General features: G+C 47.2%; 82 protein-coding genes, 4 tRNA genes and 2 pseudogenes (1 of these 88 running past the window's edge). 44 read left to right on the top strand and 44 right to left on the bottom strand.

Going from position 1 to position 87,916, the window contains the following annotated elements:
- Window positions 1-243: hypothetical protein (locus F453_RS0110310; protein ID WP_018967610.1), on the bottom strand; the 243-nt coding region annotated here is incomplete at its 3' end.
- 295 nt (window positions 244-538) lie between these two features.
- On the opposite strand from F453_RS0110310, the gene F453_RS0110305 reads away from it, so the two are divergent.
- From F453_RS0110305 to F453_RS0110295, 3 genes are read left to right on the top strand one after another with little or no spacing between them, the layout of a single operon-like run.
- On the top strand, window positions 539-1,309 hold the full coding sequence (locus tag F453_RS0110305) for a NigD1/NigD2 family lipoprotein (RefSeq protein WP_018967934.1): 771 nt from the start codon (window positions 539-541) through the stop codon (window positions 1,307-1,309).
- Window positions 1,310-1,313: 4 nt separating this feature from the next.
- The gene (locus F453_RS0110300; RefSeq protein ID WP_018967933.1) at window positions 1,314-1,883 is read left to right on the top strand and encodes an RNA polymerase sigma factor; all 570 of its coding nucleotides are present in this window, start codon (window positions 1,314-1,316) and stop codon (window positions 1,881-1,883) included.
- Window positions 1,880-3,217 (top strand): porin family protein, encoded by a 1,338-nt coding sequence (locus F453_RS0110295; protein WP_018967932.1) that lies wholly within the window; start codon window positions 1,880-1,882, stop codon window positions 3,215-3,217. The genes F453_RS0110300 and F453_RS0110295 overlap by 4 nt, the downstream gene beginning before the upstream one ends.
- Window positions 3,218-3,761: 544 nt before the next feature.
- Here F453_RS0110295 and F453_RS0110290 read toward each other — a convergent pair.
- Both F453_RS0110290 and F453_RS0110285 read right to left on the bottom strand, forming a co-directional pair.
- Complete coding sequence (locus tag F453_RS0110290) at window positions 3,762-5,366, bottom strand: hypothetical protein (RefSeq protein WP_018967931.1); 1,605 nt, start codon at window positions 5,364-5,366, stop codon at window positions 3,762-3,764.
- 60 nt (window positions 5,367-5,426) lie between these two features.
- Window positions 5,427-5,606, bottom strand: coding sequence for a hypothetical protein (locus F453_RS0110285; RefSeq protein ID WP_018967930.1), 180 nt, complete (start codon window positions 5,604-5,606; stop codon window positions 5,427-5,429).
- A gap of 906 nt (window positions 5,607-6,512) precedes the next feature.
- Between F453_RS0110285 and F453_RS0110280 the strand changes: the two genes are divergently transcribed.
- The 3 genes and pseudogenes from F453_RS0110280 to F453_RS16275 all read left to right on the top strand — a co-directional run bounded on the left by F453_RS0110280 (window position 6,513) and on the right by F453_RS16275 (window position 9,337).
- The gene (locus tag F453_RS0110280; protein WP_018967929.1) at window positions 6,513-8,480 is read left to right on the top strand and encodes a leucine-rich repeat domain-containing protein; all 1,968 of its coding nucleotides are present in this window, start codon (window positions 6,513-6,515) and stop codon (window positions 8,478-8,480) included.
- Window positions 8,481-8,570: 90 nt separating this feature from the next.
- Window positions 8,571-8,783 (top strand): hypothetical protein, encoded by a 213-nt coding sequence (locus F453_RS0110275; RefSeq protein WP_018967928.1) that lies wholly within the window; start codon window positions 8,571-8,573, stop codon window positions 8,781-8,783.
- A 335-nt stretch (window positions 8,784-9,118) separates the two neighbouring features.
- A pseudogene (locus F453_RS16275) lies at window positions 9,119-9,337 on the top strand (hypothetical protein).
- Window positions 9,338-9,548: 211 nt separating this feature from the next.
- Here the strand turns inward: F453_RS16275 and F453_RS0110270 are convergent.
- The 4 genes from F453_RS0110270 to F453_RS0110245 form a co-directional block, all read right to left on the bottom strand.
- Entirely contained in the window at window positions 9,549-9,929 is a 381-nt protein-coding gene (locus F453_RS0110270) for a DUF805 domain-containing protein (protein ID WP_009237572.1), read from the bottom strand.
- A 635-nt stretch (window positions 9,930-10,564) separates the two neighbouring features.
- Window positions 10,565-10,879: a DUF3467 domain-containing protein gene (locus tag F453_RS0110260; protein WP_025790002.1), complete on the bottom strand. Its 315-nt coding sequence runs from the start codon at window positions 10,877-10,879 to the stop codon at window positions 10,565-10,567.
- Window positions 10,880-11,040: 161 nt separating this feature from the next.
- On the bottom strand, window positions 11,041-12,003 hold the full coding sequence (locus F453_RS14285; RefSeq protein WP_025790003.1) for a YitT family protein: 963 nt from the start codon (window positions 12,001-12,003) through the stop codon (window positions 11,041-11,043).
- Between the two features lie 563 nt (window positions 12,004-12,566).
- A complete protein-coding gene (locus F453_RS0110245) occupies window positions 12,567-12,893 on the bottom strand; it encodes a cupin domain-containing protein (protein ID WP_009237576.1) in 327 nt (108 codons plus the stop codon).
- 207 nt (window positions 12,894-13,100) lie between these two features.
- On the opposite strand from F453_RS0110245, the gene F453_RS0110240 reads away from it, so the two are divergent.
- Complete coding sequence (locus tag F453_RS0110240) at window positions 13,101-13,766, top strand: Crp/Fnr family transcriptional regulator (RefSeq protein WP_018967923.1); 666 nt, start codon at window positions 13,101-13,103, stop codon at window positions 13,764-13,766.
- Window positions 13,767-14,079: 313 nt separating this feature from the next.
- Here the strand turns inward: F453_RS0110240 and F453_RS0110230 are convergent, their stop codons facing one another.
- From F453_RS0110230 to F453_RS0110215, 5 genes are all read right to left on the bottom strand, one after another.
- Window positions 14,080-15,738 carry an AMP-binding protein gene (locus F453_RS0110230; protein ID WP_018967921.1) on the bottom strand — a complete coding sequence of 553 codons (1,659 nt, stop codon included), beginning with the start codon at window positions 15,736-15,738 and terminating at the stop codon, window positions 14,080-14,082.
- 13 nt (window positions 15,739-15,751) lie between these two features.
- A complete protein-coding gene (locus tag F453_RS0110225) occupies window positions 15,752-16,306 on the bottom strand; it encodes a helix-turn-helix domain-containing protein (RefSeq protein WP_018967920.1) in 555 nt (184 codons plus the stop codon).
- A 405-nt stretch (window positions 16,307-16,711) separates the two neighbouring features.
- The gene (locus F453_RS16270; protein ID WP_148295821.1) at window positions 16,712-16,939 is read right to left on the bottom strand and encodes a hypothetical protein; all 228 of its coding nucleotides are present in this window, start codon (window positions 16,937-16,939) and stop codon (window positions 16,712-16,714) included.
- A 357-nt stretch (window positions 16,940-17,296) separates the two neighbouring features.
- Entirely contained in the window at window positions 17,297-18,838 is a 1,542-nt protein-coding gene (locus tag F453_RS0110220; RefSeq protein ID WP_018967918.1) for a membrane protein, read from the bottom strand.
- A gap of 213 nt (window positions 18,839-19,051) precedes the next feature.
- A complete protein-coding gene (locus F453_RS0110215; protein WP_018967917.1) occupies window positions 19,052-21,106 on the bottom strand; it encodes an HD family phosphohydrolase in 2,055 nt (684 codons plus the stop codon).
- Between the two features lie 607 nt (window positions 21,107-21,713).
- On the opposite strand from F453_RS0110215, the gene F453_RS0110210 reads away from it, so the two are divergent.
- A complete protein-coding gene (locus F453_RS0110210) occupies window positions 21,714-22,430 on the top strand; it encodes a Bax inhibitor-1/YccA family protein (protein WP_018967916.1) in 717 nt (238 codons plus the stop codon).
- Window positions 22,431-23,026: 596 nt separating this feature from the next.
- On the opposite strand, the gene F453_RS0110200 is transcribed toward F453_RS0110210, so the two are convergent.
- The 25 genes from F453_RS0110200 to lplA all read right to left on the bottom strand — a co-directional run bounded on the left by F453_RS0110200 (window position 23,027) and on the right by lplA (window position 52,334).
- The gene (locus F453_RS0110200) at window positions 23,027-23,872 is read right to left on the bottom strand and encodes a hypothetical protein (protein ID WP_148295818.1); all 846 of its coding nucleotides are present in this window, start codon (window positions 23,870-23,872) and stop codon (window positions 23,027-23,029) included.
- A gap of 21 nt (window positions 23,873-23,893) precedes the next feature.
- A complete protein-coding gene (locus tag F453_RS0110195; RefSeq protein WP_018967913.1) occupies window positions 23,894-25,426 on the bottom strand; it encodes a RagB/SusD family nutrient uptake outer membrane protein in 1,533 nt (510 codons plus the stop codon).
- A 23-nt stretch (window positions 25,427-25,449) separates the two neighbouring features.
- The gene (locus F453_RS0110190) at window positions 25,450-28,587 is read right to left on the bottom strand and encodes a SusC/RagA family TonB-linked outer membrane protein (RefSeq protein WP_018967912.1); all 3,138 of its coding nucleotides are present in this window, start codon (window positions 28,585-28,587) and stop codon (window positions 25,450-25,452) included.
- A gap of 946 nt (window positions 28,588-29,533) precedes the next feature.
- Window positions 29,534-33,868 carry a DNA-directed RNA polymerase subunit beta' gene (gene rpoC / locus F453_RS0110185; RefSeq protein WP_018967911.1) on the bottom strand — a complete coding sequence of 1,445 codons (4,335 nt, stop codon included), beginning with the start codon at window positions 33,866-33,868 and terminating at the stop codon, window positions 29,534-29,536.
- Window positions 33,869-33,894: 26 nt separating this feature from the next.
- Window positions 33,895-37,707, bottom strand: a complete 3,813-nt coding sequence (gene rpoB / locus F453_RS0110180) for a DNA-directed RNA polymerase subunit beta (RefSeq protein ID WP_026292544.1) — start codon at window positions 37,705-37,707, stop codon at window positions 33,895-33,897.
- A 222-nt stretch (window positions 37,708-37,929) separates the two neighbouring features.
- Complete coding sequence (gene rplL / locus F453_RS0110175) at window positions 37,930-38,310, bottom strand: 50S ribosomal protein L7/L12 (protein WP_018967909.1); 381 nt, start codon at window positions 38,308-38,310, stop codon at window positions 37,930-37,932.
- 108 nt (window positions 38,311-38,418) lie between these two features.
- The gene (gene rplJ / locus F453_RS0110170) at window positions 38,419-38,937 is read right to left on the bottom strand and encodes a 50S ribosomal protein L10 (protein WP_009237587.1); all 519 of its coding nucleotides are present in this window, start codon (window positions 38,935-38,937) and stop codon (window positions 38,419-38,421) included.
- A gap of 18 nt (window positions 38,938-38,955) precedes the next feature.
- Entirely contained in the window at window positions 38,956-39,648 is a 693-nt protein-coding gene (rplA, locus tag F453_RS0110165) for a 50S ribosomal protein L1 (protein ID WP_009237588.1), read from the bottom strand.
- Between the two features lie 20 nt (window positions 39,649-39,668).
- The gene (gene rplK / locus F453_RS0110160) at window positions 39,669-40,109 is read right to left on the bottom strand and encodes a 50S ribosomal protein L11 (protein WP_009237589.1); all 441 of its coding nucleotides are present in this window, start codon (window positions 40,107-40,109) and stop codon (window positions 39,669-39,671) included.
- Window positions 40,110-40,165: 56 nt separating this feature from the next.
- Complete coding sequence (gene nusG / locus F453_RS0110155) at window positions 40,166-40,711, bottom strand: transcription termination/antitermination protein NusG (RefSeq protein ID WP_018967908.1); 546 nt, start codon at window positions 40,709-40,711, stop codon at window positions 40,166-40,168.
- Window positions 40,712-40,725: 14 nt separating this feature from the next.
- Window positions 40,726-40,917, bottom strand: a complete 192-nt coding sequence (gene secE, locus F453_RS15355) for a preprotein translocase subunit SecE (protein WP_009237591.1) — start codon at window positions 40,915-40,917, stop codon at window positions 40,726-40,728.
- Between the two features lie 16 nt (window positions 40,918-40,933).
- A tRNA-Trp gene (locus tag F453_RS0110150) sits at window positions 40,934-41,006 on the bottom strand.
- Between the two features lie 73 nt (window positions 41,007-41,079).
- The gene (gene tuf / locus F453_RS0110145) at window positions 41,080-42,270 is read right to left on the bottom strand and encodes an elongation factor Tu (protein WP_009237592.1); all 1,191 of its coding nucleotides are present in this window, start codon (window positions 42,268-42,270) and stop codon (window positions 41,080-41,082) included.
- Window positions 42,271-42,337: 67 nt separating this feature from the next.
- Window positions 42,338-42,409, bottom strand: a tRNA-Thr gene (locus F453_RS0110140).
- A 9-nt stretch (window positions 42,410-42,418) separates the two neighbouring features.
- Window positions 42,419-42,491 (bottom strand) — tRNA-Gly (locus tag F453_RS0110135).
- Window positions 42,492-42,571: 80 nt separating this feature from the next.
- Window positions 42,572-42,654: transfer RNA gene (locus F453_RS0110130), tRNA-Tyr, on the bottom strand.
- 204 nt (window positions 42,655-42,858) lie between these two features.
- A complete protein-coding gene (hpf, locus tag F453_RS0110125) occupies window positions 42,859-43,158 on the bottom strand; it encodes a ribosome hibernation-promoting factor, HPF/YfiA family (protein WP_018967907.1) in 300 nt (99 codons plus the stop codon).
- Window positions 43,159-43,183: 25 nt separating this feature from the next.
- The gene (locus F453_RS0110120) at window positions 43,184-44,065 is read right to left on the bottom strand and encodes a tyrosine-type recombinase/integrase (protein ID WP_018967906.1); all 882 of its coding nucleotides are present in this window, start codon (window positions 44,063-44,065) and stop codon (window positions 43,184-43,186) included.
- A 79-nt stretch (window positions 44,066-44,144) separates the two neighbouring features.
- A complete protein-coding gene (gene rpsU, locus F453_RS0110115; protein ID WP_009237595.1) occupies window positions 44,145-44,336 on the bottom strand; it encodes a 30S ribosomal protein S21 in 192 nt (63 codons plus the stop codon).
- A gap of 1,184 nt (window positions 44,337-45,520) precedes the next feature.
- Window positions 45,521-46,879, bottom strand: a complete 1,359-nt coding sequence (lpdA, locus tag F453_RS0110110) for a dihydrolipoyl dehydrogenase (RefSeq protein WP_018967905.1) — start codon at window positions 46,877-46,879, stop codon at window positions 45,521-45,523.
- On the bottom strand, window positions 46,866-48,347 hold the full coding sequence (gcvPB, locus tag F453_RS0110105) for an aminomethyl-transferring glycine dehydrogenase subunit GcvPB (RefSeq protein WP_018967904.1): 1,482 nt from the start codon (window positions 48,345-48,347) through the stop codon (window positions 46,866-46,868). Before gcvPB ends, lpdA begins: the two co-directional genes overlap by 14 nt.
- Window positions 48,348-48,360: 13 nt before the next feature.
- Entirely contained in the window at window positions 48,361-49,683 is a 1,323-nt protein-coding gene (gene gcvPA, locus F453_RS0110100; protein ID WP_018967903.1) for an aminomethyl-transferring glycine dehydrogenase subunit GcvPA, read from the bottom strand.
- A 23-nt stretch (window positions 49,684-49,706) separates the two neighbouring features.
- A complete protein-coding gene (gene gcvH / locus F453_RS0110095; protein WP_018967902.1) occupies window positions 49,707-50,087 on the bottom strand; it encodes a glycine cleavage system protein GcvH in 381 nt (126 codons plus the stop codon).
- Window positions 50,088-50,259: 172 nt separating this feature from the next.
- Window positions 50,260-51,351 (bottom strand): glycine cleavage system aminomethyltransferase GcvT, encoded by a 1,092-nt coding sequence (gene gcvT, locus F453_RS0110090; RefSeq protein WP_018967901.1) that lies wholly within the window; start codon window positions 51,349-51,351, stop codon window positions 50,260-50,262.
- A 14-nt stretch (window positions 51,352-51,365) separates the two neighbouring features.
- Window positions 51,366-52,334 (bottom strand): lipoate--protein ligase, encoded by a 969-nt coding sequence (gene lplA, locus F453_RS0110085; protein WP_009237603.1) that lies wholly within the window; start codon window positions 52,332-52,334, stop codon window positions 51,366-51,368.
- Between the two features lie 615 nt (window positions 52,335-52,949).
- Between lplA and F453_RS0110080 the strand changes: the two genes are divergently transcribed.
- A complete protein-coding gene (locus tag F453_RS0110080) occupies window positions 52,950-54,185 on the top strand; it encodes an anaerobic sulfatase-maturation protein (protein ID WP_025790006.1) in 1,236 nt (411 codons plus the stop codon).
- Between the two features lie 117 nt (window positions 54,186-54,302).
- Window positions 54,303-55,079 (top strand): hypothetical protein, encoded by a 777-nt coding sequence (locus F453_RS0110075; protein ID WP_018967899.1) that lies wholly within the window; start codon window positions 54,303-54,305, stop codon window positions 55,077-55,079.
- A gap of 1,276 nt (window positions 55,080-56,355) precedes the next feature.
- On the opposite strand, the gene F453_RS0110070 is transcribed toward F453_RS0110075, so the two are convergent.
- The 7 genes from F453_RS0110070 to F453_RS0110025 form a co-directional block, all read right to left on the bottom strand.
- Entirely contained in the window at window positions 56,356-58,290 is a 1,935-nt protein-coding gene (locus tag F453_RS0110070; protein WP_018967898.1) for a beta-N-acetylhexosaminidase, read from the bottom strand.
- A gap of 84 nt (window positions 58,291-58,374) precedes the next feature.
- A complete protein-coding gene (locus F453_RS0110065; protein WP_244869423.1) occupies window positions 58,375-59,028 on the bottom strand; it encodes a DUF3823 domain-containing protein in 654 nt (217 codons plus the stop codon).
- A gap of 12 nt (window positions 59,029-59,040) precedes the next feature.
- Window positions 59,041-60,825, bottom strand: coding sequence for a RagB/SusD family nutrient uptake outer membrane protein (locus F453_RS0110060; RefSeq protein ID WP_018967896.1), 1,785 nt, complete (start codon window positions 60,823-60,825; stop codon window positions 59,041-59,043).
- A gap of 27 nt (window positions 60,826-60,852) precedes the next feature.
- Window positions 60,853-64,191, bottom strand: a complete 3,339-nt coding sequence (locus tag F453_RS0110055) for a TonB-dependent receptor (RefSeq protein ID WP_026292543.1) — start codon at window positions 64,189-64,191, stop codon at window positions 60,853-60,855.
- Between the two features lie 68 nt (window positions 64,192-64,259).
- Window positions 64,260-65,264: a FecR family protein gene (locus tag F453_RS0110050; protein ID WP_018967894.1), complete on the bottom strand. Its 1,005-nt coding sequence runs from the start codon at window positions 65,262-65,264 to the stop codon at window positions 64,260-64,262.
- Window positions 65,265-65,384: 120 nt separating this feature from the next.
- Complete coding sequence (locus tag F453_RS0110045; protein ID WP_018967893.1) at window positions 65,385-65,972, bottom strand: RNA polymerase sigma-70 factor; 588 nt, start codon at window positions 65,970-65,972, stop codon at window positions 65,385-65,387.
- Between the two features lie 1,060 nt (window positions 65,973-67,032).
- A complete protein-coding gene (locus tag F453_RS0110025; RefSeq protein ID WP_018967889.1) occupies window positions 67,033-67,548 on the bottom strand; it encodes a hypothetical protein in 516 nt (171 codons plus the stop codon).
- A gap of 255 nt (window positions 67,549-67,803) precedes the next feature.
- On the opposite strand from F453_RS0110025, the gene F453_RS0110020 reads away from it, so the two are divergent.
- The 34 genes and pseudogenes from F453_RS0110020 to F453_RS0109860 all read left to right on the top strand — a co-directional run.
- Window positions 67,804-69,336 carry an arylsulfatase gene (locus tag F453_RS0110020; protein WP_018967888.1) on the top strand — a complete coding sequence of 511 codons (1,533 nt, stop codon included), beginning with the start codon at window positions 67,804-67,806 and terminating at the stop codon, window positions 69,334-69,336.
- A gap of 342 nt (window positions 69,337-69,678) precedes the next feature.
- A pseudogene (locus F453_RS16265) lies at window positions 69,679-69,882 on the top strand (hypothetical protein).
- 598 nt (window positions 69,883-70,480) lie between these two features.
- Window positions 70,481-70,864 (top strand): 30S ribosomal protein S12, encoded by a 384-nt coding sequence (gene rpsL, locus F453_RS0110015; RefSeq protein WP_009231178.1) that lies wholly within the window; start codon window positions 70,481-70,483, stop codon window positions 70,862-70,864.
- Between the two features lie 286 nt (window positions 70,865-71,150).
- Window positions 71,151-71,627, top strand: coding sequence for a 30S ribosomal protein S7 (rpsG, locus tag F453_RS0110010; protein ID WP_025790008.1), 477 nt, complete (start codon window positions 71,151-71,153; stop codon window positions 71,625-71,627).
- 25 nt (window positions 71,628-71,652) lie between these two features.
- Window positions 71,653-73,767, top strand: coding sequence for an elongation factor G (gene fusA, locus F453_RS0110005; protein WP_009237622.1), 2,115 nt, complete (start codon window positions 71,653-71,655; stop codon window positions 73,765-73,767).
- Between the two features lie 106 nt (window positions 73,768-73,873).
- Complete coding sequence (gene rpsJ, locus F453_RS0110000) at window positions 73,874-74,179, top strand: 30S ribosomal protein S10 (RefSeq protein WP_009237623.1); 306 nt, start codon at window positions 73,874-73,876, stop codon at window positions 74,177-74,179.
- Between the two features lie 133 nt (window positions 74,180-74,312).
- The gene (gene rplC, locus F453_RS0109995) at window positions 74,313-74,927 is read left to right on the top strand and encodes a 50S ribosomal protein L3 (RefSeq protein ID WP_009237624.1); all 615 of its coding nucleotides are present in this window, start codon (window positions 74,313-74,315) and stop codon (window positions 74,925-74,927) included.
- Window positions 74,927-75,556, top strand: coding sequence for a 50S ribosomal protein L4 (gene rplD, locus F453_RS0109990; RefSeq protein WP_018967884.1), 630 nt, complete (start codon window positions 74,927-74,929; stop codon window positions 75,554-75,556). Before rplC ends, rplD begins: the two co-directional genes overlap by 1 nt.
- A 15-nt stretch (window positions 75,557-75,571) precedes the next feature.
- On the top strand, window positions 75,572-75,916 hold the full coding sequence (gene rplW / locus F453_RS0109985) for a 50S ribosomal protein L23 (protein ID WP_025790009.1): 345 nt from the start codon (window positions 75,572-75,574) through the stop codon (window positions 75,914-75,916).
- A 7-nt stretch (window positions 75,917-75,923) separates the two neighbouring features.
- Window positions 75,924-76,748 (top strand): 50S ribosomal protein L2, encoded by an 825-nt coding sequence (gene rplB, locus F453_RS0109980; protein ID WP_009237627.1) that lies wholly within the window; start codon window positions 75,924-75,926, stop codon window positions 76,746-76,748.
- A gap of 14 nt (window positions 76,749-76,762) precedes the next feature.
- On the top strand, window positions 76,763-77,029 hold the full coding sequence (gene rpsS / locus F453_RS0109975; RefSeq protein ID WP_009161014.1) for a 30S ribosomal protein S19: 267 nt from the start codon (window positions 76,763-76,765) through the stop codon (window positions 77,027-77,029).
- 31 nt (window positions 77,030-77,060) lie between these two features.
- Complete coding sequence (gene rplV / locus F453_RS0109970) at window positions 77,061-77,465, top strand: 50S ribosomal protein L22 (protein WP_009237628.1); 405 nt, start codon at window positions 77,061-77,063, stop codon at window positions 77,463-77,465.
- 7 nt (window positions 77,466-77,472) lie between these two features.
- Window positions 77,473-78,207 carry a 30S ribosomal protein S3 gene (rpsC, locus tag F453_RS0109965; RefSeq protein WP_009237629.1) on the top strand — a complete coding sequence of 245 codons (735 nt, stop codon included), beginning with the start codon at window positions 77,473-77,475 and terminating at the stop codon, window positions 78,205-78,207.
- Between the two features lie 15 nt (window positions 78,208-78,222).
- The gene (rplP, locus tag F453_RS0109960) at window positions 78,223-78,651 is read left to right on the top strand and encodes a 50S ribosomal protein L16 (protein WP_009231168.1); all 429 of its coding nucleotides are present in this window, start codon (window positions 78,223-78,225) and stop codon (window positions 78,649-78,651) included.
- Window positions 78,652-78,654: 3 nt separating this feature from the next.
- Window positions 78,655-78,849, top strand: coding sequence for a 50S ribosomal protein L29 (rpmC, locus tag F453_RS0109955; protein ID WP_009231167.1), 195 nt, complete (start codon window positions 78,655-78,657; stop codon window positions 78,847-78,849).
- 13 nt (window positions 78,850-78,862) lie between these two features.
- A complete protein-coding gene (gene rpsQ / locus F453_RS0109950; RefSeq protein WP_009231166.1) occupies window positions 78,863-79,120 on the top strand; it encodes a 30S ribosomal protein S17 in 258 nt (85 codons plus the stop codon).
- 2 nt (window positions 79,121-79,122) lie between these two features.
- On the top strand, window positions 79,123-79,488 hold the full coding sequence (gene rplN / locus F453_RS0109945) for a 50S ribosomal protein L14 (protein ID WP_009231165.1): 366 nt from the start codon (window positions 79,123-79,125) through the stop codon (window positions 79,486-79,488).
- A 20-nt stretch (window positions 79,489-79,508) separates the two neighbouring features.
- Window positions 79,509-79,829, top strand: coding sequence for a 50S ribosomal protein L24 (gene rplX, locus F453_RS0109940; protein ID WP_018967881.1), 321 nt, complete (start codon window positions 79,509-79,511; stop codon window positions 79,827-79,829).
- Complete coding sequence (gene rplE, locus F453_RS0109935; RefSeq protein WP_009237631.1) at window positions 79,829-80,383, top strand: 50S ribosomal protein L5; 555 nt, start codon at window positions 79,829-79,831, stop codon at window positions 80,381-80,383. Before rplX ends, rplE begins: the two co-directional genes overlap by 1 nt.
- A 5-nt stretch (window positions 80,384-80,388) precedes the next feature.
- Window positions 80,389-80,691, top strand: a complete 303-nt coding sequence (rpsN, locus tag F453_RS0109930; RefSeq protein ID WP_009231162.1) for a 30S ribosomal protein S14 — start codon at window positions 80,389-80,391, stop codon at window positions 80,689-80,691.
- A 145-nt stretch (window positions 80,692-80,836) separates the two neighbouring features.
- Window positions 80,837-81,232 carry a 30S ribosomal protein S8 gene (rpsH, locus tag F453_RS0109925; protein WP_009231161.1) on the top strand — a complete coding sequence of 132 codons (396 nt, stop codon included), beginning with the start codon at window positions 80,837-80,839 and terminating at the stop codon, window positions 81,230-81,232.
- 16 nt (window positions 81,233-81,248) lie between these two features.
- A complete protein-coding gene (rplF, locus tag F453_RS0109920; protein WP_009237632.1) occupies window positions 81,249-81,815 on the top strand; it encodes a 50S ribosomal protein L6 in 567 nt (188 codons plus the stop codon).
- 18 nt (window positions 81,816-81,833) lie between these two features.
- Window positions 81,834-82,178 carry a 50S ribosomal protein L18 gene (gene rplR / locus F453_RS0109915; RefSeq protein ID WP_009231159.1) on the top strand — a complete coding sequence of 115 codons (345 nt, stop codon included), beginning with the start codon at window positions 81,834-81,836 and terminating at the stop codon, window positions 82,176-82,178.
- 6 nt (window positions 82,179-82,184) lie between these two features.
- Window positions 82,185-82,697 carry a 30S ribosomal protein S5 gene (gene rpsE, locus F453_RS0109910; RefSeq protein ID WP_009237633.1) on the top strand — a complete coding sequence of 171 codons (513 nt, stop codon included), beginning with the start codon at window positions 82,185-82,187 and terminating at the stop codon, window positions 82,695-82,697.
- A gap of 15 nt (window positions 82,698-82,712) precedes the next feature.
- Entirely contained in the window at window positions 82,713-82,889 is a 177-nt protein-coding gene (gene rpmD / locus F453_RS0109905; RefSeq protein ID WP_009237634.1) for a 50S ribosomal protein L30, read from the top strand.
- A 25-nt stretch (window positions 82,890-82,914) separates the two neighbouring features.
- Complete coding sequence (gene rplO / locus F453_RS0109900; protein ID WP_009237635.1) at window positions 82,915-83,361, top strand: 50S ribosomal protein L15; 447 nt, start codon at window positions 82,915-82,917, stop codon at window positions 83,359-83,361.
- Between the two features lie 4 nt (window positions 83,362-83,365).
- Window positions 83,366-84,712 carry a preprotein translocase subunit SecY gene (gene secY / locus F453_RS0109895; RefSeq protein WP_009237636.1) on the top strand — a complete coding sequence of 449 codons (1,347 nt, stop codon included), beginning with the start codon at window positions 83,366-83,368 and terminating at the stop codon, window positions 84,710-84,712.
- Window positions 84,713-84,734: 22 nt separating this feature from the next.
- Window positions 84,735-85,523: a type I methionyl aminopeptidase gene (gene map / locus F453_RS0109890; protein WP_009237637.1), complete on the top strand. Its 789-nt coding sequence runs from the start codon at window positions 84,735-84,737 to the stop codon at window positions 85,521-85,523.
- Between the two features lie 103 nt (window positions 85,524-85,626).
- Window positions 85,627-85,845: a translation initiation factor IF-1 gene (infA, locus tag F453_RS0109885; protein WP_009160996.1), complete on the top strand. Its 219-nt coding sequence runs from the start codon at window positions 85,627-85,629 to the stop codon at window positions 85,843-85,845.
- A 13-nt stretch (window positions 85,846-85,858) separates the two neighbouring features.
- Window positions 85,859-85,975: a type B 50S ribosomal protein L36 gene (gene ykgO / locus F453_RS0109880; protein ID WP_009237638.1), complete on the top strand. Its 117-nt coding sequence runs from the start codon at window positions 85,859-85,861 to the stop codon at window positions 85,973-85,975.
- A gap of 36 nt (window positions 85,976-86,011) precedes the next feature.
- Window positions 86,012-86,392, top strand: coding sequence for a 30S ribosomal protein S13 (gene rpsM / locus F453_RS0109875; protein WP_009231152.1), 381 nt, complete (start codon window positions 86,012-86,014; stop codon window positions 86,390-86,392).
- 81 nt (window positions 86,393-86,473) lie between these two features.
- The gene (rpsK, locus tag F453_RS0109870) at window positions 86,474-86,860 is read left to right on the top strand and encodes a 30S ribosomal protein S11 (RefSeq protein ID WP_009231151.1); all 387 of its coding nucleotides are present in this window, start codon (window positions 86,474-86,476) and stop codon (window positions 86,858-86,860) included.
- A 75-nt stretch (window positions 86,861-86,935) separates the two neighbouring features.
- Window positions 86,936-87,541, top strand: a complete 606-nt coding sequence (rpsD, locus tag F453_RS0109865) for a 30S ribosomal protein S4 (RefSeq protein ID WP_009237639.1) — start codon at window positions 86,936-86,938, stop codon at window positions 87,539-87,541.
- Between the two features lie 12 nt (window positions 87,542-87,553).
- A protein-coding gene (locus F453_RS0109860) for a DNA-directed RNA polymerase subunit alpha (protein WP_009237640.1) crosses the window boundary here: on the top strand, window positions 87,554-87,916 show its 5' portion. It continues 630 nt past the right edge of the window; 363 of the gene's 993 nt are visible here — the first part of the coding sequence; its start codon is at window positions 87,554-87,556; the stop codon falls past the right edge of the window.

Here is an 87,916-nt window from a genome sequence, read left to right as displayed (position 1 = left end):
CTCGACGTGTGCCTTGCGCTCTTTGGCAAGCAAGGCCTGAAGCTCCTCCACTGTGGTGGGAATATTCTCTTTCTTCATCAGCTCCTGTATTGAGGACAAGTCGGGATTGCCATACTCCCGACAAAAATTGAGGAATGTGGTATAGGGCACACCGCAACTTAACGCAAAGCTGCGGGCATCCATACCGCTCGTGATGTACTTACTTAATAACAGAATTTTCTCCGTTTCATTGTACTTTACCATGTTTTTTTACTTTTTTTTGTTTGAGGTAAAGTGTCAACTTATTTAGTACACTACAGTAGTGCGAGTACAAATGTGCTTGTAGTGCGCAAATGAGTATTAAACACCATGCGCTTTGAAATAGACTAGATGCAAAAGGTATTTATTACGCCAGCTGCTACGTGGTAATCGGCATAACGGCTGTTTCTTATCCCAAACTTAATTTATTAACATTCTTTTTGATAAAAAGCGGTATATGTCACGCAAGATTTCATATAATTGCAGTTTAAAAGGCAAACATCAACCAAAAAGAAGGATTATGAAGCAAAAACATTCATGGCTGGCTGGTGTGGGCATCATAGTTGCCATGTTCACATTTATAGCTTGCCAAGACGACAAAGAAGAAGACACGCTGTCTTACCCAACGGCTCTGGTGACCGTAAAGCCAAACTTGGGTAACACTGCGTTTACGTTGCAGCTAGACGATTCGGTGTCGCTAACGCCCTCTAACATGAAATCTTCGCCCTTTGGAATGAAAGAGATGCGGGCCTTGGTGAACTATAACGTGGTGGACGGACCTGCTGTTAAGGAAGGCAAAGACCGCGTAAAGGGAACAACCTACGTGAACATCAACTGGCTAGACAGTATTCGTACCAAAGTCATGGCTAAAAATCTAGGCGACGCTAACGCTAAAACGTATGGCAACGACCCACTAGAAGTGGTGAACGACTGGGTTAGCATTGCCGAAGACGGGTATCTGACGTTGCGTTTCAGAACTCGATGGGGTGGAAAAGTTAAACATGTGCTTAACCTCGTGGCAACACCCGATAAGGATAATGCCTATAAAGTGACGCTATATCACGATGCCAAAGGCGACCTCTTTGGGCGATGGGGCGATGGACTTATCGCTTTCCGACTGGCAGGACTTCCTGATACGGGGAAGAAATACGTGTTGCTAACGTTGGAATGGGAATCTTATTCGGGAAAGAAAATTGCTCGATTTAAGTACGCTACCCGTGAGGCAACCATTGCGTCGCAAAGTAAAATGGCCATCCTTACGGCTCCAGTTCAGATTACAAGCGTAGACTAAGGGCGTGCGTTTTTTCATCGGCGACAAGGAAGAAAAACTCGTTAACAGACTGCATGGTGGTGATAAAACCGCCATGCAAGACTTTTACACCCTTTATGCCGACTATATAACGAGTGTTGGAGCTAGGTATATAGACAACGACGACGACCTGAAAGACGTGTTGCAAGACTGCATGGTGAAGATGCTCACAAGCATCGGACAGTTTGATTATCGAGGGCCAGGCTCGCTGCAAGCGTGGGCCACGCGCATCATGGTAAACCAATCGCTATCGTTCTTAAAGCGAAAACGGGCGGAGGCCATAGTGTCGCTCGACGTAGAATTGCCCGATGAACCAGAAGTAGACGATCCACCCATCGACGATATACCACCAGACGTTATCCATCAAATGGTAAGAGAATTGCCCACGGGTTATCGAACGGTGTTTAACCTCTATGTTTTCGAAGACAAGAGCCACCAAGAGATAGCCCAATTGCTGGGAATAAAGAGAGATAGTTCGGCCTCGCAATTGCATCGCGCAAAGAATATGCTGGCCAAAAAGATAGAACAATACAACAAAACGAACACGACACGATGAACGAACAATGGAGAAAACAATTGCAACAGAAGCTTGACGGACACCGTCAGGCTGCTCCACAGTTGTCGTGGGACGAAGTGGAACGACGGGCCGTGATGGGTGTAAAGCCAGCTAGAGCTTCCATCTTAGGGCGTCGTATCATAGCTGTAGCTGCCTCCGTGGCACTGTTGGCCGGTGTGGGCGTTACGATGCTGTTGCTTAACAATGGGCAGAATGCGCGCCAAGTGGCCAACCTCGAACGGCAATATGCACCCCAACAAAATGGCACTAAGCCTGCCGAGAATGGTGCGAATGTCGTTGCGAACAAACTTCACGCAGAGCAAGGATCGCTCGGTAAAGGCGCTGCTGGCGATGACAACATACGCAACGGACAAGTAAGCAACGCTAGGCATCTTGTGGCGTATGGGCAAGGCGAGGGCACGGACATGTATATGCCAGTGACAGACCCAAGTCAACAGACTGCAAATACACCGCAGCAAACCACCGAAACCACACCAGACATACAACAAAATACACCAAATAACACCTCCAAAAACAGTACTGACAATGCCCCGCAGAAGGGACAAACCACGAGAACACAACCTAAATACCCTGAAGACTTACCTGTTGGATTTCCTAGAAGTTCGACAAAAACCTCAAAAGGTGGTGGCGTATGGATGGCCAAGGCTTATGTGTCGGGTGGCGCCATCGCTTCAAACAATAGCGAAGTGCAACGTCCGGCGTTGGTTATGGCACGTACATACGGTGCGCCTGTTGATGATGATATTCGCAATAGCGAGTATGTGCAGTTGCAAGACGTGTCGCCTGCTGTGGAAACAAAGGCTCACCATCGACAACCGCTGAGAGTTGGGGCTGCGCTTCGTTATGCCTTGAGCAAGCGTTGGAGCATAGACGCAGGCCTAAGTTATACGCGCCATCGCTCAGAGCTGACTAGGAAGACGGGCGGCGTTGTGAACGAAACGCAACAAACGCTGCATTATCTGGGTGTGCCAGTAAACGTTAACTATCGAATTGTGGGTAATCGCCGCTTTAATGTCTATGCCTCGGCAGGCGTAATGGGCGAAAAACTATTGAAAGGTAAACGAAAATCGGTTGCCGAATACGATGGCGTGCCCGAGGAAGAGCAAACAGAGAACGTCAAGGAGAAGCGTGCACAGCTATCGGTTAACGCAGCAATAGGAGCCGAATACAAGTTATACGACCGACTGAGTGTCTTCGCTGAACCTGGCGTAAGCTACTATTTCGACAATGGTAGCGACCTAACCTCCATTTATAAGGATCGTCCCACGAACTTCAATCTTAATGTGGGCTTGCGGTTCTGCATAAACAAGTGAGTATGGGCATTGCGTGATTAAAGTCGTATCGACGACCGTTTGGTTGTTGTTTGCGGGTTTAATGCGCAGTGGATAGTCGTTATGTTATTGACACTCGATAAGATATTGGATTACGAGATTTAATAAAACATATTGGTAAATGTAAATAGGGTAGTGTTGTAGATCATGTTAAGTCCGAATCCAGAAAGCAAATTTTTAAGTTTGTTGGTATTTAAATTCAAGGTAGCTGATTGTTGAGGATAGCACGCTGCTTATGATTGTGTTTGAGGCCACATCCCACTTATACGGTTGGGGTGTGGCTTTCTTCAGTTGACGAGTTAACACTTTGACAAGTTAACGAGTTGTGGCGCCTGTCTAGGTCTAAACTCATTGGCTAAGCGAAAACGTTCTTTCCTGATGGAAGAGTTAACAAGTTGACGGATAGACGAGTTGCTTTGTCCGTCTACTTATTAGTTTATTGATTAAACGAAAACGTTCCCCTGCTTCCCAAAAGTGGAAGCTGGGGAACGAATTCCTGATGTTATTTGACACTATCAATGTCTTTTTAATGGGCCGGACACAGGTAGAACCCGTTGGTGCGGTCGCCATATCCGGTGTGAACGCCACTCTCTGATACGTACAAGTTGTAACCTTGTGGAACGTTAGCTGTACCTTTGGGGCGAGGAGTAGACGACCAGATGTAACCTCGTACGCCAACTTTCATGAACTTTCCGAGGGTGAAATGACCAGCCGCAGGCAAGTAGAAGTAATCGCTTTGTTTAGCGGGCTTGCCACGGGTTACGGTGTGATTGTCTTGAACAAAGGCGTCGTAATTCTGGTTTTGAATTTTGGTGAAGTCGATGTTGTTAGGCGAAGTCACCTTCATTTGGGCTCTTGTCTTACCCAATTCCTTGGCAATTACGTCTAGTTTCTTCAACCACATGCCACCTCTGTATAGGTGTCCCATAATCGTCCAGGTTGAGTTATCCCAGTGCGCGTTGCCGTAACGCAACAGCCAAAGCAGCTCGTTGGCGTTAGGATTATTTTTTGCCGTGTACGATGCAGGGGTGTTATAGTCTGCGGGGTTGAACCATCTAGAGTCTGAAGACGTTTTGGGATAGTTGGCATTGGTCTCGTCAAGCAAGCTGGGAGGATTGGCTACGCCCTTCCAATAGTGCTCGCCAGCTTTGGCGTCCCACATATAGTATAGGTTTCTATCGTAGCGTTGCAGGCACAAATCGATTGTTACGCGTCTGTTCTTTCCTGCCGTTAGCTTTATTGAACCATAGTTTTTGCAAACCGTTCCGCATACCTTCGTGCGCGTGTCGTATATCGTATATTGTACGATAAAGTTGGTATAGCAACCTGGTGCAAGCACCATGATGGCGGCATTTTCAGTTACCGATGCGGCAGTGGGAATGTTAAAGCCGTTGTTACCACCACCGTTCAAAGTCAGGGTGATGCTTCTGTTAGATTCGTTAGCCGCGGGACGCGACGATAGTACAATGCCATTGTCGTTGAAGTCGAAAGTTCCTGCCAAAGCTTGGTTGGCTGTCACCTTAATCTTCGTTACCTTAACGTCGGAAGAGAAAGCTTTGCTGTGATAAGGCGTAAAAGTTAAGTACGCAGCTTGATGCGAAAGCGTGAAGGTATATCTACCATCCGACCCGCGACTTGCAACGCCAACACCGCAGTCGCCATCCGTTCCAATGTGCTCGCCTTGGTTAGGTTTGGCTTGTGCTTGAACGTTTTTGATGGTGACCTTATCACCAACAGGGTTGCCATATCCTGTATATCTTACGGGGTATTTGGCTTTTTTAAAGGTATCGGGGAAGTAGAATCTAGCGTGAGCAACCTTGTTTACGCCACTTGCTTGTGCCTGACTTTCAATGTTGTCTCTTATGCTCTGCACCAGCTTAGGAGTAGCGGTTTCGTCGTGAAGCCAAATCTTATCTCCTTTTGTCCAATAGAACGAGAGGCTATTCGTGCCATATTCGCCCGTTGTGCGAGTAGCAGATGAGCTGGCCGTTTCTTGGGGAGCGAACTCGGTTAATCCTGTTAAGTCTTCAGTCTTTTCTGTTAGTAGGCCTTGTGCAGCGTCTTCATTGCCGCAGCTGGCCAAGGAAATAGCTGCAAGGATAGATAGTGCGAAAAAGTGAATACGTTTCATTTCTGTCTCTCTTAATAATGTTTTACCGTTTGTTGTCTATTAATACCATTAGCTGTTTCCTTAGAGGTCAAAGTCGTCTTCAAAGAAGTTGCCTTGCTTGGAGTTTAGTTCTCCGTCGTCGGGGGCTTCATTGTGCCCACCGCTGGCAGAACCTTCTAGCAGATTTGTTTTTACTTCAATGCTTAAAACATTGCATTCGGGCTTGCTGTAAAGCCCGTTAATAACCCTAATTTTCCTCATCTAAATATAGTTTAATTGTTTATTTACCTTACTGAGATTAAAATGTATAGCATCGTGATTTTGGGTCGAGGCTCGCGGGCGACCCTTTCCATTAGTTCGCACACCTTATTTATATGGTGCCAGATGGTAACATCTTTTATGTGATGATTGTCGTTTGTTTTTAGTGAACAATGTTTAGTTGCGCTGATAAAAACCGTTGTAGTATGTCCTAGATGCGTTGCATATCCTGTTTAAACCCTCTATATTACAAGTATTTACGTATAGCGTACCTAATTTTGATTCTCTAATTATCAACGCAAAATTACTTCGTTTTTTAATGTTTAGCAAGCGTTTCTTATTGTTAAATATTTTGATTGTGATGTGTAATGTATTGACTTGCATTTTGTTACCCCTTTTCCTGTGTAATATTATTTTTGCTTAACTTAGCTGTTTGTAACGCTTTTAACATGTAACCCTATGGTATTTAATGTTTTATTACACATTGATTTGCATTCCTTTTGTTGTAGTTTGTACAATGTATTCTATTTATTAGACGTAAACCAAGTGTTTTATTGTCTTAGTGTTGTATAAGCCGTACATTCAATAATATGTCTCTTCTTTTGTTGAGCTAGTATTGGCAGGATAGATACGTTTAAGAGCTGAATCACTAACGTATGTTAAATCTTTCTTTTGTTTTGATTGTTTGTTGTGCTATTTATGTTTTGTATTGAGAAAAAATGTTAACTTTGCAGTTGTATTGAAAGACCATATTAAACAAATCATATCTCTTGTAATGTGGTGTCAAGATCCTCTATGTAGCTTGTAACAAGGCTATATGCGGCATTGTAGAATAATGTTTTATGGCGCTTTTTTCACAAGCGGCTACGTAATAATGATGTAAAAATAGCTTTATAGTAACATAATTTTATGAACATAGCAAAGAAATGTTTATCGGTTTTGCTTTTATGCCAGGCTTTTGTGCTAGGCGTGAGTGCTAAATTGCAGGTAACTAAGACCACAGATGGCACACTTGTGCTTACTCTGGAGCATCAAGGCGACCTGTATGCAGAGTTTACCTATGCGGGAGGGTATGTGCAATACACGGCCTCCGACTTGCTGAAACCCTACTTGGGTGTGAGCAAGATGAAGGTGATTACTAAGAACGGGGCGACAATGTCGGTGCAAGACATTGAACGCCTTTGTGGAGAGGACGATCCAGAGAATAATTTCCCCAACGTGTCGAACCTCGATTTGGAGAATGCCGAGTTGGCCGTTGCTAGCTCGATAAGCAAGCTTCACTTTATGGATAAGCTTAAAACGGTGGTTTTGCCACGCACGTTAACCACCGTTCCTAGTATGTGCTTCACGGGCTATAACTGTAAAATCGAACATGTAGTTATTCCCGATAATCCCGAGAGAAGCGTAATGGTTGAGGCTCAACCTTTCGGGCCGACCTTGAAAACCATTAAGTTGGGCGAGGTAAAGATGGGTGGCAACAGCAGCCTAAACCAGTATTCCTTTCTCGATTGCAAGCAATTGGTGTCTGTGGAGTTTGGTAGCGGTTGGAAAACTATTGGCGTGCAGGCCTTCGCAGGTTGCTCGGCCTTGAAGAGCCTTACCTTGTCTGAGGGCATCGAACATATCGAGCAGAACGCGTTCGAGGGCACTTCGATAGAGGCTATACGATTGCCGAACTCCTTACGAACCATCGGACCGGGTACATTTAAGTGCGAAAAACTCAAAACGATAACCATTCCTGCTGGCGTGGAGTTGATTAAGGCGCAGGCATTCCAAGATTGTAAGATGCTCACCGACGTTTATGTGCTCGGTGAGAAAACAAAGGCCGAGGATCAGGCTTTTGATATTACGGCTGTGAGTATCTTCAATTATAGCAATCCTAGTAAGGTTTCGCCCGTTACTCGTGCCCATTATAAACGTGGAAACGGCAGTCCCATGGTGATGTTGCACTTCCCGCAGGGGGCCAAAGACAAGTATCTTAATCCCGCTTCGAAAACTCTTGGCGGTACAACGGAAACCGTTCAGGCCGAGAATGGGGCTTATTGGCCCACGAAAGAAGACGGTAAGTACACCGTTTGCAGTGGTAATTATGCGGGTTGGCACAATTTTGTCTTGACTTCGGCCTATAACCCCGGTGAAGAAGTTTGGGAAGACGGGGTGCGTGTGGAGAACAAGTGGTATAGCATGTGTTTTCCTTTCGACATGTCCGAACAGCAATTGAAGAGCGCATACGGTCCTGAAGTGCGGGTGATGGAGTTCTCAAAGGTGAAGTCTGATTGGGATAGTCCGAAACATTTGCGTAAGAAAATCACGTTATACTTTCTAAAGCCAGCCACAGAAACGAAGGCCCACCATCCCTATATGATACATCCCGCTACGAGGAGAGGTACGTCTACAAATATGAAGAATATTGTGGTGGGCATAAAGAAACAACCTGAAACTGCGGCAAGCTTGAAGAAAGTGACAATTACGGAAGATGGTATCAACTACACGTTTGTGGGTAACTACCAACGAAATCGCCATCTCGAGAAATACTCGTACTACTATTATTCGGGTGACGACGAGAGCGTTTATAAGAATGGTTTTTATTGGTGGACAAAGGTAAACGCAGGTACTTGGACGCCTTACATGGCATGCGTGTTGGCTTCGGGCGACACTGGCGCTGGCGCGAAAGCTGAAACGGTGTTCTTTTCTGTTGATGAGGAAGGTACAACGACAGGTATCAATGCTGTAAAAGAACGGTCCGAAACCGCTGAAGGGAAATGGCACGGCAAGGTGTTTAACCTTAACGGCCAGGCAGTAGGTACGTATGGCGACTTGGAGAAATTGCCGAAAGGCATCTATTTGGTGAACGGAAAGAAACGCGTCGTTAAGTGAAACGGCGGGCGTGTTCTGTAAATGGTTTTCATTTGCAGAGCACGCCACCAACAATAACTAATTTACATGACAAATTTAGGAAGAATGATAATGGAAAAGAAACACTATATAGGTCCGAAAGTGGAGGTTGTGATGGTTTTGTTTGAGGGTCATCTTTGTGCCAACACCAACGAAAAAGGTGAATACAATATTGGTGGTGACACGGGTGGTATACATGAAGGAGGGCCTGGCGTGGCAGGTTCTAAGGGCAACGAGTTGAATTTGGATTGGGATGAGTCGTTGTCGATGGAGTGTGGCAGTTGACCGATACGTGCGTGTGAGTGGAATGCGCATTCCGTATTTGTTGCTTTTTGGAAATGTGTCTTGAAGTTTATTCCACGCTGTTCGTACAACTCTTGTAATTTGTTTTATAGGCCATTGCAATGCATAAACTAACTATACGTTATGCATTATTTACGTGGGTTCGGGATAAATCACAATCGTTATGCCTTCTGTCGCGTAGCGCTAGTTGGCAAGATAGCCATTCTTTTTCCTCTCCAATCTTGTTCAGAGGGCATGGCTTCTTATTCCAAACTCGCCAATTAATCATTCCGTCGTTCGCATTTTCACCGTTCCGAGAATGTGCCTTCTAAGCCCCGATTATGCATGATAACATTAACCGTTGCGTTATATGTGTTTTGGACGGCCGTTCCATGTTATCTGGAATGCTGTTCCAGTTGAATTGGAACCCTGTTCCAACATAGCTGGAACAGGAGTCCAACTTAGCTGTAACAATGCGAGAGCTGAAAAAGCTCACTACAAGCGCTTATCGGGTGGGGAGTGAATGTTGGCGTTTTGAGGTAGGAAGGGTGAGCTAGTGGCGGTGATAGGCTACGGAACTGGAGTGCAGATGTTATAAAGAAGGCCTGTATTCGACGAAAAACGAGGAGGCGAACGGTGTGTTTAGAAAACTTAATCCCTCAAGGCTTTAGGATTAAGGGCATATAAAAAAGAAAACCTCTTCCCCTCTCCCCGTTGTAAGATGCGGTGGAGTGGAGGAAGAGGCTATATCTATAAACTTACGTCTATTTAGGGTTGAGGCTCACCAAAGCGGTTTTCGGTGCGTTCGCCTTCTTGTGCGCAAAGGTAAAGATACCAAATGCCACCAACGAAAGGAATGAAGTTAACGCAGAACCAAACACCTTCTTTGCCGATGTCGTGTAGACGACGAACGCCAACAGCAATAGTGGGAACTAATGTGGCTAGCGCATAAACGATCAGCAATATGTTAGCCACCGATGCAAGGGCAGAACTTTCAGCTGCTACGCCAACAATTGTAAGGATATACAATACCATGGTGATGACAAAGTTAACTAGCACATACAGCCAGAACTCAGGGCGTCCAGCGCGACCGTTAAATTGAGCATACTTCTTAGTTAAGACGTTTTTGTAATTTCCAATAATGTCCATAATGTAAAAGTTTAAGTTATCGATAAATTTGTTTTTAAATGTCTTTTAGTTTGCAGGCGCTAACAATGCTGTTCAGCATGGTAGTAAATCTGCCTGCGAGAAGTTGTGCCGCGTCGCGGGCGAAGGGTGTTTTGGTGCCCATGTGACCCTACAATTAACTTAGCAGAAGCTTTGCTTTGGCAAGAAAACGTATTGCTTAGGAACGTGGTAAATTTCTCTTTTGCAAAGATAAACGAAAATCTCTAAACAGCCATTATAAATAGTTGTTTTTTTTGAACTTTTTCTATTTGTGACCCAAAATTAAGTAATTAATATGACAAAAACCGAATAAACGGCTAATTGTAGCTGGTGAGTTTATGTAAGTCGAACGTGTTTGTGCCTGGTATATATTAATTGGTGTAGCCGCAGTAAGCAGTATTAAGGGGATAAGTTTTGTTACTCATGTAAGAGCTCCTCAATATTATTGTGCGCCATTTTACTTACGTCTATAGTGGTTTGGCTACCCAGCTTTAATGTAAGAAACGATAAGCGGGTGTGCCAAAGCTATGGTACACCCGCTTAGTTTGTTATGTTGCACAAGCCGATTGGGGCTTGGATAAATCGTTGAAATGACGTGATACGCCGATGAAAAGCGTCTAAGCTTCGCCATTGCCACCCACGTTGAAGGGAGCGATGGTACGCGAACCCTCATTAGGTAGCTGTATCTTACCGAACTCTTGTTCGTATTTGAAGATGTTTTCTTGCAAAGCCATGAGCAGTCTTTTGGCGTGTTCGGGGGCCATAATGATGCGACTGGCCACTTCGGGCTTAGGCATGCCAGGCAGAATACGGGCAAAATCGAGCACAAAATCGCTTGGCGAGTGCGAGATAAGCACAAAGTTGGAGTATACTCCCGAAGCTATTTCGGGCTTTAAGTCCATCTCGAAGGGTACGGGTTGTTTTTGTTCCATTTCTATTTTAGGTGTTTGTTGACTTGCCACGTTGCGCTGTGGAGTTGCGTTTGGGGCGAAAGTCAAGCATTGGTGTTATCTATGATCTGGCGAATATGGCTATATGCAGCGTGCAATGGGTTATGCCATGAACGATGGGTGCAGATGCCTGACGTGTGCGTTCAGCTGTTTGCAACACGTGTTTCGCCATTTGGGGCTGACGCACTGCTAGCTATCAGCTGTTCTCCGTCGATATTTTGCAACTTATTTTTCTTGCGTTTAGTCTTGAACTTGTCGAAACCTAGTCCATAAACGCCAATTACTGAGCTTTGCGAAACAAAGGCAGCGGGGTCAATTTCGTTGATGATGGAGAAGATTTTGGCCGATTCGTTTTGGCGAGCCAGCACAAAGAGCATCTTCACTTCACGGCCCGAGTAGAAGCCGTTGCCGCTGATGGTGGTGCATCCACGTTGTGCGTTGACGTTGATGGCACGCCCAATCTGCTCGTATTTCTCGGATATGATGAAGAACTGTACCGACTGATGCATCATGTTCACCACCTTATCTACGCAGACGGAGAAGATAAAGAGGAAAATGTAGCCGTAAATCACCTCTTCCCAATTGCGTAAGGCGAAGTAGCTAGCTGTAACAATGGAGATGTCTACCAGCAAGATGAGTTTGCCTAAGGAGATGTCGTGGTACTTGTTAATCATGGCCGCAACCACGTCGGTACCACCTGTTGAGGCGTTGCTGGCTAGTCCTAGTCCCACGGTACAGCCCAAACTGGCCGCACCTAGCACGATGGCCATGAACGGTTGGCCTTGCAAGAGGGTTGAACCTTCCATCCAATGTTGCCCCAAGGCACTGAAGATGGTGAACATCACGGCTGCATAGAGCGTTTTAATGCAGAACTGCCAGCCCAACACCTTTAAGGCGATGAGCAGCAAGAGGGCGTTTACGCCTAGGAAAGTAACTTGAACCGGAATGTTCAATCCCCAGTAAAGAATGGATGCCAAGCCTGGTATGCCACCCGTGGTGATGTGATTCGGAAGTAGGAAAATAGCCCATCCCAAGCTTCCGATGAACATGGCGATTGTTAGTAATACTAGGTCTTTTAGTAGCGTGTATCTTTTTAACGTCAACATACTTTGGTTTTTTATGCGACAAAGATACACAATAATCGCGAAAAAAGAAAAGAGGACAATAAAAAAAATGAGAAAGGATGAGAAGTTTTGAATAAGTAGGGGTTTCCCTATACAGTAGTTGACAACCTATGCACGTTGTATATGAAGGACATTGAGGTAAATTCTCATGCGTGTGTTCATTGCTCTTAAAGGCTTTCTTGTTTTCACTTTGAGTATATGAAATGTAATGAATCACTCCTTATTTATATATAGGGAACGGTGCGCACAAAGTGGGCTCATGTCGCTTTAAAATGTTCTTTGCCAGTTAGCGAGTAAACAATTTGACCTGCAAACGAGTTGCCTAGACCTCCATGCATTAAGCCATTGGCTTTACAAAAGCATCCATATTATGCCATAAAAATGACGGACAGAAGGCTCACGCCTCTGCCCGTCGACTATGAAAAATTAACTAAACAATCGATGAAATAACCTTCTTTTCTCACTCCTTGGTAAGTATGTTTCTCGCCACCGCAACGTTCAAGCAAGCTTAACATTGCCCTTGTGACTTAACGAAAATGGGTACGTTAACCCCTAATCATTGTGAGCAACATCTTGAAACGCTTGTGAGCGAACAAGGCGTGGGGATGATTGGCGGGCATGATAATCATTTCGCCAGCCTTAACAACGTGCGGAACGCCGTCTATCTTTATTTCTGCCTCGCCTTCTATCACCTGCACGGTAGCATCGAAAGGGGCAGAATGTTCGCTAAGACCTTGTCCTTCGTCGAACGCGAAGAGCGTAAGGCTGCCAGCATTGGCATGTACAAATTCCTTACTAACAATGCCACCTTCGGCATAAGCAATCATTTCGTTGGCAACGAGTACCGTTCCTTTTTCTATTTTCTTATCCATATCAATATGAGTTTATGAGTTGACAAGTTTATGAACTTATGAGTTGACGGGCTGGCAAGCTAACAAAGCAACGTGAAGATCGTTTGTACCTGATACCCGTTTTACGCTCGTTAATACCCGTACAAAATTCATACCAAGGTTTAAGAGGATAACATTTGTGACCAAAATAGGATGCCATTACAATAATTATAGCTACATTTGTAACCGATGGAGAAGATAATCAAGAATGCGCTGACACGTTGCCCACTGTTCAACGACGTAAGTGAGCAACGCCTCGAACAAATCGTGGCCAGCGCCAAACATAAGTTAGTAAAGTTCGACAAGAAAGACATCTATATTCTTGCCGGCATGCCCTACCGCCACGTAGACATCGTTGTGGAGGGCGAAATGGTAGCTAGGATGGTGAGCCTTTCGGGCAAATCGGTGGAAGTGAGCCGTCTTGTTGTGGGCGATTTGGTTGCGCCTGCTTTTATTTTTGCCAAAGACAACCTGATGCCCGTTAGTGTTGAGACGGAAAAAGAAACAACGGTGATGCGCATGTCGAAAGCCGATTTCGTGGAACTTATCGATACCGACCCCGTGTTACGACGCAACTTCATAGCCACGCTGTCAAACATCGACGTGTTTCTTACCAAGAAAATGCGCGTGTTAAGCCTCTTCACCGTCCGCGAAAAGGTAGGTTACTTCCTCAAAGAGGCATCGGGCAAGCAAGGTTCGAACGTGGTTTTGCTCGATAAGTCGCGACAAGAGATTGCCGAAAGCTTTGGCATTCAGAAGTTCTCGTTGCTAAGAACCATGTCCGAACTGCAAGAAGCTGGCGCCATTCGGGTAGAAGGCAAACGCATTACGATACTAGACCGCAGCAAGCTATAACGGCTTCTCTAATCACGAAGTCCACTTATAAGGCTCTAACAGCCTTCTTATGAAGGGTGCATTTGCTGCGTTGTCGACAACGAGGTTATGGCCAAACGAACATTGCTTACCCTGCATATTTGCACCATGCGCACTATATGGCTGAGAGAAATAAAAAGAGAACGCGAGTTAGGCATTATGCCCAACTCGCGTTCTCCTTATATATATGTGTGCGGCAAGGTGCGTATCGCGGAGGATGTTGCTATCCCGCTAAGGCCCAATTGAACCCTTACAGCCAAGCGCACGTCATGCTTCTTGCCGATAAACGCCAAGATTATTTGGCGTTATCCTTTTGCCTAATCTCCACGCGCCTAATCTTTCCGCTGATGGTTTTGGGCAATTCGTCAACGAACTCTACGATACGCGGATACTTATAAGGTGCCGTTTCGTGCTTCACATGCTCTTGCAGTTCCTTCTTCAGCTCGTCGCCTGCACGACTTTTCCACTTTTCGTGCAACACCACTGTGGCCTTAACTACCATACCGCGAATCTCATCGGGTACGCCCGTAATGGCACATTCCACCACGGCAGGGTGTGTCATCAGTGCACTTTCCACTTCAAACGGACCGATACGATAGCCACTACTCTTTATCACATCATCGGCTCTGCCCACAAACCAATAATATCCGTCTTCGTCGCGCCATGCTATGTCGCCCGTGTAATACACGCCGTCGTGGTTGGCTTGGTGGGTTAATTCGGGGTCGCGATAATACTCCTTGAAGAGTCCTAATGGGCGTTTGTCGCCCACGCGAACAACAATCTGACCCTTTTCACCATCCTCGCACGATGTGCCATCGGGGCGAACAAGGTCTATATCATATTGTGCGTTGGGCTTACCCATCGATCCTGGCTTGGGTTCCATCCACGGCATCGTGCCCAGAGTCATACATGTTTCGGTCTGTCCGAAACCTTCCATCAGCTTAACTCCCGTGCGTTCGTAGAACTTGCGATAAACGGCGGCGTTCAATGCCTCGCCTGCCGTGGTGCAATAGGTAAGCGAACTGAGGTCGTAATCATTGAAATCTTCGTGTATGAGGAAGCGATATACTGTTGGTGGAGCACAAAACGAGGTGATGCGATACTTCTCTATCATGCGCAATATTTTGTCGGCAGAGAACTTTTCATGATCAAACACGAACACGGCAGCACCTGCAATCCACTGTCCGTATAGCTTTCCCCACACGGCTTTTCCCCAACCAGTGTCGGCAACGGTAAGATGGATGCTGTCAGGACCAAGGTTATGCCAGAACACACCTGTGGGAATGTGGCCCAAGGGATAAAGAAAATCGTGGGCAACCATCTTCGGTTCGCCGCTCGTTCCACTGGTAAAGTACATCAACATGGTGTCTTCGTTGTCGTTAACGTGACTAGGACGCACAAAGGGAGCGGCCTTTTCTACGCCCGTTTGCCAGCAAAGGAAGCCTTCGGGCACGTCGGGGCCGATGCTAATGAGCGTCTTCACCGTAGGACTGTCGGGCATTGCACCCCTTATCTGCGTAAGAACATAGTCTTCGCCCACACATACGATGGCCTTAACGCTGGCGCTATTGTTGCGATAAACAATGTCGTGGGTGGTGAGCATGTGGGTGGCGGGAATGGCCACAGCACCTATCTTGCACAAGGCCAGCATGGCAATCCACCATTCGTACTTACGTTTAAGGATGAGCATCACCATGTCGCCACGGCCAATATCCAACTCTTGGAAGTAAGAAGCGGCGCGATCGCTCTCTCTTTTCAACTCTGCGAAGGTGAATATATGTTCTCCTCCTTCGTCGCTAGTCCATATAAGGGCCGTTTTTTCGGGGGCTTCGGCCGCCCAAGCGTCCATCACATCGTAAGCGAAATTAAAGTTATCCGGAATGATGAACTGAAGGTTCTTATTATAATCTTCTGTCGAAGTGAAACTTGTTTGCTTTAAAAATCTTTCTACCATCGGTGTTTTTCTCCTACATTATAACACATAAAAACTTCACAGGCTTACCCCCTAGGGCTTGCATGCGATGTGGTTTTGTGGCGTCGAAGTAAACGCTGTCGCCCTCTTTAAGTATCATTACCTTCTCGCCAAGCGTCAATTCCATCACGCCTTCAACGATATAGTCGAACTCTTGACCGTTATGGGTGTTCTTGCGATAGGATTTTCCTTCGGGAAGTGGGTCTACTTGCGCGAGGAAAGGTTCCATCTTGCGACCGCGGAAACCACTGCCCAGACTTTGATACTTATAATCGTTGCCACGTTCTACACTCAATCCGCTGCCTTTACGTGTGAGATAGTAGGCGCTCATACGAGGTTCTTCGCCAAAAAGCAGCACATCGAGGTCGATGCCATAGCGTTTCGAGATTTTCGCCAAACGATAAACCGAAGGGTCGGCCGTGCCGTCTTCCATCTTCAAGTAATGCTCTAGGGAGATTTCACACAGGTCGGCAATCTCCTCTGCGGGTATGTTTAGCACTTCGCGCAAGCCTTTAAGGCGCTGCCCGATTGATTTTATTGATTCTTCCATTGTTTCTATTTAAGTTCTTTCTTGTACCTCAAAGGTACGTTTAAACGCACTGCAAAAATATGTAAAAGTATCCTATTCCCATCTTTTATTGTTCCGCTTTAAAGGGACTTTAAACATTTTAACAAATTTACCGCACGTTTAACGGCTGCATGTGCAGTATTTTCGAGCCTTCGTTTGAATAGGAAACGATAGACGCTTAAACTATAAGGAGAAGCGAAAAACGTAGAGACACGCGAGGTCGGGATAAGAGATGTTCGCTATGTCGACTATCGCGTGGCGCTAGTTAGTGAGACTGCCATTCGTTTTTTATCTAATCTTGCTCAAGATAGCATCGTATCTTATCTCGAATTCACGTTACGTTTGATGCGAGTTTGGCACCATCTAGGCTGTTCATTCCACAGCCTATCACGACCAACAACCCACCTCTCCGCCCTCCAAAGTCCATCTTTCATTCCCCACCCAATAAGCGCTTGTAGTGAGTTTTTTAAGCTCTCGCTTTGGTACAGCTAAGATGGAAACCTGTTCCAGATAAGTTGGAATTGGGTTCCAATTCAACTGGAACAGCATTCCAGATAACATGGAACAGCCGTCCAAAACATGTTTAGCACTGCGGTTAATGTAATAATGCATAATCAGAGCTTAGAAAATGCATTTTCTGAACGATGAAAATGCGAATGACGGAGGGGTTGATTGGTGAGTTTGGGATAAGAGACCATGCCCCCTGAACAAGATTGGAGAGGTAAAGGAATGGTTATCTTGCCAACTAGTGCTACGCGACAGAAGCCATAATGATTGTGTTTTATCCCCACCTAGCGTAGAAATGACTTTGCCGTGAGCAAATAGCCGACAGGCACTTGTGTTTTAAAGAAAGGATTATCGCAGGCCTTGTGCAACGCATTTGGCGAACAGACATAAAAAGGCCCATATCGTTTTGTCCTCGCGGATGAAGATATGGGCAGAGAATTAGAGAGTTAGATAAAGTATTAATTCTTAAAAATCGATGTCAAGTCCCACACCCAACACCTTGTTGGTACGGGTAAATCGATCTGTATTGTCGAGCGTAACGGTGGCCAAAGGATTGGCGTTTGTCACCACCGTTTGCTTGTATTTCTTGTCGAAGTTCTCGTAGTTGGTCCAGAAGTAGGCCATGTTGAGCCTCATGTTCTTGGCCAATCGCACCTGAGCACCAAAGCCAATAGAGTAGCTACTGGTAACGAAGCTCATGTCCGAGAGGTATGCGCCGTCGCCCAAGCTGTATTGCGTGCGCTGTCCGCCTGCACTAATAGTGATGTCGGGCGTTATGTCCCACTCCATACCGGCCAAGAATTCTTGCGTGTTTCCACCAAGAAGCTTTTGCTTATCGTTGGCCATTTTCGCGCTCTTGTCAAAGTAGAGATGGTACGAAGCCATTGCGCGGAGGTTGGGTAAGATGGAATATTGCGCACCCGCAGTCCAGAGGCCGGGCAAGTCGCTTGGTGTATTCACACCGTGTTGGAACAGTCCCGTGTCGTCAACCTTGGTGTTATTCTCTATGTTGAGATGCGTATTGAACTCCAATCGCGTACCGAAGTTCCAACGGCCTGTCTTAAAGTCCAGACCGATAATTGGCGTTACGCCCCATCCCGTTTGTGTACATTCCAAGTGTTTATCCTTCACCTGACCCTGTTTTTCGGTCATCAGCTTGGCGCCACCTTCTGCCTGAGCCGCTCCAGCAAGCAATTTAGCCTTCAATGTAGCATCGGCTGTGGCCTCGGCTTGTGCTTTCAGCGCTGCAGCTTGTGCGTTAAGCTGACTTGCTCGGTTGCCGAAGTAGCCATAGAGGTTCTCGTTTGCACCGGCAATGTTGGCCGTTATGTTCGTGATACTTCCCGTATACTTGTTGTAAACATAGTTCACACGCATGCCTGCGTATGCCGAGAGGTTGTCGTTAAACTTGTATGAGGCACCCATTTGTACGCCAAAGATGTATTGTTGCCCATTTATGTTGCTCGATAACGAGTAAGCAGGGGTGGCAGATGCTAGTCCAGCTTGTGCCAAAGCTGCTGGGATAAGTGCCACTTGACGTTCAAAAGAACCCAATCCCTCATCAAACGTGGCCTTTCCACCACCTCCTATGAGGCCGACACCCAGTTGGAAGCTCCATTTTTCGCCTACGTATGCACCTTGGAACGAAGGAAGGATGGGCACCGAGGCCTTTCCTACATACTTCTTGATGCCTTCGGCGTCGCCGCCATTCAGCATAAACGGCTTATAAAAAGGAGTAGATTGAGCTGCTTCCACTGCCATTCCGCTTTGAATGGTACGTGTTTGGTAGGCGTTTTGGAAGTTAAAAGACAAATGCCAACCTTTTTCAAGGAAGGCTATACCAGCTGGATTGCTGTAAACACCATCGATAGCGATCACGCCATCACGTGCAAAGTTGCGGTTGAAAGCAATGTTTTGGTTGGTGTTCGTTAGAAGTCCCCCAGCGAACAACGATTGGCAAGACATTGCCAAGACAGCGGCCACACTGGCCTTTTTTAATGAGCGCATATTAAACAGTTGTTAATATTCTTGGTTACAAAGTTAGTGAAATTGTTCGGATTATTACTATTTACCTTCAACTTTTAACCAATCTTAATGTTATTATTACGATATTATTTACTAGAATCATCGTTTGTTGCACGTAATCAATAAATTGTGCAGATGGGGCAGGGCGTTTCTTGCAATCTGCCCTATAATATTTCGTGATACAAGGGCCCTGCATCACGCCTGTTTCAGTTCTGGATATGAGACGCGCGTATGATAAATACTCTTGAGTCTTTCTAGCATAACGGCCTTTGCCACGGCAATATCCCTAAACGTAATGGGGCATTCCTTAAAGTGCCCTTCTTCCAATTGAGTGTCGACCATACGATCAATCAACCCCTTGATACTCTCTTCGGTGTACTCGGGCAGCGAGCGCGAAGCGGCCTCTACGGCGTCGGCCATCATCAATATGGCCTGCTCGCGGGTAAAGGGATCAGGACCAGGATAAGAGAAATCGCGAACATCCACCTCCTCATCGGGGTGTTCGTTCTTATAGTTAATATAAAAATACTTAGCCATTCCCGTACCATGGTGGGTAAGGATAAACTCACGAATGAAGGTGGGAAGATTGGCTTTCTCGGCCATTTTCAATCCCTCGGTTACGTGACTGATGATGATACGCGCACTTTCCTTATAAGGCAAGCCCTTGTGGGGATTAACGCCCACTTGGTTTTCGGTGAAAAACACAGGGGCTTTCATTTTCCCAATGTCGTGATAAAGTGCTCCCGTACGCACCAGCAAACTGTCTGCTCCAATGCGATTGGCTATCTCGGCCGCCAAGTTACCCACGGTGATAGAGTGCTGGAATGTGCCTGGCGCCACCTCGCTCATCTTTCGTAGCATACCCTTGTTGGTGTTGGAGAGTTCGAAAAGCGTAACGTTAGAAGTGAAACCAAAGGTGCGCTCGATAACGAACATCAAGGGATAGGCCAGCAATAGCAATACGCCGTTGGCCACAAAGTGGCTGTACATGTTCACTTCAAAATTGCCGATGTCGCCCGTTTGCATCAACTGCAGCGTAAAGAACGTAACGAAGTTGGCCACGGTTACGAACAGGGCGCACTTAAATAACTGTGCCCTACCCGACAGGTCGCTCAACGAATAGATAGCCACCAAGCCACTTATAAGCTGTAAAAGCAAGAATTCAAACTGGTATTTCACAGCTACGGCGCAGATGAGCATTGATACAAGGTGGCTGATGAAAGCTGTACGCGAATCCATGAACACGCGAATAAACATCGGGCCGATAGCAAACGGGATGATATACACGCTTAACAGGCTGTGCTCCATAAAGAGCGACACCATCACGGGATAAACGGTTATCATCACATAGAGCATCACCACCGAGCGAGCCTTACCCAAATATTGCGGCCTAAACATCACAATGAAACACGTGAAGAGGCAAAGCAGCATCAAAACGTAGATAAACTGCCCGATGACGGTATTCTTTATCTCGGCCTTCGACACGTTGCGGCGTGCCGTTTCCTTCTCGAGCGATGCCAAAACACGGTACGAATAGTCGTTCACAATCTCGCCGCGGTCGATTATTTTCTGACCCGACAGCACCATGCCACTTGCCAATGGCACCGACCCCAACAAGTCGTTTAGCTCGGTTGTAGTGCGATTCTTATCGTAGGTCATGTTGGGTTGCAGATAGCTAACGACATTTGCCTGTTGCAACGCCGTACGATAGTCGGCCAGCACGTTGTCGCGCAACAGCTGTTCGTAGGCTTTCAGCGTGCTGTAGATGCATCCTATCTGCATGCTTTGCACGCGTTTGCCGATGATAACGCGTACCATATTGACCGAATCTTTGGCTATGCTGTTATATTGCGGTGTGCTAATGATACCCGCTTGATAAAGGCGATGCAGCCTATCGTATAGCGTTCGCATCTGAGCAGCCGGCAAACCGGGAATGCCCCGAGGGTAATCGGCATGCAACTTGCCTAACTGTCGCCTTTCCATTCCCTTGTCGTAGTTGTAGTAGGGTTGGAAATAAGCCAGCAGCGAGTCTTTCTCTTGCTGTATAACCGCATCGGATTTATAAACGGGGAAGTCGAATTTGGCGATGAGCGACGCATACATCCATGGCTTACCCACATCGTAACGCATCTGCGGCGTATTGTTTCGCGGCAGAAACCACACGATGACCAACAGCGACACCAGCACGAAACCGCTCAATGAAAGCACGCTGTTCAGGTTGCGACCTTTGGTTATAATGGATTTGTTCATCTTTATATTGAAGTTAAGGAGTTAAGAAGTTAAGGCGCTAAGCCCACCGCCTTGCAGCAGTGCAGTTGGTTGACAAGTTTATAAGTTTGCAAGTTCACGAGTTTTGGGCATACAATTTTCTTTGCCCCACAACACCAAATATATTGGCTTAATATCTTAACTCCTACGCTTCTTTAACTTCTCAAGTCTTTAACTTCTCTACTAAATCTCCACAGTTGACTTATTATTATACTCTGCGAAAATACGAAAAAGACACCATATAGTAAAGGAAAATTTGATTTTTCGTGCTGCATGGCATTGATTTGGTTCGTTTTTTGTACAAAGGCTGCAATATAACATGTCTTATATGTTCATTTTTTGCAGTTTGTAAGTCACCATGTTCGTGGGTTGTTCTATCATCTCCACTTGCCCTTAACTTATATGTAAACATACTGTTAAACAGCTAGTTAAGCGTAAAAAGGCGACTAACGAGCAAGAAAGAGCGCCAAAACCAAGAAGCAGAAAAGTTCAAAGCATCCAATAGTTAAAATCTTTGAAAGTTTAATCGCTTATTGAAGAAAACACCGTATCTTTGTGATTGCAAATCAATTAAAGAAAAACAAAAGTTATGGAACAACAAGATTTGGACAGACTAATAAGAGAAAAAGAGGGTGCACTTTCGTTAGCGTTTCCTGCGCTGATGCGTAAGGTATATGTATGGATGACCTTAGCCCTCATCATAACAGGCGTAACGGCCTACGGTGTTGCACATTCAGAAGTGTTGATGCAATCGGTGTACGAGAGTCGTGGCATCTTCTGGGCACTTCTCCTGGCCGAACTGGGATTGGTATATGGCATCAGCCGCTTTATCGATAGGCTGTCGCTAACCACGGCAACATTGCTTTTCATCCTCTATTCGGCACTTAATGGTGCTACACTTTCTGTGATATTCCTAGTTTATTCGGCTGATGTTATCACCAAAGTGTTCTTCATCACCGCCGGAACGTTTGGTGTTATGGCCGCATTTGGCTACTTCACCAAGGCCGACCTCACAGGTTTGGGCAAGCTGCTTATCATGGCGCTCGTTGGACTTATTATTGCCTCGCTGGTAAATCTCTTGTTGCTGAAGAGCAGCAGCTTCGACCTTATACTAAGTTACATCGGCGTTTTGGTGTTCGTTGGTCTTACTGCGTACGACTCGCAGAAAATTAAACGCATGCTGGCACAGGCAGAAGACATGGGAGAAGGTGCACAAAAGACGGCCTTGATGGGTTCGTTAACGTTGTATCTCGACTTCATCAACCTCTTCCTTTACCTGCTCCGCATCTTCGGTCGCGAACGTTAAGTGCCTCATCCCACCCCTAATCTTGGGGAGAGAGGGTGAATAACATGCCTCGTTGCAGCCTCACTTGCATTTCGTTTGCTTTGTGGCAGCTTGGCATATCACCACACTTATCACTTAGAGAATGGTTTGAAATGAAGCCTATCCCATAGGTAAGAGATAGGTTACAAGCTCTTTTTCCACCCCAACACAGTCGGAAGTAAAGCCCGTTTTCATACCTTCTTCGCAGGCGCACATGTTTATTGTAACGCCATTGCTAAAATATCAGCTCGGAACGACAAGAAGCCAACAGGCCTCTTTTGTTGTTCCGAGCTGTCGTTTTTACGACATTTCAGTATATTCAAGTTGACGAGTTGATAAACTTACTAATAAGAGCATTAGTTTACCCTTTCACCTTTGCGTTATCTTTTTCACTCTTTCGCATTTTAATTGCTGGTTTCACTCTTATTCTCCCCATGAATAAAAGCAGGCTTAACGCCTTCCCCATTGGGTTAAGCATTAAGCCCACAAACTGAATAAATATCGCGTTAGGGACGCATGCTAGGCATGCACACATTAACATCTTTTCTTTATAAAAAAAGGTCTATTACCCTAGGCTTTTATTGTCCTGGCCAACCTTCAAACCATTTATATGTGAATTTTCCACCAGGATAAAGTTTCCCTCCTTTTGCAACAAGGAAAGTAAACGTATATACATTCCCTTCGCTTGTTAGTGCGCAGTAGTTAGGATATTTAACAGGATTCCAGTACATTGTATAACCCAGTGCATTAGTCGTCTCAAGTGGGAATGTACCTACATCTTTAGAAGCGGCATGGTTCTCGTCAAGTTTAAACTCGATGTCAGCCCCTTTCACTCCATCAGCGCGGTACACGCTGTATGGTTCAACTAGCCTATAAACGTTGCTTCCCTTCCCATGTTCAACAACGACGGTGTCTGTTGCTCCATCGTCTGAGAATGTGAAGTCGGTGAAAGAAACGCGGCCAGCCTTTTCCCACTCATAATCGCATTTGATGGATATTGAAGTGGTGTCGAAGACGGTGGTAATGGCAGGATCCCTTTGTGCTTTCTCTGATTCTGCCAAGGCTAAGATTGCTTTATATATCTTGCCTTTCTCCATGCCGGTGGCTTTCACCTTGATTGTCGCAGCGTTCTGTCCGCTTTCAAAACTTACACTTCCTTGGGTTTCGTCAACAAAATTGTCTGCCGTTTCAGTTGTTAATGTATAGTGAGCGGTATAGTTTCCATCAGATTTTACCCTAAGCAACTTTACTTCGTAAAGATATTCTGCGTTTGTGCTGAGTGCCTGTGGTAGTTGTTTCTGTTCAAACGATATGCTTTGGTTCGTAGGCGTATACGTGTCCCTCACGTTCTCGGTGTCGCATGCTGCAAACAAGAACCCACCTAACAACGTAAGTGTTGCCATTAATACTTTAAACTTTACCATAATTACAATTATTAGTTGTTATTAATCTCCCATTGGGTTCTGGTCTGTGTCTGCTTTCATATTTACATTGCCGTCGAATTCGCTTTGCGGGATTGTAAGCACCCACATGTAGCTTTCAGGATCTTCGGTAGGCCTTGTCTTTAAGAGGTATGACGCCATAGTCCATCCGTCTGCGGCTGTTCTCCTGAAACCTTGCCTCAATCGGCGCAAGTCGTTCATTCGTCCAAACTCGCCCCAAAGTTCTATGCGTCTTTGTGTAATAATTTCTTCGAGAAGCGACCCCTTTTCTTGGCTAGACACTTTGCCTAATTCCGTTCCAGTCTTGTCTGTTGTGTATTTGGGGTCTCTCATCTTCATTAGTTCCATGAGGTACTTTTTAGCCTCGGCGTCGTCGCCCAATCGGCACGCGGCTTCGGCTGCCGTGAGATACATTTCTTCAACACGCATGAATATATAATCACCTGTTCCTTCTTTGGGATTTGCAAAGTGGAATTTATCTTGTTGATAACCACTTTTCACCTGCGCGCCATCAAACGTGTTGAAATGCGAATGAGGATTCCACCATTTGCGACGATCGTCGGTAGTGTTCATTTTTGCATATAAAGTTTGCGAAATCTGTTTGGGTGCCCTTCCTCCATATTGAAGAGTATCCATGTGCGAGAAGAAGTTTGCCCAGCCTCCACTTTGGTCAGCTTTTATTTCCATCCCCCAAAGTACGTTGTCTGCCTTTGCATTATTTAAGCCACGAAATCCTTCAATCTTAAGAATTTTACATTTGCTTGCATTTATAGCCTGCAAAGCAGCCTCTTTAGCATCTGCCCATTTGTTTTCTACCATTTTAACTCTGGCAAGCAAGCCCTGTACCGTGGCATAGTTAAGATGGCTGACATGCTTTTTGTTCATGCCTTTAAGTTTTTCTGCGGCTTTGGTTAGGTCGGACTCGATCTGTGCATAGACAGCCTCGTTAGAAGAACGTGGCTGGCCAGTGGTGGAGGGCACTGTCGGCCCAGTGTAGATGGGCACACATTTTTCCTTTTCGTGGCCAACAATTGTGCGTGCGTAAGTTTGGGCTAATGCAAAATAAGCAAAAGCCCTAAATCCATAAGCTTGCCCCACAACATAATCAACGGCCTTAGGGTCGCCCGCCATTGTGGTTTCGGCCGCTAGTATATAGTTAGCACTGGCGATGATGGAGTAGTTGTCGTTCCATATGTTATAGCATCTTTCGTCCTTGCGGGTGTACAAAGATTTTATTTTGTAAAGTGCATCCCAACTAAACCAACCGTTTCCTTCTTTTCCTAATATCATGTCTTCTGCCATCATGTCGTGCATGATAGCCATACTTGCTACCCCGAAATGTTCGTGATTGTCTACTGCATAGAACATTCTGATGATGCCGTTGACGGCAATTTCTGCAGAAGAAGCATCTTTAAGTACAACATCGCCCGAGATAGACCCCGTTGGGCTGGTGTCTAACAGACTGCTGTCGCAGGAAGAAAGCCCCACTGCAAGTCCCAACAGTCCGTATATAGTGATATTTACGAATGTTTTCATATTGACAAATTTGGTATGTTTGTTTAGAATTTCACTTCAAATCCCACGGTCCAAGTCTTGGCTGGGGCGTAAGAGAATGTATTCGTTCCCGAAAAATTGTATTGTGGATCCAATCCATCCATATGGCAGAACAGAGCAAGATTGTCTACCGATGTAAAGAGACGAGCTGAAACAATGCCAGCTTTGCGAGTGAGCGAGGCGGGGAATGTGTAGCCTAGCGTAATGTTTTTGATGGCAAAATACGACGCATCGAGTAAGAAACGGTCGTTTGCTATGGAAGCGTCGCCATAAAGCGTACGCGGCACATCGGTTTTGTCGCCCACCTTTTGCCAACGGCGCAGTGCGTTCTTATGCCATGTTTGGTTCACATAATCTGGTGACATAGACGATGCATAGAGGTTGTCGTACACCTTTCCACCAATAGAATAAACGGTGAGTACATACAAGTCGAAATCTTTGTAAGTAAGACTTGAGCCAATACTGCCATAAAGGTCGGGAATGCGGCTTCCCAAATAATATTTGCTGTTTGTTGCTTCTTCCACCTTCGATGTGATGTATTCGCTGCCTTCTATCATATTGCCGTTGGCATCTTTCTTGTAAGCCCAATACAATTGCTTGCCAGTAAGCGGGTCTACACCAGCCGCACGTGCCATATAGAAGGTGTTAAGGGGAAGCCCTTCCTTAATAGAGAATACGCCACTTAGAATTTCTGGTGTCTCTTTCGTTAGCTTTAACACCTTATTGCGGGTGGTGGTACCCATCCATGTGAGTTCCCAACGCCAATCTTTCGTCTGAATGGGCGTTCCCGAGAGCGAGAACTCCACACCCGTGTTGCGAACGTTACCTACATTGGCATTGTAGCCGTCGAAACCCGTAGAGGTTGCCATAGGGTACGAAAGCAACATGTCAGACGTTTTGCGGTAATAGTATTCAAAGCCCAGTTTCACCCGTCCGTTAAACAGCGATGTTTCAAGTCCGGCGTTCAAGTTGCCGTTCTTCTCCCACGACACACCTTTAGTCTCCATACTTGAGATTACAGCACCCAAGTTGTCGGCGTTCTTATAACTCAAATTATAAAGGCTTTGCCAAGCGTAAAGTTTACCAATATTGTCGTTTCCCTGTTCTCCGTAGCTCACTTTCACGTTAAGGTTGTCTATCCATTTCACGTCTTTCATAAACGCTTCGTTAGACACGCGCCAATTTCCGCCCAACGACCAGAATGTACCTTTGTTGCTGCTGCGGTGGAATCGCGAAGATGCGTCTTGACGCAACGATGCCGAAAGATAGTATTTGTCGTTGAAATTGTAGTTTACGCGGCTCAAGAGTGAATTAATTCGATAAACATTTGTGTAAGAGTCGGCAACTTTCATGGTTGTTCCAGGGCGTAGTTCGTATATACCGGGAGCAAGGTTAGACTTAGCTGCTTCTAAGAACGAATAGATGTACTCATAGAACTCGTGTCCCAGCAACACGTCCATATGATGTTCTCCGAAAGAGCGGTTATATGTTAGCAATTGGTTGAACGTGTAGCTCTGAGTACGTCCATTTTCCTTTGTTATTAGTCCGCCATCTTTCTTTTGATTGCCATGAAACATGTTCTTATAGTCCATTTCGTATTGCGACTGATAATCTAAGCCGAAGTTTAAGGCGAGTTTAAGTCCTTTGAACCAGCCAAATCGTTCGCTGTCGCCACCGAAAACCATTCCGGTACGTACACCTGCAATGTCTCGAGTGCGATCCGACTTGTCGTCAAGAATACTTCCTAAAGCACTGAAATCACTTAATGAGCCTGGGCGTCCGCTTTCTCCATAGTCGGGCATGGGATTTCCGTTTGCGTCTAACTTGGTTGTGCCGTCAGCATTCTTTACATATACGGGGAACAGCGGATTAATGAATTGTGAAGTGTACCACACGTTAGAGGTGGCTGCTCCTGTATAGTTGCTGAAATCTGATTTACTATGCGCCAATGACAAATTGAGATTAGCTGAGAACCAATCGGTAACCGCCGTGTTGATATTAGCACGCCCGCTGTAACGCTGGAAACGTGTGGTAACCAGCATACCCTCTTCGTTGAGATAGCCCATCGAGGCAAGCCATTGTGTTTTGTTGTCGCCGCCCGTTATAGTCAATTGATGCTCATGTCTAAATGCTCCTTCGTGCACAACTGCATCAAGCCAACTTTCGTTCCATGCAGCCTTCGCATCGGGACGCACCATACCTGTTGCAGGATCTATGATTTTGTCCCAAGTATAGTTTTTAAAGGGATTATATAGCTCCCCGCCCAGCTTTCCACTTAGGCCGTTTCTTCCGTCTTCTTCGGCTTCAGTCCATGTCTTACCATTGTTGAAGTAGGCATTGTTGCGTAGGCTTTCGTATTGCAGTTGTACATATTCTTCTTGCGAAACGGTTTTATATTGTTTTAGCGCACGGCTAGCCCATCCAGCTGTTGACCGCCATGTTACCTGTGCTTTTCCGCTCTTTCCTGCCTTAGTAGTAATCAGCACAACACCATTGGCACCGCGCGCACCATACAATGCACCGGCCGATGCGTCCTTCAGCACGGTTATCGACTCGATGTCGGAAGGGTTGATGGAGTTGAGACTACCGTCGTAGGGTATGCCGTCCAAAACATAAAGTGGGTCGTTAGATGCGTTGATAGAACCGAAACCACGAACGCGGATGGTTGCACCCGTGCCAGGCTGGCCTGTACCAGACGTCATGAGCAATCCCGAAACGTTTCCCTCCAAGGCTTTGGTGGCACTAGTTATCGGGCGAAGTTCTATCTTCTTATTATCAACGTTCTGTGCTGAACCCGTAAATGAAGATTTCTTCGACACACCATAGGCCACCACCATCACTTCGTCGATGGTATTGTCTACGCTTTCCATTTCTACGCGCATGTTAGTCTTAGCTGGTAGAATTTTGGTTTTCATGCCGATGTACGAGATTTCTAGTCTGGCATTAGCGGGAACGGAGAGTGAGAACTTTCCGTCGAGGTCGGTAATGGTGCCAGTGCCGGTGCCCACCACTTTTACCGAGGCTCCCACCACGGGTTCGTTGTCGGGCAAAGCCACGACTACTCCACCCACGCGCGTTTGCGCCAGTGCCATTCCTGCCGTGAGGAACAGGCATGTCAGGAATAAGATTAGCCTTTTGAACATAATACTACGTTTTTAAATTACTACTTTTTGGTTTCTAATCAAAATTTTCCTACTGTCTATACAAAAGTGTATAGGCATGCGAAATAGTCTTAAATCATAGCGTTTCGGGGTGTTCTTCTCCGTTTTTCACGCAAGGGGTTGCAGCTAAGCAAATGGATTTGACCTAATACCATGCATCCGAGTCTTAGTGCAGAGGGTGCGGTCTTCAATCTTCTCAAGTTAGTTTCATCAGGCCTTACCACTTTTTATGGTGATAGTATGCATGATATCGCAAATTTATGAAAACATCTTTTAAACGCCAAACTTTTTGAAAAGAAAATGCACTTGGGTCTTTATATTTTTACTTTCTTGGATGTTTATAGCGCCAGTATGTAATAATATCACGTCTTATAGCATGTTTTTGTCTATCCTTTATTTTATACGAGTTAATCAGGATGTGAGCTTTTACATAACGCCCTATGCTCGGTTAGTTTACAAAATTGTATTAAATGCCGTTCTTTCATTGGGTAATACTTTTTCAACTAAATACTTATTCTCTACCAAGCCTATCTATAGCTATATACGAATGCATAAATCCCATCGTGTTAACACTCTTATCAATTTGCATTTTGGGTTTAGTTGCAACTGGCAATCTAATGGCGTGTTATCAGTTTTGGTGTTAATGGGTGAGTTACATCTTAGCTGGAATCTTGTTCCATGTTAATTGGAACAGTGTTACATATCAACTGGAACAAGGTTCCGGATAAGATGGAACACACGTTCCAATTGTATGGAATAAATTTAAAGTTGAATAAACGCATAACAAATCGATTGATCGGGTGTCATGGTTTCTTTGAAGTTGTTTGGTGATATGCATCAAAAAAGGCCATCGGCAATAATACCGATGGCCTTTTTATTATTATACGCGCCTTAAATGGCGGAGATTATGCGGTTGACACGCAGGTGTTTACTCTTGCGTTGCCGCTTCTTTCTCAGAATAATCGATAACGTTCTTGCGGTTGGCTTGCATGCGGTCGTACTCTTCTTTTGAGCCAACGATGATGCGATCCCATTGACGAAGACCCGTACCGGCAGGTACGAGGTGTCCGCAAATAACGTTTTCTTTCATACCTTCGAGGCGGTCTACCTTTCCGCGTATTGCTGCTTCGTTTAGCACTTTGGTGGTTTCCTGGAACGAAGCGGCACTCATGAAGCTCTTTGTTTGTAGAGCTGCACGCGTGATACCTTGCAAAATCTGAGTAGAAGTGGCAGGTACGGCATCGCGAACTTGTACCAAACGGAGGTCGCGACGCTTGAGCGAAGAGTTCTCGTCGCGAAGACGGCGAGCCGTAACGATTTGTCCTGCGTGCATGGTTTCGCTGTCGCCAGCGTCGGTTACAACCTTCTTGCCCCAGATGCGGTCGTTCTCTTCCGAGAAGTCGAGCTTGTCTACCAGTTCCTGTTCTAGGAAAGTGGTATCGCCTGGGTCGTTGATTTGCACCTTGCGCATCATCTGACGTACGATAATCTCGAAGTGCTTGTCGTTGATCTTCACACCTTGCAGGCGGTAAACGTCTTGCACCTCGTTAACGATATACTCTTGTACAGCGGTTGGACCCTTGATGGCAAGAATGTCGTTGGGCGTAATCACACCGTCGGAGAGTGGTGTTCCTGCGCGAACGGCATCGTGTTCTTGCACCAGGATTTGCTTCGAGAGGCTGACGAGGTATTTCTTTTGGTCGCCAGTTTTCGAGGTAACAACGATTTCGCGGTTACCACGCTTAACCTTACCCATGGTAACTTCGCCATCGATTTCGGACACAACGGCGGGGTTGGAGGGGTTGCGTGCTTCGAAAAGCTCGGTAACACGAGGCAGACCACCCGTGATGTCGCCCGCACCACCTACGGCACGAGGAATCTTAACGAGGGTTGTACCCGTCTTAATCTTGGCTCCGTCTTCAACCACTACGTGACCACCCACAGGGAAGTTGTACGTGCCGAGCACTTCGCCATTGGCTGCCACGATGTCGCAAGTAGGCATTTTAGAGCGGTCTTTGGCGTCGGTGATAATCTTTTCGGTAAGTCCCGTGGTCTCGTCGGTTTCTGCACGGAAGGTCACACCTTCTACAACGTCGTGGAACTTCAACGTACCAGAGTATTCGGAAACGATAACGGCGTTGAAGGGGTCCCACTTAGCGATGAGCGCACCTTTCTTAACCACTTCGCCGTGCTTGTTGTAGAGCGACGCACCATAAGGAACGTTGAGCGTAGAGAGCACGATTGAGGTGTTGGGATCTACGAAACGGATTTCGGCCAAGCGGCTTACCACCATCTCGCAGTTGCGCTCGCCCTCGTCGGTATCTTCAACGAAGGGTACGGTACGCAATTCGTCGAACTCGATACGCGAGTCGTTTTTAGCCACGATAGAGGCATTGGCGGCTGCGTTACCAGCCACACCACCCGCGTGGAACGTACGAAGTGTAAGCTGCGTACCTGGCTCACCGATAGCTTGGGCAGCGATAACACCCACGGCTTCGCCCATTTGCACCATTCGGCTAGTGGCCAAGTTGCGGCCGTAGCACTTCATGCAGACACCATGCTTGCTTTCGCAAGTGAGCACCGAGCGAATTTCAACGCTCTCGATGGGCGATTCGTCGATGATGCGAGCAATGGGTTCGGTTATCTCTTCGCCAGCGGTAACGATAAGTTCGCCCGTTGTGGGGTGGATGATATCGTGCACGGAAACGCGTCCGAGGATACGTTCGTAGAGCGTGGAGATAACCTCATCGCCGTTTTTAAGGGCTGTGCAGACTAGTCCGCGCAGCGTTCCGCAGTCTTCTTCGTTGATAATCACGTCGTGCGAAACGTCAACCAAACGGCGTGTGAGGTATCCAGCGTCGGCCGTTTTCATAGCCGTGTCGGCAAGACCCTTACGTGCACCGTGCGAAGAAATAAAGTATTCTAGCACCGACATACCCTCCTTGAAGTTGGAGAGGATAGGGTTTTCGATAATCTGTTGTCCTTCGGCGCCCGCCTTTTGTGGCTTGGCCATCAGACCACGCATACCCGAGAGCTGCTTAATCTGGTCTTTCGAACCACGGGCACCCGAGTCGAGCATCATGAACACAGCGTTGAAGCCTTGGTCGGCCTCGGTCATCTGCTTCATGAGCACGTTACCCAAGTCGTTGTTTACGTGTGTCCACGTGTCGATAACCTGGTTATAGCGCTCGGTATCGGTGATGAACCCCATGTTATAGTTCTCGGTAATCTGGCGTACTTCTTCGTGGCCGCGCTCAACAATCTCTTCTTTCTCATTAGGAATGATGATGTCGTCGAGGTTGAACGATAGACCGGCAACGTATGCCATGCGGTAACCCAAGTTCTTGATACCATCGAGGAATTCGCAAGCGCGGGCCATACCCACACTCTTAATAACGTCGGCGATGATGCCACGCAGAGTTTTCTTCGAGATGATGTCGTTGAAATAGCCTACCTCGTCGGGGATAATGCCGTTAACGATAACGCGTCCCACGGAGGTTTCTACCATTCGGGGTTGCAGTTTACCGTCAACAAGGTCGGTCACTACTACCTTAACGGGGGCGTGTAGGTCGCATCGGCCTTCGTTGTTGGCGATGATGGCCTCTTCGGGTCCGTAGAAAGTGAGTCCCGAACCCTTTGCACCTGGGCGTATCTTGGTGATATAATAGAGTCCGAGCACCATGTCTTGCGAAGGCACGGTGATAGGCGCACCATTGGCGGGGTTAAGGATGTTGTGGCTTTGCAGCATCAGCACCTGTGCCTCGAGAATGGCCTCGTTGCTCAACGGAAGGTGAACGGCCATCTGGTCGCCGTCGAAGTCGGCGTTGAACGCAGTACAAGCCAAGGGGTGAAGCTGAATGGCCTTACCCTCGATAAGTTTGGGTTGGAAAGCCTGAATACCAAGACGGTGAAGCGTAGGGGCACGGTTGAGGAGCACAGGGTGGCCCTTCATTACGTTTTCTAGGATGTCCCAGATAACGGGTTCGCGACGGTCAACAATCTTCTTGGCGCTCTTCACCGTCTTAACAATTCCGCGCTCAATAAGCTTGCGGATGATAAACGGCTTGTAAAGTTCGGCTGCCATGAGTTTGGGCAGACCGCATTCGCCCATCTTCAACTCGGGGCCAACGACGATAACCGAACGTGCTGAATAGTCTACACGCTTACCCAAGAGGTTTTGGCGGAAACGTCCGGCCTTACCCTTGAGCGAATCGGAGAGCGACTTGAGTGGTCTGTTGCTCTCGCTCTTCACGGCCGAGCTCTTGCGCGAATTGTCGAACAGACTGTCGACAGCCTCTTGCAGCATACGCTTTTCGTTGCGGAGGATAACCTCGGGAGCCTTAATCTCAACCAAACGCTTCAAACGGTTGTTACGAATGATAACGCGGCGATAGAGGTCGTTGAGGTCGGACGTGGCGAAACGTCCACCATCCAGCGGCACGAGCGGGCGCAATTCGGGCGGAATAACGGGGATAATCTTGAGTATCATCCACTCTGGGCGGTTGATTTCGGTGCTAGAACGGAAAGCTTCTACCACCTGCAAGCGCTTCAGAGCCTCGGTTTTGCGCTGTTGGCTAGAGTCGTTGTTGGCGCGATCGCGCAGTTCGTAAGACAGTGCATCGAGGTCTAGGCCAGCCAAGAGGTCGTAAACGGCCTCGGCACCCATCTTTGCAATGAACTTGTTGGGATCGGAATCGTCGAGGAATTCGTTGTTAGGGTCTACTTGAGTTTCGAGTATGTTAAGGTACTCGTCTTCTGAAAGCAAGTCCATTTGGTGCGATCCGTTGAGGTCTTCGCCCTCGCTATCCTTGCGTCCTTCCAACACACCAGGCTTGATGACGATATACTTTTCGTAGTATACCACGGTGTCGAGCTTCTTCGTGGGCAAGCCCAAGAGGTAGCCAATTTTGTTGGGAAGCGAACGGAAGTACCAGATATGAGCTACGGGTACTACGAGTTCGATATGTCCTGAGCGTTCGCGGCGCACCTTTTTCTCGGTTACTTCAACGCCGCAACGGTCGCAGACGATGCCCTTATAACGTATGCGCTTGTATTTTCCGCAGGCACATTCGTAATCCTTTGTAGGACCAAAGATGCGTTCGCAGAAAAGTCCGTCGCGCTCGGGCTTGTATGTACGGTAGTTAATGGTTTCGGGTTTGGTTACCTCACCATACGAATTTTCCAAGATTTCTTCGGGCGAAGCCAATCCGATGGTAATCTTCGTGAAATTGTTCTTTACCTTTGTATCTTTCTTAAAAGCCATTTTACTTTTTCAATTAAGGGTGTGAATTAATCCATCTTGATGCTCAATCCCAGACCGCGAAGCTCGTGCAGCAGCACGTTGAGCGACTCGGGGATGCCTGGTGTTGGCATTGGCTCGCCTTTGACGATTGCCTCGTAGGCCTTAGAACGGCCCACAACGTCGTCTGACTTGATGGTGAGGATTTCTTGAAGGATGTGACTTGCACCGAAGGCTTCGATGGCCCAGACTTCCATTTCTCCGAAACGCTGTCCACCGAACTGTGCTTTACCACCGAGAGGTTGCTGCGTGATGAGTGAGTATGGACCAATGGAGCGGGCGTGCATCTTGTCTTCGACCATGTGGCCGAGCTTCAAGAAGTAGGTAACGCCCACGGTAGCGGGTTGGTCGAACTTCTCGCCCGTCTCGCCATCGTAGAGGTAAGTAGAGCAGAGACGGGGCAGTTCGGCCTTGTCTGTCCACTCGGAAAGGTCTTCAAGTTTGGCTCCATCGAAGATGGGTGTAGCGAATTTCACGCCCAAGTTCTTACCGGCAGCACCGAGAATAGCCTCGAAAATCTGTCCCAAGTTCATACGCGAAGGCACACCCAAGGGGTTGAGCACGAGGTCGACAGGGCGTCCATCTTCGAGGAACGGCATGTCTTCCATGCGCACTACCTTAGAAACGATACCCTTGTTACCATGTCGTCCGGCCAGCTTATCACCCACGCCAATCTTACGTTTCTTCGCAACATACACCTTGGCCATTTGGAGAATGCCCGAGGGTAGTTCGTCGCCGATGGTGATGGCGAACTTACGACGCTTAAGCTCTGCATCCAACAGTTTGTACTTGCGGATGTAGTTCATGATGAGCTTCTGTATCAAATCGTTCGTATGGGCATCGTCGGTCCAATCGCTAGACTGAATGCCATCGTATTCTAAGTTCTTGAGCGTTGCCGCGGTGAACTTGCTACCCTTATTGATAATTTCGGCACCTGTATAGTCTTTAACGCCCTGCGACACCTTGTCTTCGGTGAGTTCGAGGAGTTTGTCTACCAGGATGTCCTTGAGGTCTTCGTTCTTAGCCTCGTATTCTTCGTCTATCTTGGCAAGAATAACCTTGTCTTGCTTCTTCGATTCGCGGGTCTTAATGGCACGCGAGAATAGTTTCTTGTCGATAACTACACCACTGAGCGAGGGGTTAGCCTTGAGTGACGAATCCTTAACGTCGCCAGCCTTATCGCCGAAGATGGCACGAAGCAGTTTTTCTTCGGGTGAAGGATCGCTTTCTCCCTTTGGCGAAATCTTACCAATGAGGATATCGCCTGGTTCGATACGTGCACCAACACGTACCACACCGTTGTCGTCGAGGTCTTTTGTGGCCTCTTCGCTCACGTTGGGGATGTCGCTGGTAAACTCTTCAACACCACGTTTGGTTTCGCGAACGTCAAGTGAATATTCGTCAACGTGAACCGAAGTGAGCACGTCGTCGCGTACCAAGCGCTCGGAAAGCACGATGGCGTCCTCGTAGTTGTAACCCTTCCACGGCATGTATGCCACGAGGAGGTTACGGCCCAAGGCTAGTTCGCCATTCTCGGTGGCATAGCCTTCGGTGAGTATATCGCCTGCCTTAACACGCTGTCCCTTCACGCAGATGGGGCGAAGGTCGATGGTCATGTTTTGGTTTGTACGGCGGAACTTGGGCACGCGGTATTCTTTCAGTGCGGGTTCGAAGCTTACATACTCTTCGTCTTCGGTGCGATCGTATAGAATACGGATGGTGGTGGCGTCAACATAGTCGATAACACCATCGCCTTCGGCAGTAATCATGGTACGTGAGTCTTCGCAAACTTGCTTTTCTAAGCCTGTACCTACGATGGGCGCATCGTTGTGGAGTAGGGGTACTGCCTGGCGCATCATGTTACATCCCATCAACGCGCGGTGACCGTCATCGTGCTCCAAGAAGGGGATGAGACCTGCGGATACAGATGCAATCTGCTGAGGTGACACGTCCATGAGGTCTACCTCGGCGGGTGCTACTACGGGGAAGTCGGCATCCTGACGGCATTTAACCACCTCGCGGATAAAGGTTCCGTCTTCGTTCAGCGGAGCATTACCCTGTCCGATGATGTGGTCTTCTTCCTCTTCAGCGGTAAGATAAACCAAATTCTTATTGTCGAGGTCTACTACGCCATCGGTAACATTGCGGTAAGGCGTTTCGATGAAACCAAGTTCGTTGATGTTGGCGTATACGCAGAGCGAAGAAATAAGTCCGATGTTAGGACCTTCGGGGCTCTCGATGGGGCAAAGACGTCCATAGTGCGTATAGTGAACGTCGCGCACTTCGAAACCTGCACGCTCGCGAGAAAGACCACCAGGGCCGAGAGCCGAAAGGCGACGCTTGTGCGTTACCTCGGCTAGGGGGTTGGTTTGGTCCATGAATTGCGAAAGGGGATTGGTGCCGAAGAATGAGTTGATAACGCTAGAAATGGTTTTGGCGTTAATCAAGTCGGTGGGTGTGAACACCTCGTTGTCGCGTACGTTCATACGTTCGCGGATGGTGCGGCTCATACGAGCCAATCCGATAGAGAACTGGTTGGCCAGCTGTTCGCCAACAGTGCGCACACGACGGTTGCTCAAGTGGTCGATATCGTCAACGGTAGCGTTCGAGTTAACCAACTGAATGAGGTACTTGATAATCTCGATGATATCGTCTTTGGTTAGCACGCGCGTGTCCATATCGGTGTCCAAGCCCAACTTTTTGTTGATGCGGTAGCGTCCTACTTCACCCAAGTCGTATCGCTTGTCAGAGAAGAAAAGGTTTTGGAACACTTCCCTTGCACTGGCATCATCGGCAGGATCGGCATTGCGAAGCTGACGATAGATGTACAGCACGGCCTCTTTTTCAGAGTTGCTGGGGTCTTTGGCCAGCGTGTTGAAGATAATGGAGAACTTGTTGGCTGCGTCGGCGTCCTTGTGAAGTAGCACGGTAGAAACGCCGCTGTTGAGAATCTCGCCAACGTTTTCTTCGGTAATTTCCGTTTCGCGCTCCATAATCACCTCGTTGCGCTCAATGGATACAACTTCGCCTGTATCTTCGTCAACGAAGTCTTCATTCCAACTCTTCAGCACACGAGCAGCAAGACGCTTGCCAAGAGCCTCCTTCATGTTCTTCTTATTTACCTTAACCTCTTCGGCAAGGTCGAAGATTTGCAGGATGTCACGGTCGTTTTCGTAGCCGATAGCACGCAAAAGCGTGGTAACGGGCAACTTTTTCTTACGATCGATGTAGGCATACATCACGTTGTTGATGTCGGTAGCGAACTCAATCCACGATCCTTTGAAGGGGATGATACGTGCCGAATAGAGCATTGTTCCGTTGGCATGCACGCCTTGACCGAAGAAAACACCGGGCGAACGGTGCAGCTGCGACACCACAACACGCTCAGCACCGTTGATAACAAAGGTGCCGTTTGAGGTCATATAGGGAATTGTACCCAAGAAAACGTCTTGGATAAAGGTGCCGAAGTCTTCGTGGTCGGGGTCGGTGCAGTATAGCTTCATCTTGGCCTTCAATGGCACGCTATACGTAAGACCACGCTCGAGACACTCGTCGATGGTGTAACGAGGCGGGTCGATATAGTAGTCAAGGAACTCAAGAACGAAATTGTTCCGTGTGTCGGTTATGGGGAAATTCTCAGCGAATACCTTATACAAACCGTCGTTCTTGCGTTCCTCGGGAGGTGTGTCTAACTGTAAGAAGTCCTTGAAAGACTTTAACTGCACATCGAGGAAATCCGGATAGGGCATCGGATTGTGAACGCTGGCGAAATTTACTCTGTTATCAACAATTTTTGAAGCCATTCAATATAATATTATATAATGTATATAGGCGTGTTCTATATGTTATCCGTTTCGGTCTGAGGAGGGCTTTGCTTGTTCTTTCTCTTTCCGTAAAGAGTTTTATAGCCTGCCTATGATATATTGTGGGGAAAAGGAATGTGTCTTAAAATGTGATAAGACACAAAAAGGTTAGGACTCGCCTACTGGGCAAATCCTAACCGTATTTCGGAGTTGGGGTTGTTCTTACTTCAGCTCAACCTTAGCGCCGGCCTCTTCGATAGCCTTCTTCAGGTTCTCAGCTTCGTCCTTAGACATGCCTTCCTTCAAGGTTGAGGGAACGCCGTCTACGAGGTCCTTAGCTTCCTTCAAGCCCAGACCGCAAGCCTCCTTAACAGCCTTTACCACTTGAAGTTTAGCTGCACCAGCGTCAACGAGAACTACATCGAACGACGACTTCTCTTCAGCACCACCAGCTGCACTAGCAGCAGCGGGACCGGCAGCAACAGCAACAGCTGCAGCAGCGGGTTCAATGCCATATTCCTCTTTGAGGACATTTGCCAACTCGTTTACTTCTTTTACTGTCAAATTTACCAATTCTTCAGCGATAGCTTTGATATCTGCCATTTTATTCTAATTTTTAATTGTTTTTAATATAAGTGTTGTTGATTGACTTTTAATTGAACTCCCTCACGAACATTGTCTGTTTATGCTACGAGAGGAAGACTCAACGAATTATTCAGGACGCTCGCCCAAGGTTTTGAGCACACCATGAATGGTGCCTGCGCTTGATTGAAGAGCTGAAACAACGTTCTTCGTGGGTGATTGCAGCAAGGCCACAATCTCGGCGATAACTTCGTTCTTGCTCTTGAGAGCTACCAACTCGTCAAGTTTGTCGGCTCCTACGTAGAAGCTTTCCTCAGCGTATGCTGCCTTGAGAGCGGGAATTCCCTCTTTCTTATAGTCCTTCAGCAATTTTGCAGGTTCGTTCGCAACCGTGGTGAACATGATTGCGGTGGTACCTTTCAATGTGCCGTACAAAGGTTCGAAATCGATGTCTGAAGCCTCGAAAGCTTTGTGCAGAAGCGTATTCTTCACAACAGAAAGCTTGATTTCCTTCTTGAAGCAAGTTGCGCGCAACTTGGTTGTCGCTTCAGCGTTAAGCCCAGCGAGGTCAACAAGATAGAAATGAGGATACTCCTTCAGCTTCTTACCGAGTTCTACGATGATAGTATCTTTTACTTCTTTCTTCATTTTACAAAACTTTTAGAGTTATTCAACTGATTTCGGATCAATCTTGATACCCTTACTCATTGTGCTCGAAATAAAGATACTCTTGATATACGTACCCTTAGCAGCGGCAGGTTTGAGCTTGATTACAGTGGCCACGAATTCCTTCGCGTTCTGATAGATCTGCTCGGGAGTGAAAGAAACCTTTCCGATTGAGGTATGGATAATACCAGCCTTGTCTACTTTGAAATCGATTTTACCCGACTTGATATCTTTCACTGCTTTTGCCACGTCCATCGTTACCGTACCGCTCTTGGGGTTAGGCATCAGTCCGCGAGGGCCGAGAATACGACCTACGCTACCTACCTTACCCATTACCGAAGGCATGGTAATAATAACGTCGATGTCGGTCCAACCGCCTTTGATCTTCTCGATATACTCGTCAAGACCAACATGGTCGGCTCCGGCTTCTTTGGCAGCAGCTTCAGCATCGGGTGTACAAAGAACGAGCACGCGCACGGTCTTACCAGTTCCGTTAGGTAGCGTACAAACGCCACGAACCATCTGGTTGGCCTTGCGGGGGTCTACGCCCAAACGCACATCGATGTCGAGAGAAGCGTCAAACTGAGTAGTGGTAATTTCCTTTACCAACTCAGCAGCCTCTTTTAGTGTATAGGCTTTCCCTGCTTCAATCTTATCAGCTACTGATTTTTGCTTTTTTGTCAGTTTACTCATTTTCTTAATTGAAGTTTTAATTATTTACCAGGGAACTCCCCATTTACAGTGATACCCATACTTCTAGCCGTACCTGCGATAAGTCTCATGGCAGACTCAACCGTAAAACAGTTCAAGTCTTTCATCTTATCTTCAGCTATCACTTTGATCTGCTCCCAGGTGACAGAAGCTACCTTCTGTCGGTTTGGCTGAGCAGAGCCGCTCTTAACCTTGGCAACCTCTTTAAGTTGTACAGCTGCGGGAGGCGTCTTGAGCTCAAAGCTGAATGACTTGTCAGTATAGTAGGTGATGACAACCGGAATTACCTTACCGGCCTTGTCTTGAGTTCTTGCGTTGAACTCTTTGCAGAACCCCATGATGTTAATACCCTTGGAACCCAATGCAGGGCCCACGGGAGGAGAGGGGTTAGCAGCGCCACCTTTAATCTGTAACTTGATTAATCCAGCAACTTCTTTAGCCATTTGTTGTTAATATTAAAAATTGAATTTTCTGAAAGCCTTTCGCCCGTAACAGCGTATTAGCCTTCCTTTTCTACTTGCATAAAACCTAACTCTAGGGGCGTTTTGCGCCCGAAGATCTTGACCATCACCTTCAACTTGTGCTTTTCTGTGTTCACCTCTTCGATGACTCCTGTGAAGCCGCTGAAAGGTCCGTCCGTAACCTTTACCGTTTCGTCTACAGAATAGGGGATATTGATGTCGTTCTCCAACTCTGTGTTCTCTGCGGCGCCGAGCATACGATTGATGTCCGACTGTGGTACGGGAGAGGGATTATCCAATCCGCCAAGAAAACCTAAGACATTAGGCATGAACCTCAGTGTGTGCGCAACGTCTCCCTTCAGATCCGCTTCGACGAACACGTAGCCAGGAAGACTAATCTTCTCTTTTTCCACGCGTTTGCCATTACGCAAAGACGCCTGCTTTTCCATCGGTATTAATACCTGAAAAACATGCGACTGAAGCAACGTGTTGTGTTTCAATTCGGCCTCGATGTATTCTTTCACCTTTGCCTCTTTTCCACTAACAGCACGAAGCACATACCAATTTTTCTGTGTTTCTGCCATCGTTCCTTAACAAATTAATGGGGATATATCCCGCTCATGACGAACTTGAACGCGCTGTCCATAGCGAACACCACGAGTGCAATGACTAGGGAAGCAGATAATACAACCATTGCACTGTGAGTTAGTTCGGCACGCGTAGGCCAAGTAGTATTATGCGCCAGCTCGTTGTAACAAGCCTTGCAGTAGTTTACTATCTTCTTAAACATATTATCTTCTTATTAGCACGGGAAGGAGGACTCGAACCCACGACCCTCGGTTTTGGAGACCGATGCTCTACCAACTGAGCTATTCCCGTAAGTAAGGGCTTCCGCAACCGCGTGGCAGGGAAGCCCTTGGATATGCTTAATACTTAGCCGAAGCTAGTTGTATTATTCAACGATTTCGGTAATCTGACCAGCACCTACCGTACGGCCACCTTCGCGGATAGCGAAACGAAGACCTACGTTCAGAGCAACAGCGTAGATAAGATCAACGGTGATTTCTACGTTATCGCCGGGCATTACCATCTCTACGCCTTCCGGAAGAGTGATTTCACCGGTACAGTCCATCGTACGCAGGTAGAACTGAGGACGATACTTGTTACCGAATGGCGTGTGACGGCCACCTTCTTCTTTCTTCAGAACGTATACAGAAGCCTTGAACTTCTTGTGAGGCTTAATCTGGCCGGGGTGGCAAAGCACCATACCGCGCTTGATTTCGTTCTTGTCGATACCACGGAGCAACAAGCCTACGTTGTCACCAGCTTCACCCTCATCGAGCAGCTTGCGGAACATTTCCACACCAGTAACTACGCACTTCTTGTCTTCACCAAGACCGAGCAACTCAACTTCGTCGCCTACCTTAACCTTACCAGTTTCGATACGACCAGTAGCAACAGTTCCACGACCAGTAATTGAGAATACGTCCTCAACAGGCATCAAGAAAGGTTTGTCTACTTCACGAGGAGGGAGGGGAATCCAAGTGTCAACGGCATCCATCAGTTGCATAACTGAGTCAACCCACTTGTCAACGCCGTTCAATGCACCAAGGGCAGAACCGCGGATGATAGGCGTGTTGTCGCCATCATACTCGTATTGGTCGAGCAATTCGCGCATTTCCATCTCAACGAGTTCAAGCATTTCTTCGTCTTCAACCATGTCGCACTTGTTCAGGAATACAACCAACTTAGGAACGTTTACCTGACGAGCGAGAAGCACGTGCTCACGAGTTTGAGGCATAGGACCATCGGTAGCAGCAACTACGATGATAGCACCGTCCATCTGAGCAGCACCCGTTACCATGTTCTTCACGTAGTCGGCGTGACCCGGACAGTCAACGTGAGCATAGTGGCGGTTAGCCGTTTCGTACTCGATGTGAGCGGTGTTGATGGTGATACCACGCTCTTTTTCTTCGGGAGCGTTGTCAATCTGGTCGAAAGACTTAATCTCTTCAGAACCGAAACCCTTCTCATGGAGAACCTTAGAAATGGCAGCGGTCAAGGTGGTCTTACCGTGGTCTACGTGACCAATAGTACCAATGTTAACATGCGGCTTGGTGCGCACAAATGTTTCTTTAGCCATAGCTTTGCTTTTTATTTATTAATTGATTTATCAAATGGTTTTCCAATGCAAAAAAGAACCGTGATAGAGCTGTAACTGAGAGTTGAACTCAGGACCTCTTCCTTACCAAGGAAGTGCTCTACCACTGAGCTATTACAGCATTGGTTAGAGCGGAAAACGGGGCTCAAACCCGCGACCCCCAGCTTGGAAGGCTAGTGCTCTATCAACTGAGCTATTTCCGCATGCTTGCATTCTCGCCTTACTCTATCACATAAACAACGTTTGCATTGTTCATTGCGAGAACGCTAAACTTCTACTGAAGTGGGTGGTGATGGATTCGAACCACCGAAGTCGAAAGACAGCAGATTTACAGTCTGCCCCATTTGTCCACTCTGGTAACCACCCAAATTTTGCGCACACCTTATTATATATAGGCGAATGCTTGTCTTTAAAACTTGTTTTTGATGTCGCTCATTCAAACCTTACCTACAAAAGTCCAACGAGAGACAAAAACATTGCAGCCGTCTGTCAGAGCGTGTAGCACGTGTTCTAAGACGGCTGCAAAGGTAGATATTATTTTCTATTCAACAAAATTTTTCCGTATTTTTTTTAGCGCTCGCGCTGTTTTTCCTTGATTTTCGTTAGTTGAACCTTCAAAGAGTCTACGCATTGGTCGATACTTTCCTCGAATGTGTCGCAAGTTTTTTCGGCAAAGGCGGTGTTTCCTGGGAAGGATACCGTGATGCTGGCTTGCTTGTTCATGGCTGTGGCTGGTTTCACCACCTTCAGCGACACGTCGGCTTTCTGCACCTGTTCGTAAGTCTTTTCCAACTTAGACACTTTCTTCTCGATAAACGCATGCAGCTGTTCTGTTGCATCGAAATGAATCGCTTGAATTTTGATCTCCATAATATATCTCCTATCATTTAAAAGGTTAGGCCCGAGGATGGGCTTTGTCGTATATCCTTCTTAATTGTTCGAAAGTGGTGTGCGTATATATCTCGGTTGTCGAAAGGCTTTCGTGTCCAAGCAGCTTCTTTACGCTCTCCAATCCCGCTTCATTGTTCAGCATGGCTGTTGCGAAAGAGTGTCGCAGCACGTGTGGCGACCGTTTCTTCATCGACGTAACCTTGGCTAGGCTTGCGCGAACGCTGTCCTGTACGGCTCCGCGTTTTACGCGCTCGCCATGTCGGTCTACGAAGAAAGCCTTGCTCTTTCGTGTCACTTCGGCATCTCGCCTGGTGATATAGGTTTTCAATCCTTCTTCCAATTCGTCGGCAAAAGGTATCAGTCGTTGCTTACTTCCTTTACCCAGCACTTTTATAACGCGTGTTTCGAAATCGATGCTGTCGTCGTCGAGACCTACAAGTTCGGCCAAACGCATGCCCGTAGAATAAAACGTGAGCACAATGGTATAAGCCAATAGCTCGCGATAGCTGTCGCCTACGGGCACATCATCCAGCAAACGGTCTATCTCCGTTTCGCGCAGAAATTGGGGTAGGGGTCTGCTACGCTTCGGCCCAACAATACCCCGAGCGGGATTTTTAGCCACATAGCCACGAGTAAGGCCAAAACGATAAAAAGAACGCAATGCACTCAATCTCCTTTGGATTGTAGTGGCACTGCATCCTTTATCCATCATGCTCTCCATCCAGTCACGGATGATGTCGGCATCTATCGCCTCCCATGAGAGCTGAGTATCCTTGTTTTTGAAAAACGCCTCAAAGGCTCGCAGGTCGTCGCCATAGCTGGCTATGGTCAACTCAGAGCGATTAAGCTCGTACTGCAGGTAGTTCAAAAATTGTTCTGTCGTCATACTCGTTGCTGACCAATAAAGGTATCAGGCAACGAATTTACGCATTAAACTTCAAACCACCAAATTTTTCTTCGACAAATTATTCCTCCATGGTGCGAAGCTTTTGCACGTAGATGGCATGCTCCATCTTCAAACGCTTCAGCACAGAGGGCTTGTCGTATTGTTGACGAGCGCGGAGTTCTTTAACTACGCCAGTCTTTTCGAACTTTCTCTTGAACTTCTTAAGCGCTCTCTCGATGTTTTCACCATCTTTTACGGGTACAATAATCATGTCTTGTCTTTTTTATTTTAATGTTTAACTTATTCTGATTTCGTGCAACGTCTACGAATTGCGGTGCAAAATTACATCATATTTTCCTAACAAACAAGTTTTTAGGACATTTTTTGATGTTTGTCCGTTTCTCTTACCTCGTTCCGACATGCTCGTCCATCCATTTCTCCATTGCCTTTTCGCACTTTTCGGCTCTCCATTCGCACCAATTAAAATGTGAAAAGTATAATTTCCACCTTCGCGCTAAGGCGAAAACGCGGATAGTTTTGCTTTCCCCTCGCGCGCGCATGCGTATTTATATAATGTGTAAGCCAATCTTTGGTTTTGACTTTGCTAACTTATGATTTGGCTGAACTATGTGATGACATCTCCCGCATTTAGCCCTAATGAACAGCTTTTACGTCAAATCGACTTGTTATCTATATGTTGGACTCTCGTTCCATGTAAGATGGAACGTTGTTCCATTTCAACTGTAACCCTGTTCCATGTAAGATGGAACAGGATTCCAGATTAGCGTTAACGACACGCGAGGATAGAAAGCTGTGCTTTAGAGTTTATCAACCGACTTCCAAGAACTAAGAGTTCGGGATAAGCAACGATGCTTTTTGAGCAAGATTAGATAAAAACGAATGGCTATATCACCAACTACCGCGTAGCGGTTGGCCTGTTGGTAGGGCAGGGTCGCGAACGAAGTGAGCTACCCTGTCTTGCAAATGGAATAATAAAACAAGGCCGAAGGTCTTGGTCTTTTTACATTTACCGCAGCTGTTGCCCAGTCAATAGACGGATATGAGGGCAAGTACCATTGATGAATAACATTGTTTTTAGCCATTGGTTTCCCCCAAACAGGTAGTTCAAACGTAAAAAGACCAAGACCTTCGGCCTTGCTTTGCTCACGCACAACTTAGGCAGGGTAGGTCGCCGTTGCTCCCAACCCTGCCCTACCAACAGGCCAACCGCTACGCGGTAGTTGGCATAACGAGTTTCTCTTATCCCGAACTCGCGTATAACTGTATTTCATTTGCGCAGCTTGGGGTGATAATAGGGGCTGTAGATTAAGGGATGGCTGATAAGAAAACACATAGTATAAGGCGGATTTTATAAGCCAACCCAAATGGGTGTTTATAAAATCCGCCTTGAACAATGTGTTGCCAGTTGTTCCTAGCTCATGCTTAACCTGCTTGTTAGGGCATAAAGGCCATATCTTGCAGTATCTCGCTAAGCGTGGGATGTGTGTGAACGATTTCGCCTAACTGTGCGAGCGTGGCGCCAAAGTTCATCAGCACGGCCACCTCTTGTGCAATGAAGGCTGCGTTTTCGCCGTAGAGATGACAGCCCAAAATGCGGTCTTGCTCGTCGGTCATTAGCTTAATCATGCCTTCGGTGGCGTTTCCTGCGTGGGCCTTACCGTTAGAGCGGTAGTAGCCCTTACGACATTTGTAGGTCAAGCCCTGTTCTTTGCATTGGTCTTCGCTCAGTCCCACGCTTCCCACTTCTGGGTGTGTGAAGATGGCGGCAGGCACAATGTTGAACAAAATGCGGTCGGTGTGGCCCACGATATGGTTAACGGCCCTGAATCCTTGGAACGTTGCGGCATGTGCCAACATCTGTTTGCCGTTCACATCACCAATGGCGTAAACGCCGGGAACATTCGTTTGCATGTTGTCGTCGGTGGTTATGCCAGCCTTGGTGTAGCTAATGTCGGTGTTCTCCAAGCCCAGTGCGTCGACATTCGCAGCACGCCCAGTGGCCATCAGCACCAGTTCGGCATCGGCGAAGGCGTCTTTGCCCTTCTTTTGGTAGTGCACGCGCAGCCCATCACCTTCCGTTTGCTCAATCTTTATTACGCCCGATTGCAGTGCAAAGATCACACCGCGTTGTTCCAACTGCTTGCGAAGGCGTTTGGCGATGTCGCTATCAAGCGCGGGAAGGCACTCTTTCAGGAACTCAACCACCGTTACTTCGCAGCCGAAACTGCGGTAGATGCTGGCAAATTCCATACCGATAACGCCCGCGCCGATGATGCAAAGACTGCGTGGAACGTGGTCGAGGCAGAGCAGTTCGGTAGAGGTTATCACGCCTTTGAGTTGCGCCCCCTCTACGGGTAGCACCTTTGCCGACGAGCCCGAAGCGATGATGATATTGTCGGCGGTGTATTCTTCGCCGTTCGCCACGAGTGTCTTGTTGGCGGTGAAGCGTGCTTCGCCCCTTACGAAGGTGATTCCCGGCATCGACATCAGCTGTTCAACGCCTTGTCGAAGCTTCTCGGTTACCTCTTCCTTACGAGCTATCACGGCCTGCATGTCGATGTCGAAGGTTGCATCCTTGATGGTCACGCCATACTGTTGGGCGTCTCTCACGGTGTCGGCCACTTCTGCATGCTTGCAAAGGGTCTTCGTTGGGATGCACCCACTGTTGAGACAAGTGCCGCCCGGTTGATCTTTCTCGAACACGGCAACCTGCAAACCCTTGCGCACTGCATATTCGGCAGTGCGATAACCGCCAGGTCCGCTGCCGATAATCAAGACATCAAACTTGTTCATCGATACTTTGTTTATAGGTGGTTATGGGATGTTTGGCAGCCAGCACGTCGTCTACACGACCGATAGGCGTGTTCAACGGCGCGTCTTTTAGCTGTTGCGGGTCTTGCTCGGCTTTCTGCGCGATAAGCCTCATCACGTCAATAAAGCCGTCGATGGTGGCTTTGCTTTCCGTTTCGGTGGGCTCTATCATCATGGCTTCGTGGAAAAGCAAGGGGAAGTAGATAGTTGGCGCATGGTAACCATAGTCTAACAAGGCCTTGGCCACATCCATCGTGCGTATGCCCGTGTCTTTGTTTTTCAGTCCGTCGAACACAAATTCGTGTTTGCACAATCCTTCTATGGGCAGGTCGTACACGTCTTTGAGCGACTCCTTGATGTAGTTGGCGTTGAGTGTAGCCAGTTTTCCCACGTTCTTAAGATTTTCTTTGCCCAACGTTAGTATATAGGTGTAGGCGCGCATCAGTACGGCGAAGTTGCCGAAGAAAGTGCCTACGTTCATCGTTGGCGTATCGGGAGCGAAACCGAAAGGCAGCTCTTCAATCTCGTAACGTTCGCCTTTGCGCACCACGTGAGGTGAGGGGAGGAACTGTTCGAGCCCTTTACGCACGCCAACAGGGCCTGCACCGGGGCCGCCACCACCGTGAGGTGTCGAGAAAGTCTTATGTAGGTTGATGTGCATCACGTCGAAACCCATGTCGCCCGGTCGGCATTCGCCCAACAGCGGGTTAAGGTTGGCTCCGTCGTAATACATCAGTCCACCGCAGTCGTGTATCATCTTGGTGATGGCAGGTATGTCTTTCTCGAACAAACCCAAAGTATTGGGGTTGGTCATCATCATCGCTGCCACGTCGTCGCCCAGCAATTGCTTCAGGTGTTCAGTGTCGACGGTGCCTTGCGGCGTGCTTTTCACCTCCACAACATCCAGTCCGCACACGGCGGCCGATGCTGGATTGGTGCCGTGAGCCGAGTCGGGCACAATCACTTTGGTGCGTTTCGAGTCGTTGCGTGCCTGATGGTAGGCGCGAATAATCATCAGTCCAACAAGCTCGCCCTGTGCTCCTGCGAAGGGATTTAGGGTAAACTCGTGCAGCCCTGATATTTCCGAGAGTGCCTTTTGCAGTCCATAGAGCGCGGCCAAAGCACCTTGACAGGTGTCGGCAGGCTGTGCGGGGTGCAGGTTAGCAAAGGCAGGTCGGGCAGCAACTTCTTCGTTGATCACGGGATTGTACTTCATTGTGCAGCTGCCCAATGGATAAAAGCCGTTGTCTACGCCGAAATTGTTGCCGCTGTGGTTGGTGTAATGCCTCACCACGGTCACCTCGTCGCATTCGGGAAGCTGTGCATCGTTGCCTCTTTTCAGTTCGTTGGCAATAGGATAGTTCCCGAAAGGGTTGTCTGGCAAGTGAAAGCCGCGACATCCGGGTCGCGAAAGCTCGAATATCAAGTTGCCATATAATTTGTTGTTCATCTTGTTTTCGGGGTTATTGGGTTACTAAACTTACCAGAAGGTCAACTTCTTCCTTGGTTCTTTTCTCTGTTACGGCTAGCATCAGCATATCGTCGGCCATCTTAATGCCACCCAAAATGCCGTTGTCTATCAGGCGTTGTTGCAGCTCGTCGACGTTTCCTCCAACATACTTCACGCAGAATTCGTTGAAGAAAGGCTGGTTGAACGCGGGCTTGAACTTACCCGACGCGATGAGCTTGTCATAGAGATAGTGTGCCCCGTTTACCGACATTTGTGCGGCTTCTTTCAGTCCCTCTTTGCCCATTAGGCTGAGATAGATGGTGGCCCACAATGCCATCAGGCTTTGGTTAGAGCAAATGTTCGATGTCGCCTTTTCGCGACGGATGTGTTGTTCGCGTGCTTGCAGCGTGAGAACGAAGGCTCGCTGTCCGCGGTTGTCTAGCGTTTGGCCCACGATACGTCCCGGCATCTTGCGTATAAGCTTTTCGGTACAGCAGAGATAACCCACCGATGGACCGCCGAAATTGATGGGTAAGCCCAGTGATTGGCCATCGCCCACGGCGATATCTGCCCCTAGTTCGCCCGGCGATTTCAACAAGGCGAGGTCGGCAGCTACGCTGTTCATCACGAAAAGGGCCTTTTGTTGGTGGCAATCGTCGGCAAAGCCGTCGTAATTTTCAACGATACCAAACTTGTTAGGCTGCTGAACGATCACGCCAGCCACACCGCCTTGTTGCAGTTTTTCTTGCATGGCTGTGCGCGATGTGATGCCATCTTCGGCGGGAATAAGCTCTATTTGCGCATCTTGGAAGTGCGTATAGGTGCGTATTACGGCCAAAATCTTATCGTCGACGGTTTCAGAAACCAACACCTTATTGGCCTTCTTGCCCGATGCTATGGCCATAATGGCGGCTTCGGCGGTGGCTGTGCTGCCATCATACATCGAGGCATTGGCGATGGGCAGACCTGTAAGTTCGGCCATCATGCTTTGAAACTCGAAGATGTAATGTAGCGTGCCTTGTGATATTTCGGCCTGATAAGGGGTGTAGCTAGTGAGAAACTCGGAGCGCGAAACGATATATGGCACGATGGAAGGCGTGTAATGGTCGTACACGCCACCACCGGCAAACACCGTTAGCTGCTTGTTTTGCTTGCCCAAGTTGTCGAAAAAGTTCCTTATCTCTATTTCGCTCTTGGAGTTGGGCAGGTCGTAGTCGCGACGGAAGCGTATTTCTTCGGGTACCTCGGCAAAGAGCGCGTCTAGCGAAGGTACACCTATCTTATCAAGCATGACCTTGATATCTTCTTCCGTATGCGGGAAAAACTTATATTGCATAGCGTTAGGGGGTTAATGGGGACTTACTTGTTGCAGAACGCTTCGTAAGCTTTGGCGTCCATCAGGTTGTCCAGTTCGGTTGTGTCGGCCAGCTTCACCTTCATTATCCAGTTTGCAAATGCATCCTTATTAATAAGTTCGGGTTCGTCTTCCAGTGCTTCGTTGATTTCTACCACTACACCACTAACGGGCGAAGTGAGGTCGCTGGCAGCCTTAACGCTTTCTACTGCGCCGAAGTCTTCACCTGCTTCAATCTCGTCGTCCACTTCGGGTAGGTCTACATAAACCACGTTGCCCAATGCGTTTTGTGCATAGTCGGTGATGCCGATGTATGCAAATTCTCCCTCTACACGTACATATTCGTGCGACTCGCTATAATAGAGTCCTTCAATAAATTTAGCCATAGTGTTGTATTTTATTTTTTTTAGTTATTGAGTTCTTGGAAAGGAGTTAAGGAGTTAAAGAAGTTATGGAGTTAAGCCGTATGCCTTGTTGCTACTTGACTAACAGCCTTTACGCTTTCTTCCCCTTGTCTTCTTTTGTCCTTAGTGGCTCCTTAGCTTTCGAGTTGATGATTTACTTCTTATAATGTTTATCGTAGAAGCGTTTCTTCACCACTGTTCCTGGGAACGTTTTCTTACGAATTTGTATGTCGAGTTCGTTGCCCAGCTTGGCATATTGACTGTCTACGAGTGCCATGCACACGCTCTTGTCTACCGAGATGCAGTGGTATCCGGTGGTCACTTCGCCCACTTTCACGCCGTCTTTCATCACGTCGTAACCGTGTCGAGGTATGGCTTTGTCTTTCAATTCAATGCCCACCACCTTCTTTTCAACGCCATCGGCCTTTTGTTTAGCCACGGCCTCTTTGCCGATAAACTCTTCTTTGTCTAGCTTGCAGAACATGCTGAAGCCTGCCATTACGGGCGAAATCTCGTTGCTTAGTTCGTCGCCGTAGAGCGGAAGACCCACTTCGAAGCGCAGCGTATCGCGACATCCCAGTCCGCAAGGCACGCTTCGCTTGCTTGCCATCAGCTTATCCCACTGCTCAACGATAAACTCGTGCGGGCCGTAAATTTCGAAACCGTCTTCGCCCGTATAGCCCGTGCGACTCACTACGATGTTGGCGCCATTGTTGGCGATGGTCTTGGCGGTGTAAAATTCCAGATCCTTGCAGGTCAAACCCAACACTTCTTCCATCACTTGCTCAGCTTCGGGACCCTGAACAGCCAATTGGGCGTAGTAATCGGAGCAGTGATCGATGGCCACATCGTAGCCTTCGGCGTTTTGTCGCATCCAATCTACGTCCTTATCGATGTTTGCGGCGTTGATAACAAGGAAAAATTCGTTTTCGCCCAGCTTATAAACCAGCAGGTCGTCTACCGTTCCGCCGTCGGGATATAGCATCATTCCGTAGAACACCTTACCAATGGGTGCACCTGCAACGTCGTTGGTGAAGATGTGGTTGACGTATTTTTCGGCTTCGTTTCCCGTGATATACACTTCGCCCATGTGCGAAACGTCGAACACGCCGCAATGGTTACGCACGGCGTTATGTTCGTCGGTGATAGACGAATACTGAATGGGCATGTCGTAGCCCGCAAAAGGTTGCATCAGCGCACCTAGTGCAACGTGCCTGTCGTGCAGGCAAGTTTTCTTATATTCCATATTGTTTAGGACGTTTATATGATAAGTTTGATAAAGTCTTCCTTACTTAGGTTCATGATAATATCGTCTACCCGTTGGGGCAGGGCTTGCCTAATGGCCTCTTCGGTGTAAGGGATGTTCTTCAATACAGAGAGCAAACGGTTGTCGATGTCGCCTGTAAGGAAGAAGTCGCCCATGATGTTCACCTGCTTCACGATATTCTTATTCATCTCGATGCGCACCTCAAACTCGCCCACGTTTTCAATTCGCTGCTTACGGATAGCGGTGTATCGCGGATTGTTTCCATAGATAAATTCGGGTGTCAGGTATTCTTTCTCTATTTCCTCAATGGCTAGCACGTCGTCGGGACTTAGCACGTGCTTGTCGTTGCACAGTTCTTGCCTAACGAAAGCCTTGAAGTGGGGCAGCGAAATGTTGGTGTGGTCTTTCAGCAAGGCGATGTGTTGCCTTACGCTTTGCACGCCCTTGCTCACCAATTTGGCGTCGGTGGGCGTTATGCTGCCCACCATGTGCTGCATGTTGGTATCGTATAGCATGGTGCCATGCACGATACTGCGCCCCGGAACGTGGTAAAACGCCGTGCCCGAGACCTTTTTGCCGTGTATCAGTATATCGTTTCGGCCACTTGCTTCGGCCTCCACGCCCAGCTTCTGCAACGTTTTCGTCACCATGTTGAGGTAACGGTTGAAGGTGAGACTTACGTTTTCGTCTTTCGTAATGTACGAGAACATCACGTTGCTCATGTCGGCATACACGCATCCGCCTCCGCTTTTGCGGCGGAAGGCCTTAATGTTATGTTTCCGACAATAGTCAAGGTTCACCTCGTTTTCTATGAGTTGGTTTCTTCCGAACAACACGGTGGGTTCCACCTGCCACATAAAGAAACATTCGTCGAGGTCGAGTTTTCGAGCCACAAATTCCTCCATGGCCAGATAAAACGTGATTTGTCGTATTTGGTTGAAAGGCAGTTCAATGTATATCATCTCTGGTAATGTAGCAATTTAGGTGACTTAGGCTTGTGTCAATGTGGCTTTCGCCATTAGGGTTAGAGACATGTTTGTGATGCGTTGTAAACGCGATTGGTGGCGAGGTAGATTTTATATGCGGTTCGCCCCTTTTCATGTCCGAAGGCAAAAGTACAACAAAATTGACAGAACAACGAAACTTTTCGAGGGCTATTCTGCTCCGACTCCCTAAGATTTAACATTTTATTAGTGTTTATTCATTCTTCTCGTCTACCCCGTGAAGAGGTCTTCGTTTTACTAGTTGACACGCTTTCGCCATCCCTTGTTTACAAGTTGTAAGCGGGGCGTGTGGGTTCTGCATCGTAACGTAGTTGTTTTGTGCAAACGCTATACTGAATGTTGCGCATTGGGTATGCTGTGCGCGGTGGGGTGTCATTGTGTCGGCGTAGCATATTTTTTGCTTGCATCGTGTAGCGTTTATGGGTTTATGCCACATCAAACGGCTGTTTTGGTGTGTTTCAGAAATATTTTATTTACCTTTGAAGGCAAGTTCCTGCGATGTTCTTCAAGGGCGATTAGCCCACGACGGGATATTTACGGAACACGCTAAAACATCAATTCAGCAAGTTAGCTATGGCAACAATCAATCCGTTCGGCCATCCGATGTACATCATGTTGAAGCCGGCAGGGTCGCTTTGCAACCTTCGTTGCGAGTATTGTTATTATCTCGAAAAGCAACAGCTATATGCCAATTGTCCCACTCACATCATCTCCGACCAGATGTTGGAGAAGTTCATACGCGAGTATATCGAGGCGCAAACCACGCCCGAAGTGCTCTTTACGTGGCATGGCGGCGAAACGCTGATGCGCCCCATCTCGTTTTATAAGCGCGCATTGCAGTTGCAACGTGCCTACGCTCGTGGTAGGCAGGTGGACAATTGCATACAAACCAACGGCACATTGCTTAACGATGAATGGTGCAAATTCTTTAAGGAGAATAACTTCCTTGTGGGTGTTTCCATCGACGGACCGCAAGAGTTTCACGACGAATACCGAAAGACGGCATCGGGCAAGCCCTCGTTTCACAAGGTGATGCAGGGCATAAGGCTGCTTAATAAGCATGGGGTGGAGTGGAATGCACTGGCTGTTGTCAACGATTTCAATGCCGATTATCCACTAGATTTTTACCATTTCTTTAAGGAGATAAAGTGCCGTTACATCCAGTTTACACCCATTGTAGAGCGTATTGTTACGCGCGACGATGGGTTGAGGCTTGCCCCTGGCATGTACGAAGGTGGCCAGTTGGCCGACTTTTCGGTAACGCCCGAACAGTGGGGCAACTTTCTTTGCACCATCTTCGACGAGTGGGTGCGCAACGATGTGGGTGAATATTACGTGCAATTGTTTGATGCCACGCTGGCCAATTGGGTGGGTGTGGCTCCTGGGGTGTGTACCATGGCGGCCGAATGTGGGCATGCAGGCGTGATGGAATTTAATGGCGACGTGTATGCTTGCGACCATTTTGTGTACCCCGAGTATAAGCTTGGCAATCTGAAAGACAAGACCATCTACGAGATGATGAGGTCGCCACGACAGAAAGAGTTTGCCAAGTTGAAGAATGCACTTTTGCCCCAGCAGTGTAAGGAGTGCCGTTTCCGCTTTGCTTGTCATGGCGAATGTCCCAAGAATCGTTTTCTTCGCGACCGCTATAACCAGCCTGGTCTTAACTACCTTTGCAAGGGTTATTACCAGTTCTTTGAGCATACCGCCCCTTATTTCGAGTTTATGAAACGCGAATTGCAGGCGCAATGTCCACCGGCAAACATCATGGACGAGCTAAAAAAGTCCCATCCCCTAGGGTTAGGCTAGGTTGGAGAGGGCAGACTAGTTTGACTAGCTTGACTCATCTGACTAATCAACCATATTGATAAGGTGGGTAAATGAATGGTATTAATAGGTTTAAAAACATGTAAAAGGTTTGTTGCGATGAAGAAAATAGCTTTTATATTGTTGCTTTTAATGGGCACAATCGCCTTGGGTTATGCCCAAAACATTGACGAATACTACACCAAAGAGATTAGTACACGTGGCATAAAGCAAATATCAGAAAAATCGTTACGCGGGTGGAAAACAGTGCGCCATTACGATGAACAAGGGTATTTACGGCTCATAGAGCATTTTAAAAGGGGGCGTAAACGGTCGGAGGAGACGTATGATTACACCATAACCGACTCGCTTTTAGAGGTGAGAACACCATCGGGGCAGAAGAATGGCAGCACTGTACATTGTATTGATAAGTACTTTTACGATGAGCAGGGGCGGTGTCGTAGGCAGGAAAGGCGTTTAATGGGTTCAGGCAAGTCTGTTTGGTTCATGGCTATAGAGGATAGCTTCGTCTACAATGGCCCCAAACTCATGGCTTATACCCGATACCTTTCAACGGGAAAGGTGGATAAGAGGTTTGTTTACACCTACGATGCACAAGGCCGAAAGACAATGATGAAGGATACATATCCGGATGGTAACACTACATATCACCAATTTAAGTATAACGATAAGGGGCAATTGACAGATTATATACGCGAATCTAGCGACCCAAACGACTGTTTTTCGTGTGTACCTCTGTGGTCGGAGAGCAAACAAAATAAGGTGCATGAGCGGTATAGCAACTTCGATAAGCATGGCAATTGGACCAAACACTATTTCATAACAGAGCGCAGTAAGGTGTTGTGGTCTAAACGCAAGCTGGTGTATTGGCGTTAAGGGGTGGGGTATGCGTTGACAGAACGCTCTTATTTTGTAGTCCATCATTTGCGTTATCTGCCTAATCGCATTATACACCTTATTATATATAGGGATGTTTTCGTATTGGTAAAGATATGGGGTTGCAAGTTGAAAGATGGCATCCTAAGTTCATCCTTTTTAGACGATGACATACCATCGTTAACCTATCGCATCGCAACTGATGGGGGTTGAGAAAACAAAGAAAGCACCATTTCGAGGTTATCACCATATACCATTGACCTAGTCCTGATGCAACAGACGTCTATTATGCCAACTACCGCATAGCGGTTGGCCCGTTGATAGGGCAGGGTTGCGAACGAGGTGAGCTACCCTGCCTAGCAGATGGAATAACAAAACAAGGCCGTAGGTCTTGGTCTTTTTACATTTACGGCATTGATTGTCTAGTCGATAGAGGGATATGGGGGTAAATGCTATTGATGAAGAACATTGTTTTTGGCCATTCGTTTCCTACAAGCGGATAGTTCAAACGTAAAAAGACCAATACCTTCGGCCTAGCTTTGTCCACGTACAACTTAGGCAGGGTAGCTCACTTCGTTCGCAACCCTGCCCTGCCAAAAGACCAACCGCTACGCGGTAGTTGGCATAACGAGTTTCTTTTATCCCGAACTCGCTTAATCATCCTACCTGCTTATTGGAGCCCCTTCCTCTTCCAATATGCTGAACTAAACTCACAATCAACCAACATATCCATACAAACTAACCAACAGAAAAAGACCAAGACCTACGGGCTTGTGAGCTTAGATGCGCCACTTAAGCTGGGTAGGTCGCTGCCATAAAAAAGTGAAAAGGCGTAAAAGTAAAAAGGTGAAAGGATGTAGGTTGTATTTCATATCTCTATTTTTTCTTTCTTCATATAATATTTTCACCTTTTCAATCTTTCATTTTTGTTTCCCTGCCCTTCCAAAAGACCAACCACTACGCTGTAGTTAGCCCAATATCCCTCATTGGTAAATCAGTGATTACGAGTCGTTCGTTAGCTCTAACTGGCGTAAAGAAATAGCCATTGAAGTGGTATCTATATCTTGGAATGCTGTTCCATCTTAACTGGAACGGCATTCCATCTTAATTGGAACATCATTCCAGATGACATGGAATAGGATTCCATCTTAGCTGTAACAAAGCGGGTAACGAAAAAGTACTGTCTTAGGGTTAAGACAGCGCTTTTTGGAAGCATAGCTTTTAAGGCATGTTACCCCCTCTCTCCCCATGCTAAAGAAGAGAGGGGGTAAGACCGCTACTCCATACTTTCTGCTTTTAAGTTTGTTATCTTACTATTGAAAGCGCCTGCCTGATGCAGCGGGAACACCAACGTGCTGATGTAATACATGTCGCCACGCTTGCCAAAGTTCATCTTTCGTACGGGCAAATCGCTCACAAGGCGGTCGTTGATGTAAAGAGACGTTTTCTCTTTGTCGCCAACAACGGCCATACGAACCTTTTCGCCGGGGAACAACTGATAGTCGAACGTGTTGAGATAGCCATCGCGCGAGAAACCAATCTTGCCTGCAACGGGGTCGGAAAGATAAAAATGCGTGTCGCCGAAGGAGAACAGTATCGTTCCGCGAGGCTCTTGTTGCGCCTCGATATCAAAACTAACGCGATAGTTCCAACCAATTTGCGGTATCTTCTGCATGGCATTTGGGGCGACGGACGGCTGTTCCAACACCGTTCCCGCAGGATAATAGCCGGCGTAGTTCATGCCGGGCGCTTCGCTTAATGCGCGTGCGTTGTTAACAAACGCATCGTAGGCGAATGTGGGTTTGGCACCTGTCCACATCTTGGTGGCCATGGTTTGCAGTGCGGGCAGCACACGATAATGCACATCCTTGTCGCTGATGCCATTGCCCACGATGTCGTTCCACACGGCGAAGGCACCACCCTCGATTTGCTTATGACGTTCGGGGAACTTCATACCGTTGATGTTTGCGGGTGTCCATTCGTTGTAAAGCATCTTCGTGTTGAGGTAATCGAAGTAATAGCCAGCCTTCGGCACGATGTACACTTGTCCGTCGGGGATGCTCACAAGGTTGTAGCCAAGCTTCATCATCTCGTCGGGCTTGGAGTAATCGTTAGACCATGAGAACATCAACACATCTTTCACCTTGATGGGTGTTGTGCCTTTGGCATGCGTTTGCTGACCCCACACCACCGCCTTGCGGTTGAACTTCTCCACCAAACGGATATAATGGTCGGTGAAAGCACGGAATTTCTCCACCACGTTTTGGTCTTTATTCGAGTATTCGTCGGTTCCTACGTGCACGTATTTACCGCGAAAAACGGGGCTTTTGCCTTCAAGGTACTCGGTAAAGAGCGAGTCGCAGAATTCTTGCGTTTTGGGATTGAGCAGGTCGAGATGATCGGGTGGGTAATCTTTGCTGATAAGTTCGGGACGAAAACGTGTGAGCGCGAGGCAGTGGGCAGGAACGTCTATCTCGGGAATGATCTCTACACCCAGGCTGTCGGCTAACTGTTGTAGGGCGATGAATTCTTTTTTGGTGTAGTGTCCGTCGCGAGCTGTGAGGCCAGGAAACCAATTGCTCTCCATGCGGAAAGCAGCAGGCGTGCGGCTCCAATCTTCGTTGTAGAACCAATGGAAGGCATTGTCGTTAAGATGAATATGGAAAACGTTCATCTTATAGTAAGCCATCATGCGCACATACTGGCGAAGCATGGGCATGGAAAAGAACTTTCGACCGCAGTCGAGCATAAATCCGCGGAACGGATAATCGGGAGCATCACTGATAAAGCCACATGGCAGTGCGCGTGTTTCGGATTGTTCGGCTAGTTGCAACAGGGTTCGTGTACCCCAATAAAGGCCCTTTCGGTTGGTGGCGGCGATGGTAGCCTGAGCGTTTATCGACATGGTGTAGCCCTCTTCGCCCAACGTCTTGGGGGCTTTAAGGCTCAACACGATGTCGCCCTTCTGTGCCTTGCCTTGGGCAATGGTCAGCGCTGTGCCGAACATCTGCCGATAATCGTCGGCCAATTGCTGTGCAATCCGCCTCTCTCCTACGCCATTGCACACGATGCGACCTGAAAGGGTGAGCGTGCCTTCTGCGCCTTTCCACTCCTTAACCTCGGGAATGGTGAATGGTTTTTTGTTGATGGCGGATGCAGGCAAACATAGGCTTGCCGCGAGTAACAGTAACAATAGAATGTTTTTTTTCATCGTTTGTTGAAGTATTTAAAAAAAACGTCCCGGTCGAGAGGATATTCCCAACCGGGACGATGTACACCTATTAAAGCCTATATGTTATTTCAGCTTCAGCAAGGTAGAGTAATTATAATATGATGTTTCGGATGTTTTGGCAGCTACACGCACAAAGACCGCACCCTTGGTGTCAATATTCTCCATCGTATAATGGTGTTGTTGGCCAATGGGTTGATCGTCGGTGCTAATCTTCGCACGCTTTTTCGACGTGGTTACGCTAAGTCCAATGGTGTTGCCGCACAATATTTCAATCGTGCTAACCGTGCCCGTAGACTTGCTGTTTTGGTTTACCGTGTAGTCGATGTCCAGCGTATTGCCCGTAAGTTTGGCCGTTGCGGTAATACGCAGGTTAGGTTCAACCATCACCTTGACGTTCGACGAGGGGATGTTCACTTCCTGTTCGGTAACGGTTGAGGCTACAAACGGACCTTGAACGGTGAGTTTGTATTTCCCAGGGAAGATGCGGGTGTTCTCGAAAGTGCCGTCGGGCTTGCACCAGAAGTTGGTGGGTTGGCTGTAGCCGTCTTGCACAACCTGCACACGCGCACCATTGGGCGACTGTGCGGGAATGAGCTCTTGGGTTTCCGCATCGTAGATACCTCCGGATATAGAACCCGTAGGCTCGTCGTAGTTATCGATGCCACAGCTGGCAAGCAAGGCTAGGCAAGCTGTAAGAGACAATAATATCTTTTTCATTTCCATGCGATTTTAGTAACCAGGGTTTTGTATGATGTTGGGATTGGTAGAGATGGCGTCGGACGGTATGCGCTCGTAATAAAGCTTAGGTAGGAATGTCCGCGTGTTCTTTGGTGCATCCTCAACCTTGAAGATGTACTTCATTTGCGATACGTCTTTACCATCTTCCCAAACGAGATAGGGATTTAGGGCCTTGAATTGCTTAGCGTTGAGCAATTGGTCGGCAATGTGCCAGCGCCTGATATCCCACCAGCGGTGGTTCTCGAAGGCCAATTCAATCTTGCGTTCGTGGCGTACTTGGTCGCGGTTGATGCTTGTACGCGGAGCGATACCTGCACGTTCGCGGATGAGGTTTACTGCCCTGAGCGCCTCGGCATTATCTCCAAGCTCTACGCAGGCTTCGGCATAGTTGAGCAACACTTCTGCATAGCGGAACACCATCCAGTTTGTTTCGCCCTTTTCATAGTCTACAACCTTATTAGGAGTCATAAACTTCTTGATGTAGAAACCAGTTTTCGTTACGTCGGTAGAGGTAAGCGTGCCGTCTTTTGCTGCGATGGTGGTGTTGGTGCCTTCATATTTATCGCTCAACGAACTAGCCGTTACGATGGTTCCATCGGGCTTGATGATGCCCTTGCGCACTTCAACCCTGTTTCCTTGCCATGGACTAAATGGGTAGAGAATTGAACCAAGCATACGCGGGTCTTTATCCTTGAACAAGTCGGTTGGGTCTGCATACTTGATTGGATTTCCGCTGGCGTCGTTCACTTTCAAAGCACCGTCGCTGCCGTCTTTATATTCGAATTCGGCAACAAAGTCTTCGGTGGGGTTGGTAACACAACCGTAGTCGAGCTTAAAACTCTGTGGTGCATTGAAGTAATCAAAGGTTCCACCCTTGTTGGAGGTGTCGAAAGCCTTGGTGAAAATTTGCTCTTTGTTGGCCGAACTCTCGTCAAGAAAGAGGTATTGGAAGTTCTCCGCCTTGTCGGTTTTGGCTGTATAGAGGGCATATTTACCAGAGTTGATGATCTTTTCTGCGGCAGCCTTGGCAGCTTTCCAATAGCCTTCGGCCTTCTCTGCGGGAATACCGATCAGTCCATTGAGGTCTACATTGCCGTATTTAGCTTCGCTAGCGGCATACAACATGGCGCGGCATTCAAGGGCGTAGGCGGCATAACGCGTAGCGCGATATTGGTCTTCGCCCTCTCGGCTTTCGGGAAGCATAGATTGGATGGCTTGACATTCATCCTTGATGAAGTCGTAAATCTCGTACTCCTTGTTTCTAGGCAGTTGCAAGGTTTTGACGTCACCACCATCATATTTTTGTGCAACGGTAACCAAGGGCACGCCTCCATAGCGCTTAACCATGGCAAAATAGTTCATGGCACGGCAGAAACGGGCCTCGGCCTCATATACTTTTCGCTCTTCGGGAGTAAGAGCAGCGGCATTGTTAATGTTGTCAAGGAAGGTGTTTATGTTTCTAACCTGCTGAAAACCCCACCATCCGAAGACGCCTTCGGGTATCAATGCGTAGTTAGCTCTTCCCCAAGTGTACGACCGAACGGCTTCATCGGTGAACTCGGAGAGGTATTGGCCTTCGCTTTCGATATGATATTCCAGGTCTTCAACCTGCATTTCATCGTACAACTGGCCCATATAGGCATCTATTGCATTCTTACTACTCCACACTTGGTTGTCGTTCAAGAGGTTTGTTGGCGAGGTGTCGAGCACGTTGTTGCATGAAACGGCAAGTGCCACAATGCACACTAGGCCGATATATGATTTGAGATTTTTCATCTGTCAGTTCTTTAATGTGATCTGATGTTATAACTTAACGTTAAGACCGAAAGAGATAACCTTCAATTGCGGATAGTATCTGCCAGGGCCGCCAGTGGCTTCGGGGTCGAGCAGATCCATGCCAGTGAAGGTAAGGAGGTTAAAGCCCGATAAGAAAACGCGCACGTTTTCAAGTCCAACACGCTGTATCAAGCTCTTTGGTAGCGTATAACCGAGTTGCAATTCCTTTAAGCGCAGGTAGCTCGAGTTTTGTAGCCAGAACGATGAAACCCGTCGGTTGTTTTGCTTCCCGCTAGCGTACGTAGATGGATATTTGCCTGGAACCCATGGCGAAGACGTGTCGTAGATGTCTTCGTGATGCCAACGGTCCATGAATGCAGTTGGCGTGTTCGAACCATTATATAAGGGGTGAGCCATGTCGTTTGATAGTAGCGCATTGAAATTGCCTGCTCCTTGGAAGAACACGGTTAGGTCGAAGCCCTTCCATTGCGCGTTAAGTGTAAGACCATACATAATCTCTGGCGTTGTACCACGACCTATCGGCTGAACGTCGTTATCGTCAATCACGCCGTCATGGTTATAGTCTTCGTACTTGATATCGCCTGGATTAAGGTCTTGATTGCCGTTTCCGTCTTGGATAGGAGAGTTTGCAATCTCGTCTTCCGACTGGAATTGGCCAATCGCCTTGTAACCCCACCAAATGTTCTTGTTACGTCCGTTGGTGTTGTTTCGCCAATTGTCGTTGTCGTTTAGCGATGCGTTGCGTTCCACATAGTCGTGCCTAGCACGCGAGAAAGAGAAGTTTCCCATAACGTCGTAGGTTAGATCACCTATCTTGTTGTGGTGAGTCAGTTGCAGTTCGAAACCTCGATTGCTATCAGAATTTAGGTTCTCTTGGGGCAGGTTGGCACCAAACGTCGTGGGCAAAGAAGCTGCGCGAGTGGCTAGCAAGCCGTCGCGATGGCGATAGAACAGTTCTAGTGTTCCTGAAAGTAGCCCATGCCAAAGGTCGAAATCTAGTCCAAGGTTGTAGATATCGGAAGTGTACCAAGTGATATTCTTGTTTGCCAATCCTTTTGGAATTAGGGTTTTGAAGACATCGCCGCCAAAGAGATAAGAGCTATTTGGGTAGGTGTAGCCTTCTAGATATTGGTATCCTTCTACCGATTCGTCGTCGCCCAGGCGTCCCCAAGAGGCACGAAGCTTCAGGTTGTCTAGTATATGGTTGAACTTCTTCATAAAAGGCTCTTCGCTAATGCGCCATCCAGCGGATACGGAAGGGAAGAAACCCCAACGCTTTGATTTTTCGAACTTGGACGAACCGTCGTAGCGGAAGCTGAATTCAACGAGATAACGGCCAGCATAGTCGTAGTCTATTCGGCCCACATAACCGATACGACCGCTTTGTGAGCTATTTCCTCCGTTACTCTTATTCTTTTCGTTGCCGTTGTCTGGCTCGGGAAAGGCATCGATGTTAAACTCACGAAAACCATCCAGACTGTGGTATTTGGTACGGGTTGTCTCAGACAATAGCAAGCCCTTTACATGGTGCAGCTTGGCAAAGGTGTTCTCGTAGCTAATCGAAGCCTGCAACATGTAGGTCTCATCGTTCCACATCGAGCGTTTAAGGTTTGAGGGGTTAAATCCCGTAAAAGTAACGTCGTACCTGTCGGCAGCCTTGTCGTAAGCGTAGAAGTTATACTTCTTTTGGAACAAGTTGCGGTAATCGTCGATGTTGCGATAATAGAACAGACCCTTCAACGACAGCCCTTTAAGCTTCTGGAAGTCGTAGGTGAGTGATGCCGTACCCTCGAATCGCTTGTTTTGCGACCTGTCGTAACCCATGATGTTGGGGTCGGTAACGGCTTTGGCGTTACGTGCAACGATGTTGGTAGTTGCGTAATAGTTGGGGTTGTTATTGGCATACACTTTTGATGTAGGGAACGTTTGCTGTATGGATGCCATCACATAGAAAGGATCCCACGGCGAAGAATTCCGTTTTCCTTTCTGTCCCGACAGCGACAACGATGCCGACAGGCCGTCGGTTATCTGTACGTCCAGGTTAGAGCGAAAGTTAAAACGCTGGAAATTCGAACTGTTAGAACGCCAAATACCACCTTCGTTGAGATAGCCCAGCGATGCAAAGTAACGGGCCTTGTCTGTACCGCCACGTACGTTGAGGTTGTATTGTTGTTGCGGAGCCCATGGTCTTACCACCTCGTTATACCAGTCGGTGCTTTCGTAGCCTTCGCCACCTGCACGCCATTTCTCTAGCTTTTCGCGGCCGAATGTGGGTTGCTTGCCACGGTTCACTAGGTCTTCGTCGGTAAGCTCGGCAAACTGGGCAGCGTTGCAAAGCTCGGGATAGATGGTTGGACGTTGCCAACTGAAGGTTGAATTAAGCTCAATCTTCGTGGCTTGCGAGCCTCCACGCTTCGTGGTAACCAAGATAACGCCATTGGCGGCACGAATACCATACACCGCTGCAGAGGCATCTTTCAGGATGGTAATGCTTTCAATTTCGTTCGGATCGATTTGATCGAAGCTGCTTGGAACGCCATCTACCACTACCAACGCTGTGCCATAACCACGTATGTCGATGTTGCTGCCATCCTTACCAGGCTCTCCCGAACGCTGAACAACGCGCAAACCAGCCAGCTTTCCACCGATAGAGTTGGTGAGGTTGGCCATTGGCGAACGTGCGATGTCTTTGCCAGTAACCGATGCGATAGAACCTGTTACGTCTACTTTCTTCTGACTACCGTAACCCACCACAACCACATCGTCTAGCAGTTTGGTGTTGGGCTTAAGCTGTACGTTCATGTTTTGCGAAGCGCGTAGCTTATAGTCGGTATAGCCCACATAGCTAATGGTGAGCTCGGTGCCTGTGGCTACATCGAGAACAAAGTTTCCATCAATGTCGGTAACAGTGCCGGTATTGGTGGCTTTGTCTACAACCGATGCCCCAATGATGGGTTGGCCCTGTTCGTCTACAACATTTCCCTTTACGCGCTGCTTTTTTTCGTCCCCCTTTTGGGTGCGCGCGCTTTCCGAAGGGTCGCTTTTACGCTGGCTCACCACAATGGTTTTGCCGTTTATTTCGTAAGTAACGTTTTGCCCAGCAAGGATCTGGCCCACAACGCTCGATACCTTTTCGTTGCGTGCCTCAACGTTTACACGTCGGTTCATATCTACGTCTTTGGCATAGATAACAACCGAGTAACCTGTGTTCTTTTGCAAATCAACGATAGCCTCCTTCACTGTGACGTTCTGGAGATTCATCGTTACCATACTCGCTTTGGCTGAAACCTCCATTGATAGTGCAAGGAAGGTTGCGAGCAGAAACTTTTTCGTTAATGTTCTCATGTCAAATTGAATTAGTTATAAATTGTTTAGTGATGATATACATTAGGTGATGTGATTGCGAGACGATGCTAGTAAAGCCGGTAACGCCCGTTTGCCATACTGCATTTTACGTGTCCCGTTTGGGTCATTGTTTGTAGTATTTGTTCGATGTTGCTTGTTCGCTTATTAAATATGAGGTAGAAACGCCTGTTGCGCACTTCTTGTGCAACGTCTATCTGCACGCCAAAATTTCTCGAAAGTACGGGTGCAATGTCTTCAAGCGTTAGGTTGTCGAAGTATAGGGTGTTCATGCTTGCCCCCTCTTCCATGGTTTCTTTGAGGCTTTCTCTTGAAAGGTGGCCCGTTGTCTTGTTAACGACGATGCGCTCGCCTGGCTTCATCGATAGGCCCTTTTGTTGCGAAATAAGGTTGTCTACGCTTAGTTCGCCCTCGTAAAGGCTAACCATAACGTGCTGGTCTTCCTTATAATTGCTCACCTTAAAGGCAGTTCCGAGATCGTGCAGAATAACGTCTTTGGTAACAATAGATAATGGTAGCTGCTCGTTGTGCTTTACGGTGAAGAAGCCTTCTCCACGTAGATAGATTTTTCGATCAGAGATACCGAAGCCTTGTGAGTACCTGATGGTAGAACCAGAATTGAGTTTTACTTTGCTGCCGTCGGGCAGAACGATGGTGAGTTGTGAACCGCCTGGGGCCGATGTTTCTATCATGGCAAACTGCTGATTTACCTTTTGCATGCCCAAGAAATAGCCCGCCACGGGCAGAAGAATAAGGAGAAAAGCCACCGCAATCTTTATAAGCAGCCTTATTGGCTTGCGCCTCGTCTGCTTTTCGCCTGCTGCGCCCTTGTGTACATGGGTAATAAAACGATGTAGGGCCTGTTCAACGTCGAACTCCTCGTGGGCTTTTGTTGCGGCTCGGTCGAAAAGCAGCTCGCGCAAGTTACGTACATACTGCCTGTTTTCCTCGCTTTGGTGAACGAAATTGTTCAGTTCGCAAAGTCCCTCGGCAGTGATGTCGCCTTGCACAAAGTGGCGTGTCAGGTTGTCAATATGCTCGTTTTCTGTTTTCATACTCGGTTCCCTTTATAATGATAGAGCTTTTTGGGGTGGCCATAGGGTAGTGGAAAACGCAAGAAAATGAAAGTGGGCAGTAATAATTTTTTAGGTTTGGCCTATAACAGTGGCCAATTTCTAGCACGCGCCAGCCAAGAAAACCAGCACGCCAAGCACATCTACGGATATCCTTGACGATAAAATTTTGATGGCGTTTTTGATGTGATACTTAACCGTATTGACAGAAATGCCCAGCTCTAGGGCAATCTCCGAATACTTCTTACCCTCATACCGACTTAGTTCGAACACCTGTCGGCATTCTGTCGGCAACTCGTCTACGGCTTTCTTGGCAGTGTTTTTCATTTCTTCTTCAAGTAGCCAGCCCAACGGGTGTTCGTGGTCGGAGAGGTATTCGTGTATGCAGAGCAGGGTGTTATCTATGCTGTCTGTAACCCTGCCCTTGCGGAAGGCCTGCGAACGGCATGCTTTCTCGCTGTTGTTTCTTATCGAACGGAAAAGGTAAGCGTGTAATGACTCTACTTGCAGTTCGTCGTGGTTGTCCCAAAGATAAAAAAAGAGGTCGTCGACAATCTCTTCGGCCAGCTCATGACTGTGAGTGATTGTCTTTGCGAGCTTGCATAAAACAGCATAGTATGTTTTGTACAGGCTTTCGAAGGCGGCAATGTCTCCATCCTTTAAACGGAAGAAAATGTCACTTTCCACCATATTTTGAACGACAGCTAAGTAGAGATTGTTGTATTGTATGGCACGTCTTCATTATTCACCGCTACTAAACAAGTTTACCCTTATTAGTTGGCTTGCTACGTGTTTCTGGTTTTATGTTACTTCTTTCACATCGTCTTTTCTCGTCGTGGCAATGCTCAGGCCTGCTTGTCATTTGTTTGTTTGGGTTTGTTGCACAAGTTCTTGCGATTGCTTGGTAGATTGTTCACTTTCGAGGAGTAAGCAAAACGCAGTTCAGATAAAATCCAGAAACGCATAGGTGGTAATGTTAGACTTCGCCATCTTTTTCAGCAAAGTTACTTATTTTTTCCGTATCGCCATACGTTTTGTAATTTTTTTCGTTTTAGGTAGATAATGGCGCGGTGCGAGGAGCTAAAAACCCCACCCGCATCGTTCATTTCCAGTGATGCCATCTCTAGCCTGATGCGAGTAGAATGATAAGCGATAAAGATGCCTACAATAAGCACCAGTGTTGTTCCCTCTATCATGTAATGCCATTCCAGATAATCTGGAACAGGGTTACATCTTATCTGGAACAATGTTCCATGTGACATGTAACAGGCTTACATCTTAGCGATAAGGTGGCGGATGATGATAAAGCATAGTGCAAAGGGTAAATTAATGGGGGTAAGTATTTCGTGAATGCGGGATAATATACAATGCTTTTTGAGAGGGATTGGATAAAAAACGAATGGCTAATCTCACCAACTTCCGCGTAAGTATTGGTGAAACAATGAACCGTTTTGACTATAACCTGATCTCAATTTACTCTTCCCAGCTAGATATTTATTACATGGTGTAAAACATGTATAAAATGTTTGGCTTTTATTAATATATCAACTACCTTTGCCCTAACCAAATCATTGATTGATTAACACGAAAAACTACAGTAACAATGTTTGAAACTAATTTTAATAACCATGGACTTAAAAGACTTGATTAAACAGCTAGCTGAAAAAATTAATCAGCAAAAAGAAAACATCCTAACCGAGGAAGCGACTAAGAATGCATTTGTTATGCTGGGATGAGTAATGCGAGATAATTAAAGTATATCGTGGTATTGTGTTGTCAAGAATTTGCTTATGGTGCTGATTTCACAACCGATCTCGACCGCTATTATATTCTCACCTTTTTGTATAGCCATATAACTGTAGTTTATCGGATGGGTGGAGAGATCCTTAGAACTCTCATCGCATAGCTTAGACAGCATGTAATGTTTTTTATATAGGTCATCAAAGAAAATCAACATATAACCATGGAACTGTTTTATTTCATTTATTTCTTTGTCGCATTGATACAGGCGCCGTTCATTGCATGGGGTAGAGGATGTTCTGGATACTTGCTCTTTATGGTGATTTCTATGCTTTGCCCTGTTGTAGGACCTCTGATGTGGGCATGGCTTGTCACGCCATGTCCAGGACCAGAGGCCGTCCAGTTCAGTATAGCTGTGCATTTCTTCGCTATAGGTGTAGCGCTTGTTGTACTTCCTTAGCCAACCATAAAGCGTATTTATTTTGTTTTTTAGCCGAAGTGCTGCATCTGTTCTGGCTTTTGTCATACAGCATAATTCTACCTTGTCGAAGCTTGAAATTACTTTGAGATTTCAACAAGTTAAGTGATGTTTGCCATTCTTCATCCCTCCCACCTCGGTAAACGAATACAAGTGTTAGTAATAAGAACGATTAATAATCGTTAAGAATGTGCCTCGATTTCGGGAAAATACATATCTTTACACCTGTTAAACAACGACTGAACTAGCAACTAACACAAAACCCAGGTTACAATAAACTTTTGGCTTAGGCAATTAAAAACGATGAAAAAGACATCAACTATCCTGCTTACGCAGACTGCATGGTTGGCCCTAACCCCTGCTTTGGCAGCAAAGAACACCAAACCCAACATCATTTACATCATGTGTGACGATATGGGATATGGGGATTTGGGCTGCTATGGCCAACAGCAAATCCTAACGCCCAACATCGATCGCATGGCCGCAGAGGGCATTCGCTTTACGCAGGCTTATGCGGGGGCACCCGTTAGCGCACCGTCGAGGGCATGCTTCATGACTGGTCAGCATACGGGACACACCGAAGTGCGGGGTAATAAGGAGTATTGGGGCTCGAGCGACCCCGTGTTTTATGGTCAAAACAAGGATTTCAGCATCGTGGGGCAGCATCCCTACGATGCCAATCACATAATCCTTCCCGAGATTATGAAGGCCAATGGCTATCAAACGGGCATGTTTGGTAAGTGGGCTGGCGGTTACGAAGGCTCGGCTTCAACACCCGATAAGCGAGGCGTAGACGAGTTCTTTGGTTATATCTGCCAGTTCCAAGCCCACCTTTACTATCCCAACTTCCTCAATTCGTATAGCAGGGCGCGAGGAGATAAGGGCGTGCAGCGCGTGGTTTTGGAAGACAACATCGCGCATCCGATGTTTGGCGACGACTATTTTAAACGCCCGTCTTACTCGGCCGACCTTATTCACCGTCGTGCTTTGCAATGGCTTGAAACGCAATCGGCCGATAAACCCTTCTTTGGCGTATTCACTTATACGCTCCCTCATGCAGAGTTGGCACAGCCAAACGACTCGCTTGTGGCTTTCTATAAGAAGAAATTCTTTGTTGATAAGACGTGGGGAGGACAAGAAGCGTCGCGCTATAACGCAGCTGTACACACGCATGCGCAGTTCGCTGCCATGATAACAAGGCTCGACTTGTATGTCGGTGAGATATTGAAGGTTTTAAAGTTGAAGGGGCTCGACGATAATACGCTTGTGATTTTCACCAGCGACAACGGGCCGCACGAGGAAGGTGGTGCCGACCCTTCCTTCTTTAATCGCGACGGAAAGCTACGTGGCATTAAGCGCCAATGTTACGAAGGAGGTATCAGAATTCCTTTCATTGCACGATGGAAAGGACGCGTTGAGGCCGGCAAAGTGAGCGATTTGCCCTTTTCCTTCTACGATCTTATGCCTACTTTTTGCGGTTTGGCTGGTGTGAAGAACTATGTTCAGCGCTATCGAAACAAACGTTTAACTACCGATTATTTTGATGGCATTTCGATCGCTCCCACGCTTTTGGGCAACGATAAGGCACAGCAACACCATCCGCATCTCTATTGGGAGTTTGCCGAAACCAATCAAATAGCCGTACGCATGGGCGATTGGAAGCTCATTGTTATTAAAGGTGTTCCGCATCTTTATAACCTCGCAACCGACTTACACGAGGATAATGATGTTGCGGCTTCGCATCCCGACGTGGTGAAGAAGATGGTTGACATTATTTATAAGGAACATGTGGATAGTCCGCTTTTTCCTATCACTTTGCCGAAGATGGCCGAATAATGAGACCTAAGGTTTCATTTGAAGCTATTGCATAACACCAAAGGGGATGTGCCAATACAGGCATGTCCCCTTTTTGTTATCTCAAGCCAGCATCGCTCCTCGGCTTTCAGACCATTTTCTCGCTTGTTTCATATTATAATGAATACGCGAGTTCGGGATTATAGAAGTTCGTTATGCCAACTGTCGCGTAACGCTAGTTGGTGAGATAGCCATTTCTTCACCTGCCCAGACTTGTTCAAGGGGCATGGTGTCTTATCTCGAACTCGCCAGTTAACCATTCTGTCGCTTGCCTTTTCATAGTTCCGAGAATGCGCCTTCTAAGCCCTGATGATGCATAATTAGATTAATCGCCGTGTTAAATGTATTTTGGACGGGTGTTCCATATCATCTGGAATGCTGTTCCAGTTGAACTGGAACCCTGTTCCAACTTATCTGGAATAGGGTTCCATCTTAGCTGTACCAAAGCGAGAGCTGAAAAAGCTCACTACAAAGGCTTATCAGGTGGAGAATGAAAGATGGCGTTTGGAGGTAGGAAGGGTGAGTTGATAGTGGTGATAGGCTGTGGAATGAACTGCCTAGTTAGTGCCAAGCTAGTATCAAACGTAAAGTGAGTTCGGGGTAAGGCACGATGCTTTTTTGAGCTAGATTAGATAAAAAACGAGTGGTTATCTCACCAACTAGTGTTGCGCGTTAGTTCACATAGCGTTAGTGTTTTATCCTGAACTTTCGTAATATTTTGGCTTTCGGCAACTGGTTAGTTGTTACCGGTTATTGACATATTATATAAGGTGTTTAGAGTTAGCGCCTTTTGTGATAATAAAACAGCTTGCGATGGCTTCATTTGTGGTTAATATATGCTATGCTATCTGTTGTTGGACAGTTGACATAAACGGGGTGAAAAGATGCGAATGGGGTAATGCTTATCTCATGTTTGTGGACCCTTCGCTGTGTGATATGTCCGCTTTGACTGTTAATAATGTTTAAATAAAGTAAATTATCATGTTGTGAATGAAAATGAAAGGGGCCTATATTAGGTGGTTAGAATTATTGTTAGTAACTTTGCACCCCGAAAAGGCATATTGTGCCGTTTCTGTATTCGCTTGATAATAACGAAAATAACATATAAAATTAAAAAAGTAAAATTATGCCTACTATTTCACAGCTAGTAAGAAAAGGCAGAAAGGTGCTTGTGGACAAGAGCAAGTCGCCTGCGTTGGACTCTTGTCCACAACGCCGTGGCGTTTGTGTTCGTGTTTACACCACAACCCCTAAGAAGCCTAACTCGGCAATGCGTAAGGTTGCCCGTGTGCGTCTGACAAACCAAAAGGAGGTTAACTCTTACATCCCTGGAGAAGGCCACAACCTGCAAGAGCACAGCATCGTGCTTGTTCGTGGTGGTCGTGTTAAAGACCTTCCTGGTGTTCGTTATCACATCGTTCGCGGTACGCTTGATACCGCTGGTGTAGCAAACCGCACGCAGCGTCGTTCGAAATATGGCGCAAAACGTCCTAAAGCCGCAAAGAAATAATAATGCGCGCTACGATAAGTTTTTAAGTTCGTGAACTCATACGCCAGTAAGGCTTGCGGTAGCAAGGACTTCGGGGCTAGGCGAGAGGTGATTGCCGGGGTTTGCAGACTTAAAAACTTATTTAAAAAAGACAAGTGAACAGAAACGTCGCGGTGCTGACGCGAAACGCACCAAGAAAGTATAAACCGTTTTGCTGGTGAATTGTTTAAAAGGTTGAGTAAACATCCGGGTGCGGAAGTTGAAGAACGATGACAACCCCATGCAGAATTATTTTTTTCAAAACAAAATGAGAAAAGCAAAACCAAAGAAGCGCGTGATCCTTCCCGATCCCGTGTTCAACGACCAAAAGGTCTCCAAGTTCGTTAATCACTTGATGTACGACGGCAAGAAGAATGCATCGTACGAAATTTTCTACAATGCCCTTGATACCGTAAAGGCAAAGATGGAGAAGGAAGAGAAATCGCCCCTCGAAATCTGGAAGACGGCCTTGGACAACATCACTCCGCAAGTGGAGGTGAAGAGCCGCCGTATTGGTGGTGCGACGTTCCAAGTTCCTACCGAAATACGTGCTGAGCGCAAGGAGAGCATCTCGATGAAGAACATGATTTCGTATGCCCGCAAGCGTGGTGGTAAGACCATGGCCGACAAGCTGGCAGCTGAGATTATGGACGCCTTTAACAACCAAGGCGGCGCTTACAAACGTAAGGAAGACATGCACCGCATGGCTGAGGCAAACCGCGCATTCGCACATTTCAGATTCTAATATATAAATAGGTATACAAAAGACAATGGCAAATCGCGATTTACATTTGACTCGTAACATCGGTATCATGGCTCACATTGATGCCGGTAAGACCACAACTTCTGAACGTATCCTTTTCTATACGGGTAAAACCCACAAAATTGGTGAGGTGCACGATGGTGCAGCCACCATGGACTGGATGGCACAAGAACAGGAGCGTGGTATAACCATTACTTCTGCCGCTACGACTTGTAACTGGAACTATGATAAGAAGTCGTTTAAGATTAACCTTATCGACACTCCGGGACACGTTGACTTTACCGCCGAGGTAGAACGCTCGCTGCGTGTTCTTGACGGTGCTGTGGCTACCTATTCGGCTGCCGACGGTGTTCAACCTCAATCGGAAACCGTATGGCGCCAGGCTGATAAGTACAACGTTCCACGTATTGGATACGTGAACAAGATGGACCGCTCGGGAGCTGACTTCTTCGAGACGGTTCAGCAGATGAAGGACATTTTGGGCGCAAACCCCTGCCCCGTACAGATACCTATCGGTGCTGAGGAGAACTTCAAAGGTGTTATAGACCTCATCAAGATGAAGGCCATTTTGTGGCACGATGAAACGATGGGTGCTGAATACAGCGTAGAAGAAATTCCCGCCGACCTGCTTGACGAGGCTAAGGAATGGCACGACAAGATGGTTGAGAATGCTGCTAACTACGACGATGCACTGATGGAGAAGTATCTTGAAGGTGTTGAACCTTCTGAAGAAGAACTTATCGCTGCTATCCGTAAGGCTACCATCGCGATGGAACTTACGCCTATGGTGTTGGGTTCTTCATATAAGAATAAGGGTGTGCAACCTCTTTTGGACTATGTTTGCGCATTCTTGCCCTCACCACTAGATACAGTAGCTATCGTAGGTGTTAACCCCAACACCGACCAAGAAGAAGAGCGTAAACCTTCGGAGGATGCTCCTACATCAGCATTGGCGTTTAAGATTGCTACCGACCCCTTCATGGGCCGCTTGGTGTTCTTCCGCGTTTACTCGGGTAAAGTTCAGGCAGGCTCGTATGTATTCAATGCCCGTTCGGGTAAGAAGGAACGTATCAGCCGCTTGTTCCAGATGAACTCTAACAAGGAAATCCCAATGGAAAGCATCGACGCTGGTGATATTGGTGCAGGTGTAGGTTTCAAAGACATTCGCACGGGCGATACGCTTTGCGACGAGAATGCACCCATCGTGCTGGAATCGATGACCTTCCCCGATACGGTTATCTCTATCGCCGTTGAGCCTAAGAGCCAGGCAGACATTGCCAAGCTTGACAACGGATTGGCTAAGTTGGCCGAAGAAGACCCAACGTTTACCGTTCGTACCGACGAGCAAAGTGGTCAGACCATTATCTCGGGTATGGGTGAGTTGCACTTGGATATCATCATCGACCGCTTGAAGCGTGAATTTAAGGTAGAATGTAACCAAGGTAAGCCTCAGGTTAACTATAAGGAAGCCATCACCAAGGACGTTACGCTTCGCGAAGTTTACAAGAAGCAGAGTGGTGGTCGTGGTAAGTTTGCCGACATTATCGTTACCGTTGGTCCTAAGGATGAAGACTACAAGGAGGGCAACTTCCAATTCATCAACGAGGTGAAGGGCGGAAACGTACCCAAGGAATTCATCCCCTCGGTACAAAAGGGCTTCGAGAACGCTATGAAGAATGGTGTGCTTGGTGGCTATCCGATGGAGAACTTGAAGGTAACTTTGACCGACGGTTCGTTCCACCCCGTAGACTCAGACCAACTTTCGTTCGAATTGGCAGCTATCAACGCTTATCGCAATGCTTGCCCCAAGGCAGGTCCTGTGCTGATGGAGCCTATCATGAAGGTAGAGGTGGTTACTCCCGAAGAGAACATGGGTGACGTTATCGGTGACTTGAACAAGCGCCGTGGCCAAGTTGAAGGCATGGATGAGGCTCGTAGTGGTGCTCGCATCGTGAAGGCACAAGTGCCTTTGGCAGAGATGTTCGGCTATGTTACCGCCCTGCGTACCATTACATCGGGTCGTGCAACGAGCTCGATGGAGTACGATCACCACGCACCGCTGTCTAGCTCGATTGCTAAGGCTGTGCTTGAAGAAGTGAAGGGACGCACCGACTTGGTGTAACAACATCGTAAAGAACAGAGGAACGGAGCGTTGGTTAGCGAATGACTCTTAATCGGCGTACTTCGTTCCTCTACATAATAATCATTTAAAAAACAACTTAATCGACATGAGTCAGAAAATTAGAATTAAGCTGAAAAGTTACGACCACAAGTTGGTGGACAAGTCAGCAGAGAAAATCGTAAAGGCTGTTAAGGCCACAGGTGCAATCGTAAGCGGTCCTATCCCCTTGCCAACGCACAAGCGCATCTTCACCGTTAACCGAAGCACTTTCGTTAACAAGAAGAGCCGTGAACAATTTCAGCTGCAAGACTTCAAGCGCCTTATCGACATCTATAGCTCAACGGCTAAGACCGTAGACGCACTGATGAAGCTCGAGTTGCCCAGTGGTGTTGAAGTAGAAATCAAGGTGTAGAAGATTGACTTGTGAGAGCCATGTAGACGAGCAGACAATTGGCCTTAATGGCGAAGACGCAGTCTAACTAGCTCAAATCAACCTTACAGCTTATAAACATTTAAACTATTTATTTTATTAATATATTATTGAAATGCCAGGATTAATTGGAAGAAAAATCGGAATGACATCCGTTTTCAGTGCCGACGGTAAGAATGTACCGTGCACTGTTATCGAAGCTGGTCCTTGTGTTGTTACCCAGGTTAAGACCGTAGAGACCGACGGCTACAATGCTGTTCAGTTGGCTTACGGCGAAGCAAAGAAGAACCGCACCACCAAAGCGATGGCCGGTATCTTTGACAAGGCGGGTACAACACCGAAGAAGCACTTGGCCGAGTTCAAGTTTGATACGGAATACAACTTGGGTGACACCATCACGGTGGACCTTTTCGAAGGAGCCGAGTTTGTAGACGTAGTAGGAACCTCGAAAGGTAAGGGTTTCCAAGGAGTTGTTAAGCGTCATGGCTTCGGTGGTGTGGGACAAACCACACACGGACAGGACGACCGCGCCCGTAAGCCGGGTTCAATCGGTGCTTGTTCTTACCCTGCAAAGGTGTTCAAGGGCATGCGAATGGGCGGCCAAATGGGAGGTGACAGAGTAACGACTCAGAACCTGAAAGTGTTAAAGGTAATTCCTGAACATAACCTTATCCTCGTGAAAGGTAGTGTTGCTGGATGCAATGGTTCAACCCTTTTAATTAAGAAATAATGGAAGTTAGCGTATTGAATATCAACGGTCAGGAGACCGGAAGAAAAGTTGTGCTCAACGACGCGATTTTCGGCATCGAGCCCAACGACCACGTTCTTTATCTCGACGTGAAGCAGTATCTCGCTAACCAACGCCAAGGCACAGCCAAATCGAAGGAAAGAAGCGAGATGAGCGGTTCAACCCGCAAGCTCGGCCGCCAAAAGGGCGGTGGCGGTGCACGCCGTGGCGATATCAACTCGCCTGTTCTTGTTGGCGGTGCTCGCGTGTTTGGCCCCAAACCTCGTGATTACAGCTTTAAGCTTAATAAGAAAGTAAAGGTTCTGGCTCGTAAGTCGGCCCTGAGCTACAAGGCAAAGGAAAATGCCATTATCGTGGTAGAAGACTTCGAAATGGCAGCTCCGAAGACAAAAGAATATGTAAATATGGTTAATAATCTTCAATTAGAAGGTCGTAAGTCTTTACTTCTTTTGCCAAATGTGAATAAAAATGTATATTTGTCGGCTCGTAATTTGCAACGTTCCGAAGTTATGACAGCTAGCGCCCTCAATGCCTATAAGGTGTTGAACGCTGACGTGCTCGTAATTACGGAGAAATCGTTGGAAGCCATCGACGGAATCTTAAACAAGTAAAAGGAGACAGAAGAAATGGGATTTATTATAAAACCTATCGTCACTGAGAAGATGACGGCAATTACAGAAAAGTCTTCTCGTGAGAAAAGCTATAAGGTAAAGGGAGAGGTAAGGACCAAGGCGGCTACGCCGCGCTATGGTTTCATCGTTCGCCCCGAAGCCAACAAGCTGCAAATTAAGAGCGAAATTGAAAACTTGTATAAGGTTACGGTGTTGGACGTAAACACCATGCGTTATGCAGGTAAGCGTTCGAGCCGTTATACGCGTGCAGGACTCGTGAGAGGACAGAAGAGCGCTTACAAGAAGGCTATCGTCACCTTGAAGGCTGGCGACGAAATTGATTTTTACAGCAATATTTAAATAAGAAATGGCAGTACGTAAGTTTAAACCGGTAACCCCGGGACAAAGACACAAGATTATTGGCACGTTCGAGGAGATTACTGCATCCGTGCCAGAGAAGTCTCTCGTTTACGGAAAACGCTCAACTGGTGGTCGAAACAACACCGGTAAGATGACCGTTCGCTATATGGGCGGCGGCCATAAGAAGAAGTATCGTGTAATCGACTTTAAGCGAGAGAAAGATGGTGTTCCCGCCGTAGTGAAGACAATCGAATACGATCCGAACCGTTCGGCTCGTATCGCCTTGTTGTATTATGCTGACGGCGAAAAGCGTTACATTATTGCTCCCAATGGACTACAAGTGGGTACCACGCTGTTGTCGGGTGCGGAGGCGGCTCCTGAGATTGGAAACGCTATCCCCTTGGCCAACATCCCCGTTGGTACCGTAATTCACAACATTGAATTGCGCCCCGGACAAGGCGCCCTGTTGGTTCGTTCGGCCGGTAATTTTGCTCAGCTGACTTCTCGTGAGGGCAGTTATTGTGTTATTAAGCTTCCTTCAGGCGAGACCCGCAAGGTTCTCTCCGCTTGTAAGGCTACCGTGGGTAGTGTAGGCAACTCTGACCACGCTTTGGAACAGTCTGGTAAGGCAGGCCGTTCGCGCTGGTTGGGACGTCGTCCACACAACCGTGGTGTTGTTATGAACCCTGTAGATCACCCCATGGGTGGTGGCGAAGGCCGTCAGAGCGGTGGACACCCACGTTCACGCAAGGGCTTGTATGCTAAGGGTCTGAAGACACGCGCACCCAAGAAGCAGTCTAACAAGTATATCATTGAAAGAGCTAAAAAATAATTAAAGAGTAAATTATGAGTCGTTCATTAAAAAAAGGACCATATATCAACGTATCACTCGAGAAAAAAATTCTCGCCATGAACGAAAGTGGCAAGAAGAGTGTCGTTAAGACATGGGCTAGGGCATCGATGATTTCCCCCGATTTCGTGGGTCACACGGTGGCAGTTCATAACGGAAACAAATTCATCCCTGTCTACATTACCGAGAACATGGTGGGCCATAAGCTGGGCGAGTTTTCACCCACGCGTCGTTTTGGCGGCCACTCTGGTAACAGGAAGTAAAGGGACAACCATTTAAATTATAGGAATAATAATGGGAGCAAGAAAACATATAGCGGCCGAAAAGATTAAAGAGGCCCGTAAAAATTTGTATTTTGCCAAGCTCAAGGGCGTTCCTTCTTCCCCACGTAAGATGCGCTACGTTGTAGACATGATACGCGGCATGGAAGTGAACCGTGCTTTGGGTGTACTCAGGTTTTCCAAGAAGCAGGCAGCTGCCGACGTAGAGAAACTGTTGCGTTCGGCCGTAGCCAACTGGGAGACGAAAAACGACCGCAAGGCTGACGAAGGAGAACTTTACATAAGCAAGGTGTTTGTTGACGAGGGCGTGACGATGAAGCGCATGAGACCTGCTCCGCAGGGTCGCGGATATCGCATCCGCAAGCGTTCGAACCACGTTACTTTGTTTGTTGACGCCAAAACTAACGACGAAAAATAAATAGATAATGGGACAGAAAGTTAATCCGATAAGCAACCGTCTAGGTATTATCCGTGGTTGGGATTCAAATTGGTTTGGTGGAAAGAACTTTGGCGAAAACATCGTTGAGGATATGAAGATACGTAAGTATCTGAACGAGCGTTTGGCAAAAGCTAACGTTTCGCGTATCGTCATTGAACGTACGTTGAAGTTGGTTACCATCACCATTTGCACTGCCCGCCCCGGTATCGTCATTGGTAAAGGTGGACAAGACGTTGACAGGCTCAAAGAAGAGCTTAAGAAACTCTATAAGAAGGATATCCAGATCAATATCTTCGAGGTGAAGAGGCCTGATCTAGACGCCACAATCGTTGCGAACAACATCGCTCGCCAGGTAGAGGGTAAGATTGCTTACCGCCGTGCTATCAAGATGGCTGTTCAAAACACGATGCGCGCTGGTGCCGAGGGTATCAAAGTTCAAATCACAGGACGTCTCAACGGTGCCGAAATGGCCCGTAAGGAAATGTACAAGGAAGGCCGCACGCCTCTCCATACTTTCCGTGCAGACATCGATTACTGCCAAGCAGAGGCGCTGACCAAGGTTGGACTTCTGGGTATAAAGGTATGGATTTGCCGTGGCGAAGTTTACGGTGAACGTGATCTCACGCCAAACTTTACTCAGGACAAACAGAGTGGTGGCCGTTCTAATAACGCTGGTGGCCGTTCGGGCCGCGGTAATCGTAAGAGAAACAATAACCGCTAAAAGTAAGAAGTTATTATGTTACAGCCCAAAAGAGTAAGATATAGAAGACCACAAGACGGTCGCGGCAATAAAGGCAACGCCAGCCGTGGCACACAATTGGCATTCGGCTCGTTCGGCATTAAGACCCTCGAGGCTAAATGGATAGACAGCCGCCAAATTGAAGCAGCACGTGTGGCCGTGAACAGATATATGCAACGTGAAGGCCAGGTTTGGATTCGCATTTTCCCCGACAAACCTATCACCCGTAAGCCCGCCGATGTGCGTATGGGTAAGGGTAAGGGAGATCCCGCAGGATGGGTGGCACCCGTTACTCCCGGCCGCATCCTCTTCGAAGTGGAAGGTGTAAGTTTCGATATCGCCAAAGAGGCCTTGCGCCTTGCGGCACAGAAACTGCCCGTTAAAACCAAGTTTGTTGTTAGACGTGATTACGATAAAAACGCTTAAGATATGAAGATGAAAGAACTGAAAGAACTCGAGACCAAGGACTTGGCCGAGAAGCTGGAAAATGCTGTGGCAGCTTACGACCAGATGAAGCTCAACCATAACATAACCCCGCTTGAAAATCCATCGCAGATCAAGAGCGCTCGTCGCGACATCGCTCGCATGAAGACGGAACTTCGTCAGAGAGAACTTAACAAATAATAATGGTCCACAGATGGAAACAAGAAATTTAAGAAAAGTAAGACAGGGTGTTGTCTTGAGCAACAAGATGGATAAAACCATTGTTATTGCAGCTAAGTTCAAAGAAAAACACCCGATATATGGTAAGTTCGTTCAGAAAACGAAGAAGTACCATGTTCATGACGAGAAGAACGAGGCCAATATTGGCGACACGGTTCTTATCATGGAAACCCGTCCTTTGAGCAAAACGAAGCGATGGAGATTAGTTCAAATAATTGAAAAGGCTAAGTAATTATGATACAAGCAGAATCAAGACTTACAGTATGTGATAACAGCGGTGCGCGCGAGGCTCTTTGCATTCGCGTCTTGGGTGGAACCCGCCGTCGTTACGCAAGCGTGGGCGACGTGATTGTCGTTTCTGTCAAGAACGTTATCCCTTCAAGTGATTTGAAGAAAGGTGCGGTATCAAAGGCCCTGATTGTTCGCACGAAGAAAGAGATACGTCGTGCTGACGGTTCTTACATTCGTTTCGACGACAACGCTTGCGTGTTACTCAACAACGCTGGTGAAATTCGTGGCAGCCGTATCTTCGGCCCTGTTGCTCGCGAGCTTCGCGCCGTTAACATGAAGGTGGTTTCTTTGGCCCCTGAGGTTCTTTAATATTTAATAAACAGAAAGTAATGAGTAAGTTACATATTAGAAAAGGTGACGAGGTTATCGTTCTGGCCGGAGATGACAAAGGCCGGAAAGGTAAGGTGCTCAAAGTCTTGGTGACCAAGCAACGCGCTCTTGTTGAAGGCGTTAATATGGTTTCCAAGAGCATGAAGCCTTCTGCAAAGAACCCCCAAGGCGGTATCGTTAAGCAGGAAGCACCTATCCACGTCTCGAATTTGAGTTTGATTGACCTTAAGAGTGGCAAGGCTACTCGCATTGGAATGAAGAAAACCGACGACGGCAAGAAAGTGCGTGTCGCCAAGAAAAGCGGGGAGGTGATTAAATAATGAATACAGCACAATTAAAGAAGGTTTATGCCGAGACTATTGCCCCGGCATTGCAAAAGCAGTTCAACTATTCATCTTCCATGCAGGTTCCTGTCTTGAAGAAAATCGTGATCAACCAAGGATTGGGCGACGCAACGCAAGACAAGAAGATTATCGAGGTGGCTATCAACGAAATTACCGCCATCACGGGCCAGAAGGCAGTTGCTACGTATTCGAAGAAAGACATCGCCAACTTCAAGCTTCGTAAGAAGATGCCCATTGGTGTGATGGTTACGCTTCGTCGCGAGAGGATGTACGAGTTCCTAGAGAAACTCATCCGCGTGTCTTTGCCTCGTATCCGCGACTTCAAGGGTATTGAGAGCAAGTTTGACGGTCGTGGCAATTATACACTTGGTATTGCTGAACAGATTATCTTCCCTGAGATCAACATTGACGGCATCGACCGAATTCAGGGTATGAACATCACGTTCGTTACCACAGCCAACACCGACGAAGAAGGATACGCTTTGTTGAAGGCATTCGGCCTTCCTTTCAAGAACGCTAAAAACGATTAAGCAATATGGCAAAAGAATCAATGAAAGCCCGCGAGGTGAAACGTGCTAAGCTCGTTGCCCGTTATGCCGAGAAGCGTGCTGCTCTGAAAAAGATTATCGCTACTTCTGAGGATTACGCCGAAGCTTACGAGGCCGCTCGCAAGTTGCAGTCTATCCCCAAGAATGCCAACCCCATCCGCTTGCACAATCGCTGCAAGATCACTGGTCGCCCCAAAGGCTATATCCGCCAGTTCGGTCTGTCGCGTATCCAGTTCCGCGAGATGGCTTCAGCCGGACTTATCCCCGGTGTGAAGAAGGCAAGCTGGTAATCAGGGAGCGAGATGAAAGTTTACGATTAGTGGCGGGGCGTTGCCCATGTGGCTGATGGCTTGTCGCTAATCCTAACCTTCCATCCGTTTACAAGAAATTATTTAATATTGTCGGGAAAGTCCCGATCAATTAAACATTTATAATATGACAGATCCAATAGCAGATTATCTGACCAGACTAAGGAATGCAATCATGGCGCATCATCGCGTGGTTGAAGTTCCTGCGTCCAATTTGAAGAAAGAGATCACCAAAATTCTCTTTGAGAAGGGTTATATCCTGAACTACAAGTTTGTGGAAGACGGCCCTCAGGGTTCAATCAAGGTAGCCTTGAAGTATGACCCCGTGACGAAGGCTAACGCCATAACAAGTCTTAAACGTGTCTCAACTCCCGGTTTGCGCCAGTACACCGGCTACAAAGACATGCCGAGAGTAATTAACGGATTAGGTATCGCCATCTTATCTACATCCCAAGGTGTAATGACTAACAAAGAGGCTGCCGCCTTGAAGATCGGTGGTGAGGTGCTTTGCTACGTTTATTAATAAGGAGGGTATAAGTATGTCAAGAATAGGTAAATTGCCAATCAGCATCCCCGCGGGTGTAACCATTACTCAGGCCAACGATGTGGTTACCGTTAAAGGTCCTAAGGGAGAAATGTCTCAACACGTAGACCCTTCAATTAAGGTGAACATTGCAGACGGTCAGATTGTCTTCGAAGTAGATGAAAACAGCCCCGTAAACATTAAGCAGAAGCAGGCATTCCATGGCTTGTATCGTTCGTTGATCAACAACATGGTTGTTGGTGTAAGCGAAGGTTACACAAAGGTGTTGGAACTTGTCGGCGTAGGTTATCGTGTATCTAACCAAGGCAACCTCATAGAGTTCTCCTTGGGTTACACGCACCCCATCTTCATTCAGCTTCCTGCCGAAGTGAAGGTAGAAACCAAGTCGGAAAGAAACCAAAACCCTCTGTTGATTTTGGAATCTTGCGACAAGCAGTTGCTGGGTCTCATCTGCGCTAAAATTCGTTCTTTCCGCAAGCCTGAGCCTTATAAGGGTAAAGGTATTTTGTTCAAGGGTGAGGTTATTCGTAGGAAGTCTGGTAAGACCGCCTCAGCTAAGTAACTTTAAATTTAGACGATTATGACAACAAAGAAAGTAGAAAGACGAATTAAAATCAAATATAGAATTCGCAAGAGCGTTAATGGCACTGCCGAACGTCCCCGCATGAGCGTGTTCCGTTCAAACAAGCAGATTTACGTTCAGATTATTAACGACATCACTGGCACCACCCTTGCTTCGGCCTCTTCACTAGGTATGGAAGCCATGCCTAAGAAGGAGCAGGCACAGAAGGTTGGCGAGCTGGTTGCCCAAAAGGCACAGGCTGCTGGCATCACCGCCGTTGTATTCGACCGTAACGGCTATCTTTATCACGGCCGTGTGAAAGAATTGGCTGATGCAGCCCGTAAAGGTGGACTTAATTTTTAAACGATTATGGCAATGAATAAAGTAAGAGTGAATAGTGATGCAGAATTGAAAGACCGCTTGGTTGCTATCAACCGTGTTACCAAGGTAACAAAGGGTGGTCGCACCTTTACGTTCGCTGCTATTGTCGTTGTAGGTGATGGCAATGGCGTTATCGGCTACGGCCTCGGTAAGGCTGGTGAAGTTACTACAGCTATCGCTAAGGGCGTTGAGTCTGCAAAGAAAAACTTGGTTAAAGTTCCCGTTCTCAAAGGTACTGTTCCCCACGAGGTTGAGACTTCGTTTGGTGGTGCACAAGTACTGCTTAAGCCTGCAGCTGCCGGTACAGGATTGAAGGCAGGTGGTGCTATGCGTGCTGTGCTCGAGAGCTGTGGCATCACCGATGTGATTGCCAAGTCGAAGGGTTCTTCCAATCCCCACAACCTGGTGAAGGCTACCATTGAGGCTCTAAGCCTCATGCGCGACGCCTATACAATTGCTGGTGTTCGTGGTATCAGTATGGACAAAGTTTTTAACGGATAAAGGAGCATCAACAACATGGCAACGATTAAAATCAAACAAGTAAAGAGTAAGATTGGTTACCCCATCGACCAAAAGCGCACGCTTAAGTGTCTGGGACTTCGCAAGATCTCTCAGGTTGTTGAAGTGGAAGACAATCCCAGCGTCCGCGGTATGATTAGAAAGGTTCACCATCTGGTAACCGTAGTTGAATAACAAACTTAGTCAAATTAGCACATTTATGAAATTACATAATTTGAAACCGGCTGCTGGTTCTACTCATTCACGCCGTCGTATCGGTCGCGGTCCAGGTTCGGGCTTGGGCGGTACGTCTACCCGTGGACACAAGGGTGCAAAGGCTCGCTCTGGTTATAAGAGAAAGATTGGTTTTGAAGGTGGACAGATGCCGTTGCAACGTCGCGTGCCGAAGTCGGGCTTCAAGAATATTAATCATAAGGAGTATTTCCCCGTTAATCTTTCAACGCTGCAGGCTCTAGCCGAAGAGAAGGGATTGACCAAGATTGGTGTTGCCGAACTCAAAGAAGCTGGCCTTTTCAATGGCAAGTTGCTTGTTAAAGTTCTAGGCAATGGCGAAATCAAGGCAGCCCTCACCGTTGAAGCTAACGCATTCTCTAAGTCTGCCGAAGAGGCTATCAAGGCAGCTGGAGGTAACACCACTTTAATCTAAGACAATGAAAAAGTTTATCGAGACACTAAAGAACTGTTGGAAAGTTGAGGACCTGCGTCAGCGTCTCCTCATCACCATTCTATTTGTAGCTATCTATCGTTTTGGATCGTTTGTAGTACTTCCCGGTATCAACCCGGCCCAGCTCGACACTCTACAAAAGCAGACCTCTGGTGGCTTGATGTCGCTTTTGGATATGTTTTCCGGTGGTGCATTCTCCAACGCTTCAATCTTCGCGTTGGGAATCATGCCTTACATCTCGGCTTCTATTGTTATGCAGCTTTTGGCTGTGGCTGTGCCATACTTCCAGAAGATGCAACGTGAAGGCGAGAGTGGACGGAAGAAAATAAACTGGTACACGCGTGCACTGACAGTAGTGATCCTACTGTTTCAGGCACCGTCGTACCTTATCAACCTCAAGATGCAGGCCGAAGGTGCTTTGGCTTCTGGCATCTCGTGGTCGGTGTTTATGATTCCTGCCACCATCATACTTGCCGCAGGTAGTATGTTCGTCCTCTGGTTGGGCGAGCGTATCACCGATAAGGGAGTGGGTAACGGTATTTCTTTGATCATCATGGTGGGTATTATCGCCCGCTTGCCTCAGTCTTTCATTCAGGAAGCAGGTTCACGCCTTGAGGCTATTGCGGGTGGTGGTCTTGTTATGTTCATCATTGAGATTCTTGTTCTTTATGCCATCGTTTGTGCCGCAATCCTTTTGGTTCAGGGCACACGCAAGGTTCCAGTGCAATATGCCAAGCGCGTAGTTGGCAACAAGCAGTACGGCGGAGCGCGTCAATACGTTCCCCTGAAGCTTTTCGCAGCCAACGTTATGCCTATCATCTTTGCACAAGCCTTGATGTTCATTCCCTTGGCTATCGTTAGATACCAATCCGAAAACGCAAGCTATGTGGTACAGTCACTGATGGATAACCGCTCTTTGCTGTATAACATCATTTATGTGACGCTTATCATCGCGTTCACCTATTTCTATACGGCAATCACGCTCAACCCCACACAGATGGCTGAAGACATGAAACGCAACAACGGTTTCATTCCAGGCATTAAGCCAGGAAAAGATACGGCCGAGTACATCGACACTGTGATGTCTCGCTTAACTTTGCCGGGTTCTCTGTTCATCGCGTTCATCGCTGTGATGCCCGCTTTGGCTGGATTGCTTAATGTTCAACAAGGCTTCGCACAATTCTTCGGTGGCACGTCGCTCCTCATTCTTGTGGGTGTGGTTATAGACACCTTGCAACAGATAGAGAGCTACCTCATGATGCGCCATTATGATGGATTGCTCAATTCGGGCCATACGCGCAATGCCGCTACTGGCGTGCCTTCGGCTTATTGATTTTGCCTTGTGAACTTCGCAAATGAAGGTTTATCTCAAGACTGAAGATGAAATCGAGCTGATGCGTCAGGCAAACCAACTTGTTGGTAAAACCTTGGCGGAATTGGCTAAACATATTGTTCCGGGTGTAACGACCCTCCAATTGGATCACATAGCGGACGAGTTCATCCGCGACCATGGGGCAATCCCCACGTTCAAGAACTTTCCCAATCCTTTTGGAGGGCCTTTCCCCGCGAGCATCTGCACCTCTGTAAACGAGGTTGTAGTGCACGGCGTACCTAGCGACAAGGTTGTTTTGAAAGACGGAGACATTATTTCTGTTGATTGTGGCACACTTCTTGCTGGATACAATGGTGACAGTTGTTATACGTTTTGTGTCGGTGAAGTGGCACAAAATGTCAGAGATTTCCTCTCTGTGACACGAAAGTCACTATATCTTGCCATTGAGGCTGCCGTCGCTGGCAACCATCTTGGCGACATTGGCCATGCCGTGCAATCGTTTTGCGAGAGCCACGGGTATGGCATTGTGCGTGAACTCACAGGTCATGGTATTGGTCGCGAGATGCACGAAGAGCCCAAAGTGCCCAACTACGGCAGCCGTGGAAGCGGTATGATGCTTAAAGAGGGCATGTGTATAGCCATTGAACCGATGGTCACAATGGGCGACTACCGCATAGGGCTCTTGCCCGACAAGTGGTCTATCCGAACCATCGACGGCAGTTGGGCCGCTCATTACGAGCACACCATTGCCATCAGGAAAGGCAAGGCCGAGATTTTATCATCATTCGAAGAAATAGAACGTTTTTGTTAAGTCAAATACACAATGCCGAGTTTACTTGAGTATTGTTATGGCGCGAGAACGATCTATTCGAGAAACGAGAAAAGAACTTACAGAAAAAGCAAAGAGTTAATTTATGGCAAAACAATCTGCTATTGAGCAAGATGGAACGATTGTAGAAGCATTGTCTAACGCGATGTTTCGCGTAGAGCTTGAAAATGGATGTCCCATTACGGCCCACATATCCGGAAAAATGAGGATGCACTACATCAAGATACTGCCTGGCGATAAGGTAAAGGTGGAAATGAGCCCCTACGACCTTACCAAGGGTAGGATTGTGTTTAGATACAAATAATTCAATTTAGAATATGAAGACAAGAGCATCGTTGAAGAAACGTACACCCGACTGCAAGATTGTTCGTCGCAAGGGTCGCTTGTTCGTTATCAACAAGAAGAACCCCAAGTACAAAACACGTCAGGGTTAAACATTTAATCATTATCAAATCATTTATCATTAACAAATGGCAATAAGAATTGTTGGAGTAGATTTGCCCCAAAACAAGCGTGGCGAAATCGCATTGACTTATATCTATGGTATAGGTCGAAGTAGTTCAGCAAAGATATTGGACAAGGCTGGTGTGAACCGTGACCTGAAAGTCAGCGAATGGACTGACGATCAGGCAGCCAAAATCCGTGAAATTATCGGCGCTGAATTCAAGGTAGAAGGTGATCTCCGTTCGGAGATACAGCTGAACATCAAGCGTCTCATGGACATTGGTTGTTATCGTGGAGTACGTCATCGTAACGGTCTTCCCGTTCGCGGTCAGAGCACCAAAAACAATGCTCGCACCCGTAAAGGAAAGAAGAAGACTGTTGCTAACAAGAAGAAGGCTACTAAGTAATATTTAGTTGGAAGTTGAAAGGCGGGGCTTGCCCCGATGCTTAAAACTCGAAACTTGAAACTTTTAAACTAAAAAGAAATTATGGCAAAGAAAATAGCAACAAAGAAGAGAAACGTCAGGGTTGACGCTCTTGGACAACTTCATGTTCATAGCTCATTCAATAACATCATTGTGTCTTTGGCTAACAGCGAAGGTCAAGTAATCTCTTGGTCGTCGGCTGGAAAGATGGGTTTCCGTGGTTCTAAGAAGAATACACCCTATGCAGCTCAAATGGCAGCCGAAGATTGCGCCAAGGTAGCTTTCGACCTAGGTTTGCGTAAGGTTAAAGCTTACGTTAAGGGACCAGGTAACGGTCGCGAAAGCGCTATCCGTGCCGTGCATGGTGCAGGCATCGAAGTAACCGAGATCATTGACGTTACGCCACTGCCTCACAATGGTTGTCGCCCTCCCAAGCGTCGCCGCGTATAACACGCAACTTTCCCCACGCTTGCACCCAGTGGCAGGCAACAAAGATACACAAACAAAAAAGTTATAAAATAGAAAATGGCTAGATACATAGGTCCGAAATCTAAAATTGCTCGTCGTTTTGGTGAACCCATCTTCGGCGCAGACAAAGTTTTGTCCAAGAGAAACTTCCCTCCTGGACAGCATGGCAACAACCGTCGTAGGAAAACTTCCGAGTACGGCGCCATGTTGGCAGAGAAGCAAAAGGCTAAATACACATACGGTGTTTTGGAGCGTCAGTTCCGCAACATGTTCGAGAAAGCTGCCAAGGCTAGCGGCATTACCGGTGAGGTACTGTTGCAAAACCTCGAAAGCCGTCTTGATAACGTAGTGTTCCGTCTTGGTCTGGCACCTACCCGTGCAGCAGCACGCCAGCTCGTTGGCCACAAGCATATCGTGGTAGACGGCAAGGTAGTAAACATTCCTTCTTATTCAGTGAAAGCTGGCCAAATCGTTGGCGTGCGCGAAAAAGCTAAGTCGCTCGAAGTTATCGAGGCTGCTTTGGCTGGTTTCAACCACAGCAAGTACCCTTGGATTGAGTGGGACGATGCTTCAAAGAGCGGTAAGTTCCTGCACAAACCCGAGCGTGCCGACATTCCTGAGAACATTAAGGAACAGTTAATTGTTGAGTTGTACTCTAAATAAATCATTGAATTAATGGCGATATTAGCATTTCAAAAACCTGATAAAGTTGTAATGTTGGAGGCCAACGACAAATTCGGTCGTTTCGAATTTCGTCCGCTTGAGCCTGGGTTCGGCGTTACCATCGGTAACTCCCTCCGCCGCATTCTCCTTTCATCACTAGAAGGTTTCTCTATCAATACCGTGCGCATCGCCGGTGTTGAGCACGAGTTCTCTTCTGTGCCTGGTGTAAAGGAAGATGTGACCAACATTATCTTGAATTTGAAACAAGTAAGATTCAAGCAAGTAGTAGAAGAATTCGAGAACGAGAAAGTTAGTATCACGGTTGAGAACACCACAGAGTTCAAGGCTGGTGATATTGGTAAGTATCTGACTGGA

The sequence above is a fragment of the Hoylesella loescheii DSM 19665 = JCM 12249 = ATCC 15930 genome (assembly GCF_000378085.1).
Lineage (GTDB): Bacteria > Bacteroidota > Bacteroidia > Bacteroidales > Bacteroidaceae > Prevotella > Prevotella loescheii.
The sequence above is the reverse complement of the archived record's forward strand: the minus strand, read 5'-3'. Positions and strand labels throughout refer to the sequence as shown.

Coding starts and splice junctions, on each gene's coding strand:
- F453_RS0110305 (WP_018967934.1), top strand. CDS start 539: ATGAAGCAAAAACATTCATGGCTGGCTGGTGTGGGCATCATAGTTGCC.
- F453_RS0110295 (WP_018967932.1), top strand. CDS start 1,880: ATGAACGAACAATGGAGAAAACAATTGCAACAGAAGCTTGACGGACAC.
- F453_RS0110290 (WP_018967931.1), bottom strand. CDS start 5,366: ATGAAACGTATTCACTTTTTCGCACTATCTATCCTTGCAGCTATTTCC.
- F453_RS0110285 (WP_018967930.1), bottom strand. CDS start 5,606: ATGAGGAAAATTAGGGTTATTAACGGGCTTTACAGCAAGCCCGAATGC.
- F453_RS0110280 (WP_018967929.1), top strand. CDS start 6,513: ATGAACATAGCAAAGAAATGTTTATCGGTTTTGCTTTTATGCCAGGCT.
- F453_RS0110275 (WP_018967928.1), top strand. CDS start 8,571: ATGGAAAAGAAACACTATATAGGTCCGAAAGTGGAGGTTGTGATGGTT.
- F453_RS0110270 (WP_009237572.1), bottom strand. CDS start 9,929: ATGGACATTATTGGAAATTACAAAAACGTCTTAACTAAGAAGTATGCT.
- F453_RS0110260 (WP_025790002.1), bottom strand. CDS start 10,879: ATGGAACAAAAACAACCCGTACCCTTCGAGATGGACTTAAAGCCCGAA.
- F453_RS14285 (WP_025790003.1), bottom strand. CDS start 12,003: ATGTTGACGTTAAAAAGATACACGCTACTAAAAGACCTAGTATTACTA.
- F453_RS0110245 (WP_009237576.1), bottom strand. CDS start 12,893: ATGGATAAGAAAATAGAAAAAGGAACGGTACTCGTTGCCAACGAAATG.
- F453_RS0110240 (WP_018967923.1), top strand. CDS start 13,101: ATGGAGAAGATAATCAAGAATGCGCTGACACGTTGCCCACTGTTCAAC.
- F453_RS0110230 (WP_018967921.1), bottom strand. CDS start 15,738: ATGGTAGAAAGATTTTTAAAGCAAACAAGTTTCACTTCGACAGAAGAT.
- F453_RS0110225 (WP_018967920.1), bottom strand. CDS start 16,306: ATGGAAGAATCAATAAAATCAATCGGGCAGCGCCTTAAAGGCTTGCGC.
- F453_RS0110220 (WP_018967918.1), bottom strand. CDS start 18,838: ATGCGCTCATTAAAAAAGGCCAGTGTGGCCGCTGTCTTGGCAATGTCT.
- F453_RS0110215 (WP_018967917.1), bottom strand. CDS start 21,106: ATGAACAAATCCATTATAACCAAAGGTCGCAACCTGAACAGCGTGCTT.
- F453_RS0110210 (WP_018967916.1), top strand. CDS start 21,714: ATGGAACAACAAGATTTGGACAGACTAATAAGAGAAAAAGAGGGTGCA.
- F453_RS0110200 (WP_148295818.1), bottom strand. CDS start 23,872: ATGGTAAAGTTTAAAGTATTAATGGCAACACTTACGTTGTTAGGTGGG.
- F453_RS0110195 (WP_018967913.1), bottom strand. CDS start 25,426: ATGAAAACATTCGTAAATATCACTATATACGGACTGTTGGGACTTGCA.
- F453_RS0110190 (WP_018967912.1), bottom strand. CDS start 28,587: ATGTTCAAAAGGCTAATCTTATTCCTGACATGCCTGTTCCTCACGGCA.
- rpoC (WP_018967911.1), bottom strand. CDS start 33,868: ATGGCTTTTAAGAAAGATACAAAGGTAAAGAACAATTTCACGAAGATT.
- rpoB (WP_026292544.1), bottom strand. CDS start 37,707: ATGGCTTCAAAAATTGTTGATAACAGAGTAAATTTCGCCAGCGTTCAC.
- rplL (WP_018967909.1), bottom strand. CDS start 38,310: ATGGCAGATATCAAAGCTATCGCTGAAGAATTGGTAAATTTGACAGTA.
- rplJ (WP_009237587.1), bottom strand. CDS start 38,937: ATGAAGAAAGAAGTAAAAGATACTATCATCGTAGAACTCGGTAAGAAG.
- rplA (WP_009237588.1), bottom strand. CDS start 39,648: ATGAGTAAACTGACAAAAAAGCAAAAATCAGTAGCTGATAAGATTGAA.
- rplK (WP_009237589.1), bottom strand. CDS start 40,109: ATGGCTAAAGAAGTTGCTGGATTAATCAAGTTACAGATTAAAGGTGGC.
- nusG (WP_018967908.1), bottom strand. CDS start 40,711: ATGGCAGAAACACAGAAAAATTGGTATGTGCTTCGTGCTGTTAGTGGA.
- secE (WP_009237591.1), bottom strand. CDS start 40,917: ATGTTTAAGAAGATAGTAAACTACTGCAAGGCTTGTTACAACGAGCTG.
- tuf (WP_009237592.1), bottom strand. CDS start 42,270: ATGGCTAAAGAAACATTTGTGCGCACCAAGCCGCATGTTAACATTGGT.
- hpf (WP_018967907.1), bottom strand. CDS start 43,158: ATGGAGATCAAAATTCAAGCGATTCATTTCGATGCAACAGAACAGCTG.
- F453_RS0110120 (WP_018967906.1), bottom strand. CDS start 44,065: ATGACGACAGAACAATTTTTGAACTACCTGCAGTACGAGCTTAATCGC.
- rpsU (WP_009237595.1), bottom strand. CDS start 44,336: ATGATTATTGTACCCGTAAAAGATGGTGAAAACATCGAGAGAGCGCTT.
- lpdA (WP_018967905.1), bottom strand. CDS start 46,879: ATGAACAAGTTTGATGTCTTGATTATCGGCAGCGGACCTGGCGGTTAT.
- gcvPB (WP_018967904.1), bottom strand. CDS start 48,347: ATGAACAACAAATTATATGGCAACTTGATATTCGAGCTTTCGCGACCC.
- gcvPA (WP_018967903.1), bottom strand. CDS start 49,683: ATGCAATATAAGTTTTTCCCGCATACGGAAGAAGATATCAAGGTCATG.
- gcvH (WP_018967902.1), bottom strand. CDS start 50,087: ATGGCTAAATTTATTGAAGGACTCTATTATAGCGAGTCGCACGAATAT.
- gcvT (WP_018967901.1), bottom strand. CDS start 51,351: ATGGAATATAAGAAAACTTGCCTGCACGACAGGCACGTTGCACTAGGT.
- lplA (WP_009237603.1), bottom strand. CDS start 52,334: ATGATATACATTGAACTGCCTTTCAACCAAATACGACAAATCACGTTT.
- F453_RS0110080 (WP_025790006.1), top strand. CDS start 52,950: ATGGCAACAATCAATCCGTTCGGCCATCCGATGTACATCATGTTGAAG.
- F453_RS0110075 (WP_018967899.1), top strand. CDS start 54,303: ATGAAGAAAATAGCTTTTATATTGTTGCTTTTAATGGGCACAATCGCC.
- F453_RS0110070 (WP_018967898.1), bottom strand. CDS start 58,290: ATGAAAAAAAACATTCTATTGTTACTGTTACTCGCGGCAAGCCTATGT.
- F453_RS0110065 (WP_244869423.1), bottom strand. CDS start 59,028: ATGAAAAAGATATTATTGTCTCTTACAGCTTGCCTAGCCTTGCTTGCC.
- F453_RS0110060 (WP_018967896.1), bottom strand. CDS start 60,825: ATGAAAAATCTCAAATCATATATCGGCCTAGTGTGCATTGTGGCACTT.
- F453_RS0110055 (WP_026292543.1), bottom strand. CDS start 64,191: ATGAGAACATTAACGAAAAAGTTTCTGCTCGCAACCTTCCTTGCACTA.
- F453_RS0110050 (WP_018967894.1), bottom strand. CDS start 65,264: ATGAAAACAGAAAACGAGCATATTGACAACCTGACACGCCACTTTGTG.
- F453_RS0110045 (WP_018967893.1), bottom strand. CDS start 65,972: ATGGTGGAAAGTGACATTTTCTTCCGTTTAAAGGATGGAGACATTGCC.
- F453_RS0110025 (WP_018967889.1), bottom strand. CDS start 67,548: ATGACAAAAGCCAGAACAGATGCAGCACTTCGGCTAAAAAACAAAATA.
- F453_RS0110020 (WP_018967888.1), top strand. CDS start 67,804: ATGAAAAAGACATCAACTATCCTGCTTACGCAGACTGCATGGTTGGCC.
- rpsL (WP_009231178.1), top strand. CDS start 70,481: ATGCCTACTATTTCACAGCTAGTAAGAAAAGGCAGAAAGGTGCTTGTG.
- rpsG (WP_025790008.1), top strand. CDS start 71,151: ATGAGAAAAGCAAAACCAAAGAAGCGCGTGATCCTTCCCGATCCCGTG.
- fusA (WP_009237622.1), top strand. CDS start 71,653: ATGGCAAATCGCGATTTACATTTGACTCGTAACATCGGTATCATGGCT.
- rpsJ (WP_009237623.1), top strand. CDS start 73,874: ATGAGTCAGAAAATTAGAATTAAGCTGAAAAGTTACGACCACAAGTTG.
- rplC (WP_009237624.1), top strand. CDS start 74,313: ATGCCAGGATTAATTGGAAGAAAAATCGGAATGACATCCGTTTTCAGT.
- rplD (WP_018967884.1), top strand. CDS start 74,927: ATGGAAGTTAGCGTATTGAATATCAACGGTCAGGAGACCGGAAGAAAA.
- rplW (WP_025790009.1), top strand. CDS start 75,572: ATGGGATTTATTATAAAACCTATCGTCACTGAGAAGATGACGGCAATT.
- rplB (WP_009237627.1), top strand. CDS start 75,924: ATGGCAGTACGTAAGTTTAAACCGGTAACCCCGGGACAAAGACACAAG.
- rpsS (WP_009161014.1), top strand. CDS start 76,763: ATGAGTCGTTCATTAAAAAAAGGACCATATATCAACGTATCACTCGAG.
- rplV (WP_009237628.1), top strand. CDS start 77,061: ATGGGAGCAAGAAAACATATAGCGGCCGAAAAGATTAAAGAGGCCCGT.
- rpsC (WP_009237629.1), top strand. CDS start 77,473: ATGGGACAGAAAGTTAATCCGATAAGCAACCGTCTAGGTATTATCCGT.
- rplP (WP_009231168.1), top strand. CDS start 78,223: ATGTTACAGCCCAAAAGAGTAAGATATAGAAGACCACAAGACGGTCGC.
- rpmC (WP_009231167.1), top strand. CDS start 78,655: ATGAAGATGAAAGAACTGAAAGAACTCGAGACCAAGGACTTGGCCGAG.
- rpsQ (WP_009231166.1), top strand. CDS start 78,863: ATGGAAACAAGAAATTTAAGAAAAGTAAGACAGGGTGTTGTCTTGAGC.
- rplN (WP_009231165.1), top strand. CDS start 79,123: ATGATACAAGCAGAATCAAGACTTACAGTATGTGATAACAGCGGTGCG.
- rplX (WP_018967881.1), top strand. CDS start 79,509: ATGAGTAAGTTACATATTAGAAAAGGTGACGAGGTTATCGTTCTGGCC.
- rplE (WP_009237631.1), top strand. CDS start 79,829: ATGAATACAGCACAATTAAAGAAGGTTTATGCCGAGACTATTGCCCCG.
- rpsN (WP_009231162.1), top strand. CDS start 80,389: ATGGCAAAAGAATCAATGAAAGCCCGCGAGGTGAAACGTGCTAAGCTC.
- rpsH (WP_009231161.1), top strand. CDS start 80,837: ATGACAGATCCAATAGCAGATTATCTGACCAGACTAAGGAATGCAATC.
- rplF (WP_009237632.1), top strand. CDS start 81,249: ATGTCAAGAATAGGTAAATTGCCAATCAGCATCCCCGCGGGTGTAACC.
- rplR (WP_009231159.1), top strand. CDS start 81,834: ATGACAACAAAGAAAGTAGAAAGACGAATTAAAATCAAATATAGAATT.
- rpsE (WP_009237633.1), top strand. CDS start 82,185: ATGGCAATGAATAAAGTAAGAGTGAATAGTGATGCAGAATTGAAAGAC.
- rpmD (WP_009237634.1), top strand. CDS start 82,713: ATGGCAACGATTAAAATCAAACAAGTAAAGAGTAAGATTGGTTACCCC.
- rplO (WP_009237635.1), top strand. CDS start 82,915: ATGAAATTACATAATTTGAAACCGGCTGCTGGTTCTACTCATTCACGC.
- secY (WP_009237636.1), top strand. CDS start 83,366: ATGAAAAAGTTTATCGAGACACTAAAGAACTGTTGGAAAGTTGAGGAC.
- map (WP_009237637.1), top strand. CDS start 84,735: ATGAAGGTTTATCTCAAGACTGAAGATGAAATCGAGCTGATGCGTCAG.
- infA (WP_009160996.1), top strand. CDS start 85,627: ATGGCAAAACAATCTGCTATTGAGCAAGATGGAACGATTGTAGAAGCA.
- ykgO (WP_009237638.1), top strand. CDS start 85,859: ATGAAGACAAGAGCATCGTTGAAGAAACGTACACCCGACTGCAAGATT.
- rpsM (WP_009231152.1), top strand. CDS start 86,012: ATGGCAATAAGAATTGTTGGAGTAGATTTGCCCCAAAACAAGCGTGGC.
- rpsK (WP_009231151.1), top strand. CDS start 86,474: ATGGCAAAGAAAATAGCAACAAAGAAGAGAAACGTCAGGGTTGACGCT.
- rpsD (WP_009237639.1), top strand. CDS start 86,936: ATGGCTAGATACATAGGTCCGAAATCTAAAATTGCTCGTCGTTTTGGT.